Raw genomic sequence first — 115343 nt, 5'->3', positions numbered from 1 at the left:
GCGGTCTCAGGTTTCGTGCAGTCGAAGGTCGGCGCGGCGAACGCGGTGTCGGACTTGTCGGATGCCACGTCCTTGCCGGCGGGAAAGTAGCTGCCGGTGACCTGCCACATCGACGAACAGTCGTTGAGCCCGTCCCAGTCCTCGTCATCGATGGTCCCGACGATCCGCAAGGTCTCGCCCTGGCGGCGGAGCTTTAACGACGGCGGCTTTGCGGGAGTGGCGGCTGCGTCGGCCTTGGTCTTGTCGGCCGGCGGGTCCCTCTCGATCACCACCGGCCCGGAGAGCCAGCCGCCTGCGGGCTTCAGGTCGGCGGTCAGCTTGCAGGTTCGCCTGCGCTCGCCGCCATAGTCGCCGCGCAGATCGGCGGTGAGGCGATAGGCGCCGCCGTCGGCCGGCGTCAGCGTGATGCTGCCGAAGGCGTTGACCCAGCTGCCGGCGATGCCGGGCCGGCCGGATGCGATTGCCTCGAGCGCGGCCGCGCGGCGCCGCAACGTCTCGGCAAATTTCTGCTTCAGCTCGTCGGCGTCGGCATCGGCCAGCACCTCGGCGGCGTCGATGATCATCTCATTGAACCAGGCCTGGTCGCGCTTCAGCAGCGGCTTGACGTTCGCCGGCATCTTCGCGAGCGCCGTGTCGAACGCCTTGTCGATCTGCGCCACCAGCCTGTCGGTACCGGCCTTCCTGCAGTCGGCGGTCTTGATCCGGTCATCACTGGTATCGCCGCAGAGTGTGATCGCGGTCGGCGCGCTGCTCGATGCGCGCAGGTAGTCGTCCATCGCAAATGCCGTGGCCGGGGGCAGGGCGGAAGCGGCGACGGCGAATGCAATGAGGCGAGGGAGGGCGGACATGATTTGCGGCGCCTGGCAATGGGAACGAGCACACCTGCGCTGCATTAGTTGCTGGCTGCGAGACTTTGGTTCAGGGCAATGCGCAACTCGCCCTGTGGGCCAGGCGGAGGCGTGCTTCGTCACTCAGACCCGGCGCGGTTTCCGCGCCGACAAGACCGAACCGGCGTTCGCTGCAAACCTACGCCGCGGCGCGCGAGGGGAGATAGACCCTGGCGACCGACTTCTGAAGCGTCGTTACCGTCGCGGCATCGATCGCCTTGGCGAACTTGGCGGCGATTTTCCTTGCTGCGGCGTCATTGCCGTGGAGTTCATCATACCACTCGGCTTTTCCGATCGTTCCACGCAGGTCGAGGTAAATGAACAGATCCTTGTATTTCGATGCGAGTGCTTTCAGCCTGACATTGTACGCGTCGATCATCAAACGAACGATGGCTTGGCACAGGCCGGCGTTGAAGGTGGGATCGAGACCCTGCGATTGCATCGGCGATCCGAGCCACTCTCCTTGGGGGCGCGGAATCGCGTAGTCGTATCCGTGCATGATGATCTTCTTGTTGGCGTGGCGCGCGGCCATTGGGCGGATCAAGCCGAGTTCGAGATTGGAGACGACCGCCTCCAGATTGTCGAAGAACCCTTGCTTGACATAGTACGGTGCGTCGCTTGGCTTGGTGTGGTCGACATCAAACATGTTGAGAAACGTGGCCAGTCCGCCGTTACCGATGATGTCGTTGCCGCCGGCCGAGAAGAGCAGCAGATCGTCGCCGCCGTCGATATACGGCCAGAACTGGCCGGCCAGCAGCATTTGGTCGAGCGTGTCGCCCCAGTGGGCGAGGTTCGTGATCGCGTAGCCCAATTGCTGCAGGTAATCGATGCAGGTGTTCGGGAACGGAAATATCTGGGGGAGCCGGAACCAGGAATCGCCTTCCGCCACGATCGGGCGAGGTGTCACGCGTCGCCGGACTGCTTTCTTCTTCCTGGCTGCCGGCGCAGCGGGAATGTGCCGGACAAGCTGGTCGGCATCACGCGCCAGGGCTTCGAGATTCCGGACGTCGACATTGTCCGTATTGATGTAGGTGTTGAAGTCAAACGGCCGATGAGCATTGGGTTCGACCAGGAAGTAGTCGCGCGCTTCCTGGGGCGTGAGCTTGCCGGACTGGATCTTCTCGACGAGTTGATGCAGTGCAATCCGTTTTGCCATCTTGGACACTCCCCGACAAAGGCTGTGAGCAAAGGCTGGTTTGATCCGGGCGCCTTATTTGGCAAGCCGAAGGTCGTTCGAGCCCGGGGTCGTCGATGAGGCGGTCGCGGCCTTCGTGAACAAGCGCTGACGCTTTACGGTCTGCGGGAAAGATCCCGTTGTCTGCAAACTGCGACGCGCATTCTCGCCGCCGCTGTACGATCCAGAAGCAAGCAATTTGAACTAATACACCAGTAGGCGCATTATTTTATTCATGCACGCAAGGATAGTCCAGCGTCAAAACGTCGGCGGCGTGCAGGCCGAAATCACCTCGCACGGCTTGGCGCCGATGCAGCGGAAGCGGTGGGGGCGGCGGCTCTCGAAGTAATAGGCGTCGCCGGCGTTGAGCACCCGCCGCTCGTCGTCGACCGTGACCTCGAGCCGGCCCGAGACCACGATGCCGCCTTCCTCGCCCTCATGCACCAGCGGCACCCGTCCGGTGTCGCTGCCGGGCTCGTAGCGCTCTTTCAGGATCTGCAACGCCCGTCCGAACAGGCTGTCGCCGATCTGCAGGTAGGAGATCGGCTTCTTGCCGATCTCGGTGAGCTCGTCGGCGCGGTAGAACGCCTTGCGCGGCCGCTCCGGCTCGATCGCGAAGAATTCCGCAAGCCCCATCGGAATGCCGTCGAGGATGCGCTTGAGCGCGCCGACCGACGGGTTCATCTGGTTGGATTCGATCAGCGAGATCGTCGAATTGGTCACGCCGGAGCGCTTGGCGAGCTCGCGCTGCGACAGCTTGTGCCGCGCGCGGATGAATCGAAGCCGACCGCCGATGTCGACGCTCATGACAGGATCCCTGTTGCAGGTGTTGCGGATCGAACAAATCTTCGCAGACCGCCTCAACAAGATCAATGGCTTGCGGTGCGACAGAAAAGGACTTGTTGAGTGCCGTGAAGAGTGGTCCGACTACGCTAACCAACAATGGAGCGCCGCCGTGACCGTTCATCAGATTCCGAACACCATCAAGACCGATTCGTTCTGGATGCCCTTCACGGCCAACCGGCAGTTCAAGAAAGCGCCGCGGCTGTTCTCCTCCGCCAAGGGCATGTACTACACCTCGGTCGACGGCCGCCAGGTGATCGACGGCTCCGCCGGCCTCTGGTGCGTCAACGCCGGCCACGGCCGCCCGCAGATCGCGGCCGCGGTCGAGCGCCAGCTGTCCACGCTGGACTTCGCGCCGTCCTTCAACATGGGTCACCCGCTGGCGTTCGATTTCGCCGAGCGTCTCGCCGAGATCGCCCCGAAGGGGCTGGACCGGATCTTCTTCACCAATTCGGGCTCCGAGTCGGTCGATACCGCGCTGAAGATCGCGCTGGCCTATCACCGCGCCGCCGGCCAGCCGACCCGTACCCGTCTGATCGGCCGCGAGCGCGGCTACCACGGCGTCGGCTTCGGCGGCATGTCGGTCGGCGGCATGGTCGCCAACCGCCGTCAGTTCGCGACCCATCTGCCGGGCGTCGACCACATCCGCCATACCCATGATCTCGCCCGCAACGCCTTCGCCAAGGACCAGCCGGATCATGGCGCCGAGCTCGCCGACGACGTCGAGCGGATGGTCGCGCTGCATGGCGCCGACACCATCGCCGCGGTGATCGTCGAGCCGGTGCCCGGCTCGACCGCGGTGCTGCCGGCGCCGAAGGGCTATCTGCAGCGGCTGCGCGAGCTCTGCACCAAGCACGGCATCCTCTTGATCTTCGACGAGGTCATCACCGGTTTCGGCCGCCTCGGCACCCCGTTCGCCGCCAATTTCTACGGCGTGACGCCCGACATGATGACGACCGCCAAGGGCATCACCAACGGCACCGTGCCGTGCGGCGCGGTGTTCGCCAGCCGCCAGGTCCATGACGGGCTGATGGTCGGCCCCGACAACGCCATGGAGCTGTTCCACGGCTACACCTATTCGGCGCATCCGGTGGCCTGCGCGGCGGGTCTCGCCACGCTCGACATCTACAAGGACGAGGCCCTGCTGACCCGTGGTGCCTCGATTGCCGACTACTGGCGCGATGCCCTGCACTCGCTGAAGGGCTTGCCGAACGTCGTCGACATCCGCAACCAGGGTCTGATGGGCGCGGTCGAGCTCTCGCCGCGTGACGGCGTCGTCGGCGCGCGCGGTTACGACGTGATGGTCGATTGCTTCAACACCGGCCTCTACTTCCGCATGAGCGGCGACTCGCTCGCGCTGTCGCCGCCCTTGATCGTCGAGAAGTCGCATATCGACGACATCGTCTCGATCCTGGGCGACTCGATCAAGCGCGTGGCCTGATAATTGCTAGCGAGATAATCGCTAGCTCTACAAATTGCTGTCGCCGTTGCGAAGCAGACTGGTTTCGCAGCGGCGATTGCGTTTTCGCTGCAGGATGTGAGGAAAAGTGAAGGTCCTTGTTCTCGGCAGTGGCGTGATCGGCGTCACGTCGGCCTACTATCTCGCGCGCGCCGGCCATGAGGTGACGGTGATCGACCGTCAGCCGAAGCCTGCGCTGGAAACCTCCTTTGCCAATGCCGGCGAGGTCTCGCCGGGCTATTCGTCGCCCTGGGCCGGCCCCGGCGTGCCGGTGAAGGCGGTGAAGTGGCTGCTGATGAAGCACGGCCCGCTGGTGATCCGCCCGAAGCTCGATCCCGTGATGTGGTTGTGGCTGCTCAAGATGCTGCGCAACTGCACCACGGCGCGCTACGCGGTGAACAAGGCGCGCATGATCCCGATCGCGGAATACAGCCGCGACTGCCTGCAGGCGCTGCGCAACGAGATCGGCATCCGCTACGATGAGCGCGCGAAAGGCACGCTACAACTGTTCCGTTACCAGCAGCAGCTCGATGGCACCGGTGATGACATCGCGGTGCTCAAGCAGTACGGCGTGCCGTTCGAGGTGCTCGACCGCGAGGGCTGCATCGCCGCCGAGCCTGCGCTGGCCGGTGTGAAGCAGAAATTCGCCGGCGGGCTGCGGCTGCCGCATGACGAGACCGGCGACTGCCACATGTTCACGCAGGCCCTGGCGCTGGAAGCCGAGAAGATCGGCGTGCGCTTCAATTTCAATGTCGGTATCGACGGGCTGAACGCGGATGCCAGCCGCATCACCGGCGTTGCGACCAGCGCGGGCGTGATGACCGCGGACGCCTATGTCCTCGCGCTCGGCAGCCATTCGCCGCATCTCGTGCGGCCGCTCGGCATCTCGCTGCCGGTCTACCCGGTGAAGGGCTACTCGATCACGGTGCCGATCAAGGACGCCAGCGGCGCGCCTGAATCGACCGTGATGGATGAGAGCTACAAGGTCGCGATCACACGGCTCGGCGATCGCATCCGGGTCGGCGGCACCGCCGAGATCTCGGGCTATTCGACCAAGCTCTACGACGCGCGTCGCGCGACGCTGGATCACTCGCTGACTGATCTGTTTCCGCGCGGCGGCGATCTTGCCAAGGCCACCTTCTGGTGCGGCCTGCGCCCGATGACGCCGGACGGCCCGCCCGTGATCGGCGCGACGCGCTTTGACAATCTGCACCTCAACACCGGCCACGGCACGCTCGGCTGGACCATGGCCTGCGGCTCGGGCCGGGTGCTGGCCGACATGCTCTCCGGGAAGACGCCCGAGATCGACACCAAGGAGCTGTCGATCACGCGCTACGATCACAGGTTCGGGTGAGGTGTCGCGGTCGCCGGCGAACCGCTATTCGGCGGCGTTCTTCACCTGCGGTTCGGCATCGTCGTCCTGCTTGGTTGCCGTCAAGCTCGACAGCGCGTTCGAGAGCCGGTCGAGGTAGAGATACACGACCGGCGTCGTGAACAGCGTGAGCGCCTGGCTCACGATCAGGCCGCCGACCATCGCATAGCCGAGAGGCTGACGGATTTCCGATCCCGTTCCGGTGCCCAGCATCAGCGGAACGCCGCCGAGCAGCGCTGCCATCGTCGTCATCATGATCGGGCGGAAGCGCAGCAGCGCCGCCTTCCGGATCGATTCCTGCGGCGACAGATGCTCCTCGCGTTCGGCGGCGATCGCGAAGTCGACCATCATGATGCCGTTCTTCTTCACGATCCCGATCAGGAGGATGATGCCGATCAGCGCGATCAGGCTGAAATCGAACCCGAACGCCATCAGGATCGCCAGCGCGCCGACCCCGGCCGACGGCAGCGTCGACAGGATCGTGAGCGGATGGATGTAGCTTTCATAGAGCATGCCGAGGATCAGATAGACCACGACCAGCGCGGCCAGGATCAGGAGCGGCACTGAGCTCAGTGATTGCTGGAAGGCCTGCGCGGTGCCCTGGAAGCTCGAGCTGAGCGTGCCCGGGGCGCCCAGGTCGGCGACGGCGTTCTGGATCGCATCGGTGGCTTGGCCCAGTGCCATGCCTTGCGCGAGGTTGAAGCTGATCGTGGTCGCCGGAAACTGCCCCTGGTGGGCGATCGCGAGCGGGCGCACCGGAACCGTCGTCCATTTGGCGAACACGGAGAGCGGCACTTCGTCGCCGGTCGTCGGCGACTTGATGTAGAGCTTGTTGAGCGTATCGAGCTTGCCCTGCAGTTCGGGGAGGATCTCGAGGATGACGTGATAGCTGTTGAGCTGGGTGAAGTATTGCGTCACCTGGCGCTGACCGAACGCGTCGTAAAGCGTGTCGTCGATCAGTTGCGGCTGGATGCCGAAGCGCGAGGCGGTGTCGCGATCGATGGTCATCGTCAGCGTCGTGCCCTCGGTCTGCTGGTCGGTGGCGACGTCGCGCAGTTCGGGCAGGGTCTTGAGCCTAGCCAGGATCTTCGGCGCCCATTCGTTCAGCTCGGCGAGGTTGGCGTCCTGCAGCGTGTACTCGAACTGCGTCCGCGTGGCGCGGCCGCCGAGCCGGACGTCCTGCGAGGCCTGCATGTAGAGCCGCGCGCCTTCGACCGCCTCGAGCTTCGGCCGCAGCCGTGCGATGATCTGCTCGGCGCTCGCGTTACGCTCCTCGCGCGGCTTCAGCGTGATGTACATGCGGCCCGAATTCAGCGCGGTGCCGCCGCCGCCGATGAACTCGGCCATGCTGTCGACCGCGGGATCGGCCCGCACGATCCTGCTGAGCTCCTCCTGATGCCGCTTCATGTCGGCAAACGAGATATCCTGCGCCATCTGCGATACGGCGATCAGGAAGCCGTTGTCCTGTTGCGGGAAGAATCCCTTGGGGATGATCACGAACAGATAGACCGACAGGGCCACCGTTGCGAAGAAGATGCACAGCGTGGTGCGGCTCCAGCGCAGAGCCAGATCGAGGCCGCGCTCATAGCCGTGCAGCATCCGATCGAACGCCGCTTCGCTCCATTGGTAGAGCCGGCCGTGCCTGGTTTCGGCATGCGCGCGCAGGAAGCGCGATGCCATCATCGGGGTCAGCGACAGCGACACCACCAGCGAGACGAAGATCGCCATTGCCAGGGTCACCGCGAACTCGCGGAACAGCCTGCCGATCACGCCGCCCATCAGGAGCAGCGGGATCAGCACCGCGACCAGCGAGATGCTGATCGACAGGATGGTGAACCCGATCTCGCCCGCGCCTCGTAGGGCCGCGGCGAGCGGCCGCTCGCCCTGCTCGACATAGCGCGTGATGTTTTCCAGCATGACGATGGCGTCGTCGACCACGAAGCCGACCGCGATCGTCAAGGCCATCAGCGACAAATTGTCGAGCGTATAGCCGAACACCCACATCAGCGCACAGGCGCCGAGCAGCGCGAGCGGCACGGTGACCGCCGGAATCACCGTGGCCCAGAAGCTGCGCAAGAACAGGAAGATCACCATGACGACGAGAACGATGGTGATCAGCAGCGTGATCTGCACGTCCTCGACCGCCGCGCGGATCGTCAACGTCCGGTCGCTGATGATCTTGATCTTGATGGCGGGCGGAATGGCGGCGATCAGTCTCGGGAGTTGTTCCTTGATCTTGTCGACCGTTCCGATGACATTGGCACCGGGTTGCTTGAAGATGACGAGGAACACGCCGCGCTGGCCATCGGCCCAGGCGGCCTGTTTCATGTCTTCCGGCGCGGCGACGGCCCGGCCGATGTCGCGGATCCGCAACGGGCCGCCGTTGCGGTAGGCGACGATGACGTCATTCCAGTCCTTGGCATCCGGCAGCTGATCGTTGGCGTAGATCGTGTAGGCGCGGCTCGCGCCGTCGATGTTGCCTTTCGGACTGTCGGTCGTTGTGATGGCGATCTGGCCGCGGATGTCTTCCAGTGAGAGCCCCTTGGCGACCAGCTTGGCGGGATCGACCTGCACGCGAATGGCGGGCTTCTGCTGCCCGCCGATGAACACCTGGGCGACACCCGAAATCTGACTGATCTGCTGCCCGAGCTGGGCGTCGACCGCATCGCTCACGTTGATCAGCGGCAGGGTGTCGGAGGTCGCCGACAGTATCAGGACAGGCGAGTCCGCCGGGTTGACCTTGCGATAGGTCGGCGGCGACGGCAGGTTCTTGGGCAACTGGCCGCCTGCGGCATTGATCGCCGCCTGGACATCGTTGGCGGCGCCGTCGATGTTGCGGTTCAGATCGAACTGGATGGTGACCGCGGTCGACCCCAGCGAGCTCGTCGAGGTCATCTGGGCAATGCCGGGAATCTGCGCGAATTGCCGCTCCAGCGGCTGCGCGACGGAGGAGGCCATGGTTTCGGGGCTGGCGCCGGGCAGGCTGGCGGAGATCTGGATGGTCGGAAAGTCGACCTGCGGCAGCGGCGCCACCGGCAGCAGCGGATAGGCGACCATGCCGACGAACAGAACGCCGGCCATCAGCAGCGAGGTGCCAATGGGGTAGCGGATAAACGGAGATGAGATGCTCTCGTTCATTTCTGCAATCCAAATGAACGGCAGGCGCATCTTTTCCCGAATGCCGGGAGTCGTCCTCGAAAGCTCGAGCGCGAACGCGCGTTTTCCTCGCCATGGCCGGTCGGCAGATCGCGGAGTTGGCCTTCGCGTCTACCTGTTTTTTGCCAGCATACTCATTCCCGGGGACGACGTGCGAATGGAAACGTCGGATGACCCATTCGACCTTCGTTCAATTGGCGGATGTTGGACAGCCGTCAAACGTGTGCTTGGCGCGTGATATATCTTATTACGATATATCTGTGCGGTTCGGCCGACTGCGATGGATCAACGAAAAGCCCGGCGCGCTGGCCGGGCTGGATCGCAAATATGAACTAGAGCAAATATGAGCTTGGACGCGTCAATGCTACGATCTAGCCGGACGCCAGGCAGATCGTCTGTGCACTTTTTCACATTTGCCGATTTCTTTTTTGACCGCGTCCGGCCAGCTATGCCTTGCGCGACGGTCTCCGGCCGGCCTTCGCCGCCGCCTTGGCCGCTGGCCGCACCCGCAAGCCGTCCACGAACACGTCCAACAGTCTGAGCGCGGTGGTCTGCCAGCCGGGCTGGTCGTGCATGTAGCACATGCCGATCAGCGCGCGCAGCACGTCCTCGGCGCTGATGTCGTCGCGGATCGCGCCGGCCGCAACCGCGCGCGATAGCAGGGTGCCGATCGCCTTGGTCAGGCGATCGAACGAATAGGCCTGCAGCTCGCTCGAGGCGGCCGCGACCAGCGCCAGCGCGGCGACCATGCCCTTCTTGGTCGCGACGAACTGGACATTGGCACGCAGCCAGCGCCGCAACGCCTCGACCGGTTCGGGCGCGTTCTGTAGTTGCTCGGCCAGATCGCCGAGCTGCTCGACTTCGCGGCGATAGACCGCCTCGTACAGCGCCTCGCGGGTCGGGAAGTGGCGATACAGCGTGCCGATGCCGACGCCGGCATGGCGCGCGACGGCCTCCAGGCTAGCCTCGCTGCCGCCGGCCGAGAACACGGCCTTGGCTGCTTCCAGCACGCGCTCGCGGTTGCGCACCGCATCGGCGCGCGGCTTGCGGACAATTTCTGGTGATGAACCGGCCATTCCTTTTTCTTTTCACCCTCCCTTGTAAACGGAGGATGCCTCCGTATATGGCGACCAGCACCGGGCCTGACAAGGCGCGCCGACCCCTGGATCGGCGGCCACGGGTTCGCGTTGCCTCGATTCAACCCGACCATACACGGATCGGAGCCCTGCATGAATCTCCCTCTCAGTCTCACCATCAACGGCGTCCGCCGGGAAATTGTCCTCGACGATCCCCGCGTCACTCTGCTCGACCTGTTGCGCGAGCGGCTCGACCTCACCGGCACCAAGAAGGGATGCGACCGCGGCCAATGCGGAGCATGCACCATCCTGGTCGACGGCCGCCGCATCAATTCCTGCCTCGCGCTCGCCGTCAGCCATGACGGCGCCGAGATCGTCACCATCGAAGGCGTCGGGCGCGGCGGCGAGCTGCATCCGGTGCAGGCCGCCTTCATCGCTCATGACGGCTTCCAGTGCGGCTTCTGCACGCCGGGCCAGATCATGAGCGGCATCGGCCTGATCCAGGAGGGGCAGGCCGGCGACGATCCGGAGCGGGTGCGCGAATGCATGAGCGGCAATCTCTGCCGCTGCGGCGCCTATCAGGGGATTACCGAGGCCGTGCTCGAGGCACAGGCCGACATCAACGCTCCCAAGCAGAGGCGCTCCGCATGATGAACTTCGATTATGTCAGGCCGGCCAGTGTCGCGGATGCGATCGCGGCGGCCTCCGAGAAGGGCGCGACCTATCTCGCCTCCGGCACCAATCTGCTCGATCTGATGAAAGGCGGCGTCAGCCGGCCGAGCGTCCTCGTCGATGTGACGCGACTGCCTGGGCTCGATCGCATCGAGCGCCTCGCCGACGGTTCGCTTCGCATCGGCGCGCTGGTGCGCAATGCCGATCTCGCGCATGACGCCGAGTTCGCGCGCAACTATCCGGCGGTCGCCGAGGCGCTGCTGTCGGGCGCATCCGCCCAGTTGCGCAATGCCGCGACCGTCGGCGGCAATCTGATGCAGCGGACACGTTGCGCCTATTTCTACGACGCTGGCAGCGCCTGCAACCGGCGCTGGCCGGGCGCCGGCTGCGACGCGCTCAAAGGCGAGAATCGCCTGCACGCGGTGCTCGGCTGGAGCGAGGGCTGCATCGCAACCCATCCGTCGGACTTCTCCGTGCCACTGGTCGCGCTCGACGCCGTCGTCGAGATCGAAGGCAAGGCCGGCCGGCGCGAGCTGCCACTCGGGGAGCTGCATCGCCTGCCCGGCGAGACGCCGGAGCGCGAGACCGCGCTCGAGCGCGGCGATCTGATCGTCGCGCTGCGGCTGCCGGCCACGGCGCAAGGCTTCGCCAGGCATGCCCGCTACATCAAGGTCCGCGAGCGCACCTCCTATGCCTTCGCCGTGGTCTCGGCCGCAGCTGGCCTGCGCATCGAGGACGGCAAGATCCGCGAAGCCCGGCTCGCGCTCGGCGGCGTCGCGGCCAAGCCGTGGCGGGCGCGCGAGGCCGAGCAGGTGCTCGCGGGTGCCGCACCGGATGCGGCTGTTTATCGCGAGGCGGCGCGTGCCGCGCTGTCAGGCGCAAAGCCGTCCGGCGACAACGCTTTCAAGATCGAGCTCGCGCAGCGCATCGTCGTGCGCGCGCTCACCCTTGCTGCCAGAGGCACGCCGGACCGCATTGCCGCGCTGCCCGGCTCTCCCTTCTCGTCCGTTGCAGGAGCGTGACGCATGACGCTTGAGATCAGTCTGACCCGCGACCCCGCCCATATCCGACATGGCTCGAACATTGGCCAACCGCTAACCCGCACCGACGGCGTGCTGAAGGTCACCGGCAAGGCGCGCTATGCCGCCGACAATCATCCGCCCGGCATGGTCTATGCCGTGATCGCGACCAGCTGCATCGCGCGCGGCCGGGTCAAATCGCTCGATGTCGCCGCCGCCAAGCGCCATCCCGGCGTGATCGACGTGATGACGCCGACGCACAAGCCCGAGCTCGCGGAAGATCCCGACGCCAAGGGCAATCCGTTCGCCTTCCGCATGGAACTGTTGCAGAGCGACGAGGTGCGCTACGCCAACCAGGCGATCGCGGTCGTGATCGCCGAGACGCTGGAGGCCGCGACCGAAGGTGCCGCGCTGCTGTCGCCGCGTTACCAGGTCGAGATCTCACGCGTCGGTTTCGACGCCGGCGAGGCCTATGCACCGCCGGTGGTCGGAATCGGCAATCCTGCCGAGGTCCGTCACGGCGACATCAATGCCGGCATGGCTGTGGCATCGAAGCTGACCGACTCCACCTACGAGACCCCGGCGCAATATCACAACGCGATGGAGCCGCATGCGATCGTCGCGGTGTGGGATGGCGACCGGCTGTTCATCGATACGCCGAGCCAGGGTATGGGCTTCGCGCAGATGCGCATCGCCGGGCTGTTCGGCATTCCGCCGGCGAACATCCATATCAACAGCCCGTTCCTCGGCGGCGGCTTCGGCTCCAAGGGGCTGATCTCCGGGCCGCAGGTGCTCGGTATCATGGCCGCCAAGCTGATCGGGCGTCCGGTCAAGCTCGTGCTGCGGCGCAGCCAGATGTATGGTCCGGTCGGCCACCGTCCGCCGACCCGCCAGCGCATCCGGATCGGCACCGACGATGCCGGTGCGCTGACTGTGATCAATCATGAGGCGCGCGTCACAACCTCGAGCTTCGACGATTTCTACGAGCCAGCGGCCGACGCCTCGCACACGCTTTATGCCAGCCCGGCGATCCGCACCGCGCATGAAGCCGTGCGCGTCGACACCGGCACGCCGCTGTTCATGCGCGCGCCGGGCGAGGCCACCGGATCGATCGTGCTGGAAAGCGCGATCGACGAGGCGGCGTTCGCCTGCGGCATCGATCCGCTGGAGTTCCGGCTGAAGAACTATGCCGAGGTCGAGCCGACCACCGGCAAGCCGTTCTCCTCCAAGGCGCTGCGCCAGTGTTACGCCAAGGCGGCGGAACGTTTCGGCTGGGCGGGACGTCCGCTGCAGCCGAGGCAGATGCGTGACGAGAACGGTTTTCTGGTCGGCTGGGGCATGGGGACCGCGACGTTCCCGGCGATCATGTTCCAGGGCAATGCGCGCGCGGTGATCCGCGCCGACGGCAAGGGCGTGATGGAGACCGGCGCGCACGACATGGGGCAGGGCGCCTGGACTGCGCTTGCGCAGATCTCGGCCGATTCGCTCGGGCTTGATTTCGATCAGCTGACGTTCCGCTCCGGCAGCTCCGATCTGCCCGACGCCGGCATCGCCGGCGGTTCGGGCCATACCGCAACCGTCGGCGCCGCGATCCATAACGCAGGTGCTGCCGTGATCGCAAAACTCGCCGAGCTTGCGACCTCGGATGAGCGCTCGCCGCTGTTCGGCGCCGGCAACGCCGGCGTGGTGGCGCGGGGTGGACGGCTCTATCGCCGGGACGACGATGCGCGCAGCGAAAGCTTTGCCGAGATCCTGGCGCGCGCCGGCGTCGCCGAGGTCGAGGGCAGCGGCACTGGTGCGGCCGACGCGGCGGCGCAATCGCAATATGCGATGCACGCGCATGGCGCCGTGTTCGCCGAGGTCAAGGTCGATCCGGAGCTCGGCCAGATCCGCGCCACGCGGATGGTCGGTGCGTTCGCCGCCGGCCGCATCATCAATCCGCTGATGGTGCAGAGCCAGCTGCGCGGCGGCATGATCTGGGGCCTCTCGTTCGCGCTGCACGAGGAGGCGGTGATGGACCATCGTTCGGGGCGCATCCTGAACGCGAACCTCGCCGAGTATCATGTGCCGGTGAATGCCGACGTGCCGCCGATGGACGTGATCACGGTCGACGAGCACGATCCGCACGTCAATCCGCTCGGCATCAAGGGCGTCGGCGAGATCGGCATCACCGGCAGCGCCGGCGCAGTCGCCAACGCCGTCTTCCATGCCACCGGCATCCGGGTGCGGAATTTCCCGATCAAGATCGAGGAAGTGGTGATGGGCCTGGGCTGACGCGGCTTGAGGTGCGGGCTCCGTAACAACAGGTGTCGTCCCGGCGAAAGCCGGGACCCATAACCACAGGGTCGTGTTGTTTTTGAAGGCTGCGGCCCCAGCGTCGCGCATTCACTCCCATTCGTGGTAATGGGTCCCGGCCTCCGCCGGGACGACAGTGGAGAGAACGGGGACTGCCTACCCCGCCGCCGTCACGCAGTTCACCCACAGCACCACAGCCTTCGCATCGCGCGCCGGATTGGAGAAGCGATGTGGCCTGCGGCTGGCGAAGCGGAAGCTGTCGCCCTGCTTCAGCGTCCAGGTCTCGGTATCGACAGTCAGCGTCATCTCGCCCTGGAGCACGAGGCCGGCCTCTTCGCCGTCATGGGTGTAGAACTCGTCGCCGGTGTTGCCGCCGGGGTCGAGATGCACCAGGAACAGGTTGAGGCGGCTCTCGCTGCCGGCCGGGCTCAGCAATTGCTTTGAAATGCCGGTGCGCCACAGTTTCAGCTCGGCGCGCTGCACTTCGCGGGTCACGACACCGCCGGCGCCGTCATCTTTCGGCGTCGCGCCGAACAGCGCGGCGATGCCGACGCCGAGTACGTCGGCCAAGGTCGCCAGCACGCGCAGCGACGGCGACGACAGGCCGCGCTCGATCTGGCTGATGAAGCCGATCGACAAATCGGTGCGCGCGGCAACGACCTCCAGCGACATCTGCTTGGTGCGGCGCAGGTCGCGGATGCGGCGTCCGACCGCCAGATCCATCGCCGGCTCGGCCGGCTTGCTCGGCAGTTTCTTGGCGGCGCGGCGTGCCGTCGCGGGCCTCGCTGCCGCGCCTTTGCGCATTCTCTTGCCGCCGCTCACGTCACACAGCTTCCTTCATGTGCATGAAAACCGCTTGCATTGGCCACGGTTTCGTGACCACAATTTCATATTGGTGAAAATAGGCCGGAACGGCGTCGCCCGCAACCAAAACCGCCGATACAGCGGGCGATGCGGCGCCGGGGCCGATCTCGGGAGGTGGTGCGATGTCGTTTCAACGTCTCGTTCAGGCCGCGGTCGCGGCGCTTGCCCTTGCCTTGAGCGCGCCGTCGCAAGCGCAGCAGGTGCTCAAGGTCGGCTCGACGCCGACCGGCATCCCCTTCACCTTCCTCGACACCAAGACCAATTCGATCCAGGGCATCATGGTCGATCTCGCCACCGAGATCGGCAAGGACGCCGGCTTTACCGTGCAGATCGAGCCGATGCAGTTCTCGGCGCTGATCCCCTCGCTGACCGCAAACAAGATCGACATCATCGCCGCGGCGATGTTCGCCACCGCCGCCCGCAAGGAGGTGATCGACTTCTCCGAGCCGGTCTACACCTACGGTGAAGGCTTGGTGGTGCCGAAGACCGACACCAAGGCCTACGCCTCGCAGGAGGATCTGAAAGGCACGGTGGTCGGCGCCCAGGTCGGCACTGCGTTCGTCGATGCGCTGAAGAAGACCGGGCTGTTCAGCGAGGTCAAGGTCTACGACACCATTCCCGACATCCTGCGCGACGTGAATGCCGGCCGCCTCAAGGCCGGCTTCGCCGACTATCCGATCCTCGCCTACAATCTGCAGCAGGGCAATTTCGCCGACGTCCGCCTGGTCGACGGCTACAAGCCCGTCACCGTCGGCACGGTTGCGATCGGCGTGCGCAAGAGCGACACCGAACTGCTCGCCAAGATCAACGCCTCGCTGGCGAAGCTGAAGGCCAACGGCACGATTGCAAAGATCCTGGAGAAATGGGGCCAGAAGGCCAACGCGTCGTGAGACCGTGATCCGTCACCCTGAGGTGCTCGCGGAGCGAGCCTCGAAGGGTCGACGGCCACCAGCCGGGGCGTGCATCCTTCGAGGCTCGCCCAGCGGCGCAAGCGCGCCGCAAGGCTCGCACCTCAGCATGACGGTCGAGCGTAACGGGACTGGATATCTCTGAGCCGATGCAAAAATTCTTCCACGACGCCGTCGAGTTCGTGCCGATCCTGTTGCAGGGTGTCTGGCTGACCATCGTCGTCACGGTCGGCTCGCTCGCGCTGTCGACCGTGCTCGGGCTGGTGTGGGCCTTGATGCGAGTGTCCGGCATCCGCATCCTCGTTTGGCTCAGCGCCGCGCTGATCAATGTGATCCGCGGCATCCCGATCATCGTGCTGCTGTTCTACATCTATTTCGTGATGCCGGATTTCGGCATCGCGCTCTCGGCGCTGCAGGCCGCGATCATCGGGCTCGGCATTGCGTACTCGGCCTATCAGGCGGAAAACTTCCGCGCCGGGATCGAGGCGATCGACAAGGGGCAGATCGAGGCGGCGCAGACCATCGGCATGGGCTGGTGGCTCACCATGCGCCGCGTGGTGCTGCCGCAGGCGGTCCGGATCATCCTGCCGCCCTACGGCAACATCATGATCATGATGCTGAAGGATTCCTCGCAGGCGTCCACCATCACGGTCGCCGAGCTCGCGCTGCAGGGCAAGCTGATCGCCTCCTCGACCTTCAAGAATACCAGCGTGTTCACGCTGGTGGCGCTGATGTACCTCACCATGAGCATTCCGCTCATCCTGCTGGTTCGGCACTTCGAGAACAAGGCGAACCGCAAATGATCGAGCTCAACGACGTCCACAAGAGCTTCGGCAAGGTCGAGGTGCTGAAGGGCATCACCGCCTCGGTCGCCAAGAGCGAGGTGGTCTGCATCATCGGTCCCTCGGGCTCCGGCAAGTCGACCATCCTGCGCTGCATCAACGGGCTCGAGAGCTACGATCGCGGCGAGATCAGCGTCGAGGGCGCGCGCGTCGACAGCAATGACCGCTCGATCGTCGCGATCCGCACCCAGGTCTCGATGGTGTTCCAGCGCTTCAACCTGTTTCCGCATCGCACCGCGCTCGAGAACGTCATCGAGGGCCCGCTTTATGTGAAGAAGGAGCCGCACGAGCAGGCGATTGCCCGCGGTCGTGCGCTGCTCGCGCAGGTCGGTCTCGCCGACAAGGCCGAGGTGCACCCGCCAAAGCTCTCCGGCGGCCAGCAGCAGCGCGTCGCGATCGCCCGCGCGCTGGCGATGCAGCCGAAGGCGATCCTGTTCGACGAGCCGACGTCCGCGCTCGATCCCGAGCTGGTCGGAGACGTGCTGTCGGTGATGCGCAAGCTCGCCGACGACGGCATGACCATGGTGGTGGTCACGCACGAGATGGACTTTGCCCGCGACGTCGCCGATCGCGTGCTGTTCATCGACGGCGGCGTGATCGTCGAGCAGGGCGCCGCCAAATCCGTCCTCAACCAACCGCAGCACCCACGCACGCAGGATTTCCTGCGCCGCGTGCTGCATCCGCTATGATCCGGTACTCTCTATGAATGCACCTGAACGTCTCCCGCTGCCCCCGAGTCTCTATGCCGACACCGCGGTGGAGGCGACGCCGACGCCACCGCTCACGACGGACAAGAGCGTGCCGGTCGCGATCATCGGCGGCGGCTTCACCGGCCTGTCGACCGCGCTGCACCTCGCCGAGCAGGGCGTGCACGCGACCGTGCTTGAGGCGCAGGAGCCCGGCTGGGGCGCCTCCGGCAACAATGGCGGGCAGACCAATCCCGGGCTGAAGCACGACCCCGACCAGATCGAGCGGGATTTCGGCGCCGATCTCGGCCGCCGCATGATCGAATTCTCCTACGGCACCACCAACTTCACCCATGACCTGATCCGCCGCTACCAGATCCCCTGCGAGGCGCGGCAGAACGGCACGCTGCGCGCCGCCTACAATGAGGCGAGTGCTGCCGCAATCGAAACCACCGCGAAACAGTGCATCCGGCGCGGCATGCCGGTGAAGCTGCTCGACGCCGCCGAGCTGCGCACGATGACCGGCAGCGACCGCTATCTCTGCGCGATGCTCGATGCCCGTGGCGGCGATTTGCATCCGCTGAGCTATGCCCGCGGCCTGGCGCGCGCCGCAATCGGAGCCGGCGTTGCCGTCCATGGCGAGACGCCGGCGCTGTCGCTGCACCGTGACGGCGGCCGTTGGCGGATCAAAACCCCGCGCGCTATCGTGCACGCCGACAAGGTGCTGCTCGCGACCAATGGCTTCACCGACGATCTCTGGCCCGCGCTTCGCCGCACCATCGTGCCGGTGTTCTCGTCGATCGCGGCCACCGCGCCGCTATCCGACGAGGTCGCGCGTTCGATCATGCCGACGCGCCCGGTGCTCTACGAGAGCGGCCATATCACCGTCTACTACCGCATCGACCAGCACAACCGCCTCTTGATGGGCGGCCGCGGCCCGATGCGCTGGATCAGCAAGCCGACCGACGTCGCCTATCTGATCCGCTACGCCGAGCGGCTGTGGCCGCAGCTCAAGGGCGTCAGCTGGACCCATGGCTGGAACAGCCGCCTCGCCATCACTGCCGATCATTATCCGCATGTCCATGAGCCGGCGGAGAACTTGCTGATCTCGCTCGGCTGCAACGGCCGCGGCGTTGCGCTATCGACTGCGATGGGCGCGCAACTCGCCCGCCGCCTGATCGGCGGCCCGAAGGCCGAGATCGACATGCCTGTGACCGGCATCAAGCCGATGCCGATGCACGCGTTCTGGCGGGTCGGCGTCACCGCCGCGGTGTTGACCGGGCGGGTGCGGGACAAGCTCGGGGTGTAAGAGAGATCGTCTGCGGCGCTTTCAAAGCGCCGGCTCCGTGAGCTTGACGGGCGACGGTGCGGTCTCCTTGGGCCCCGCCGAGTTCACGAAGTGGCGTAGCCGGTCCTTCAGGTCGAAAAGCTCATCCAGGGGCATATTGAGGAAGCAGTAGAACTCGCCCAGCATCTGCTCGGTTCGCTGGCGAAGCGACACGCCCTTGGCAGTTAGATCGACAAGCACGCGCCGCTCATCGTTGGGCTGTCGCCGCCGTGTCACCAATCCCTTGGCTTCAAGACGTTTGAGCATCGGCGAGAGCGAGCCGAGGTCCATTTGCAGCGCCGAGGCCAGGTCTCCGACGCCCCGTGCTCCGCGCTCCCAAAGCACGACCAGAACCAGATACTGCGGATAGGTGACGCCAAGCTTCTTCAGGAACGGGACGAACAGCCGCGTCATGTGGTTGCTTGCACTGTAGAGCGCAAAGCAAAGGTGACTGTCGAGGCCCGGCATCTCGACCGGTGCGATGGAGCCCTGTGAAGGGCGATTCCTTGGTTCGCGTCGCGCGTTCGTCGTTCGGGTCTTCATTCCTGTCAGTCCGCTGGCACAACAAATCGTTGAGCCAAATCCTATCGTTAGCCGTCGCGTCAGCCAAGCCGAACGGGCACAATTTTCTGTGGTTACAGCATATCATACCACAAAGCATTGACTCTCATTATTTTGCGTGCAAATTATTTGTACCTCATGGACATGAGGCATCCGGCCCGCGCGCATTCAACGGCCGGATTGCAAATGAAAACAAACAGAGAGGGGAGGAATTGCATGTCGGAAATGGATCGCCGTGCCTTTGTGGGAGCTGCCGCCATCGGTTCCGTGGCGGCCGCGGTTCTGGTTGCCTCATCGGCCGAGGCTGCCGGACAGAGCGGCTACTTCGTGATTGCGGAGATCGTCTCCAAGAAGGACAAAGCGGATGAGCTGCGCGCGCTGCTCGTTCCCTTTGCCGAAACGTCGGCCAAGGAACCGGGGTGCATCGTCTACACGTTGATGGAAGTGATCGGCGAGCCGGGCCGCTTCCTGACGTTCGAGCGCTGGAAGGACAAGGCTGCGCTCGACGCCCACATGGTCACGCCCGATATCAAGGCCATTGTGCCGAAGCTCGAGCCCGTCCTGGCCAAGCCGTTCACGCAACTCTTCCTGGATGCGCGCACCGGAGGCTGATCCGGCGTTCAATCCGCACCATCGGCGGGCCGCTGCTGCCAGCGGCCCGGAGCCGCGCTCGACTCATGACTTCAAACAAGTGATCAACGAGGGAGGAAGATATGCGTGGTCTAGTTTGTGCTGCGACGTTGCTGGCTGCACTTGCCGCCACCGTTCCAGCATGCGCCGGCGGAATCTATGTCATCGAGAACGGTCAGGGAAACAACCCGGTCGCCGTGAAGAAGGAGGCATCCGCGCTTGCAGCCGTGCCGGTGATGCCCAACGGCAAGCAGAACCAGGGCTTCAACTATGGAATGCTCTATGACCTACCCGGGGCGGCCACCCACGTCATGCGCGGACACGTCGACGCCAAAGGCTCGATTGCCGTTCACGACGGCGCGCTGCCCTACATCCTCTATGTCATCAGCGGAAGCGGCAAGCTGTCCCTGAACGACAAGGGCGGCGGGCAGATTGGTGAAGTCGCCTACAAGCCGGACGACGTGATCGTCTTTCAGCCGAATACCCTGCATGGCTGGACCAACGGCGAGACTGCGTTCGAGTTTCTCGGTGTCGAACTGCCCGCGCCGCAGAAGTAGTTCGGCTCAAGGTAAATCCCAGGGAGAGAAACCCATGTCCGAAGTCATTCTGCATCACTACCAGCTCTCGCCTTATTCGGAGAAGACGCGCCTGGCTCTGGGCCTCAAGGGCCAGAGCTGGCGCTCGGTCGAGATCCCGGTCTGGACGCCGCGTCCCAAGCTCACGCCGATGACGGGAGGCTATCGGCGCACGCCGATCCTCCAAATCGGAGCAGAGTTCTATTGCGATACGCTGCTCATACTTCAGGTCATCGAAAAGCTGGGCGGCCCGACCGCGCTTTATCCCAATGGGCAGGAGGGCCTCGCCAAGGTCTTCGGCTGGTGGATCGAGAAGGGCTCCTTCCTGAATGCGGTGTGCCTCACCATCGGCAACATGGGCGGAAAAATCCCGCAGGAGCTGGTCGACGAACGGCGTCCGCTGTTCCGTGTCAATCTGGACCCGGACGTGCTGCTTCCGAAACGGGCGATCTATTTTCAGCGGCTCAATGCCCATCTTGCGTGGCTTGCCGAGGTTCTCGCTGATGGCCGCAAGTTTGTCCTCGGAAACGATCCTTCAGCGGCCGACTTATCGGTCTATCATCCGATCTGGTTTGCGCGTCAAAATGGCGGCCCGGAGATCGCGAAGCTGATTGCTTTCGCTGATATTGTTGACCCCTGGTATGCACGCGTTGCGGCTCTTGGGCACGGCAGGCACACGGACATGACGCCAGACGAGGCGATCGAGGTTGCCCGTGGCCATCAACCGAGCGAACCCGACAGCTGGTCATCGGAAGCGCAGAATGTCGGAATTCGGCGAGGCGACTGGGTCAGCGTCACTCCCGATGACTACGGCAATCCCGTGCATGGAAACATTCTCGCATGGACACAAGATGAGATTGTGATCCGGCACGAAGACCCCTCGGTCGGCAAAGTGAATCTTCACTTTCCGAGGGTCGGCTTCGATGCGGCTCTGGTGCAGAAACCCGCCTAGGCGAATGCGATGCGTGGAGGCTTCGATATCGGTAAGACTCGATCCTCCTCCATCGGCATGCATTCCGGCGAGCCGCCGCCACCGCCGGCTCGGGGGCCAACCGCGTTCGTCAGCGCACCCCGGCGTCGCCGAGGTGCATCCTGAAGAACGCGATGGCCGCGGCGTGGAAGCGCTGATGAAAGGCGACGCGGTCGAAGCCCGGCGCGTCGGTACAAATGCCGGCCATCTTCGCTGTCTCCTCCGGCGTGCAAGTCGCGAGGAAAGAGAAGTGCTTCGCGTCCTTCACCAGGTGAAAGTCCGGTTTGGCCGGAAGCCGGTCGTTGATGGGGGCGGCACAGCATCCGGAGAGGCCGTCGGCTTTCTGCGCGGGGTCCGAGCTCCATAGTTGGATCGGAATCGTCACGGCTTTCAGATTCTCGGCCGCAAAGAACAGCACAGGATAGGGATCGACGATGACGGCGGCCTTGATCCGCGGATCATGGACGACCGGTCCACTCGGCTTTTCTCCGCTTTCGAGTTCCTTGCAGGCGCGCAAGCTCGAGGTATGGCAGTTCGGCAGGTCCTTGCGGAGATCGGGCACGCCGCCAATCGCCGCGAGGGCGGTGTAGCCGCCCCAGGAGAAACCGTAGAGGCCGATTCGTCCGGCGTCGATGTGAGCAGCATCGGGCCATCCCTGAAGCGCGTAGTCGATCGCGCGCTTGATGTCGGCGGGCCGTTCGACCGTAGCGGCAAGACTGTCGGTGCCGCTGGTGTCGCGTTCAGTGTCGGTCGGATGATTGAACGTCAGCACCATGAAGCCGGCATCCGCCAGCGCAGCGGCGGTGTCGTGATGCCCGCCGAGCCATCCGCGTCGTCCATGCGAGATCACGATGAGGGGAAGTTTTGTCCCGACAATCGGGCAGTCGTTCACGCCGAAGAATGTTCGGCCGCCGCGGGCATCGATCTCGCGCGGCGTCTCAGCGCAGGGACTCCATACCACCCCTCTGATCGCGGGCCCGTCACTGCTCGCGGGAACGTTGAAAGCCCGCAGTCCGGCCGCCTGTGCGGCGGAGAGGCTGAGCAACGCCAGAGCGGACAACAAAAAGGCAGACCAACGCATATGGCTATCGCTTGTCGAGAATTCGCAACTCGGCGGTGGCGGTGGCGACCGTTACGTTCTCCGCATCGATCAGGTCGGCTTCAACGATCATGTCGCGCCCGGTCTGCGAGAGGACCTTCGCCTTGGCCGTGATCGGACCTGTGCGCGCCGGCTTGAGAAATCGCGTAGCGAGGGTCTTGGTGATCACCGTCTGTGTTGCGGGAAGGGCTGCAAGCGCGCCGAGGCCCGTGGCCGAATCCAGCATTGCGGCGAGGAAGCCGCCCTGGATCGTGCCATGCCGGTTGGTGAACGAAGGTTTCGCTTCGAAGCGGATCGAGGTGACCTCGCCGTCGAAGCCCAGCCACTCGCGTCCGAGAAGTTGCGCGCCGGGCGGTACGTCTGCACGTGCTTCACTCAATCCGGTCACCGCGCTTGCTGCTCGGCCGCTTTCGGAAACAACGGCCGGAAGAACGACCGGTCATAGCGCGTGAAGCAGCCGGTCTCCTTTGCGAAAGCGATCGCTTTCTGCACATCCGGATCGGCGGCGGAATCCTTTCGATACTGCTCGTAGACCGCGAGGCTCGGAAAGCTGAACATCGCCAGCGCGACGTCGCTCGCGCCCTCGGACGGCAGGAAGTAGCCGTGATGGACGCCGCCGAACCGCGGCAGCAGCTCAAGCCACATCGCAGCATAGGCTTCGAAGTCGGCGAGCTTGCCCAGCCTGATCTCATAGCGCAGGTAGCAGGTAATCATCCGGCGGTGCTCCAATTCATCGTTGAATGAGGCTTCTCACCATAGCGCAGCGGAGGAGACGCGTCACGCGCCGCAGCGTCCGTTGGAAAGCTCGGGCAGATATTGGCGCGAGAACGCGGATGTATGACCCATCGGCCGCGCAATACATTCGGTGTCGTCCCGGCGAAGGCCGGGACCCATAACCACAAATGATGATTGTTATGCGATGTTGCAACGACGAGTCCCGCCGACAACATCTGCCGCGGAGTATGGGTCCCGGGCTTTCACCGGGACGACGGTGCAGATCACGCTTCACTCCGCCGCCGGCCACCACGGATACTGGCTCGGCATGTCCTGCGAGACCTTGCCGGGAAAGGCCGGCTTGCGCTTCTCGATGAAGGATTGCACGCCCTCGCGCACGTCGGCGTGGCTGCCGCGCTCGACCGACATCGGCTTGTCGATCGCGAGCAGTTCGAGCGGGTCGGGTGCGCCGGCGAAGCGCCAGAGCATCTGGCGGGTCAGCGCGACCGACACCGCCGAGGTTTCCGCCGTCATCTCATGGGCGATCTGCCGCGCCCGTTCGAGCAGGGCGTCGGGCTCGACCACCTCGCTGACGAGGCCGCCGGCCTGCGCCTCGTCAGCCTCGAAGGTGCGGCCGGACAGGCACCAGCGCAGCGACTGCGGCAGCCCGACGAGCTTCGGCAGGAACCAGGCACTGCCGGCCTCCGGCACCAGCCCGCGGCGCGCGAAGATGAAGCCGATCTTGGCGCCGCGCGAGGCGATGCGGACATCCATCGGCAGCGTCATGGTGATGCCGACGCCGACCGCAGCACCGTTGATCGCGGCGATCGAGGGTTTTCGGCAGTTGAAGATCGCCTCGACGAAGCGGCCGCTGCGCTGGCCGGCGCTTGCGAACACGCCAGCGCCGTGGCTGCCGGAGGTGTCGAAGCTGTTGGCGCCGCCGGAGACGTCTGCACCGGCGCAGAACGCGCGGCCTGCGCCGGTGACGATGATGGCGCGGACGTCGTCGTCCTGGTCAGCACGCTGAAAAGCGTCGGCGATCTCCGCGCCCATCGTGCCGGTGTAGGCGTTAAGCTTGTCCGGTCGGTTGAGCGTGACGATCATCAGGGGGCCGTCGATGTCGCATGTGATCTGCTCGTAGTTCAAGACGGCCTCCCGAGATTGTTGTTGTTGTGCGCGCCGCGGCCTTCTCACCCTTCCGCGATGGCATCGCTCCACGGATGGAACGGCTCGGTGGCGCCGCTGTTTGTCGTGCCGTCGCGCAGCACGATGCTGGGGCAGGCGAACTTTTTCGGCTGGGTCTGGATGCGTGCCTCCTCATAGTCGAAGCGGCCGCGCAGCGCCTCGCGCACGGTCTGCGGCAGGCGGACGTCGCCGATCACAATGGCGCCTTCGCTGGCATCGATGCGTGGCTGATGGATCGCGGTGTCGAGATCCATGCCGAAATCCATCACGAAGGAGATGAGCTGCGACACCGCGGGCAGGATGCGGCGGCCGCCGGATGCGCCGGCGGCGAGACGGCGGCCATCGGCCGCTTCCGCGACCACGGGCGTGTAGTTGGTCAGGCAGCGCTTGCCGGGCGCTAGCGAGTTCGGATTGCCCTGCACCGGATCGAACCACATGATGCCGTTGTTCATGGTGAGGCCGGTGTTCGGCGTTACGAATTTGGAGCCGAAGGTCGACAGCAGCGTCTGCGTCACGGCGGCCATGTTGCCGTCGCGGTCGACTGCCGAGAAATGCGTGGTGCAGCTTGGCGCGATCGCCTCGGCGCCGAGCGCGCGGCGGCCGTCGACGTCGCCCATGTCCTTCAAGCGTTCGCGGTAGGCCGCTTGCAGTGCCTCGGCATAGGCCGCGTAAGCCGCCGCATCCGGGCCGCCTTGCGCCGGCGCCAACGCCTTCTGCAGCAGACCGAGCGTGCGTGCCATGGTGGGGCCCGCGGTCAGTTCCGGCGTCGCATAGACCGTGCCGCCGCGATAGGGAATCCTGAGCGGCTCGCGCAGATGGGCCCGGAAGGCGGCGAGATCGCGCACCGACAGCGCGCCGCCGGCGGCCTGAATATCGTCGGCGATGCTGCGCGCCAGATCGCCCTCGTAGAAATCGCGCGGACCCGCCGCGGCAAGCTGCGCCATCGTCGCCTTCAACGCGTCCTGCGGCATGCGGACCACCGAGCGGATGCCCCATTGCGCGTTCGGCGGCAGGCCATCCTGCAGATAGGCTGCGGCGCTGGCCGGATAGCGCCGCAGATCGGCGGCGGAGCTTGCGATCATGTCGGTGGTCCACCAATCGACCTGCAAGCCTTCGCCGGCGAGCTTGACGCTCGGCGCCAGCAGATCCTTCCACGGCATTTTGGCGTGGCGGCGATGCGCCTCTTCCATGCCGGCGACCACGCCCGGCACGGCGATCGAGCCGGGGCCGTGCAGGTTGCGGTCGTCCTTGACCCGCGCCCAGGGGAACAGGTCGGAGGCCGCGCCGCCGGTCAGCGGATAGTCATCGAGGCGCAGGCCATCGGGCGCGCGCATGCCGTAGTCGATCACCTCGACGCGGTTCTCCTTGGCGCGGTAAAGCACCATCGCGCCGCCGCCGCCGGCGCCGCTCATCCACGGCTCCAGCACACCAAGAGCAAAGGTGGTTGCAATCACGGCGTCGACGCAATCGCCGCCCGCTGCCAGGACCTCGGCGCCGACTTCGGCCGCCTTGCGCGATTGCGCAGCGACGATGCCGCCCTTGGCGCTGACGGCCGGCTTGCGGATCACTTGCGAGTTGGAGAACTGATCGGACATGGCGTTGCTTTCGCTGTTCTTGTTGCGGGCGGGTCACGTTGGCGTAGCATGTCAGGCATGGCACTGTCAGTGCAACAACAAGAACCAATTTCAGGGAGCGGAAAATGAGCAGTGTGAAGCGCGAGCGGGACGGCAAGGTCGGCATCTTGACGCTGAACGATCCCGACAGCCTGAACGCGATGACGCCGGAACTGCTCGGCGATCTCGCCCGTGCGATCGGCGAGATGGGGGGCGAACCCGGTATTCGCGCCCTGATCCTGACCGGGGAGGGGCGCGGTTTCTGCTCCGGGCAGAACCTGAAGGCGTTCAACTCGCTCGGCGACAATATCTATCTCGGCGTGATGAAGCACTATTGGCCGGCGATGCAGGCCTTGCGCGAGTGCCAGATGCCGGTGGTGGTCGCGGTCAACGGCGTCGCAGCCGGCGGCGGCTTCAGCCTTGCGATGTCCGGCGACATCATCCTGGCCGCGCGCTCGGCAAGCTTCATCCAGGTGTTCAGCCGGATCGGCCTGGTGCCCGACCTCGGCTCGACCTGGCTGTTGCCGCGCCTGATCGGGCGCCAGCGCGCGCTCGACCTGATGCTGCTGAACGAGCCGCTGTCGGCCGAGCGGGCCAAGGAGTGGGGCCTGGTGCGCGACGTCGTCGATGACGCAAGGCTGCTCGACGAGGCAAGAGTGCTCGCCGGCCGCCTCGCCGACGGCCCGACGCGCGCACTGGTCGCGACGCGGCAGCTGCTCGAGGAGAGCGAGCACGCCAGCTACGCCGAACAGTTCCGTCGCGAGATCGAGCTGCAGCAGGTGATCCGCGAAACCGTCGACGCGCAGGAAGGCCGCAAGGCCTTCGTCGAGAAGCGCAAGGCCCAGTTCACGGGGCGCTAGGGCTTGGCCGCGCCGATACTAGCCGATCGCAATCGCGATCTTGCCGAAATGCGCACCGCTCGCCATGTGGGCGAACGCATCCTTGACCTGGTCGAACGCGAACACCTTGTCGACGACAGGCTTGACGCCATGCATGCTGATGCCGTCGCACAGCGCCTGCAGATCCTCGATCGAACCGACGGTGACGCCCTGCAGGCGTTGCTGCTGCATCACCATCAGCGGCAGCCTGCTGTCGGAGGAGGCAGGACCTGCGAGCACGCCGATGAAGGCGATCGTGCCGCCGATTCTGGTTGCGCGGATCGACTCGTTCAGCGTGCCGACGCCGCCGACCTCGACGACCAGATCGACGCCGCGCCCGGTCAGCTCGCGCGCCTTCTTGCCCCAGTCGGGCGTGGTCTTGTAGTTGAGCGTGACGTCGGCGCCGAGTTGTTTCAGCCGCGCGATCTTGGCATCGCTGGAAGAGGTGGCGATGACGCGGGCGCCGCACATCTTGGCGAATTGCAGCGCGAACAGCGAGACGCCGCCGGTGCCCTGGGTCAGCACCGTCTGTCCCGGCTTGATGTCGCCGAGCTTGACCACCGCGCTCCACGCCGTGAGGCCGGCGCATGGCAGCGCCGCAGCCTCGATGTCGCTGAGATGGTCCGGCGTACGCACCAGCGCGTGCGCCAGGAAGACGCGGTATTCGGTCAGCACGCCGTCGACGCTGCCGCCGAGCGCTGCGCGCATCCGCGCCTCGCTCGGCTCGCCGCCGAGCCAGCTTTCGAAGAAACTGCCGGTCACGCGGTCGCCGGGCGCGAAGCTCTTGACTCCGGGGCCGACCGACTCGACGACGCCGGCGCCGTCGGATACCGGTACCAGCGGAAATTTCTGGCGCGAGCCGTAGCCGCCCTTGACCGTGAGCAGGTCGCGATAGTTCAGCGTCGCCGCCTTCAGCCGCACCAGCACTTCGCCCGGACCGGCCTGCGGAACCGGCTTGTCGACCAGCGCAAGCGCATCGACGCCGCCGGGGCCTTGCAACTCATAGCATTTCACGGGACGTCTCCTGGATGTTGTTGTCCTGGGCAGCGCTTCCGGCGCTGCCGCACATGCACCGAGCATATGTCATGGCTGCCGCGCGTGGCCATAGCGCGGTGCGGCCGATGGAATGGCCCATGCCCGAACAACTTGGCGCTGCCGAAAAATAACGCCAATCTGAGCTGGCGATGAAGCAACCGGGCGGAGGTGACGATGGCTGCCTTGCTTGAGACGAAGCGCGATCCGATCGCCACCTTCGCACGCTGCGTGGTTCGTATGCTGCTCGCCGCTGCATTGATTTGTTGCGGCATCACGATGGCGGCCGCCGACGACAGCCTCTATCGCGCGCAGACCGTCGTCACCGGCCAGGGCGAACCGAACCGCATCATCGGCTTCGGTGCATGCCTGGAGGACGTCCTGATCAAGGTCTCCGGCCAGCCGATGTTGGCAAGCGACCGCCGGCTCGCAGGCTATAAATCCAGGGCCAAGGAGTTCGTCAGCAGTTTCGACTATCACGACCAGTATGCCGGCAAGCCGCATCATGACGAGCAGGGCACCCGCGACCGGCCGTACGACCTGACGGTGGCGTTCGACGAGACCAAGATCGACGGCATTCTCGCCAGGCTCAGCCTCAAGCCGTGGCGATCGCAGCGGCCGGTGCTCGGCGTCTTCGTCGAGATGCTGCACGGCCCGAAGGATTATATCGTCACATCAGACGGCACGCAGTCCGATTTGCAGCGCGACGCGCTCGCGGCCGCGGCCGGCAAGCGCGGCATGCGCTTCGTGTTGCCGGATGCGGCAGCGCTGACCAGCGCCGGCGTCACCGCGGCCGAGCTCTTGAAGACGCAGCCGGCGAAGCTTGCCCCGATCGTCGCGCCGCAGGGTGGCGAGGCCACCCTGGTCGGGCGACTGGTCTGGGACGACAAGGATCTCGGCTGGGCCACGCAATGGCGGATGGCCTGGCACGGCCGGGACTACAAATGGCAGTTCCGCGGCGTCACCTTCGATGAAGCCTTCCGCCGCGGCGTCGGCGGCGCCGCGCAGGTGCTGTCCGGCAATGGCGATCCGGGGCGATCGAAATGAGCGCGCGCAGGCGCTGAGGCCGGTTCGTTCTAGCCGGCGTAGCCAAGCGTCTGCGACGGGTATTCTCCGAACATCGCGCGGTAGTACTGCGAGAAGCGCCCGAGCTCGATGAAGCCCTGTTCGATCGCAACCTTGGAAACGGTGGTCTGCTCCGGCCTGCTTTCGCGCAGGATCGAACGGATCATGCAGAGCCGCTTGTAGCGCAGGAACGTCACCGGGCCGACGCCGAACACCTCGTGGAAGGCGCGGTGCAGGCTTCGCCGCGACAGCCGGAGCTCGGTGCAGATTTCCGAGACATGGACCGGGCGGGCGCCCGCGGCGTGCAGATAGTCCTCGACGTCGCGCACCAGCTTCATCGCCGATGGCAGATAGCTCGTTCCGTCTGGCGGCAGCGACGTGACGACCGTCGCGGTCACGCAGTCGATGATCGCGCGCTTCCAGAATTCGGCCGACGCCTCCGACAGCGCGTCCGGATACCGGGCAAGATGCGCGATGATCTGCGGCAGCCGGTCGGCGGCGCTCATGCCGATGGCGGGGTCGGCGCGAAAGTGGTTCTTCGCCTGCCATGTCGCGGCATCGGCGAGCCGCGGCTCGCCGCCGAACAGGTCGGGAAGATCGGCCATGTCGAAGCGAATCGCCGCATAGGACGAGGCCCGGTGAAACACCCCGTCATGCTCGACCGACGGAGGGATCACCAGCACGTCGGCCGGCTGCATGTCGAACGCCCAATGGGTGACGCGGTCGGTCGCATGAAGCAGCATGCCGATGATCAGCTTGTCGTCGGCGGACGTGCGCTGGGTGCGGACCCCGACATTGAACGCGCCGATGCTGAGCGAAAAATCGCCGATCCCGACGTGGGACAAAGTGCCGCGCAGCTTGCCGCGCTCGAGCTGCATGACTTCGACATGCGAACCTTTGACGGCGTCGTGGAGTCCTTCGAAGCCGTCAAGCTCGCCGGTGCTAACCGAGAGGTGCTTGCCCATATCCACGTTCACAACTATAGCGCGATCGGTCCACTGAGGCCAAGTGCTTGAAGTCAGTACGAACTTGTGCCGCGCGACAACATTGCCAATGTTGGTTTGATTCGCATGGCGAGATCGAGATGTGAATTCGCAATGCCGCGGATTTTCGCTTGTTTTTTCGAGAAAGCAATTCCGGCGTCAGCATCGGATTGACGGAGTTGGGACAGTTTTCGTTAAGGCTGCACGCCGCGTACCTGAGATTGGCACAGACTGCACATCACACGTAAGGCGCGTTGCGCTATCGTTTGATCTCGAAGCGAAATCAGCTCGTGACAACGTCCGGTGGAACCGTTCACGCGCCGTGAGAACGGCTGTGCACGTAAAGGTGCACATAGACGACGACAGAAGAGAAAGGGAAGAAGGCCTGACGGATCAATGCTGCCGAAGCGAGCAGCACAGAAAATTGGAAGGGCGCGACAATGCGATCAAGCATGAAGTTCGGTCACCAAGAGCAACAACAACGAGAAGCTGCGATCTTCAGCAAGATTTTCCGCGCGGCGGTGTTTGGAATCACCGCGCTTGCGGCACAGGCAGGTCCGGCATCGGCGCTCAACATCGGTTCCTCCGCTTCGCTGCCGATCCTCAAACAACAGGCGAGCGGCGACGTTGTGCAGGTGCGCGCGGTCGTACACCGCGGCGGCGTCGCGGTCGGTCCGCGTGGCGGGGCGGTGGCCTATCGCAGCCGGACGGTGGTGCGCCCGGGCGTTCGGCCCGGCTGGCACGGCGGCGGCACGCGTTGGGTCGGACCACGGCCGATCCCGGGACCGCGGCCGGGAGGCTGGGTGCGGCCCGGCTGGTACGGCTGGCCGGTCGGCGGCGCGATCGCGGCCGGTGCTGCGGTCGGCTTCGTGACGGCGGCGAGCGCAGCTGCCTGGGCCGGCGCGCCGCCGGCAGCGGGCATGTGCTGGTACTACACCGATCCATCGAAAACACAGGGCTTCTGGGACTATTGCCCGCGGTAGTACGCGAACGGGTGCAGCGTCATGTTCCGCGCAGATATCTTCTCCGCCGAGCCAGAGCCGGATGACGGCGTCCAGACCGAGGGCGACATGGTGTGGATTCCCGGCGGCACATTCCGCATGGGCTCGGACCATCATTATCCCGAGGAAGCGCCGTCGCATCGGGCGTCGGTCGATGGCTTCTGGATCGACCGCACGCCGGTGACCAACGCGCAATTCCGCGAATTCGTGCGCGAGACCGGTCACGTCACGATCGCCGAGCAGCCGCCCGACCCCGCGCAATATCCCGGCGCGCTGCCGGAGATGCTGTACGCCGGCTCGCTGGTGTTTCAGCCGCCGCGCCGGGTCAGCACGCTGCGCGACTGGAGCCAATGGTGGACCTTCATGAAGGGCGCGAGTTGGCGTCGTCCCTACGGTCCGCGCAGCAACATCAACGTGCTCGGCAGCCATCCGGTCGTCCACGTCGCCTATGCCGACGCGCTCGCCTACGCCAAATGGGCCGGCAAGGAGCTTCCGACCGAAGCCGAGTGGGAGTTCGCGGCGCGCGGCGGGCTCGAAGGCGAGGAGTACGCCTGGGGCAACGCCCTGACGCCTGGCGGCAAGCACATGGCCAACACCTGGCAGGGCAATTTCCCGCTACAGAATCTCTGCGAGGACGGCTTCGACCGGACCTCGCCGGTGACCGCGTTCCCGCCGAACGGCTATGGCGTCTACGACATGATCGGCAATGTCTGGGAGTGGACCGCCGACTGGTGGTCCGCCCGCCACGAGGCCGACGCCAACAAGCCCTGCTGTATCCCGCAGAACCCGCGCGGCGGCCGCGAGGAGGCGAGCTACGATTCCTCCCAGCCCGCAATCAGGATTCCGCGCAAGGTGCTGAAGGGCGGCTCGCATCTCTGCGCGCCGAATTACTGTCGCCGCTATCGCCCCGCCGCCCGTCACGCCGAGCCGGTCGACACCTCGACCAGCCATGTCGGCTTCCGCTGCGTGGTGCGGTCATCCCCCGCCGTTTCTCACCCACCGACGTGAAGGCCTCTCAATGTAGGAGTTCGAGATGAGTGACGAAGCCAAAGACAACAAGCAGAACGGCAAGACCCAGCCTATCGACCGCCGCAATCTGTTGCTGGGCACGTCCACGCTCGTAGCCGCCGCAGCGCTGACATCAGACGCCTTGGCGCAGGCGCAGAAGGCCGCGCCGGCCGCAAGTCCCGCGCCTTCAGCGCCATCCGGCCGCAAGCCGAATATCCTCTTCATCATGGGCGACGATATCGGATGGTTCAACGTCTCGGCCTACAACATGGGCATCATGGGCTATCGCACGCCCAATATCGACCGCATCGGAAGGGAGGGCGCGATCTTCACCGATTGGTACGGCCAGCAGAGCTGCACCGCAGGTCGCGCAGCGTTCATCACCGGGCAATCGCCGATCCGCACCGGGCTGACCAAGGTTGGCTTGCCCGGCGCCACGCTCGGGCTCGGACCGCTCGACCCTAGCGTCGCCGATGTTCTGAAGACATTCGGTTATGCGACGGGGCAGTTCGGCAAGAACCATCTCGGCGATCGCAACGAGCATCTGCCGACCGTGCACGGCTTTGATGAGTTTTTCGGCAATCTCTATCACCTCAACGCCGAGGAGGAGCCGGAGAACCCGGACTACCCGAAGGATCCGCGCTTTCGTGCCAAGTTCGGGCCGCGCGGGGTGTTGAAGTGCAAGGCGAGCGATCGAGACGACCCTACTGAAGACCCCGCCTACGGTCGTGTCGGTAAGCAGGTGATCGAGAACACCGGTCCGCTCGACACCAAGCGCATGGAAATCATCGATACGGAATTCCTCGGCGCCGCAAAGGATTTCATCGGACGTCAGCAGCGCGCGGGCACGCCATGGTTCTGCTACTTCAATACGACCCGGATGCACATCTTCACGCATTTGAAGAAGGAATCGCAGGGCAAGACCGGCCTTGGCCTCTATCCGGACGGCATGGTCGAAACCGACAGTCATGTCGGCGAGCTCATCAAGTTGTTGGATGACCTTGGCGCGGCTGACAATACGATCGTGGTCTACACCACCGACAACGGCGCCGAAGTTTTTACCTGGCCGGACGGCGGCACAACGCCGTTCAAGGGCGAGAAGGCGACCAATTGGGAAGGCGCTTTCCGCGTTCCCTGCCTGATCCGATGGCCGGGGGTCGTCAAGCCGGGAACGATCGTCAACGACGTCTGCGCGCATGAGGACTTCATTCCGACCTTCGCCGCGGCAGCCGGCGATCCGGAACTGGTCGACAAGGTCACCAAGGGTACAACGCTCAACGGCAAAAGCTTCAAGGTCCACCTCGATGGATTCAATCTGCTTCCGTTCCTCAAGGGCGACGAGAAGGAATCGCCGCGGCGGGAATTCCTCTACTGGAGCGACGATGGTGACCTGATGGCACTCCGCGTCAAGGAGTGGAAGATCACCTTCATGGAGCAGCACACCGACACGAACCCCAAGGCGCCGCTCGGACCCTGGATGGGACAGTTCACCAAGCTGCGCGCGCCGATGCTGTACAATCTTCGGGCCGATCCGTTCGAGCGCGGTCCTACCAGCATCCTTTACGCGGACTGGCACGCGCACCGAGCTTTCCTCCTGGTGCCGGCCCAGGCCATTGTCGCCAAGTACATCGAAAGCTTCAAAGAGTTTCCGCCTCGTGCCAAGGCCGCGAGCTTCACTGTCGGCGACGTAATGGACAAGCTGACGACCGGAGGAACGAACAACAACTGAAAACGAAGCGGCCCAGCGAGTGGCTGGGCCGCATCAAAGCGCAGGTAGGGAGTTTGATATGAGCAACGAAGCCGACGACAACAAGCCGAACGGCAAGACTCAGGCTATCGACCGCCGCAATCTGTTGCTGGGCACGTCCACGCTCGTAGCCGCGGCAGCGCTGACATCAGACGCCTTGGCGCAGGCACAAAAGGCTGCGCCGGCGGCAAGCCCCGCACCGGCAGCTTCATCCGGCCGCAAGCCGAATATCCTCGTGATCTGGGGCGACGACATCGGCATCGCCAACATCAGCGCCTATTCGAACGGCCTGATGGGATATGAGACGCCGAGCATCGACCGCCTCGCGCGCGAGGGCATCAAGTTCCAGCACTACTATGGTGAGCAATCCTGCACGGCGGGCCGTTCGGCGTTTCTCACCGGTCAGCACATTATCCGCTCCGGACTGAGCAAGGTCGGCTATCCCGGCGCGCCGATGGGGATGAGCCAGCTCGATCCGTCGGTCGGCGGTCTGCTCAAGAATCTCGGCTATGCCACCGGCCAGTTCGGCAAGAACCATGTCGGCGACCGCAACGAGTCGCTGCCGACCGTGAACGGCTTCGACGAGTTCTTCGGCAATCTCTATCACCTCAACGCCGAGGAGGAGCCGGAGCTGCCGGACTATCCCAAGGATCCCGGCTACCGCGCCAAGTTCGGGCCGCGCGGCGTCCTGCGCTGCAAGGCGACGGATCGCGACGATCCGACCGAGGATCCCCGGTTCGGCAAGATCGGCAAGCAGACGATCGAGGACACCGGCGCACTGACCAAGAAGCGAATGGAGACGATCGACGATGAAACGTCGGCGGCGGCGATCGACTTCATGAAGCGGCAGCAGGGTGCGGGCAAGCCGTTCTTCTGCTGGTTCAACGCAACCCGCATGCATCTGCGCACCCATGTTCGCCAGGATCATCGCGGGCGCTATACCCACGGCGACAGCGAATATATCGATGGCATGCAGGAGCATGACGACACGGTCGGATCGCTCCTGAAGGCGCTCGACGACATGGGGATCGCGAACGACACCATCGTGATGTATTCGACCGACAACGGGCCGCACATGAATACCTGGCCCGATGGTGCCATGACCTGGTTCCGGTCCGAGAAAAACACCAACTGGGAAGGCGCGTTCCGCGTGCCCTGCCTGGTGCGCTGGCCCGGCGTGATCAAGCCCGGCACCGTCACCAACGAGCTGATGAGCCACAACGACTGGATCCCGACCTTCTGCGCGATCGCCGGCGAGCCCGACATCGTCAGCAAGCTGAAGGCCGGCTACACCGCGAATGGCATCAACTACAAGGTCCATCTCGACGGTTACGACCAGTCGCAATTCCTGCGTAATGTGAGCGGAACGGCGGCCAACAACAACGGGACCAAGAGCGCGCGCAGCACGTTCTTCTACTCGGACGATGACGGGATGCTGGTGGGTATCCGCGCCGGCGACTACAAATACGTCCTCGCCGAGCAGCGCCTGCAGGGTACCATGGGTGTCTGGGCCGAGCCCTTCACCAACCTGCGCATGCAGAAGATATTCAATCTGTACCAGGACCCGTTCGAGCGCGCCGACATCACGTCGAATACATACTGGGACTGGTTCATCAATCACGTCGGCGGCGTCTACGGCATGATCGATGAGGTGGCGGTGTTCGCCGTCAGCCTCAAGGAATTTCCGCCACGATCGTTCCCGCCGAGCTTCAATCCGTCCACCATCATTGGCGAAGTCACCGACGGCATCAAGGAGGAGCGCGCCAAGCAGGCGACGCGTCAGCAGAGCATTGACCGCATTCGCGCCAACCTGCGGACGATGATCGATCAGCAGATTCAGCAGAGGTCAAGATAGCGATCCCTTGCATCGGCCGGCACGTCCGCCGGCCGATGCAAACTCCAAACCCGGAGGTCAACTTGCGATCCGCGGTCCGATATGTCCTGGCTCCGGCGCTGGCGATCGTTCTTGCGATCGGAGGCCTCGCGGGCGCGTTGGCTCAGACGGACCCGTTACCGTCCTGGAACGACGGCGCCCCCAAGCGGGCCATCACCGATTTCGTCGCGCGCGTGACGAAGCAGGGCGGCCCGGACTTCGTGCCGGCGGCCGAGCGCATCGCCACCTTCGACAATGACGGCACGCTGTGGACCGAGCGGCCGTTCTATTTCCAGCTTGCCTTCGCGATCGATCGGGTCAGGGCAATGGCGCCGGAGCATCCGGATTGGCAGACGCGGCAGCCGTTCAAGGCGCTTCTGGAGAAGGACACCAAGGCGCTTGCGGCCACGGGAGAGAAGGGACTGCTGCAGATCATGGCGGCCACCCATGCCGGCATGACGACGGATGCGTTCGCAAGCTCGGTGCGCGACTGGCTCGCGAGCGCGAGGCATCCACGCTTCAACCGCCATTATGACAGCCTCGTCTACCAGCCGATGCTGGAGCTGCTGGCCTATCTCAGGGCCAACGGCTTCAAGACCTTTGTCGTCTCCGGGGGCGGCGTCGAGTTCATGCGGCCGTGGATGGAGCGGGTCTACGGCATCCCGCCGGAGCAGGTGGTCGGATCGTCCGGCGTGGTCAAATTCGACGTCCGCGCTGACGGCAAGCCGGAGCTGATCAAGGAAGCCGGGGTCGAGTTCATCGATGACGGCCCAGGCAAGCCGGTCGGCATCAACCGATTCATCGGCCGCCGTCCGATCTTCGCGTTCGGCAATTCGGATGGCGACCTGCAGATGCTGCAATGGACCGTCGCAGGTTCGGGCGCGCGCTTCGCCGGCATCGTGCATCATACCGACGCTGTCCGTGAATATGCCTACGATCGGGATTCGAAGATCGGCAGGCTCGACAAGGCGCTCGATGCGGCATCCGCGGGCGACTGGACCGTTGTCGACATGAAGCAGGACTGGAACGAGGTCTTTCCACCCTTGGTCGCAGCCGGGGAGGTCAAGCGATGAGCGGCTACGACGTCTTCGCCTGGATCGTGCTTGTCGTCCTGATCGCCAGCTCGATCGGCGTGTTCTGCATCGCCGGCTGGCTGCCCGGGCATATCGCGAAGACGCGCAACCACCCCTATGCGCAGGCGGTGATGGTCGCCGGCTGGATCACCCTGATCTGCGGCTTCGCGCTGTGGCCGGTCGCCTTCGTCTGGGCCTATGTCGATGTGCCGGCGCCGCGCCGGGTGGGAGATGCGTGATGGGTGTCGCGATCTTCAACACCTATCTGGTGCTGCTGTTCCTGCTGGTGCACTTCAGGATCGTGCGCTTCAACCTGTTCTGGAAGGCGTCGCCCTTCATCGTGCTGGTGCTGCTGCTGTTCGGCCTCTTGGTGCCGATGGGCTGGGGCGCGCCGCAGGGCCCCGCGCTGGTGGTGCGCAACGCGGTCTCGATCGTGCCTGACGTCGCGGGCGAGGTTAGCGAGGTGCCCGTCGCCGCCAACGCGCCGCTCAAGGCCGGCGACGTCCTCTTCAAGATCGATCCGACGCCGTTTGATGCGCAGGTCAAGGCGATCACGGCGCAGCTGAATCTGTCGAAGACGCGGCTTGCGCAGATGACGACGCTCTATGAACGCGACGCCGGGCGCGGCTTCGACGTCGAGCAGCGCCAGTCCGAGGTCGACCAGCTCAGCGGCCAGCTCGAGGCCGCGCAATGGAATAGCGACAAGACAATAGTCCGCGCGCCGGGCGACGGCTACGTCACCAACGTTGCGCTGCGCAAGGGCGCGCGGGTGGCGAACCTGCCGCTGTCGCCGGTGATGGCGTTCATCGATACCTCGAACACCATCATCGGCGTCGAGATCAACCAGATCGATGCGCGCTATGTCGCGCCCGGGCAGGAGGTCGAGGTGACCTTCAAGTTCGCGCCCGGACAGATCTACACCGGAAAGGTCGAGAGCGTGTTGCAGGCGGTGGCGACCGGCCAGGTTACGACCTCGGGAACGGCCGTTGCGCCGAAGGCGATCGAGGCGGTGCCGTTCGTCGTGCGCGTCAGGCTCGATGATGCCGCCTTCGCCAGCCGCTTGCCTGCCGGCTCGAGCGGCACGGCGGCGATCTACACCGACCACCTGAGACCGACCCACGTCGTGCGCCGCGTGATCCTGCGGCAGGTTGCGATCGTAAACTATGTCAATCCGTTCTGAGAGGGAGCCAGCATGAGAAGGAAGATCCTCGGAGCCCTCGTCATGATGCTGGCGGCTACTGCGGCGCGCGCACAGACGCCATCGGCGGAAGAGCTTGCCGCGCGCAACATTCAGCGCCGCGCGGTCGAAGCCGTGATCTGGGCGATGCCCGCCGTCAACACCGACCTGATGCTGCAGGCGATGCTCACGAGCACCAAGGCCAAGGTAAACGAGATCGTCTACTGGTCGAAGCCGGTGAACTGGAAGAACCAGACGCTGACGCCCAATCCGGACTCGATCTACTTCATGTCATTCTGGAACGTGAAGGACGGTCCTATCGTGATCGAGATTCCGCCCGCTCAGGGCGGATCGATCGCCGGAAACATCGTCACCGCATGGCAGATGCCGCTGGAAGACGCCGGTCCCGAAGGCGCCGACAAGGGGCAGGGCGGCAAATACGTGATCCTGCCGCCCGGGTACAAGGGCGAACTGCCGGCCGGCGCGTTGGCGCTGCAATCAGACACGCTCAGTGGCTTTGCGCTGTTGCGCTCCAGCCTTGCCAGTCACAAGGACGCCGACATCGCCAAGTCGGTCGCCTATGGCAAGCAAATCAGGATCTATCCGCTAGCGCAGGCCGCCAGTCCGCCGCCGACCAATTTCACCGATGCCTACGACGTCCTGTTCGACGCGACGATCCCGTATGATGCCCGCTTCTACCGCAATCTCGATCGCGTGGTGCAGAATGAGCCGTGGCTCGACCGTGACCGGGTGATGATCGATCAGCTCAAGACGATCGGCATCGAGAAGGGCAAGCCGTACAATCCGGACCGCAAGACCGAGGATATCCTTGCGCAGGCTGCGCGCGAAGCCCACGCGCTCCTGTCGCAGCGCTACGACGCCGGCTTCCCGGTCATCAATCCGGGCATCCGCTGGTTTCCGGCGGCGATGCCGGAGATGGTGAAAGCGGCGCAGGGCGGCTACGCCGATCCCGATGTCTATCCGGTAGACGTGCGCGGGGTGACCTACACGCTCGGCTTCACCGGCATCAAGCGGATCGGAACCGCGCAGTTCTATCTGATGGTCAGCAAGGACAAAGACGGCCAGCCGCTCGACGGTGGCATCACCTATCGCCTCACCGTACCGGCCGACGCGCCCGTCAAGCAATACTGGTCGGCGACCGTCTACGACCGCGAGACCCACGCATTGGTCCGCAACATGCCGCGTGCGAGCCGCGCCTCGATCAGCGACGGCATCCAGAAGAATGCCGACGGCTCGGTCGACGTCTTTTTCGGCCCCAAGGCGCCTGAGGGCAGGGAAGCCAATTGGGTGCCGACCGATCCGAGTCGCAAGTTCGAATTGCTGTTCCGCCTCTACGGTCCGGAGAAGCCGTTGTTCGATCACGGCTGGAAGCTGCCCGATGTAGAACGGATCGCCACCACCGTCGGCGGTTCAACGAAGTGAAGGGCGAGAATCAGTTGTTGATGCAACAAGGGGATGTTCGGTGAAGATCCGATTTCTGCTCACCATGCTGCTTCTCGGGACGGCGTCTCAGGTGACGCTCGCTATGGCTGACCAACTGAATCCCCAACCGCTGCCGCTCTCGCCGAGCTGGGCGCGTGCCATGCCCATGGGCCCAGACACGCGAGTGAAGATCACGGAGGATTATGCAAGGCATGTCGGCAAAGATGCCTACTTCTGGGGCTGGCCGATGGCGAACATTTTCAATCGCCGCGTCTCGTTCAAGGACGTCAAGGAGCCGATGATGTCGGGTCCTGTCCCGATCGCTCCGCTTAACACCGTTGCGATGTTGACGAATTGCATCACGCCCGACGAACGGCTCGTCGCGTGCCCCAATCAGGATGTGGTCTATGGGGCGCGGCTCGCTGGCACTCGACATCGAGCCGGTGGTTGTTCAGGTCCCCGATTTCGGCGATCGCTTCTGGGTCTATCAGATGGTTGATCTGAGAACCGACAGCTTTGTTCAACTCGGCAAGATGTATGCGACGACACCGGGGTTCTATCTCCTGGTGGGCCCGAACTGGAAGGGTGAGGTCCCGCGCGGCATCACCAAGGTATTCCGTTCACCGACCGATACCGGCTTCGTCGCTCCAAGAATTTTTCAGGACGACACGGCCGAGGACAGGAAAGCCATCCAGCCCGTCCTGAAGCTGGTGATGATGTACCCGCTGTCGCAATACGACGGCGTGATGAAGAGCGCCGACTGGAGCAAGATGAAGGTGCTTCCGTCCGGGGAAGAGGGCGCGGCCGAGACGCGCTTCGTCTTCCCGGAAAAGTTCTTCGATGAATTGCCCGCCATTCTCGCCGATGCGCCTCCCTTGCCGGGAGAAGAATCCCGCTACGGCCAGATGCTGGCCGTCGTCAATGCAGCGAAGGACAATCCCAGGATCAAGGCCGCCCTTGTCGAAGGCGCGAAAGAAGCCGAGGAGAAGCTCGTCACGCCGCTGCTGCAGTTCCGGAACTATGGCGAGCAGCTTCCGCACAACTGGAGCACGATTTCCAACGAAGCCGCGTTCGGTACCGACTACTTTACCCGCACCGCGGTCGCGAGGTCCAACATCCTCGTCAACTTCCCCAACGAGACCAAGTACTTCTATCAGGACCTCGACGCTGCCGGCGACAGGCTGAACGGAAAGAACAGTTATGCGGTCACCTTCGCCAAGGATCAGACACCTCCGGTCGACGGCTTCTGGTCGTTGACGCTCTACAATGAGCATCATTTCTTCGCCCCGAACGAGCTCGACCGTTACTCGCTCGGCACCAAGAACAAATCGCTCAAGTACAATAGCGACGGCTCCCTGACCCTTTATGTGCAGGCGTCGTCCCCGGATAAGGACAAGCAAGCCAACTGGCTGCCGGCGCCGAAGGATGGCGACTTCTCCCTCTACGTTCGCGCTTACTGGCCGAAGGCGGCCATCACCGGCGGCACATGGACGCCGCCCGCAGTGCAGAAGGTGAATTGATCGAGATGACGACGATGAAAGGAACTTCAGCAGCGCTTTTCACCGCGAGCCTGCTCGCGATTGGCGCAGCACGGGCGCAATCACCAGTGCCTGTCACGGTCGACAACTTCGCCCGCGCCGAGTCCGATCTTTATCTGGGCAACCTCGCCAAGGGCGTGGGCCTCGGAAAGCTCGAGCATCGCCGCGAGCCGGCCAGCATCGACAATCAGACCGTGATCCGGCTCAACCGCGACACGCTCTATACGTCAGGGGTGTTCGATCTCGATGCCGGGCCGGTGACCATCACGATGCCGGATCCGGGCAAGCGCTTCATGTCGCTGCAGGTGATCAGCGAGGATCATTATGTGCCGGCCGTGTACTATGGCGCCGGCAAACGCACCCTGACGCGCGACAACGTCGGCACGCGCTATGCAGTCGTCGGGATTCGAACGCTGGTCGATCCGAACGACACCAAGGACCTCGCGCAAGTGCACGCGCTGCAGGATGCCATCAAGGTCAGCCAGAAGGCGACCGGCAAGCTCGAGCTTCCGAACTGGGACCCAGCCAGCCAGAAGGCCATTCGCGATGCGCTGCTGGCGCTGAACGATCATACCGGCGGCTTCGCCCACGCCTTCGGACCCAAGGGGCAGGTCGATCCCGTCAGGCACTTGATCGGCACTGCAGCCGGTTGGGGCGGCAATCCCGACAAGGACGCCACCTATCTGAGCGTCACGCCGACCAGGAACGATGGCACGACGGTCTACAAGCTTACCGTCCGCGATGTTCCGGTCGAAGCGTTCTGGTCGATCAGCGTCTACAACGCCAAGGGATATTTCGAGAAGAATTCCGCCGACGCCTATACGCTGAACAACATCACCGGCACGAGGGGCCCTGACGGCTCCATCGCGATCCAGTTCGGAGGCTGTGACGGCAAGGTCCCAAACTGCCTGCCGATCACCAAAGGCTGGAACTACACCGTCCGGCTCTACCGGCCGCGTGCGGAAATCCTGAACGGCAAATGGAAATTTCCGGAGGCGCAGGCGGTGAACTGAGGTTCCTGATGCCGGATATCGTCGAGGCGGAGTTTGAATTGGAAGCTGCGGGAAGGAAGTCGTCGATGATCAGATCAATACTTGCATCGATAGTCCTTGGAGTGGGGCTGACGCCGGGCGTGCCCGCTTCCGCGCAGGGCATCTCCGACCAGCAGGCGTACGAGATCGCGCGCGACGCTTATGTCTTCGCCTATCCGATCGTCACCATGGACGTGTCCATGCGTCAGTCGACCAACGTGCCCAACGCGGCCACGATCCCGCTGCGTGCTCCGGTCAACCAGTTTGCGCATGCAAGGACCTATCCGCGCGCCGTGGATCGGGACGTCGTGCGCTACAATTTCGATACGCTCTACTCGTTCGCTTGGCTCGACCTGTCGCAGGAGCCGAGAATCCTGTCGGTGCCGGACACGGGCGGGCGCTATTACCTGCTGCCGATGCTGGACATGTGGACCGACGTGTTCAGCGTCGTCGGCTCGCGCACGACCGGAACCAAGGCAGGAGATTTCGCACTCGTCGCGCCGGGTTGGAGCGGAACGCTGCCCGAAGGGGTGATCAAGATCGTCGCGCCGACGCCGACAATCTGGATTCTCGGCCGTACGCAGACGAACGGTCCCGCCGACTACGACAGCGTGCACAAGGTACAGGACGGCTACAGACTGACGCCGCTCAGTCAGTGGGGCAAGACCAGTCCGCCCCCTGCCGACATGCCAACCGATCCGGCGATCGACGACAAGACGCCGCCGCTTGTGCAGGTCAACAAGATGGACGGCGTTGCTGTGCTCGGGCGATTGGCCGATCTGATGGCGAAACATCCGCCGCACGGCAACGACTATCCGATCCTGTTCCGGATGCGGCAGATCGGCCTGGAGCCCGGCAAGCCGTTCGACGCCGCGAAGCTCGACCCGGCGCTGGTCAAGACCATCAACACTGCCGCCAAGGATGCGCTTGCCGATCTGGAGCAGTCGGGCAAGAGCGGCGCCGGCATCGGCCTTCACGTCAATGGCTGGTTCTATCAAACCAGCACCGTCGGCACCTATGGCACCGCCTACAAGCTCCGCGGGATGGCCGCGCTGATCGGGCTGGGCGTCAATCTGCCCGAGGATGCGGTCTATCCGGCGTCGTTCGTGGATGGCGACGGCAAGCCCTACAGCGGCGCCAATCGCTACCTGCTGCACTTCGACAAGGGCAAGCTGCCGCCGGCTAATGCCTTCTGGTCGGTCACGCTCTACGACAAGGACGGCTTCCAGGCACCGAACGCGCTGAACCGCTTTGCGCTCGGCGACCGCGACAAGCTCAAATTCAACGCGGATGGCTCGCTCGACATCTATCTCCAGAACGAAAGCCCCGGCGCAGAGCGGGAAGCCAACTGGCTGCCGGCTCCGGCGGGTGAATTCAACCTCGCGATGCGGCTCTATTCGCCGCAGCGCGCGGCCCTGGATGGCAGCTGGACGCCGCCGCCGGTCAGGAAGGCCAACTAAGGCGCATACGAATCCGCTACGATGTCCTGAACGAAAGTGGGGAGACCGAAATGGGCATGATCAAACGTCGCGAGTTTGCGTTATTCGGCATCATCGGCACACTCGTGCTATCGGCAATGCCGCGAACAGCGTTGGCCGATTCCGGCGGGGTCAGCTTCTGGCTGCCCGGCTCGTTCGCCAGCCTGACGGCGGCGCCGGCGATGCCCGGCTGGGCGTATGAGACGATCTACATTCACCTCGACCAGAGCGCCAGCGCGGGAAAGAATTTCGTCATCGGCAATCGCGTGCCCGGATCCGTCGTCGCCGGTCTCAACGCGCATGCGGACGTCCTCGTGGAGGGGTTCACCTATACCTGGGCCCAGTCGGTTCTTGGAGGACAGGCGGCCATAACGTTCCTCGCCGCGCCCGGAAATGTCGGTGTCGGCGTCGACGCGACGCTGACGGGCCCGCGCGGCAACAGCATCTCGGGCGTGGCGACCGACAACCGCAATACGGTTTCGGACGTGTTCTATCAGGGCACCCTGAAATGGAATCAGGGCGTCAACAACGAGATGTTCTACGTTTTCGGCAACATTCCGAGCGGGACCTACGACAGCACCCGCCTCGCCAATCTCAGCTTCGGGTTCACTGCGATCGACGTCGGCGGCGCCTATACCTATCTCAATCCGGAGTCCGGACAGGAGTTCTCGGTGCTGGCGGGCGTCACCTACAATGGAATGAACAAGGATCTCCAGTATCAGAACGGTATCGACTTCCACGTCGACTGGGGGCTTTCGAAGTTCGTCGCCAAGAATGTGCATGTCGGTGTCGCCGGATACTACTTCCAGCAGCTCACCGGAGACAGCGGCGCCGGCGCCAAGCTCGGCGATTTCAAGGGGCGCGTCGCCGGCATCGGCCCGCAGGTCGGCTTCATCTTTCCGGTCGCCGAAGGCTACCAGGGTTATCTCAATCTGAGAGGCTACAAGGATTTTGCCGCCGAGAACCGGCCGGAGGGATGGACGGCGTGGGTAACGTTCCAGCTCTCGCCGGCCGCGCCGGCGGCTGCACCGACCGCAAAGCCGATCGTGCGGAAATACTAGGAGGCGAACGACTGACCGGATGAGTGACGCGCGTGCGACCAGCCGGCGGCCGGTCCGGATCGGCTTCCGCACCTCGATCATCACGGTGTTCATCGCCGCGGTGCTGGTGGTCGGGCTGACGCTGGTCTATCTCAGCTTCAGGCGGGTCTCGTCGATCACGCAGATGGCGGCGAGCACCTTCATCGACAAGGTCGGGCAGCTCGGCGCCGACCGCATCGACGCGCAGTTCAAGAACGTGCGCGACAGCCTCGAGATCCTGGCGGGGCTTCCGGCCATCCAGGAAGCCGACATCGCCGACAACACCAGGCTCTACGGCCTGTTGGCCTCGATGCTGCGCAACAATCCGCAGATCTTCAATCTCTATGTCGGATATGAAGACGGTTCGTTCCTGGAGATGGATGTCATCGATCGCGCCAAGCCGCAATTCCGCAGCGGCCTGAATGTCGACGCCGATGCGGTCTATCGCGTCGTCGTGATTGCCCGCACCGGGGCGGCCGCGGCAGCGCCAGTCACGCTGTTCCTGTCGGAAAACCTGATCCAGGTCGCGGAGGTCGCCGGTCCGGAGCGCTACGACCCGCGGCAGCGTCCCTGGTATGTCGAGGCCTTCAAGGATCGCAAGACGCTGCTCACCGGACCCTATGTCTTCTATGCGACGGGCGAGCCGGGCTACACGCTGCGCACGCCGTTGAGGGAGGGCCGCCGTGGGGTGGTGGCCGCCGATCTTCTGCTCAATCGTCTCGAGGAGATGCTGAGCAGGCAGAAGCTCGGCAAGTCGGGGCTGGCCTTCCTGTTCAACGACGCCGACCGCATCGTCGGCCACCCCGAGATGCGCGATCTGATGGCGGAGCGCAGCGACGCGCTGCCCGGGATCGACGCCATCAAGCTCCCCGGCCTTTCCGCGGCGATCCAGTCCTGGCGCAGCGAAGGGGGCGCCCAGCAGTTCTTCACCGACGGCGACGGCCGGACGCTGGTTGCAGCCTTCCATCGCATCGAGACGGCCGGGCCGGCCAATATCCGCCTTGCGGTGATCGCCCCGCTTGATGAGTTCTTTGCCAAGATCATCTCGGAGCGGCGCGCGCTGTTCGCCATCGCGCTTGCCTTTGTGGTCGCGATGCTGCCCTTTGCATTCTGGCTCGGATCGCTGCTCGCCCGATCGCTGCGCGAGCTCGCGCGGCAGACCGATGAGATCCAGCGCTTCGAGCTCGCCGACCGGCCGCGCATGCAATCGGCGATCGACGAGATCGACGAGTTGGGCCGCTCGGTGTTCACGATGCGCACCGTGGTGCGCAATTTCTCCAGCTTCATCCCGCAGCCGATCGTACGTCAGCTGATGGAGTCCGGCGCCTCGCTGCAGCTCGGCGGCGTCAGGCGCGAAGTCACGGTTCTCTTCACCGACGTCGCCGACTTCACCGCGAAGACGGAGAAGGCCGATCCGTCGCAGGTGATGATCTTCACGTCGCGCTACTTTGCCGCGATGTCGCAGGCGATCATGCAGCACCATGGCACGATCGACAAATTCATCGGTGATGCCGTGATGGCGCTGTGGAACGCGCCGGACGACGATGCCGATCACGTCATCCATGCCTGCGAGGCCGTGCTGGACTGCCTGCACCGCAACGCCGAGCTGAACCGCGCCTTCCGGAGCGAGGGCTGGCCGGCCTATGCCACCAGGTTCGGCCTGCATCTCGGCGACGCCGTGGTCGGCAACGTCGGCTCCGCCGATCGCATGAACTACACCGCACTCGGCGCCACCATCAACCTGGCCTCGCGTCTCGAAGGCCTCAACAAGAACTACGGCACGCAGGTGCTGGTCAGCGCGGCCGTGCGGGCGCGCGCCGAACACAGGTTCGCGTTCCGCAGCGTCGACCAGATCCGGCCGAAGGGCTTTGCCGACGCGATCACGGTCTATGAACTCTGCGGTGAGCGCGGCGAGGCGGAGCTGACGTTCTGCGCGCGCTGGGAAGCCGTCTACAATTCGATCAGGTGCGGCGAGCCGGCAACGGCGCTGCTGCGCATTGCCGACTTCCTCGCCGAATATCCCTGGGATGGTGTCGCGCGGTATCACGCGGAACGGCTGCGCAATGCCGCTCAGCGGCCGCTGCTCGATCTTTCGGTGCACTGAGATGCGGATCGAGGGCGGTCCGTTGGCCCGCAAGACCAGTCGACGGCGCTTTCTGATCGGCGCCGCGCTGGGGACTGCGGCGCTCGGTTCACCCGCAATCGCCCGGGAACGCGCCCGGCTACGGCTCGGCTATCTCCATGTCGTTGCCGTCGACGGCCAGATTCTCACCGGGCTGGACCGCGGCTCGTTCGATCGCGAGGGGATCGACTTCGATCTGGTCGAGTTCAACACCGGTTTCGAGGTGGTGCAGGCGATGGCCGCAGGCCGGCTCGATGTGCTCTCGGCCGGTGCCGTCATTTCAAGCTTGCTGCCGCGCGGCGGCTATACCGCGTTCCTTGTCAACGATGTTGAGATCGCGACCGCCCAGCTCTGGGTGCGGCCCGACAGGGGTGTGCGGACGTTCGCGGAGCTGCGCGGCAAGCGCATCGCAACCACCAAAATGAGCACCGCCCACATCTTCCTGGATCGCGCGTTGCGCGCCAACGGTCTCGCTCCGGCCGATGTCGAGATCGTGAACAGCAACATGTCCGCCGCGGTAGATGCGTTCATCGCGGGCGAGGTGCCTGCCGTGGCACTTTGGGTCCCGTTCAATGTCGTGGTGCGCGACAAGCTGCCCGGCGCCGTCAAGCTGGTGGACGCATCGGCTTACTATCCGCAGTCTGCGGTCGTCGGCGGCTGGGTCGCCCGGCAGGACTATTATGGCGCGAACCGTGACGTCTTCGCGCGGATCATCCGCGGCTGGGCCGACGCCAACGACCACATGCTCCGCAACGGCAGGGCGGTGGCCGAGACCTTGCAGAAGAAGCATTATCCGCAGGCATCGGTCGCCGACATCGAGGAGGCGCTGGCGGCGCAGAAGATGTTCTCTTCGCGGGAGTGGAAACGGCTCTACGCCGATGGCACCGTGGCCAAATGGCTGCAGCAGGTCAGCGACTTCTTCGCGACCGAGGCTCCGATCGCGGCGGCGACGCCGGCCATGCAGTATTTTGACCCGTCGCTTTATCTCTCAACGATCTAGCATCGCCGGGGACACCGGACTGGATCGTGCGGCGGCTTCAGGCGCCCGCAACGCAGGCGCGCTGCCGACGGCTAGGCCGCCATCAGGTGCTCGAGTGCAACAGCCTGCTCGCGGGTCTGGAACGCGATGGCGGTGTGCGTAAAGCCCGTCGAGGCCTGGGTCTGCGCGATGTGATTGAGGACGTCATTGCCCTTGACCACGTGCAGGTCCATTCCGGGGCCGGCCGGGAAAATGCCGAGAACGACGTCGTAGGCGTCGACGATGGCCTTCAAGGCGCCGCCCTTGTCTTCCGACGCGTCGATGAAGATACGAACATCCGCGGCGATACTACGAAGTTCGTCAAAGTCGATCACTGGAAGTCTCCCATACGCAACTCACTGATCCATCCTTGCTACAACTTGCTTACTGAAACATAAATTACGCCGGGTTCCGTGGCAGGTCGCTGCGGCGGCAAGCAGTGTTCAGGTCTTGCGCGCCGGCGCCGTCAGGATGATTCCCTCGGCGATCAGGGCGCGGCAGATCGTCTTCAGCGCGGCGATCGCTTCGCGCGTGGCGCGGCTGACCGGCCGTCCGCGCGGCAGCGCCAGGACGCGGTCGGCGTGCATCCATGGCAACAGCGCTGCCGACAGTGCTCCGGTGGTCACCTCCTGGTGAATGCCGGAAAACGGCAGCAACGCGTAGCCGAGGCCCGAGGCCACCATGCGCTTCATCGGGGTGCTGTTGTCGACCCGTACCGCGCAGAGCATGGTCGGCGGGAACGGGTTGCGGCTGAGCGGCGCCACGGCGGACGGCAGCGCGTCGAACTCCTTGCGGGTCAGCCGGCCGCGCTTCAGCAGCGGATCGCGCGGCGGTCCGATCAGGAACACCTGCTCGACGACAAGCATCTCATAGTCGAGGTGATCGTTGGGCGACGGCGTCGTCACGATCGCCAGATCGAGCTCACCGCGCAACAGGCGTTCGGATAGATTCTCGGTCAGCCCCTCATTCAACTCGAGCCGCACGCGCGGAAACTGTTTCACGAATGCCTGGGCCAGCGGCGCGTAGAGGACGTCGCCGAGACTCGGCGGCGCGCCGATCCGCACCGTGCCGCTGGGCTCGCGATTTTCCGTGCGCACCTCGGCCTTGATGTCGTCGATCGCGCCGAGCAGCCAGCGCCCCCGCGCGAGCAGCACCTTGCCGGACTCCGTGACGGAGACGCCGCGCGCACCGCGTTCGAGCAGGGCGCCGCCCAGTTCGTCTTCGAGTTCCTTGACGTGGCGGCTGAGCGCCGACTGGGCGATGTTGAGCGTGCTGGCTGCGGCGGCAAAGCCGCCACGCTCGGCGACGGCAACGAAATAGCGGATCTGCCGCAGGTCCATGATGCCAGCTCCATCTCGGATCGAGATGGATACCATATCAAACATATTCTTGTGAGATAGCAAAAAAGGAGCAGTCTTCGCCCAACGATCAAATCGAGGAGACACCAGCATGGGCATCGCCGCGGACGGGACACGCCGCACGTCAGTATTCATCGCCGGCGGCGGGCCGGTAGGCCTTGCGATGTCGCTGCTGCTCGATCGCTTCGGCATCGACTGCGTGGCGGTCGAGAAGAGCTCGACGACAACGGATCATCCGAAGTCGCGCGGCTGCTGGGTCCGCACCATGGAGATCTTCCGGCAGTGGGGCATCGAGCAGGCGATCCGCGACCGCGGCCTGCAGGACAACTCCGACATGTTCGTGTTCCTCGACAGCATCGCGGGGCACGAGTTCGGCCGCACCCGCCCCGAGCCGAATGTCGGTCACACGCCCGCCTGGAAAAGCCTGGTCGCCCAGGATGCCGTCGAGGAAGAGATCCTGCGTGTGGTCGAGAAGTCAAAACACGCCACGGTGCTGTTCAGCACGGAATGTGAATCATTCGAGGAGACCAACAGCGGCGTCAACGTCACGACGCGCTGTCAGAAGACCGGCGAGGTAACTCATTGGACGGCAACTTACTTGATCGCCGCCGATGGCGCCGGCAGCCAGACGCGGCGCAGCGCGGGGATCGACATGGTCGGGCCCTCGACGCTGGCGGTGATGTCCAATGAATATTGGCGCGCCGATCTGTCGCGGCTGCCGATCGCGCGCGAGGCCGCCGGCTTCATCATCGTCCCGGACACGCCCGCTCTGCCGCGCGCCGGCATCCTGAACACCAACGGCCGGGATCGCTGGCTGACCGTGACGCAGATCGGCCTGACCAAGGACGATCGCGAGCGGCCGTGGACCGACCAGGAGTTCATCGAGATCGCGCGCGGCCATGTCGGCATTCCCGACCTCGACGTCACGCTTCTGAACCGGTCGATCTGGCGCGTCAGCATGCAGGTCGCCGAGACCTTTCGAAAGGGCCGGGTGTTTCTGGTCGGCGACTGCGCCCACCGGTTTCCGCCGACCGGCGGCTTCGGTCTGAACTCCGGCGTTCAGGACGCGCACAATCTCGCCTGGAAGCTCGCCTTCGTGCTGAAGGGTCTCGCGGACGAAAAGCTGCTCGACAGCTATTCCAGCGAGCGCCGCCCGATCGCGCAGTCCAACGCCAATTTCAGCTATGGCAACCGGCTCCGCTTTGGGCTGACCGACGACGCCGTGCGATCGCGCAATCCGGACCGGATCAAATTCTGGATCAACGACATGGACAATCATCTGCACAGCATCGGCCAGAACCTTGGACATAATTACGAGGAGGGCGCGGTGATCCCCGACGGCACCGTCGCGAAGGCGCTGAACTCCCGCTACTACACGCCGACCGACCGGCCCGGCGCGCGCTTTCCGCATATGTGGCTCGAGCCGTCGCGCAAGACATCGACGCTCGACTGGTTCGACAAGGAATTCACCGTCGTCACCGGCCCGCTCGGCAGCGAGTGGCTGGAGGCGGGAAGGCAGGTGTCGGAAAAGACCCGCCTGCCGCTCTCGCTGAAACAGTTGCCGTCAGCCGACCCGGCGGACGGATTCCAGCTCGGCATGCGCGGCGCCGTGCTGGTGCGCCCCGACGGGCATGTGGCGTGGCGCATGCCATGGCTGCCGTCGGACCCGGCGAAGGAACTGGCCGGCGCGCTCTCGACACTGCTGCATTAGGGAGATCTCCGATGCAATCGCTCGAAGCGAACGGCGTCGTCACGGCGTTTGAGAGAAGTGGACGTGGCGAGCCGATCGTACTGCTGCATGGCGGCGAGGCCGATCATTCGATGTTCGATGGCCTTGCGCCTCAACTGGCGGCGCAATTCACCGTGATCGCCTATGACCAGCGCGATTCCGGCGCAACCAGAAATCCGCCGTCATCCTACTCGCTGGCCGATCTGGCCGACGATGCCGCCGCCTTGATCACGGGGCTCGGCCATGATCGCGCCCATGTCTTCGGAACCTCGCTCGGCGGCCAGATCGCGCAAGTGCTGGCGGCGCGCCATCCCGGCAGGATCGACCGCCTGATCCTGAGCAGCACCTGGAAGGTCAACAAAAGCCCGCTGGACGTCAACGCGGATGCGTTCCGTACGCTCGCGTCGTACCGCAGCGACACCGCAGGCAACGCGCCGAAGATTGCGGAGTTCTTCTTCCCGCCGGAGTACCTGCGCGCCCGGCCCGAGCTGATCGATATCTTCCGTGGCTCGACCCGCGACGACGGCCAGAAGGCGCGACGCGGCGCGCTGCTCGCGCAACCTGTTGCCGCCGACCTGGCAGGCTTCGATCGCCCGACGCTGCTGCTGGTGGGCGGCGACGACCGGCTGATCCCGAATGCAGAGACATTCGCACTCGCGCGCGATCTTGCGCACGTCGAGACCAGGACCATCCCGAACGCGGGCCACGTCGCGTCGATCCAGGCGCCCGGGCGGGTGGCGGAAGCGGTGACTGCATTTCTGAGTTCAAAAAAGAAGGCCGCTTGACAACGACAGGGGGAGACCATGGAGCAGACGAACGCCGTGCCGTTCGACGAAGCGCCGGTGACGACGCGCTATTGGCTATCGATCATCATCTTCGCCATCTCCGGCGTGGTCGATTTCTTTGATTTCTTCGTGGTCGGGTTTCTGGTCTCGGTGCTGGCGCCGAAATGGCACCTGACGTTCGGGCAGACCTCGATCATGCTGATGAGCGCCGGGATCGGGGCGATGCTCGGGGCGTTCGCCGCCGGAATCCTCGCCGATCGTTTCGGGCGCAAGCCGCTGGCGGTGGCGGGCGTTATGGTGTGCGGCCTGACCTCGGGCGCGATCGCGTTCATTCCGGAAGACGGCTGGGTTGCGTTTGCGATCCTGCGCTTCTTCGTCGGCTTCGGCCTTGCCGCGGGTGCGGCGGCGGCGGTTCCTGCCATCGTCGAATTCGCTCCGACCCGTCATCGCACGCTGGTCACGAGTCTCGTGGTCGTGCCGGTCGCCTTCGGCGTGCTGTCGGCGTCGGTCACGGCGAGCTTCCTGCTGCCGCTGGTCGGCTGGCGCGGATTGGCGGCGGTCGGCTTCCTGCCGATCATCCTCGGAATCCTGACCATGATCATCATGCCGGAATCGCCGCGCTGGCTGATCAGCAAGGGCCGCGTGCGCGAGGCGCAGGCGAGCATCCGGAAACTCTACCGGGTCGGCGGCGACGCGTTCGCCTTGCCCACGTTGCCGCCGGCGAGCTCCGCAACATTTGCCGATCTCTTTGCCGAGCAGCGGCGGTTCTGGTTGACGGTGCTGGTCTGGTTCGGCGCCAGCACGGCGAACTACGGCGTGTTCCTGTGGGGGCCGACGATCGTGGCGCTGCTGCTCGGCGTCGCGCCCCAGGAGGCGGCCAAGATGTTCATCTATGTCAGCCTCGCCGGCGTCCTCGGCCGGACCGGCTTTGCCTTTCTGGCACATCGGATCGGCCGCAAGCCGTGCGGTCAGTTGATGGGCTACGGCACCGCGGTCACGCTGGCGCTCGCCGCCTATTTCCACAGCGACTTTGCCGGCTCGGTGCCGCTGTTCCTGGTCTTCTTGATAATCGGCGCGTTGTTCTTCGATGGTGGATTTTCCAACATCGGGCCCTATCCCGCGGAAATCTTCCCGGTTCAGCTGTCGGGGCGCGCAGTCGGGCTTGCCCAGCTCTCCAATGGCGTTGGCAAGATCGTCGGCCCACTGTGCCTCGCGTTGATCGCGGGTGCGGACAATCTGGTGCATCCGAGCGCAACCGCCGCGGCGGTGATGCCGGCGTTCTGCTTTCTTGCCGGTGCCGGCCTGCTGATCGGGCTTGCCTTCACGTTCCTCGGCGTCGAACCGCACGGCCGCCCGGTGGCCTTGTTCGGCGAGAACGCAGGCGCCGCACCGAAATCGTTGGCCGCGAAGACGGCAAGTTGACAAGACGAAGGGTCATATCATGGACAATGCGCACGACAACATCGCAACCACGGCGCCGTTCGACACCGCGAAGCTCGACCGGCTGATGGACGAGGCGGGGCTCGACATCCTGATCGCAACCTCGCGCCACAATGTGCAGTATTTGCTTGGCGGCTATCGCTTCTTTTTCTTCGATGTCATGGAGGCGATCGGCACTAGCCGCTATCTGCCGGTGTTCGTCTATCAGAAGGGGCATCCGGAGAATGCGATCTACATCGGCAACCGCATGGAGAAGTTCGAGCACGATCTCGGACGGATATGGACGCCGCTGGTCAAGATGGGCAGCTGGGGGACGATCGATGCGATGGGCCTCGCGATCGATCATGTGCGGAAGCTCGGGGCTACGGCAAAGCGTGTCGGCATCGAGGCAAGCTTCCTGCCGGCCGATGCCAGGGATCATCTGCGTGCCGGACTCGACGATGCCGAACTGCGCGAAGCCCATTTCACCCTGGAACGGCTTCGCGCCGTAAAATCTCCCGCCGAACTCGATCTCATCAGGGAAGCCTCTGAACGGGTGGTCGATGCGATGCTGGCGACGTTCAGCAGCTGCGTGCCAGGCATGACCAAGAACGACATCGTCGCTCGTCTGCGGCATGAGGAACACGCGCGCGATCTGGTGTTTGAATACTGCCTGATTGCCGGCGGCAAGAGCCATAACCGCGCGCCGTCGAACCAGCTTCTTGCGGCGGGTGACGTGATTTCGATCGATTCCGGCGGAAACTACCGGGGCTATATCGGCGATCTCAGCCGCATGGGCATCCTGGGTGAGCCCGACAGCGAACTTCGCGACTTGCTGAGCGAAGTCGAGAACATCCAGCAGGCCGCCCGGCGGGTGATCCGGCCGGGCGCGATGGGTGGTGACATCATCGTGGCGGGTGAGGCAGCCGTCGCATCTTCACCGCACCGTACCGTGCTTGACTATACCGCTCACGGAATTGGATTGGTCAGCCACGAAGCCCCCCGTCTGACCGCAACCGGTCCGGTGCCCTATGCGCCGTATGACGCCGACCGGCCGCTTGAGCGGGGAATGGTGATCTCGGTCGAAACCGCGCTGCTGCATCCGGTGCGCGGCTACATCAAGCTCGAGGACACGCTGATTGTCTCCGAAACGGGCTGGGAAGCCCCCGGAGATCATGGTCGGGGGTGGAATTCATCGCGTCTCGTGGCGTGAACCGGGCAACGCCAGGGCCGCATTTTTGGACGGGTCGCCGATTGAGCCTGCGGTGCCGGAGGCGCTTGTTGAGTGATTTCGGAATATTAGAAATATATCCCTGAATTGCCCGACGTTTCAAGTTGCCCGGCCGCCGCCTGCTTTGCATGGGGTTGTTTTCGATATTTTTGGCGGCGCCCCCTGCGACGGCCCGGACGTGCGCTCGGCCAGGCGAGTGATCCGGCGGTCTTTGCTTCACTCGCGCCTCCGGTCATGCGATGCTTCGAGCAGGATGTAGCGACGGTCCCGTGCCGTCTGCTCGCCAGGTCGGCGCCGACGATGGGCAGGTGCAACCGATAAGGATTGCCCGCCCATCGCCAGAAGCATACCAGATGACCGCTACCGCCAACGCGCTCCGCGACTACGCCCAAAGCATCCTGACCGCCCGGGTCTATGACGTGGCGGTCGAGACGCCGCTCGATCCCATGCCGCGGCTTTCGGAGCGATTGTCACGATCCGTGTTGCTGAAGCGGGAGGATTTCCAGCCGATCTTCTCGTTCAAGCTTCGCGGTGCCTACAACAAGATCGTCAGGCTGCCGGACGCGCAGCGCAAGTTGGGCGTGATCTGCGCGTCGGCGGGCAATCACGCCCAGGGCGTGGCGCTGTCGGCCCGCAAGCTCGGTATTCCCGCGACGATCGTGATGCCGAGGACGACGCCCGCCATCAAGGTCGAAGCCGTGCGGCGTCTGGGCGGTGACGTCGTCCTGCATGGCGACACCTTTGACGATGCGCAAACCAAGGCCAGGGAGATCGAGGTCGCGCGCGGCCTGACCTTCGTGCATCCGTTCGACGATCCGGACGTGATTGCCGGCCAGGGCACCGTCGGGATGGAGATCCTGCGGCAGCATCCGGATCCGATCGAGGCCATCTTCGTGCCGATCGGCGGGGGCGGGCTGGCGGCCGGCGTCGCCGCCTTCGTGAAATTCCTCAATCCCTCGATCAAGGTCGTCGGCGTGGAGCCGGCGGACGCCGCGTCGATGGCGGCCGCGCTCGCCAAGGACAGCGTTGTCGCGCTGGATCAGGTCGGGCTGTTCGCCGACGGTGTCGCCGTCCGCAAGGTCGGCGCGGAGACGTTCCGGCTCTGCCGCGACCTGCTCGATGAGGTCGTCACGGTGGATACCGACGCGATGTGCGCGGCGATCAAGGATATCTTCGACGACGTGCGATCGGTTGCCGAGCCCTCCGGGGCGTTGGCGCTTGCCGGGCTGAAGGCCTATGCCGAGCGTGGCGCGCTGAGCGACGGCAGCCTGGTCGCCGTCAACAGCGGCGCCAATCTGAACTTCGACCGGCTGCGCACCATCGCCGATCGCGCCGAGGTCGGCGAGCATCGCGAAGCATTGCTTGCGGTCACCGTGCCGGAGAAGCCTGGCAGCTACCGGCACTTCATCCGCATCCTCGGCTCGCGCGCCATCACCGAGTTCAACTACCGCTTTGCCGAGACCACCGCGCCGGCGCAGCTCTTCGTCGGCATCGCGCTGAGCCGCGGCGAGGCCGAGAAGCGGGAGGTGATGGAGCTGCTTCGCCGCGAAGGCTATCCGATCCTGGATCTGAGCGATAACGAGATGGCCAAGGACCATGTGCGCTACATGGTCGGCGGTCGCGCGCCGCTGCTCAGGGACGAAGTGATCTACCGCTTCGAGTTTCCGGAGCGGCCCGGCGCGCTGCTGAAATTCCTCGAGAGCTTGGCGCCGGACTGGAACATCTCGCTGTTCCACTACCGCAATCACGGCGCCGACTACGGACGCATCCTGGCGGGGATCGAGGTCAAGCCGCAGGAGCGCGCCCGGTTCGTTCAAGCGCTGGATGCACTCGGCTATCCCTACTGGAACGAGAGCGAGAATCCGGCCTATCGGCTGTTCCTCTCGGCCGAGCAGGGATGACGCGGCGCGCGTCTCTGGATGGCGGGTCGCGAGACGCTCCAACCGTGCTCACATCTTGCCAGCGACCAGTTTGAGCGAGCCGGCAATTCCCGTCGCGACCACAAGGATCGCAGCCATCCCGATCATGCCGGCATTGAATGAGCCCGTCGCATCCTTCAGGAAGCCGACCATGTAGGGGCCTACGAAGCCGCCGAACGCACCAACCGAGTTAATGAACGCGATGCCTCCGGCGGCCGCGGCACCGGTCAGGAAGCTCTGCGGTATCGTGTAGAACACCGTTCGTGCCGAAATCGTGCCGACCAGCGCCAGCGTCAGGCAGGCGAGCGCCGGAACAAGCGAGCTGAAGGCCACGGAGAGCGCAAGCCCAAGGGCGCCTAGGATCAGCGCGGCCATCAGGTTGTAGATCTTCTGGCCCTTGCGATCGACGAGACGCGCCCAAAACAGCATGCCGATGGTTGCGAACAGGTAGGGAATGGCCGAGAGCCAACCGACCTGCATGTTGCTCAGACCGTGGCTCTTCAGGATCAATGGCAGCCAGATGCCGATGCCGTAGGAGCCGATCGTGAAGGCGAAGGTGATCGCGGTGAGCATCAGCACGCGGATATCCTGCATGGCGGCCCACAAATCCTTCTTGGGCTTGTCGTGCTTGTCGCTGGCGAGGGCGCCGAGCAGCGCATGCCGCTCCTCGGGTGTGAGCCAGCGGGCCTGCTCGGGCGTGTCGGCGAGCAGCAAGAGACAGAGAACCCCGAGCAGGCAGGCCGGAAGCCCTTCGAGCAGGAACATCCATTGCCAGCCTGCGAGCCCCCAGAATCCGTCCATGCCGAGCAGGGCCGCCGAGATTGGACTGCCGAGCAGCGAGGAGAGCGGCGTCGCGGCCATGAACAGGGCGAGCACGCCGGTGCGGTGCTTCTGCGGAAACCAGATCGAGAGGTACCAGATCACACCCGGGAAGAAGCCGGCCTCGAACACGCCGAGCAGAAAGCGGATCGCGTAGAAGCTGTAGGGTCCCACCGCGAACGCGGTCGCCGCCGCTGCAAGGCCCCAGGTGATCATGATGCGGGCCAGCCAGCGCCGGGCGCCGAACCGGTACATCATCATGTTGCTGGGGACTTCCAGCAGGCAGTAGCTGAAGAACAGGATGCCGGCGCCCCAGCCGAATTGGGTGGCGCTGAGACCGATATCCTTGTTCATTTGCAGCGCAGCAAAGCCGACGCTGGTGCGGTCGAGATAGTTGAAGAGATAGGCGAGGCCCAGCAGCGGAACGAGGCGCCAGGTGTTCTTGGAAAGGGCGCTCGCGAGCAACCCTGCATCCGGATGGTCTTCCGTCGACGATCCGTTGGCCGTGATCTCGGTCATCCGCCGATCCTCCCCTGCATGTCCGGCCGGTTACCCTGAGGGGTACCGGCTGTGTTAGGGTCAGAGATGCCAGAAAGAGCGGACAGCGGTCCAATCGCTAATGTTCAAGAACCGATAACCGGGAGGAAGAAGTGGACCTTCGCGACCTCACCTATTTCGAGGTGATTGCCGATCTCGGCCACATGGGCCGGGCCGCCGACAAGCTTGGCCGCACCCAGCCTGCGCTGACCAAATGCATCCAGCGTCTCGAAGAGGCGGTGGGCGCCGATCTGTTCGAGCGGACCGGGCGCGGGATCACGCTGACGCGGGTCGGCGAAGTGCTGCTGGCGCGGGCCCGGCGGATGCGCGAGGCGATGGAGGAGTCGTTGCGCGAGGTCACCGATTTCGCTGCCGGTGCGGCCGGCCGCGTCAGCATCGGCTGCGGCGCGACCATGGGCGAGTACCTGCTGCCCCAGATCTGCCGCGCCATCATCGCCGACGCACCGGGCGTCGCGATCGAGGTGCAGATCGGAATGAGCGGCGTGGTCCGGGCGGCGCTGCGCGAGCGGACCCTCGATCTTGCGATCGGCCCGATCCTGCCCTCCGACGAGCAGGAGTTCAGTCACGAGGCGTTCGGCATGGACGACGTCGTCGTGGTCGCGGCAAAGGAGCATCCGCTTTGCGGCAAGCCGCTCGCCATCGAGGATCTGGTCGCCGCGAAATGGGTGCTGCCGGCCCGCACCGTCGCGATGCGCCAGTGGCTGGACAACGTGTTCGAGGCGCACGGTCTTGCCCCGCCGACGGTGCAGATCGAGACCAATTCGATCACGACGCTGCCCAAGCTGATCGCCGACACGGCGCTGCTCAGCTTCACATCAACGCGGAACCTGCATCCGCTTCGGCTGGGCAGCCAGCTCGACCGCCTGATGATCGACACCACCACGATGCGAAGGCCGCTGGGTTTCGTCACCCGCCGGGATGGCTATTTGTCTCCAGCCGCGCAGCGCGTCGTCAGCCTGCTCAAATCCAGGGGGCGTGACTTTCTCGAACAGGTCACGTTACCAGGCATGACGGATGCCGCGGCCACCGCGCCGGCCATCGTCGTCAACCGGGCAGAGCGAGTCCATAAACGCGCGCGGCAGTCCCACTGAACAGGCTCGCACGATCGCTCTCGCTGGCATGGCGCGTCAGGCGCTTGAACGCATTCCACACCGATCCATAGCCATACGAGCCCTTGTCGACCGGAAAGTTGCTCTCGAACATGCATCGTTGCGCGCCGAATGCCTCGATGCAGACCTCGATATAGGGCCGCCAGGCCTCTGCGAGGACTTCCGACGCCGGCGGCGCGTCCCGCGTCTCGAAACCAAATCCGTTGATGCGCATGCCAAGGCCGCCGAGCTTGACGCAGACATTCGTGCAGCTCGCAAGCTCGCGGATCGCGCGCGACCATTCGGCGAAGATGTCGGCGCGGCGATCCTTGTAGGCGCCGATCCCGACGACCCCGCCGAGATGGTCGAGCACAACAGTGGTGTATGGATAAGCCCACGCGAGCGCGGTCAGTTCAGGAATTTGCGGGTGGAACAGCCATGCGTCGAACACCAGCCCCAATGGCGCCAACCGCGCGAACCCGGCGCGAAACGCGGCATCGCCGAGCAGCCCGGGCGGACCGGCGCTCAGCGGATTCATCAGGCTTCGATCCGCATCCCACACGGTGATATGCCGGACGCCGCGAAACCGGTCCGGCGCGGCGGCGATGTGGGCCTCGAGCACCGGCGTCACGTCGTCTCCAAGACGCAGATCGGCGTGACCGACGATTCCGGCACAAAGCCGCCGCGGTCCGTAATTGCCGCTCGCGCTCATGGCCGCGACGCCGTTGACGAAATCGGTCTCGCCGACGACCCGCATCGCGGCCGGTCCATCGGCCCGGTACATCGCCTGGCACTGCATGAAGACGCTCGCCGCGACGTTGTGGCCGCTGCCGGCGATATCAGCGAGATATTCATCGAACAGATACCTCCAGCCTTGCCGCTCCCAGAGATGATGGTGGGCATCGATGATCGGCAGCTCGGGTTCGAGCGCAGCCTCGCGGCCTCGCGCCAGCCATTCCGGCCGAACGGCAAGATAGTTGCCGCCTCCCACCGGCGATGCGATCACTTCACGAAATCCCGCGGAACCGGTCCGGTGTAGCGATAGGGGATGCCGGGCGGCATCGGTCCCTTGATCCGGCCCCCCTGCTGCGATTGCTCCCAGGCATGCGCAAGGATGCCGACGGAACGCGAAAGGATGAACAGGCCGCGTCCGAGCGCTGGCGAAAAGCCCAGCTCCGAATAGATGACGGCGGTCGCGCCGTCGATGTTCATGGGAATCTTGCGGCCTTTGCGCCGCTGCATCTCGTCCTCGACGCCACGGCCGATCTCGGCGAAGCGTCCGGACACCACGCCGTTGTCGCGCGCCGCGTCGACGAGCTCGAGCAGCCGCGGCGAGCGCGGATCGACGGGGTGAAAGCGGTGTCCGAAGCCGGGAACGATCTTGCCATTTGCCGCGGCAAAATCGTCGAGGCCCTGCTGGATGGCTGTCTTCAGCTCGACGCCTGCGTCCTGGCGACGCGCGATATCGGCGTACAGCTCCATGCATTGCTCGCCGGCGCCGCCGTGAATATCGTCCAGCACGTTGATGGCCGAGGCCATCGCGCCATTCAAGGGAAGTCCGCAGGTCACGGCCATTCGTCCGATCGCGATCGATGGCGCCTGGGGACCGTGATCCACGGCGGAGACCAGCGCGGCCTCGAGCAGCGCGCCTTGCTCTGACGATGGGAGATCGCCCTTCAGCATCAGCCAGATCATTTGCGGGAACGAGACCCGGCCGATCAGTTGCTCGATCGGGAAGCCGCGGAACCGGATCACACCCGGCTTCATGTCGATGATGTCGGTCGACCACCATTGGGTGGCCTTTTGCAGCAGGTCTGCGGCGCCTTGGTCGGTCATGGCATCTGTCCTCAATTGCATCTCAGGTGCTTGAAGTCTCGGCGCGGGCTTTCAGGTCCGGCATCCTGATGGTCTCCTTCACCGTCGGCCGGTTGTCGAAGGCGACGACGCCGCGCTGGCCGAGCGCCTGTATCTCGTCAGGCGTGAAGCCGAGCTGTCCGAGCCATTTCTCGGTGTGCTGGCCGAGGCTGGGTGGAGGAGACGGCTCCGGATAGTCCGTCTCGAGCCGGAAGCCCGGGCGCGTGACGCGCATCGCCTGGCCGCCCGAGACCTCAGCCTTCAGGCTCTCGACGAACTTGCGGCCGACGATCTGGGCTTCGTTCAGCACCTGCGGCACGCTCAGGACGCATCCCGCCGGCACGCCCTTGGCGTTGAACAACGTCTCCCATTCGGCCGCGGATTTAGCGGCGAGCGCGGCCTCGAGCTCGCGCTTCAAGGCGACGCGGTAGTCCTTGCGCGACTGCCGCTCGCGAAACAGCGGATCGGTCTTCAGCTCCGGCTTTCCCACGATGTCGCAGAGCGCTTCGAACTGCTTCTGTTCGTTGGCCGCGATGTTGAGCGGTCCGCAGCCCGTCGCGAACGTGCCGGAGGGAGATGCCGTGAAATTCTCGTTGCCGATCGGCTGCGGATCGACATTGCCGTTGAGGTGGTTGGAGACGACCCAACCCATCGCGGCCAAAGTCGATTCCAGCAGCGAGACGTCGATCTTCCGTCCGCGCCCGGTCTGCCGCTGCTCGACGAGGGCGGCCGTGATCGCAAAGGATGCGGTGAGGCCCGCGATCGTGTCGGCGATCGGAAAGCCGGTGCGGAGCGGCGCGGTTTGGGCATCGCCGGTGACACTCATGACACCGGAAAGTCCTTGAACGATCTGATCGTAGGCGGGCCGGCCGGCCCACGGGCCGTCCTGGCCGAAGCCCGAGATCGCGCAGTAGATGATCCGCGGGTTGCGCTTGGCGAGCACCTCGTAGCCGAGTCCCAGCCGTTCCATGACCTTCGGCCGGAAGTTCTCCAGCACGACGTCGGCGGTTTCGACGAGGCGCAGGAAGATCTCCTTGCCTTCTTCGGCCTTGAAATCGATCGCGACGGACTGCTTGTCCGCGTTCACGGCGACGAACGACAGGCCCATCAGGTTCTTCGCCATCGCCGGATCGGCGCCGAGCCGCCGTGCGAGATCGCCGCCCTTTGGATTTTCGACCTTGATGACCTCGGCGCCGAGGCGGGCGAGCTGATAGCCGCAGAACGGCCCGGCAAGCACGTTCGACAGGTCGAGGATACGAATGCCGGCGAGAGGCAGTGTCATAGGTGTTCTCCGGATGATGATCAGACGAGCCCGAGCCAGTGCCACCAGGTCGCGGCGCACAGGGCATAGAGCAGGCAGGCGGCGATGCAGACGATCACGCCGACCCGCGGGAAGTCCTCGACACGCAATCGGCCGGTGCCGTAGACGAGGATGTTCGGCAGCGTGTTGTAGAACATCAGCAGCGGGTAGCCGCCGATGATCATGCCGGCCGGCAGCGCCAGCGCGACGGGATTGACGCCCGCGGTCGTTGCCATCGCCAGGATGATCGGCAATAGCGCGGTCGCCATGGCGGTCGTGCCGACAAACATGATGTGCATGAATTGCACGATGAACATCACGACCACGATGACGACCAGCGCCGATGCACCGGCGAGGCCAAGCGCATGGAAGATTGAATTTGCCAGCCAGTTGGCGGCACCGGTCTTGAGCAGGATATCGCCGAGCGATACGCCGCCGCCGGCGATCAGCAGCACCTGCCAGGACACGCCCTTGTTGGCGTCGCTCCAGTCGATCACGCCGAAGCGCGGCAGGAACAGCAGGCAGGCGCCCATCAGGCACACCACCGTGGTGTCGAGCCCGGTCAGACCCTGCGTCGCCCACAGGCAGGTCACCAGCACGAACACCGCGAGAGCGCGCCATTCGGCTGACGACATCTGGCCCATGGCGGCGAGATTCTGTGAGATCCGTGCGTCGGCCTGGTCGTGGCCGGCCGCGAATTCCGGCGGAAACACCCGCTGGATGACCCACCAGGTGAACATGGTCATCACCAGGGCCGGCGGGAATCCGTACAGCAGCCATTCGGCATAGGTGATGGTGTGGCCGCTCATCTTGGCGACGAACTCGACCGTCACGGGGTTTGGTACCGTCGCCGTCAATACGCCGGCGCCGATCGTCGCGTTGGTCATCGTCAGCGTGAGCAGAAGGTTGATCGCGAATGGCGAACGGGCTGCCGCGCCGAAGATCGTCAGGATGCTGAGGCATTCCGGCAGCAGGATTGCGGTGCGCGCGGTCGACGATGGAACGAGAAAGGCGAGCGCGATATTGACCAGCGTCACGCCGAGCGTTATCCGCGTCGGCGCGCTGCCGAACTTCGCAAGAATGATATAGGTGATGCGCTCGGCAAGCCGGGTCTTCACCATCGCGGTCGCGAGGATGAAGGCGCCGACGATCAGATACACGGGTGACGCGGCAAAGCCGTCGAGCGCGGTTCGAAGCGGCGCTGTTCCGGTCAGCACCGCGAGCGGCACGACCATCAGGCTGGCGACGGCCAGCGGGATCGCTTCGGTCAGATAGAGCACGAAAATGCCGCCGAACAGCGCCAGTGCCTTGTGTCCCTGCAAGGACAGCGTCTCCGGGGTCGGGCTGAACCAGACGGCGGCGGCGACGACAAGGGCGAGGGGAACGCCGATTGCCTTCAGCGTCGCCTCCAGCGAACGCGGCGCGCCTTCACTGGTCTCCGCGTGAGCGTGAGATGACACGTGTTTTCTCCCTGTCGAAGCATGCGGCGATGGATCGGTGCCATCACGGATTTGGAGCCGTGCTTCGCGATGGGATTAGCCCGCGGGTCGAACCAGCGTCCAATTGCAAGTTTTCAGGAGACGATAACCCGCGGGAATGTGCTCGGCCGGCACGACGCCGCCCTTGCAATCACGCGCCTGGTTGCAGCGACGTCAGCTGGACCGAAGACGCCGGTCGGCGGATCAGCGATCGGCGGTCAGTTGCCGGCGATATCGCTCGGCGTCCCAGTTGAGCAGCGCGTGCTCATTCTCTGATGTCAGATAGTTGACCCGTGCAGTCAGGGGCAGCCGGCTGGTAACCAGCGCGAGACAGCTCAACATGGCTTCGGCACCATCGCTCGCGTCCTCGCGGATGAGGCTGCCGACATCCGGGACGAGAAGCGCAACCGGCGGCGGCAGGCCGTTCGCGATGGTCTGCGCGGTCATGACGTTCGGGCTCTCGTGATGCTCCAGGATCGGCAGTCCCGGGCCAAGGAAGACGACGTGATCGGGATACAGCGAACCGCTGGTCGCGATCGCGCGGCTGTAGCGGTCGGTGGCAATGTCGTGGGCGCGCGGATCGCGCGGCAGCCGATAGCTTGTGCCGGCGCCGACCGTTCGGAGCGCGTCATGATCCGCAACGGGCGCGCGACGCTGCTCCAGTTCGAGGCGGCTTTCGACATCGGCGACCAGGGCTTCCGCCGCGTCGCAGCCGGCAGCGCCGACCACCAGGCCATGATTGCCGAGGATCAGGACGTCGACCGCATCCTGTGCGATCGCCTCGCCGACCGCGCGGGCCAGCGGCAGCCCCGGGTGGTGATAGTCGAGGTAACGCCAGGCCAGGCCGTCCAGGCGCCGGGCAAATTCGTCGCGGGCATCGGTGCGCACCCCCCACGCTATGGTGTTGACGGAATGGACGTGCAGCACGATCCGGTGCGGCATCAGCGCATGCAGCGAGGTCTCGATCGAGGCGCGCAGCGTGGTTCCGGCGTCCTTCGCGAGCGGCACGCGTTCGTCGCCTTGCGTCAGCGCCGCGCGCGCGGCCGACAAGGCGACCGGCACGAAGATCTCCTTGTCCTCGGCATCGGCGAGCCAGGTGCCGGACGCCTTGACCCACAGCACGTCGCCGTCCTTGACCGACGAATTGCCGCCGGCGCCTTGCACCAGCAGGATATTCCGGCCGACGCGTGCCGACATGCGACGCAGTTCGTTCAGGCTCTGAGGCGGTCGCATCGAACTATTCTCACCAGGTCAAATGGTCCATCGTCCAATGTGGAACCCGCGCCGCTGCGCCGGCTGCGGCCCTGATCGCCTGCGGCAGATCGCGCGCCTGCGCAAGCGCGGCGCGGTGGGCGCCGGAGCCGATCAGCAGGGTCAGCATGCCTGCCGTGCGGCCTCCGGCGATATCGTGATCGAGGGAGTCGCCGATGACGAGGATTCGTTCCGGCGCAGGACGTCCCAATTGATCGCGCGCGGCGGTAAACATCGGTGGATGCGGCTTGCCGACGAACAGCACGGTGCCGCCGAGCGATTGATAGAAGGCGGCAAGGGCGCCCGGTGCAGGGATCAGTCCTGCGACGCCGAACATCACGAGGTCGGGATTGGCGCACAGCATCGGCAATTGCCGTGCGGCGGCTACCGTCAGCAGCCTGCGCCAGCGTTCAGGCTCGGCCGTGTCATCGTCAAGGCCGCCGAGCAGGATGAAATCGGCCTCGTACACGGTCGAAGCGAGCGTGAGGCCGGTGTCGTCGACGATCGAGCGGTCACCGTCGCGCGAGATCAGAAAGCAGGTGCGTCCGAGTTCGGCGAAGGGCGCCTGGTCGCGCGCATGCAGGCCGTGCCAGGTGACCTCACCCGACGACAGCACGCCATCATAAGCCTCCGGCGGCAGGCCGAGCGCGGCAAGGCGCCGCTGGTTGCTGCCGGCGCGCTTGCCGGAATTGGAGAGGATCAGGACGTGCTTGCCGGCCGCGCGCAGCCGCGCCACGCAATCCAGCGCCGCGGGGAACACCGCCATGCCCTCGTGCAGGGTGCCCCACTGGTCGAGCAGCACATGATCGAAGCGGTCGGCGATGACATGAAGGCCGGCGATCGCGGTCGCATCGGCCTTCACGGCGGACCTCCGTTCAGCGCGAGCAGCGCGGCCCCGTAGCTTGCTTCGGTCTGTTCGGCGACCGAGACCGGCACACCGAGCACGCGGTGCCGGATCCTGGTCCATGCGTCGTTCTTCGCGCCGCCGCCGATGCCGATGACGCGGCGCAGATGCGGTGCGCCGAGCCGTGCCAATTGGCGGTAGGCGAGGGCTTCGACCGAGGCGATGCCTTCGAGCAGGCCCTGGAAGAAGCGGCAATCTTCCGCCGGACGCGGCGTAATCCGCGCGGCCAGCGCGGGATCGGCGATCGGGAAGCGTTCGCCGGGTTTCGGCAGCGGATAGTAGTCGAGCCCGGTCGGTGCATCCGGCATCATCTGCGGCGTCAGCCGCTCCATCTCGTCGGCGGTGAAATGCAGCAGCAGCGCGGCGCCGCCGGAGTTCGAGGCGCCGCCGGCGAGCCAGCGCTCGCCGAGCCGGTGCGAATAGACGCCCTGGTCGGCCGCGAAGATCGGTTGGGTCGCAAGCTGCTTCACCACCAGCGTGGTGCCTAGCGAGGTTACGGCATCGCCCGGCTGGTCGGCCCGCGTCGCGATGAAGGCCGCAACGCCATCGGTGGTGCCGGCCGCGACGTGGGTTGTGGCGGGCAGCCCGAGCGAACGCGCGATCTGCGGATCCAGTTCGGAGAATGGCGTTCCCGGCACCAGCACTTCGGGAAGCAGATCGTCGCGCACGCCGAGCGCTTCAAGCCAGGACGGCCAGGCGCGCACGACCGGATCGTAGCCGAGTTTCAGCGCGTTGTTCTCGTCGCTGATGCCGTGATGGTTCGCGAGCCGGCCGGCGATCCAGTCCGCCTGGTGCACCGCGTGGCGCGCATCGCCGACATAGCCGTCATTCTGGAGATACAGCAGCTTGGCGAGCGCGCTGCTCGCGCCATGCGCGCCGCTCTCGCGCGGCGCGATCGCCGCCACCCGCGCCGCCTCACGGGTGGCGCGCGCATCATTGTACATCAGCCCGGGCGAGCAGGGCCGGCCGGCCGCATCGACCAGCAGCAGCGTGCCCGACGTGCCGTCGACGACGATGCGCGTGACGTCGCCTAGAGCGACGGTCTCGCCGAGCTTGCGGATCGCAGCCGTCGCGGCCTGCCACCAGAGCTCCGGGTTCTGGTCGATGGCGTTGCCGTCGACGCGTGGCGGAGGCAGCGCGATCGAAGCGAAGCCGCGGATGCCGGCCTGCGGATCGATCGCACAGGCGCGGACGCCGCCGGTTCCGACATCGATGCCGAGATACAAGCCTCCCATCCGACCTCACCGCTCTCTCGTGCCCGCGCTTCGAGGTTGGTTGCGCTGCAGCACGTTTGGGGGATTGACGCCCCGTTCGGCCTTTGCAATTTTTTGCAGGGCGTGAAGAAATTTGCAAGCGGACTTTTCCGGACATGGCCACACCGCCCGACAGGCTGCCGACGATCGACGGCGAGGCGTCGCTTGCGACCCGCGCGGCGTGGTTGTATTTCGCGGCCGGGCTGACCCAGTCGGAGGTCGCCGACCGCCTCAACATCCAGAGCACCAAGGCGCACCGCCTGATCGCGCGCGCCAGCCGCGAGGGCATGATCCGCGTCTTCGTCGAGGGGCCGGTCGCCGAATGCGTGGCGCTGGAGAACGATCTGACGCAGCGCTTCGGCCTTTCGTTCTGCCGCGTCGCGCCCGATCTCGGCGAGACTGACCTGCCGCTTAAGGCGCTGGCGCTGGAAGGCGCGAGCTTCCTGCGCCAGATCCTGGAGCGCGGCGACGACAAGGTGATCGGCGTCGGCCATGGCCGCACGCTCGCCGCCGTGGTCGAGCAGATGCCGCAGACGCCGGCGCGCGACGCGCAATTCGTCTCGTTGCTCGGCGGGCTGACGCGGAAATTTGCCGCCAATCCGTTCGACGTGATTCATCGTCTCGCCGAGCGCACCGGCGCGGAAGCCTATCTGTTGCCGGTGCCGGTGTTCGCCAATTCGGTCGCCGATCGCGCCGTGCTGATGCAGCAATTCGGCATCGCCGACGTGTTCGCGCTGGCGCGCAAGGCTTCGCTGCTGTTCGTCGGCATCGGCCAAGTCAGCCATGACGGCTTTCTGGTGTCGAGCGGCATGATCAAGCCCGACGAAGTCGCCGAGCTGAAGCGCGTCGGCGCCTGCGCCGATCTGCTCGGCCATTTCTTCAGCGCCGACGGAGCGGTGCTGGACACCGATCTCTCGGCGCGCGCCACCTCCATGAGCATGGCCGATCTCAGGGAGCACCGCATCGTCGCCATCGCCGGCGGACCGGCCAAGGTGACCGCGCTGCGCGGGGTGCTGCGCAGCGGCGTCCTGCACGGCCTCATCATCGACGAAGCGACTGCAAAAGCGCTCGCAACAGACAAGCCGGAGACCACATCCGGCAAGACAAGAAGCAAGACCCGGAAGGACACATAAAACAAAGCGTCAACAAGGAGAGGAAATACATGTTCGATCGCGAGAAGAATCTGTTCGACTCCTACGCTGCCAAACGCATCAGCCGCCGCGATCTCCTCGACGGCGCCGCCAAGCTCGGCATCGCGGGCCTTGCCGCCAACGCCGCCTTCGCCTCCTCGATGTCGAAGGCGATGGCCGCGGACTTCAACTGGAAGGCCCAGAGCGGCAAGAGCGTCAAGCTGCTGCTCAACAAGCACCCCTATGTCGACGCGATGATCGGCGACATCGAGGCGTTCAAGACGCTGACCGGCATGAACGTCACCTACGACATCTTCCCGGAGGACGTCTATTTCGACAAGGTGACGGCGGCGCTGTCGTCGAAGTCGGACCAGTACGACGCCTTCATGACCGGCGCCTACATGACCTGGACTTATGGTCCGGCGGGCTGGATCGAGGACCTCAACACCTACATCAAGGATCCCGCCAAGACCAATCCGGCGTTCGCCTGGGACGACGTGCTGCCGGGCTTGCGCGCCTCCACTGCGTGGGACGGCGTCGCCGGATCCGAGCTCGGCTCCGGCAAGGCCAAGCAGTGGTGCATCCCGTGGGGCTATGAGCTCAACAACATCACCTACAACCGCAACGTCTTCGACAAGGTCGGGGTCAAGCCGCCGAAGAACCTCGACGAGATGCTGGAGGTTGCGGCCAAGATCACCAAGGACGCCGGCGGGCCCTACGGCGTCGGCGTGCGCGGCTCGCGCTCCTGGGCGACCATCCATCCGGGCTTCCTGTCGGCCTATTCGAACTTCGGCCAGAAGGACTTCGTGATGGAGGGCGGCAAGCTGAAGGCCGCGATGAACACCAAGGCCTCCAAGGAATTCCACGACAAATGGGTCAAGATGATCCAGACCTCGGGGCCGAAGAACTGGTCGACCTACACCTGGTACCAGGTCGGCACCGATCTCGGCGCCGGCGCCTCCGGCATGATCTTCGACGCCGACATCCTCGGCTACTTCATGAACGGCGGCGACAACAAGGAAAAGGGGCATCTCGGCTACGCGCCGTTCGCCGCCAATCCGGCCGCCAAGGCGCCGACCCCGAACGTCTGGATCTGGTCGCTCGCGATGTCGACCTTCTCCAAGCAGAAGGACGCCGCATGGCTGTTCATGCAATGGGCGGCATCCGTCGAGCATGACCTGTTCGGCGCGCGCAAGATGGATTTCGTCAATCCGGTGCGTACCTCGGTGTGGAAGGACAGCGAGTTCCGCGACCGCATCGCGAAGTCCTATCCCGGCTATCTCGAGCAGCACGACATGTCGTCGCCCGGCGCCAAGATCTACTTCACGGCGCAGCCGCTGTTCTTCGATCTGACGACGGAATGGGCCGCTTCGCTGCAGAAGATGGTGGCGAAGGAGGTCAGCGTCGACGAAGGGCTCGACAAGCTCGCCGACAGCATCAACCGCCAGCTCAAGCAGGCCGGTCTCGGCTGACGGGTCAACTGTGCGGTGCTCGATCCCCCGCACCGCACCCATCCGCCGGCTCGGAGCCTTGTCCCATCCGAGCCGGCGGCGTTTGCCAGCCGAACGCGATCTCTTATCATCATGAGCATGGTCCAACTTCTCCAGACGAACGCGCAGGCAGCGCCGCCCAAACCAAGGCCGCGCGTGCGCCTCTTGCCCTATCTGCTGAGCCTGCCGGCGCTGCTCGTCTGCGTGGCGATCCTGGTTCCGTTCGTGACTGCGGCGGTCTATTCGCTGCAGCGCTACCGGCTGAACCTGCCTTATCTGCGCGGCTTCATCGGCGCCGGAAACTACATCGACTTCCTGTCCGATCCGGCGTTCTGGAATACGTTCCGCATCTCGATCACCTACACGGCAGTGACGGTCGTGCTCGAGCTCCTGCTCGGCCTCGGCATCGCGCTGCTGCTGCGGCGGCCGACCCGGTTCCACAATGCGGTGTCGATCATGCTGCTGCTGCCGCTGATGACGGCGCCGGCGATTGCTGCGCTGATGTGGAAGCTGATGACCAATCCGAGCTTCGGCATCCTGTCCTACCTGGTCGGCCTGTTCGGCGTCACCGACTTCAAATGGGCCTCCGATCCGTCGAGCGCGCTGTTCACGGTGGTGCTGGTCGACGTCTGGGTCTACACGCCCTTCATCATGATCCTGCTGCTGGCGGGCCTGCGCTCGCTGCCGCGGCAGCCGTTCGAAGCCGCGGCGCTCGACGGCGTGCCGGCGAGCTTCGTGTTCTTCCGCATCACGCTGCCGATGCTCGCGCCCTACATCATCACGGCGTCGCTGTTCCGGCTGCTCGATTCGATCCAGCAGTTCGACATCATCTATGCGATGACGCAGGGCGGGCCGGGCGACCGGCTGATGGTGTTCCAGGTGCAGGCCTATCTGGAATTCTTCCAGTACACCAATGTCGGCAGGTCGGCGGCGCTGTTGATGATCCTCTGGCTGATCACCAACATCCTGTCGAACATCTTCATCAAGAACTGGCTGCGGTTGCGCGAGCGTGCGCACGGCCACGCGTGACGGGGAGCGGCGCGATGGAACATTCCAGCCTTGCCGGTCGCATCTTCCGCGGCGTGGCGCTCACGCTGATCCTGATCTTCTTCATGTTCCCGATCGTCTGGATCTTCCTGATGTCGTTCCAGACCAACGAGCAGATCTTGCGGATTCCGCCGCGGATCCTGTTCGAGCCGACGCTTGCGAATTACGAGGCGCTGATCTCCGGCCAGCTGCGCACCGCGGCCGGCAATCTGCAGATCTCCTTCATGCGTAATCTGTTCAACAGCGTCGTGCTGTCGAGCGCGGCGGTGGTGCTGGCGCTGCTGCTCGGTGTGCCGGCGGCCTACGCCTTTGCGCGCTTCAAGTTCCGCCTCGGTGAGAGCATCGCCTTCACGCTGCTGTCGTTCCGCTTCGCGCCGCCGCTGCTCGTGCTGCTGCCGCTGTCGCTGTACTACCAGGAGCTCGGCCTCAACGACACTTACTTCGGCATCGTCTGGGTCTATCAGCTGATCGCGCTGCCGCTGATCCTGTGGATCGTGCGCGGCTATTTCGAGGATATCAGCCCCGATATCGAGCATGCCTACCGGCTGGCCGGGCATTCTTGGCGCGAGGCCTTCACCCGGATCGCGGTGCCGCTGGCAGGGCCGGGCATTGCCGCGGCGGGGCTGCTGTCCTTCATCTTCTGCTGGAACAATTTCGTCTTCGCGCTGATCCTGGCCTCCGCCGACAAGCAGCCGGTGACGGTCGGTGCGCTGGCCTTCGTCACTGCGTCCGGAATCCAGTATGGCCAGATCGCGGCAGCGATCGTGCTGTCGGTGACGCCGACCCTGTTGCTCGCGCTCTATGCGCAGCGCTATCTGGTCGAAGGTCTCTCGCTCGGCGCGGTGAAAGGCTGATCCGATGGCGCGTCTCGAAATCAATGCGGTGAGCAAGGCATTCGGTGCGGCGCGGCCCGCCGACGGATTGTCGCTCGCGGTCGAGCCCGGCGAGATCGTTGCGGTGTTCGGTCCGTCCGGCAGCGGCAAGACCGTATTGTTGCGCATGATCGCGGGCATGTTCGAGCCCGACGACGGTGACATCACGATCGGCGGCCGCTCGGTGGTCGGCGCGCCGCCGGAGCGGCGCGGCATCGGCATGGCGTTCCAGAATTTCGCCCTGTTCCCGCACATGACCGCCCGCGACAATATCGCAAGTGGCCTGCGTGCCGGCGGCAACGAAGTTGCCGGCCGTGTTGCCGCGATCAGCAAGCTGCTCAAGATCGAGCATGTGCTCGGCCACGCGCCGCGCGAATTATCGAACGGGCAGAAGCAGCGGACGGCGCTGGCGCGGGCGCTGATCGGCAATCCGGATGTGCTGTTGCTGGACGATCCCCTGCGCAACGTCGACGCCAAGCTGCGCTACGAGATGCGGCTCGAGCTGCCGAACCTGCTGCGGCGCGGCACAGCCGCCGTGCTCTACGTGACCCAGGACTATCGCGAGGCGATGGCGATCGCCGACCGCATCGCGGTCCTGATCGACGGCCGGCTCGCGCAGGTCGCAACGCCTGCCGATATCTATGCCCAACCCGCGTCGGTGGCGATCGCGCGGCTGTTCGGCGACCCGACCATCAACCTCGCCGAGGTTTCGCCGGTCGCGGAGCATGGCATGCTGTCGGCGGATGTCGCCGGCGCCAGGATGCGGCTCGGGGCCGCCGATGGCGCAGCGCCTGCTGGCCCATGCTGGCTCGGCGTCCGGCCGGAGGATATCGCGATCTCGTCGGCGTCTGCGGACGACGCCATCCCGGCGCGCATCCTTGCGATCACGCCGATGCACGAGAAGGCGGTGCTGCTGCTCCGTCTTGCCGACGGAACAGAGTGGCTGGCGGCGCTGCCGCCGGATGCGCCGCACGGCGCGGCTGATGATAACGTGTTCGTTCGTTTCGTACCCGATGCAGCGATGCTGTTCGATCGCGCATCCGGGCTCCGGATCGGGGCGTCGCATCGGCTCAAGGCGGCATAGGAGCGGATGGTCATGGACATGCTCGAGCTTCGAGGCATCGACAAGGTCTACCGCAGCCGCGGCAAGCCGCCGGTGCACGCGGTGCGCGCGCTCGACATGGCGGTCGAGAAGGGCGAGATCGTCGCGCTGTTGGGATCGTCGGGCTGCGGCAAGACCTCGACCTTGCGGATGATCGCGGGGTTCGAGGACGTCTCGGCCGGATCGATCGCGCTGGGCGGGCGGCGGATCCACGAGCTGCCGCCGGCGCGCCGCAAGGTCGCGATGGCCTTCGAGGGCTACTCGCTCTATCCGCCGCTCACGGTCCGCGAAAATATCGCCTTCGCGCTGAAATCCGCCCAGCTGTCGCGCAGTGAGGTTACGCGCCGGGTCGATGAGATCGCTCGCCTGGTCGAGATCGAGGACATCCTCGACAAATATCCGCGCGCGATCTCCGGCGGGCAGCAGCAGCGCGTGTCGCTGGCCCGGGCGCTGGTGCGCGATGCCGATCTCTATCTGCTCGATGAACCGATGGGACAGCTCGAACCGCAGCTGCGCGCGGTGCTGCGCGGCCGGATCAAGAGCCTGCTCGCCGAGCGCGGTATGACCGCGATCTTCGTTACCCACGACCAGACCGAAGCCAGTGCGCTCGCCGATCGCATCGCGGTGATGGAAGGCGGCGTGCTGCAGCAATTCGCCAGCGAGAAGGAGCTGAAGGGCCGGCCGGCCAATCTGTTCGTCGCGAGTTTCATCGGCGAGCCGCCGATGAACCTGCTCGACGCTGCCGTCACACCGTCGGATGGCGGCTTCCGCCTGTCGGTCGGAACCGACATGGCTTTCGACATCAGCGGCGCCGGGCTTGACGGTGCGGCGGCGAAAACGCTGGCCGGCACGCAGCAGGTGCGGATCGGGATTCGTCCGCAGAAGATCGCGGTCGGTGCCGCTGGCTTCAAGATGAAAGTCATCTCCAACCAGTGGCTTGGCGATCAATCGCATGTCGCCGGTGATTGCGGCGGCCGCATGCTGATCGCGGTCACGCCTGGCCGCGTCGCCGCGCGGCCGGGCGATATCGTGCCGTTTGCGCTGGAGCCGCGTCACCTGCACATCTTTGACGGCGATGGGACCTGCATCCGCCATGCGGAGATGTCCTGACCATGGCCGCTTCCGCACGCCGCGACGTCATCATCGGCATTGATGCCGGTACCTCGCTGATCAAGGCGGTGGCGTTCACGCTGGCCGGCGAGCAGCTTGCCGACGTCGCGCGGCCGAATGCGTATAGCAGCCTGGCCTGCGGCCATGTCGAGCAGGACATGGCGCGGACCTGGAGCGATACGGTCGCGGTCATTCGCGCGCTTGCGAACACGGTGCCCGATTTGCCCGCACGGATTGCTGCGATCGCGGTGACCGGGCAGGGCGACGGCACCTGGCTGATCGATGACGACGGTCGGCCGGTTGCGCCGGCGCTGCTGTGGCTGGACTCGCGCGCCGGGCGGCTGGTCGAGGAGATCCGCGCAAGCGAGCGCAACGCGCCGCTCTACCGCCGCACCGGCTCCGGGCTCAATGCGTGCCAGCAGGGGCCGCAGCTGGCGTGGCTGCAGGCGCATAGGCCCGACACAATCGCCAACGCGACGACGGCCTTCCATTGCAAGGACTGGCTCTATTTCCTGCTCACCGGCGAGCGCGCAACCGATCCGTCGGAAGCCACGTTCTCCTGCGGCGAATTCCGCAAGCGCGGCTTCGATGCGGAGACCGCGCGGCTGATCGGTATCGCCGAGCTGACGCACCTGTTCCCGCCGGTTGTTGACGGTGCGGTCATGACGCATCCGCTCACCTCGGCGGCGGCCATGGAGATCGGCCTGCCGGAAGGCGTGCCGGTCTGCCTCGGCTATGTCGACGTGATCTGCAACGCGCTCGGGGCCGGGCTGTACGACCCATCGCCCGATGTCGGCTGCACCATCATCGGCTCGACCGGCATGCATATGCGGCTGGTGTCGAGCGCAGACGCGGTGACGCTGAACCGGGAGGCAACCGGCTACACCATGCCGTTCCCGGTACCGGGTCACTATGCCCAGATGCAGTCCAACATGGCGGCGACGCTGAACATCGACTGGATGCTCGACCTTGCCTGCGACTTGCTGGCGGCGGAAGGCGTGACGCGCACGCGTGCCGAGCTGATCCGGCGGCTCGACGATCAGGTGCTGCGGGCCAGGCCCGGCGAGGTGCTGTTCCATCCGTTCATTTCAGATGCCGGCGAGCGCGGGCCGTTCGTCGCGCATGAGGCCAGCGCACAATTCTTCGGCCTGCGCTCGCGCCACCGCTATGGCGATCTGATGCGCGGCGTGATGGAGGGCCTCGCCTTCGCCGCGCGGGATTGCTACGCCGCGATGGGATCGCTGCCGCGCGATGTCAGGATCACCGGCGGTGCCGCGAAGAGCCGTGCGCTGGGCGCCATTCTCGGGGCCGCGCTGGATTGCGAGGTCCGCATCTGCAGCCGTGCCGAGGCCGGCGCCGCAGGCGCGGCGATGATCGCCGCGGTCGCGATCGATGCCCATCCCGACATGCGCGCCTGCGCCGAGCAGTGGGTCACGCCACATCTGAGCGCGCCGCAATCGCCTGACGCGGCGCTGGCGAAGCGCTACGCCAGCATCTTCCCGACCTATCTCGATGCAAGGCTGGCGTCGCGGCCGGTCTGGAAGCAACTCGCCGCGCTGCGCGCCGGAGGCGACCATGTCTAACTCCATCGCCATCGTCGGCGATCGTTTCATGCTGCCGTCGGTGTTCGCCGAGCACATCCGTATTGCTTGCGGCAACGGCGTCGAAATCCGCACCCTCGAGCAGCCCTGGCCGGACGAGCCGATGGAGCACGGCTACGCCGGCTCGAAGCTCGATGGCCTGAAGGAATTCATGGGGCAGCCGGACGAGATCATCGAGTTTATCGGCGGTGCCGAGCTTCTGGTCACTCACCTCGCGCCGATCTCGCGATCGATGCTGGAGCGGCTGCCGACGCTGAAGTTCATCGCGGTGTCGCGGGGCGGCCCTGTCAACATCGACATGCAGGCGGCGCGCGACCACAACGTGCTGGTGGTCAACACGCCGGGCCGCAATGCGAGCGCGGTGGCGGAATTCACCATCGGCGCCATTCTGGCGGAGACACGCCTGATCCGCAGCGGCCATGAGGCGCTGCGCGGCGGCGGCGAATGGCGCGGCGATCTCTATCGCGCCGACCGCACCGGGCGGGAGCTCGGCGAGATGACGGTCGGCATCGTCGGCTATGGCGCGATCGGCAGCCGCGTGGTTAAGCTGCTGAAGGCGTTCGGCTGCAGGATCCTGGTCACCGATCCCTATGTCCAGCTCAGCGCCGAGGACCGCAATGACGGCGTCGAGCATGTCGCGCTTGGTGAACTGCTCGGCCGCGCCGACGTCATTACCCTGCACCCGCGGGTGACGCCGGAGACAACCGGCTTCATCGGGCGCGAGGCGCTGGCGCGAATCAAGCCGGGTGCGTACCTGATCAACACCGCGCGCGGTCCGCTGGTCGACTACGACGCGCTGCATGATGCACTGGCATCGGGACATCTCGGCGGCGCCATGCTCGACACTTTCGCGGTCGAGCCGGTCCCGGCGGACTGGCCGCTCTTGCGACTTCCCAATGTCACGCTGACGCCGCACATCGCCGGCGCCTCCGTGCGTACCGTCACCGTGGCTGCCGAGCAGGCGGCCGAAGAGGTTCGCCGCTTCCTAGCCGGCGAGCCGCCACGCAATCCGTGCTGAAGAAGCTATCCGTGCTGAATAAGAAAGGCAGTCCGAATGACCCGTGAGGAACGACAATTGCGCGAGGCTGTTATCGCCAAGTGCCGATGGATGAACGCGTCGGGACTCAACCAGGGGACATCAGGCAACATCTCCGCGCGCTACAAGGACAGGATGCTGATCACGCCGTCGGCGACCCCTTATGATTCGATGAAGCCGGAGATGATCGCGTCGATGCCGCTCGAGGGCGACTATGGCGCGTGGGAGGGGCCGCTGCAGCCGTCCACCGAATGGCGCTTCCATCTCGACATCACGCGCGCCCGCCCCGATGTCGGCGCCATCGTTCACACCCACTCGACCTATGCGACCGTGCTCGCGATCGCGCGCAAGCCGATCCCGGCCTGCCACTACATGATGGCGGCATTCGGTGGCACCGACATCCGCTGCGCCGGCTACGCGCGCTACGGCACCAAGGAATTGTCCGACCATGCGATCGCGGCGCTGGAGGGCCGCAACGGCTGCCTGCTCGCCAACCACGGCATGATCGCGCTCGGCGCCAATCTCGACAAGGCGATGTGGCTCGCGGTCGAGCTCGAGACCATCGCGCGGCAGTATTACCTCTCGCTCGCGCTCGATTCGCGCATCATCCTGACCGACGAGGAGATTGCCGATACCGCGAAGGGGTTCTCGACCTATGGCTTGCAAGCGCCAAAGCCGAGCAAGGCGCGCGCTGCGGCAAAGGCGGCACCGCGCCGCGCCGAGAAACGGCGTAGCAGCAAGCGATGACGGGCACTGCGCCGGTCGCAGGCACAGATCACGGGTTGGTCGATATCGCGGTGATCGGCGGCGGCATCAACGGCGCCGGCATCGCCCGCGACGCCGCTGGCCGCGGGTTGAAGGTGCTGCTGTGCGAGAAGGATGATTTCGCCGAGGGCACCTCGTCGCGCTCGGGCAAGCTGATCCATGGCGGCCTGCGCTATCTCGAATATTACGAATTCCGCTTGGTGCGCGAGGCGCTGATCGAGCGCGAGGTGCTGCTTGCCTCCGCCCCCCACATCATCTGGCCGATGCGCTTCGTGCTGCCGCATTCGCCGGAGCAGCGGCCGGCCTGGCTGGTCCGCACCGGGCTGTTGCTCTACGACCATCTCGGCGGCCGCAAGCAGCTGCCGGCGAGCCGCAGCCTGGATTTGTCGCGGGCCCCGGAGGGCGCGCCGCTGCATCAAGAGTTCCGGCGAGGTTTCGAATATTCGGACTGCTGGGTCGATGACAGCCGGCTGGTGATCCTCAATCTGATCGATGCAGCGCAGAACGGTGCCCGCATCCTGCCGCGCACGCGGGCGGTGCGCGCGCACCGGGACGGCGAGCACTGGCTGCTCGAGATGCGGAGTGATGACGGGACGGCGCAGGTCGTGCGGGCGGGCACGCTGGTCAACGCCGCCGGGCCGTGGGTGCAGGATGTCATCCAGGGCGTGGCGGGACTGAATTCCGCCCAAAGCGTGCGGCTGGTCAAGGGCAGCCACATCGTGGTGCCGAAGTTCTGGAATGGGCCGCAGGCCTATCTGCTGCAGAACACCGACCGCCGGGTGATCTTCGTCAACCCCTATGAGAATGATCTCGCGCTGATCGGGACCACCGACATTCCCTATCAGGGCCGGGCCGAGGAGGTCGCGATCGGCGAGGACGAGACGACCTATCTGTTGCAGGTGCTGCGCCGCTATTTCCGCACGCCGCCGCGGGCGAGCGAGATCGTGCACGCCTTCTCCGGCGTGCGGCCGCTCTATGACGACAATGCCGACGATCCGTCGGCGGTGACGCGCGACTATGTGTTCGAGGTTCACGGCGCCGAGGGTGCGCCGCCGCTGCTCTCGATCTTCGGCGGCAAGATCACCACCTATCGCCGGCTGGCCGAGCAGGCGATGCAGCGCCTCGCGCCGTGGTTTCCAAAACTGCCGCCGGCCTGGACCGCGACCCGGCCGCTGCCGGGCGGCGACATCGGCGGCAGCTTCGATGATTTCTCCCGCGCGCTGGCGAGCGACTATCCCGATCTGCCGCAAAGGCTGATTCATCACTATGCGCGCCTCTACGGGACGCGCGCGCGTGAGTTGCTGGGCTCGGCCCGCATCGTGGCCGATCTGGGCCGGCATTTCGGCGGCGACTTCTATGAATGCGAGGCGGCATATCTGCGCGCGAAGGAGTGGGCCAGGTTGCCCGCCGACTTCCTGGATCGGCGCACCAAGCATGGCCTGCATTTGACGCCGACGGAGCGGCTGGCGTTCGAGAGCTACATCTAGGACGGCATCCGCATCGAGGTGAAGACCTGTTGTGATCTGGCCGGTCGATCCATGCCCCTACTTGTGCCAGTGCAGCGGAAGCTCTTCGCGATCCTCACCGGTCTCGATGCAAAGGGAGGCGATCGGCCGATCGAATCGGTCCGGATCGATTGGATCAAGCTGATCCGAATATCCGGTTGGCTGCAGTTCTAATTCTGCCGGGCGGGCGACAGCCCCGTGTCGCCGCCCATCGCTAAGGATAGTCCACGGAGTGATGTTCGTCACGGAAAAGTCGGGGATAGGAACGAGAATCTATGGCGAGGAGCTTGTACTTGCCGGTCAAGCTTGCGCGCCTGCTGTATATTTGGTGATGCATGGGGTGGCGCCGTCCTTGCCCTGGTGATGCATGCGATGATTCCGGTGCCGCTTGAAGGAGGCTGGATGGTCGCGGTATTCCCGTCACCGACCTCCGCTCGCCGAGTCTTTCGTTCGACTTGACGGGCGCAATGGTTTCATCCGGAATAGCCGCTGCCGGTATTGGCTTACACAACCCTTTGGCGAAACAAATGATGCTCAGCGCAGACGTGTCCAGCATACTGGACCGCATTCTCGATGCGGCAACCGACAACCTCAGGTTCGCGAAGATTCTGATTCAGATCGGTCTCGATCCCAATGACGTGACCTGGAACGCCATCTTCAGCCGCCTGCTGGAAATCTTTCTGCACAACATCACCCTGGCAAACATGTTCGCCCTGGTCGGCGCGACCTTCTTTGTCGCCACCCTTCTGACGCAGACCATGGTCCCGCTCCGGGTCGCCAACATGATCGGTTGCGTATTCTTTGCCATCTTCGGCGCGCTCACTGGAGCCATCACGACGTTTCTTCTTTATCTCCTGATGGTTCCGATCAACGCCTACCGCCTTCACCAAATGCTCGCTCTGGTGAAGAAGGCGCGCACGGCGACACAGGGCGACATGTCGATGGAATGGCTCAAGCCATTCATGAGCCAGCGCAAGTACCGCAAGGGCGATACCTTGATGAAGAAGGGTGACGCAGCCAACGAAATGCTGCTGACGGTTACCGGAAAATTCCGGGTTGTCGAAATCAACGTCGATGTTCCGCCGGGACGCCTGATGGGCGAACTCGGCTTCCTCACACCCGACAACCGCCGGACCGCGACCATCGAATGCATCGAGGATGGGCACGTTCTGGCCATCACCTATGAGAAGCTGCTCGAGATCTACTTCCAGAACCCGCAGTTCGGCTATTATTTCCTTGTCTTGACCAGCCAGCGCCTGCTGGAAAATCTCGCGCGGGCCGAAGCCATCATCGCGCAGAACAAGATCGCGGTGCAGTCCGCGAGCTGACGGCGAAAAGCACGAATATCCCGATGATCGAGGGAGGCGTGCCTTTCGGTCCCGAAGCCGAAGGTCCACTCGTCCGCTGGCACATCAGCGCAGTTGGTGAGAGTGGACGCCGCTTACCCACGGAGAAGGGAGCGGCGAGCGGCAGGCGTTCCGCGCGGTCCGGTCAAGAGCCGTCCATGGCGGCCAAATCGGGCAGCGGATTCCAAAGTCCGAAGCGTTTCCAGTTTTTCCCGACGCTCGGCACAAAAAAGCCCGGGCGGCGAAGCCCGGGCCTAAGTTGTTTCCTATGATGTCGGGTATGCCCGATAGTCTAATCGTAAACCGCCCGGTTCCATATGACCAGAGCAATTGCCAGTTTTTCCCGAAATTCGGATGCCGTTGTGAGTGCTCTAGCCCGAACAGTACCGAATTTCGGCCTGGCAGGCATAGCGGCCAAAAGAAGAGGGCCCCAGCTATGGGCACAAGCTGAGGCCAAGTTGGTGGTTTTAGTCGTCAGGCGTTCGTGATCCGCCTCAGCGGCAACCTATGCGAATGGACCGCCCATGCATGGTACAGCGCGTCACGCCAGCGACAAGCTGGGCTACACGCATAGGCCTATGTGAGATCGGGATAAATCGGCAATTGGCCGAACAGGCAACCAGCTCGAGCCGATGTGAGAATTGCGCCCCGGGGGCTGCCCCCGGTAGCGCCAAGCCGAGCTTCCGAGTGGGAACGGCTCCGGCAACGTCCGGGGCTAGCAGGGCCAACGCGCCGGAGCCGTTCTCAGCGCCCATCCAAGAGCGCTATGCATGGTATCGGGAAAAAGTGGTAACGGAAAACTGCCCACGCGGACTACCCCAGAAGTGGGCTCGGGCTAGCAACCGCCGTCCGCGCCATATCTAGGCGGACGGCGTGTTTGCTTCCGATTGCCGCTCGCGAGCGATCCAAAAGACAGCGGCTCGGCGAGGGTACAAACGGAGAGCCGGGACATTGAGGCGCGATGAGATTGCGGCGAACGCCCTCGGTACTGGCCTCATATGCCCCCAGAAGTGCTGGGGCCTTCTTGTCCAGCATCCGGCGAACAGATCGTTCGGTGTAGATAGGATGTTTTTCCTTGGCGCCAGGAGCCGGGTACGGGCGCCGGCTATTGTTGCGAAGGGAATTCCAGCGCGTACAGGCATTGCCTGAGCTCCGCCTCGAGCTCACGGATGTGTTTGGCGGTCGGGTCGTCGGTAAATTGCTTCGCTAGCTGGCGGCAATGCGCAAGCTTCCGCTCGATTTCCAATTTTTCCCGGTCTCGCTCCATGCCCATTCACGACTTCATGCAAATTTAGCACGCCTCTAGAGCGTCGATCATGCAAGCGCTTCAGTCAAGTGTCGGCGCAACTGCAGCGTAGGAAACTATGCCCGCGCAGTCCGGGGCCAAATGATCTCGCCGAGATGCAGAATTGCGTAATCGCCAGGCGGCACGCTCTCCACCTTGGAAAGCGCTTCAGCGAACGAGGCGAACGGCTCGAGCAGGTTTCGATACATTCCGTTGATCCGTTGCAATACAAGGAATGGAAATTCGTCGTTGACTGGTGTGTCGAATGACTTTTCTGAAGGCGCGCACGGGCGGCCCCACCGCATAAAGGCGATCTTGCCATCTGGGGCAAGTTTCAACGTGGCCATCATCAGCTCGTTGCGAGCGACATAAGAGATTGAAGCCCCATCATGCTCGGGCATGATGTCGTGCACCTCGATCGAAGCGCCACAGTCGCTAAACCGTTCTGGCCAAAACGCCCTCAACGGCTCTTTCCCGACTATCGTCTCGGAAACACACCAAGTGCATTCGAGAATAGCTTCGTCTCCGAACAATGACATGAGAGTATCGAGGTCACGCGCGCGGTAGGCATCAAGCCAGTCAATCGCGGTGGCCATTGGGTCAACGGACATGTTTAATCACCAAAATGCCGAGTAACTTTTTTATACCATTTCCGCGACGCCGCCTATCCTGAAAAGCCCCGGTCTGATGGCAAGCGGCTCGGTCGGCCCCGATCGTCAAGTAAGGTCTATTTCGACGGCGATCCGCACCAGGTCCGAATGGTTCTTTGCGCCGAGTTTCTGCTTAAGCAGGGACGTGGTGTTGGCGACGGTCTTGTAGGAGATATTGAGCATCTTTGCGACGTCGATGATCTTGCTGCCGCGGCTGAGCAGCCGCAGGATTTCCAGTTCGCGTGCTGACATCTGCGAAGCGGGATTGGCTTTGATCGCGCCCCTGGCAAATGCAACCGCCTGCGCAAGGTGCGGCGAAATGAACCGTTCACCGGCGGCGACCATGCGCACCGCCTTGACGAACATGCGCGGATCGTCGCTCTTGGAGAGATAGCCCTGTGCGCCCATCTCTGCGGCCCGCACCACAAATGCCGGATCGTCGTTCATGCTGAATACAATGATCCGGGCGTCCGGATCGCCTTTGCGGATCCTGCGCAGCAGCTCGAACCCGGATACATCGGGAAGCTTGATATCGATGACAGTCACATCCGGCCGGTTCTGCAGGAAGGCCCGATGGCCGGTCTTGGCGTCGACGGCTTCGTCGACCGTCACAGTCTTGTCGGAGGCGAACAGGGATCGACACCCCGACACCACCACCGGGTGGTCATCGACGATCAATACTCTCATGTTTGCTCCGCCTTATCGCAAATAGCAAATGTCGATAGAAAATCGAATGTGTACTGAAAACGCCATCAATATGAGGTCTAGCCTAGCAAGATTGGAGTAACTCGCAAACTACCGCGCGAGAGAGCCGTCGGCTTAAGGTTACTCGCTGCGGAAGGGCTGGAGCTTCATTCGCGGCTGACAAGCAAAGACCTGTTCGGCCGCATGACGGCGAGTATGCGACCAAGAGAGTCCTGCTCGTGGTCATTTGCCGCACAGTACGCTATGGGAAAAAGCGGCAGAGTCTCGTGGGAGAAAGTGGCAAATATTTCGGGGAAGAAGTGGCAGCCACCTTCAAAAAGATCTTCGAAATGGTCTGCTAAGGTGTGTCGCGCTCGCAACGTCTCGATATTTGCCTTGAGCATCGGACGCACTTGGACTTCACGGCGTAACGAATTCGCTGTCTAATACTGGCGGACCCGCAGCGGCGATTTTTATTTCCAAGATGTTCATTTGAAATCGGGTTCAGGAGGCCGCTGTCCGGTTTGGCGGCCTCCTCATTGCTCCTTTGATTTGCAAAGGCGCCATCGATGCATGCTGCGTCGATCGGGCTGCATCACGTTGTTGTTTGCGAGGGCAAAATGATTGAAGAACGCAAAGCATATGTTGCATTCGGAGTCGATCCAGCGGGCATTGCATGCGCAACCTACGAACTTCGCTGCGCTAATGACGAAGAGGCGAAACGGCGGGCGGAGGATTATCTGGATGCGCACGAGATCATCGAGTTGTGGATAGATGTCAGGCGCGTCGCTCGTTTGAAGCGCAGTTGAGTGTTGACGTTTTTCGGCAGGCACAAGCGAAGCCTGTCAGGCGTGAGCTTCGGGCGTGCCTATTGTAGGACGCGGTTTTGCATCGCGAACGGCGAGCTTCGGAAAATTGTCGAAAGGGCCGGGGATTTCGCGGTAGCTGTCCGCAAGGAGCTCGAAACCAAGCCGTGACGAGGGGCCAGGAAGCGGCCTGGAGTGCGCACGGGAAGCTCGTTGGGCGGCCGGCCGGCGTGGTGACAGGTCCGTGATATCCCAGTTAACGCACGATGAGATGATCAAGCGGAAGCCCGCAGCGGACCATGGTCAGGCCCCCCTCGCGGAGCAGTCTCAATTTTCCGTCGAGCGCACGTACGCGTTCATGCATCCCGGTCAGGCCTCTGCCGAACGTCAGATCCGGCGGCAGACCAATTCCGTCGTCGGATATCTCGATCTGAATCTGATCGCCGTTGATGGTCGCCGCGACGCTCATCGTGCTCGCCTGCGCGTGTCGAAGTACATTTGTCACGCCCTCCTGGATCACGCGATAGCTGGTTTGCGAGAGTAAGCCGTCGAGCTCATTCAAGCGATGGTCGATACGAGAGATCACGTAGAGGTCGGGAGCCTGGGATTGAGCATCGCGCAGCAGCGCCTGCACGCTGGCGGTTAATCCCAGTTCCGCAACGTAGATCGGGCTCAGGCCCTCCAGCACGCGCCGATTCGCCTGTTGCAGGGCCTCCGCTGCGCTGAGTATGCCGTATACCGGGGAACCAGGTTCGGGGGGATCCTCTGCCTCGGGGTCGGACAGCGCCGTGGCGTTGGCGCGGATCGCGAACAGAAGCGGGCCCATCTCGTCATGCAGCTCCCGCGCCAGGTCTCGGCGCTCGTCGTCCTGCACCGCGACGAGTTTGCGCAGCAGGTCCCGATTGTCGCGGCTGAGGCGCTTTAGCGTCGCTGCAAGCTCATTGGCCTCCGCACAGCTCTTGCTAATCTCGGGCGGCCCGGCCAACGGAATCGCCGAATCGTAGACGCCGCTTCGCATTCGGGTCAATCCGGCTCCGAGTTGCTCCAGCGGGCGAAGCGCCGTGCCTGCCGTAAGATAGGCGCTGAGTCCGGCAACTAGCATCAGCGCTATGCTCGAAGCGGCGAGGGCCAGGAAACCCACCCATTTTTCGAGGATCTCGGCTGAGAGGTCAGGTCTGAACACGATGTCACCGACATGCGTCGTTCGAATTGTGATCGGGTGGGTCGAGCCGAGCTCGGGAATCTGCAGCAGTGCGGTGAACCAGGCGGGAACGTTGCCATGATAAATGTACGAGCTGGTACGTTGCCCCTCGGTGCCCGGCGGCACAAACGCGATGGGGGCAGGCAACCGGAGCGCGCCTGCGAACGCGTCGAGCGTTTCGCGCGGATTGTTAGCGGCTGCAAGAGCAGCGTTCAGCGCATCAGCCACAAGCTGGGCGGAGCGCGCACCCTGGGTGTTCTCGTCCTTGAACTGCTCGGGTGAGAAAGTCTGCAAGGCGAGGCCCCCGAGCAGCAACGCGCCGACAGCCATTGCCGCCATGGGCAACAACAGTCGTGCGCGAAGGGAGAGGCGATTCCACAATCTGGACACTTCAGGCTCCGTTCGGCGATTCTTCTCTTTCAATTCCCGCGCGAAGTTCTATGTAGGCAGAGGAGGCAGCAATGCAGGATACGGCCAAATTAGCCACAAGGGTATTGATCGTCGACGACCATCCGGTGGTAGTGTCGGGCTGTCGCTCGCTGTTCGCTTCCGACAAGACGGTGAAGATCGACGACGCTGCCGATGCCAAGACCGGTCACCGAGCCTTCATGCAGAAGCGGCCGGACGTGACCGTCATCGATATCAAGCTTCCCGATGTGTCCGGGTTTGAGCTGCTGCGCAAAATCCGCAAGGTTGATCCGGACGCCCGCATCATCATGTTCAGCATGAATGACGATCCCGCATTCGTGGTGCGGGCCGTGGAGATGGGCGCTCAGGGCTACCTCTCCAAGAGCGACGATCCACGCATGTTCGTCAAGGCGGTGCGCAAGGTTGCAGCCGGCGAAAGGTTCATTTCGCCGCACCTCGCGGAGGCGATCGCCTTCGCCGGCGCCGCAATCAAGGCCAACCCGGCCTCGCAGATGTCGGCGCGGGAGCTGGAAATCTTGCGCTTGCTCGGCCGCGGCGACAAGATTGTCGAGGTCGCATCGGTGCTTGGCATTTCGTATAAGACCGTCGCCAACACCACCTCGCTGCTCAAGCAGAAGCTTGGCGCGAAGAGCCACTCCGACCTGGTGCGGATCGCCGTCGAAATGGAGCTCGGCTGACTTGCGCCCGACAACGGGAAAAACGGCAAGCGTACGTTCTTGACGGCTCTCTCACCAAAGAAAGAGGCCGCCTGCCCGGGGCGCAAACTACCAGGTGGTCCACGTGTCGCCGCGCCAATAGCCGCGACGCTCCTGTTCGCGGAAGGCGAACCGCTCGTGCGGCCCTCAGTGCCTGGCGGGAAAAATGTGCAATTCGCGCGGGAACTACTGGTCGCCGCGGCGATTAATGATCCGTGTTAAGGCACACAATCAACTTCCCCAAAGGGCTCCGGCGCAGTTCCCCGGCTGCGCCGGAGCTAACTTTTTCGGCTCGTGGCGGTGCGCGCGCGGGTCTTAGCCGCGCGCCAATTGCCGTACCGGCCAAATTTGATGAACGACTAAGTCGGCGGCATTGCCTCAGGCACCGCCCGGATCGAAGAAGCTAAGGCTTTGGTGCCGGCTAGCGCTGGGTCCGGAGCTGCTGTGTGGCCGGTATCGCGACGTTCTTTGCCGCCCTCGATTCCGCGAACAGGCTGGATGTCACGATCAGCGCAAGTGAGAACACCGCCACCACAGACATGCATGCGAACTGATCGCCAACGCCCATCTCAGCCACTCCGTTTGCTCCGGTCGGTGAACGTGGCGAGAACCAGTTCGTTCCTAAATATCGGGAATAATCGGCAATACTCGCGCTCGCTGCGCTACGAGCAATGAGGGGCCGGCAAGATATCATTGGTGGGCCCGGCAGGACTCGAACCTGCAACCAGACCGTTATGAGCGGCCGGCTCTAACCATTGAGCTACAGGCCCCGCCGCCTTGCGGGCCGCGGGGGCGGCCGGCAACGGTGCGGGCTCCGTTTACAGGGTGCATAGGGTTTCGGCAATGCCGTCCCCGATCCGCCCATGGTGGCCGTCGACGCCTCAGTCCACCGAGACGCCGGCGAACTCCACGACCTTGCGCCATTTCTCGGTCTCGTCGGCTACCAGTTTGCCGAATTCCGCCGGGGTCATCGGTTTCGGGATGCCGCCGACCTCGGTGAGCCGCGCCACGAGCTTGGGGTCCTTCAGGGCCTCGCCGACCGCCTTGTTGAGCGTGTCGACAATCTCCGGCGGCGTGCCCTTCGGCGCCGAGATGCCGTAGAAGCCGACCGCCTCGAACCCCGGCACGGTTTCGGCGATCGCGGGCACATCGGGCACGCCGGGCCAGCGCTGCGGCGAGGTCACGCCGAGGGCGCGGACGCTGCCGCCGCGCGACTGCTCGAGCGCCGACGGCAGATTGTCGAAGATCAGCTGCACCTTGTTGGAGATGATGTCAGGGAAGGCGATCGCCGATCCCCGGTAGGGCACGTGCTGCATGTCGCACTTGGTCATCGCCTTGAACAACTCGGCCGACATGTGCACCGAGGTGCCGTTGCCGGACGAGGCGTAGGCGATCTTGCCCGGGTTGGCCTTGCAGTAGTCGATGAACTCCTGAACGGTCTTCACCGGCATCGCGTTCGAGACCACCAGCATGTTGGTGAGCTGCATGATGCTGGCGACCGGGGTGGTGTCGCGCAGGAAGTCGTAGGGCAGCTTCTTGTAGAGCGAGGTCGAGATCGCGTTATTGGGCGCGACGAACAATAGCGTGTAGCCGTCCGCCTGCGAGTTGATCGCCGCGGCGGCTGCGATGTTGCCGCCGGAGCCGGCGCGGTTCTCGACCACGAATTGCTGGCCGAAATGATCCGACAGCCACTGGCTCATGATGCGGGCGACGATGTCGACCGGGCCGCCGGCGGCAAAGCCGATCAGCCAGCGCACCGGCCGGTTCGGATAGTCGGACGCGGACGAAGGGGCGACCGAGGCAATGCAACAAATCAAACCAAGCAACGCAGCACGCGCGAACAGGAACATCGTCTCTCCCGTCATTTTCTTGTGACTGTTGCCGTCATGGTTTCACAAAACGCTCGCTTTGCCTACGACCTCGCCCGTGCGACGATAGTCGGGCTCACGTGCAATGCTTGAGGCTCGGGATGAAATTCGCTGTTATGATTTGCGCCGGCGCGCTGCTGCTCGCGGGTGGCGCGGCGGCGCAAGAGGGGGGCAAGACCATTTCCAAAACCACGATCAGTTTCGCCACGGCGACGCCCGGCGGCGGCTTTCCGCTCTATGGTAATGCGCTTGCCGAGGTCATGAACGCAGCCGACCCGACGCTGTCGATCGAGCCGCGCAACACCAAGGGCTCCAACGAGAACATTCCGCTGCTCGAAGCCGGCAGCGTCGACATCGCGACCGTTGCGGGCGAGCCGTCGTATGAGGCCTTCATGGGCATCGGCCGGCCGAAGGCCACGAAGCTGAAGATTCTCACCGCGATGTATTCGAGCCCGGGCATGTTCGTGGTGCGCGCCGACAGTCCCTACAAGACGATCCAGGACCTGGTCGGCCAGTCCGTCGCATTCGGCGCCAAGGGCTCCGGCCTGCCGATCCTGTCGCGCTATATCCTCGACGGCATCGGGCTGAAGCAGGACGAGGATTTCAAGTCGATCTATCTCGATCGCGCCGGCGACGGACCCGCGATGGTCGAGGATGGCCGCGCCGCGGCGCTGTGGGGCGCCGGCATCGGCTGGCCCGGCTTCACCAAGATGGCCGAGAGCGCGACCGGCGCGCGCTTCATCGCGCCGACCGCGGACGAGATCGCGCGCATCCGGGCCAAGCACACTTTCCTGAAGCCGCTGACGATTCCCGCCGGCAGCTATCCGAAGCAGACGACGGCGATTTCCTCGGTCGGCTCCTGGAGCTACATCCTGGTGCGCGAGAGCCTGCCCGAGGATGTCGCCTACCGGCTGGCGAAGACGCTGCATGGCGTCGAGGCCGATTTCTGCAAGAAGCTCGCCCAGGCTTGCGAGACCACGGCTGCGAACACCGTCGCCGCCGCGCCCGATATCAATCTGATCCACCCCGGCGTGCTCAGATATTTCCGCGAGATCGGGGTGGCGAAGTGACCTTTGCGTAGACGCGCCATCGCGCCTATGTCCAAAGGTCATTCCGGGGCGATGCATTAGCGCCCGCGCCCGGAACGACTGCTGCGCAGTTACTTCTTCACCATCGAACATGCCGGGTCCGGAGGTCCGAACGCATCCTCGCCCGAGATCTTGGCCAGGATCTTGTAGTAGTCCCACGGATACTTCGACTCGGCCGGCGTCTTGACCTGGACCAGCCAGAGATCGTGCACCATCAGATTGTCCTCGCGCAGCTTACCGTTGCGGGAGAAGAAGTCCTCGACCGGCTTCTCGCGCATCTTGGCCGCGACCTTGAGCGGATCGTCGGTGCCGCTGTCCTTGATCGCGTTCAGATAGGCGGTCACCGAGGAGTAGACACCGGCCTGCCACATCGTCGGCATCCGGTTCATCTTGGCGAAATAGCGCTTCGACCACTCCCGGGTCTTGTCGTCCATGTCCCAGTAGAACGAGGTGGTCAGCAACAGGCCCTGCGCGGCCGACAGCCCGATCGAGTGCACGTCGGTGATCAAGGCCAGCAGCGCGGCCATCTGCTGCCCGCCGGCGAAGACACCGAACTCTGCGGCGGTCTTGATCTCGTTGGTGTTGTTGGGCGGGCCGCCGGCGATGCCGATGATCTTCGCCTTCGAGGCCTGCGCCTGCAGGATGAAGGACGACAGATCGGGTGTCGCAAACGGCGGCCGCACCGCGCCGAGCACCTTGCCGCCGTTCTTGGTCACGATCGCCGAGGCGTCCTTCTCCAGCGAATGGCCGAACGCATAGTCGTCGGTGATGAAGAACCAGCTGTCGCCGCCGCGCTTCACCACCTCCTGCGCGGTGCCGACCGCGAGTGCGCGGGTGTCGAACACCCACTGCATCGCGTAGGGCGAGCAGAACTTGCCATGGAAATCGGTCGCGCCGGTCGAGTGGGTGATGAACAGCTTCTTCTTCTCGTTGGCGATGTTCTGCACCGCGAGACCGACCGCCGAGACCGGCACGTCGACGATGAGGTCGACCTGATCGACGTCATACCAGCGCCGCGCGATGGTCGCGCCGATGTCGGGCTTGAGCTGGTGATCGCCGACGATCACCGTAACAGGCTTGCCGAGCACCTTGCCGCCGAAATCGTCGACCGCCATCTGCGCGGCGGTGACCGAGCCCTGTCCGGTCGGCGTCGAAGCCGGGCCGTTCATGTCGGTCAGCACGCCGATCTTGACGATGTCGTCGGATACCTGCGCCGAGACGGTCGAGGAGGCCAGCAGCGCGGCTGCGAGCGTCCCGAACATGGCTAGTCCTTTGGCGTTCATTCTGTCTCCCTCCTGATCTGGCGCATTGGCCATTATGGTTGTGCCGGGTCTCTGGAACCCGGTGATATTGGTTTCTTTTGCAACTATTTCGGGGGCCGCGTCAACGCGCCATCGGTCTAATGGCGGTGCCCCGGCACGGCCCAAGCCGGTTTCTTTCGGGGCCGATTCAGTCCATAGCGGGCCATGGTCACCGCCCAGCGCCTTCCGGCTTCGCTCACCCCGCTCGATGCGACGCTGGCCGCCATTCTGCGCGACCTCGCCCCCGTCGAGCCGATCGAGCTGCCGCCGGGCGAGGCCCTGCGCTGCATTGCGGCCGAGATGCCGGCCTTGCGCACCTATCCGCCGCACGATGTCGCTGTCTGCGACGGCTGGGCGATGCTCGCCAATGATTTGGTCGGCGCCTCCTCCTATGCGCCGCTGGCGCTGGCCGCGCTCCCGGTCTGGGTCGAGCCCGGCGCGGCGATGCCTGACGGCACCGACTGCGTGGTCGATGCCGACGCCGTCGACACCTCCGGTCCGCTTCCGCAGGTGCTGGCCGAAGCCATCCCGGGGCAGGGTGTCCGGCGTGCGGGCAGCGACATTGCTACCGGGCGCAGTGTGATCGCAGCAGGCGAGCCGCTGCTGCCGCGCGGTCTGTTGCTCGCACGCGCGGCCGGGCTGGAACTGTTGCGCGTGCGACGGCCCCGGCTTCGCATCGTCAACATCGCCAACGGTGAGCTCACCGCGCAGCTGATCGCTGACACTGCGAGGCTTGCCGGCGCTGCGGTCGACTGCACCGACGCAGCGCCGGATGCCGTGGCGATTGCAGAGGCACTCGACACAGTCGACGGCGACCTAATCGTCACAATCGGCGGCACCGGCGTGGGTCGCACCGATGCCGCGGTGGAAGCACTGGCGGCGCAGGGCACGCTGATCGCGCACGGCATTGCGCTGCAACCCGGGCGCACCACGGCGGTCGGCCGGATCGACGCGACGCCGGTCGTCGCCTTACCGGGCGCGCCGGATCAGGCTTTCGCAGCCTGGTGGGGCATCGCACTGCCGGTGCTCGATCGCCTGTCTGGCCGGCGCCCGCGCGCGACGCTGGCACTGCCGCTGGAACGCAAGATCGCCTCAGGCGTCGGCATTGCCGAGGTCGTGCTGCTGACGCGTCAGCATAGTTCCTGGTCCGTGCTTGCGATCGCCGAGCTGTCGCTCGACGCCATCGCGCTGGCCGAAGGCCTGCTGATCGCGCCCGGCGGCACGGAGGGCTTCGCTGCGGGCACGGTGGTCGATGCCTATATGTTGCGGGAGTGAGTTCCCGAGATGACCCGTATTTTCACGCCGAAACCCATCCCGTCCGTCGAGCAGGACCAGTTCCTGACCATCCTGTCGCGCGAGGAGGCGATCGCGCGCTTCGAGGCGGCGCTGTTTCCGCGTCAATTGCCGTCCGAGACGCGGCTGCTCGCCGATGCGCTCGGCCGTGCGCTGGCTGAGGACGTGGTGGCGCCGATCGACGTGCCGCCGTTCGATCGCTCCAATGTCGACGGCTTTGCCGTGCGCTCGGCCGATCTTGCGCGGGCAAGCGAGGGGACGCCGGTGCAACTCACGCTGACCGACGAGACCATCGCCTGCGGCATCGCGCCGACCCGGCCGGTGCTCCCGGGCACCGCGACCGCGATCGCGACCGGCGGCCCGGTGCCGCGCGGTGCGGATGCGATCGTGATGGTCGAGCACACCCAACCCGTCGGCCAGGCCGGCGGCAACGGCGCGATCGAGGTCCGGCGCGCGGCGTCGCCCGGGCAGTTCGTGTCCTATGCCGGCTCCGACATCGCGCGCGGCGAGGCGCTGCTGCGTGCGGGAACGATCATCGGCTCGCGCGAGATTGGCATGCTCGCGGCCTGCGGCATCGCCGAGGTCCTGGTGACTCGCCGCCCGCGCGTTGCGATCCTGTCGACCGGCGACGAACTGGTGCAGCCGGGCGAGGCGCTGCGGCCGGCCGCGATCTACGACACCAATGGCGCGATCGTCACGGCGGCGATTGCCGAGAACGGTGGTGACGCGGCGTTCCTCGGCGCAATCGCCGACAATGAGGCGATGCTGGACGCCGCGATGCGCAAGGCGCTGGCGGACAGCGACATGCTGGTGCTGTCGGGCGGCACCTCCAAGGGCGCAGGCGACGTCTCGCACCGGATCATCGGAAGGCTCGGCAAGCCCGGGATCATCGCGCATGGCGTGGCGCTGAAGCCGGGCAAGCCGCTGTGCCTTGCGGTCTGCGACGGCAAGCCGGTGGTGATCCTGCCGGGGTTTCCGACCTCGGCGATGTTCACCTTCCACGACATGATCGTGCCGGTGCTGCGGCGAATGGCCGGCTTGCCGCCGCGCTCCGATGCCAAGGTCGCGGCGAAGGTGCCGGTGCGCATCGCCTCCGAGCTCGGGCGTACCGAGTTCGTGATGGTGTCGCTGGTCGAAGGCGCCGACGGCCTGATCGCCTATCCGAGCGGCAAGGGCTCGGGCGCGATCACCTCGTTCGCGCAGGCCGACGGTTTCCTGAAGATCGAGGCGCTGGCCGATCAGCTGCCGGCCGGCGGCGAGGCAGAGGTGACGCTGTTCACGCCGCATGTGCGGGTGCCGGATCTCGTCATTGTCGGTAGCCACTGCACCGGGCTCGATCTCGTCACCGCGCCGCTGGCACATGCCGGGCTCGTGGTGCGTTCGATCGCGGTCGGCAGTCTGGGCGGGCTCGCGGCCGCCAAGCGCGGCGAATGCGATGTCGCCCCGATCCATCTGTTCGACGACAAGACCGAGACCTACAACACGCCGTATCTCACTGCGGGCCTCGAGCTCGTGCCGGGCTGGCGGCGCATGCAGGGCATCGTGTTCCGCAAGGACGATACGCGTTTTGTCGGCTTGAGCGCCGAGCAGGCGGTGCGCGCAGCGCTCGCCGATCCCGCCTGCATCATGGTCAACCGCAATCTGGGCGCCGGCACCCGCATCCTGATCGACCGCCTGCTCGCTGGCCATCGGCCCGACGGCTACTGGAATCAGCCGCGCTCGCATAATGCGGTCGCGGCCGCGGTGGCGCAGCATCGCGCCGACTGGGGCATGACGATCGCGCCGGTCGCGAACGCCTCCGGCCTCGGCTTCATCCCGCTTGCCGAGGAGCATTATGACTTCGCACTGGTGACGGCGCGCAAGCAACGGCCTGCGGTGCAGGCTTTTCTCGACGCGCTGGCGTCGGAGGAGGGCCGCGCTGCGCTGACGGCGGCGGGGTTCAGGCCGGCGTAGACGGTCGTCGTTGGTGCCAGCATGTGTATGGCTCGCGATTGCCACAATCACCCCTGTCGTCCCTGCGAAAGCAGGGACCCATACGCCGCGGCGGATGCTGTTGTCGGGACTCGTCGTTCCAACCTCGTTCAGCAACGACCATTTGTGGTTATGGGTCCCTGCTTTCGCAGGGACGACGATGAGGATGGTTCTCGATTCAAGATGTCAAACAACGTGCTGTCATCACCCGCGAAAGCGGGTGATCCAGCATTCCGGAGGCAGCAGTACGTGAGCCGAGAGGTTGCGGCGTACTGGACCGCCCGGTCGAGCCGGGCGATGACCGATGTGGGTGGGGACGCAGCTTCGCGATCCAGCTCAGTGCCGCAAGGCGGTCTCCACGAACTCCATCACGGAGCGTGGGACCTCATCGTATTCGACGATACGCCGCCGAAGCTCGTCGGCAATATCGGTCGTCACGTCGCGGGACCATCCCTCGTTGGTGTTGAAGGCCACGATGCGGACCGGATGGCTGTACTGGTCATCCAGCAGACGCCGGATCAGCGTCTTCCGGTCGGCGCCTTCTTGGTCGGTTTCGCACCAGGCACGGCCAAGCCGGCCGAAATCGTTCAGCACCAGATAGGTGTCGTGGTCGACTTGATGCGGCACGATCGAAGGCGAGCGAGGCATAGGTGATCTCCGATGATGCAATTTATCGCGTTCCGGCCGCCCCGCGCAGTGGAAACTTCGAGGTATATCCGTTGGACCGATCGGCCCTGCGTGACCCGGCCAAATCCCGCCGGCAAGGCTGGCATGACATTGCTTCAGCGCTGATATAAGCAGCATTGGACGCTAGATGGCTTCGGAGACGCGGATGAAAGTGATTGGCCTCGCGGGGTGGAGCGGTGCCGGAAAGACCACCCTGCTGTCGCGGGTGATCCCCTTTCTGCTGGGCCGGGCCCTGCGCGTCTCCGTGATCAAGCACGCCCATCACGAATTCGATGTCGACGTGCCCGGCAAGGACTCCTGGGTGCACCGGCAGGCCGGCGCGACCGAGGTGCTGGTGTCCTCGACCCGGCGCTGGGCGCTGATGCATGAGCTGCGCGGCGCCAATGAGCCGCGGCTGCCGGAATTGCTCGCCAAGATGGCCCCCGTCGACCTGGTGGTGGTCGAGGGATTCAAGCGCGAACCGGTCAGCAAGATCGAGGTGTATCGCGCCGCCAACGGCAAGCCGCTGCTGTTCCCGGACGATTCGCGCGTGGTCGGGATCGCCAGCGACGTCGCGGTCGAAACCACGCTGCCGGTCGCGCACCTCGACGACATCGAGGACGTGGCCGAATTGATGCTGCGTTCGGCAATTCCGGTCGACGAAGTACTTGCGTCGGCCGCGGCCGAAAGCTGAACAGGGTGGGGAGGGCGCCGCCGTTGACGATGCGCAGCCGCTTCGCCATGGTCGCGCCATGACGACGACCAAACTCGATCTTACCGGGCTGAAGTGCCCGCTGCCCGCGCTGAAGACGCGCAAGGCCCTCAGGAGCGTGACGGCGGGAGATTTCCTCGAAGTGCACTGCACCGATCCGCTTTCGGTGATCGATATCCCGGCCCTGATCCAGGAGACCGGCGACAAGGTCGAGATCACCGAACGAAGCGATGTCCGGATCGTTTTCCTGATCGAGAAGGCGAATGGGACGATAGATATTTCAAATGCTGCAGCGCCGCGTACGCGCTAGATGCTGCTTGATATCTACCATTTGCCTATCGACACCTATTTTCCATTCTGCGCGAATTGATAATCTCCGGCGGGTTGCGGAGGTGAAGTCGTGCCTGGATGTGGGGTACATCGGCGGACAGCGGCCGGCCTGCGTTCAGTTCAGGCTGCACGACTTGGCATATCCGATCGTATTGGGGGTTAACATTTCCGGAATGCGCGTGGTTGGTCCCGGCGCATCGAGGGAATGTGCGGCGCAGCTGCCTGACGGCGGCCGCAAGGGCTGAGACGGGATCGAAGACGCAGATGCGCCGGACGTCATGGCGGCTGCAGGGGAGGTATCAATGACCGCAGTGAGCAGCGCCGGACGCGTATCCGCGGCAGGCGCAGGTTTCCTCGACAAGGAACACACGATCGCGACCGCCGGCTTCAACCGCTGGCTGGTGCCGCCGGCCGCGCTTTGCATCCATCTGTGCATCGGCATGGCCTATGGCTTCTCGGTGTTCTGGCTGCCGCTGTCGCGCGCGATCGGGCTGACCGCGCCGAAGGCGTGCCCCGATATCTCGCTGCTGCAGGAATTGTTCACGACGACCTGCGACTGGAAGGTCGCGAGCCTCGGCTGGATGTTCACGCTGTTCTTCGTCGTGCTCGGCGTTTCCGCGGCGGTGTGGGGCGGCTGGCTCGAGAAGGTCGGACCGCGCAAGGCCGGCTTCGTCGCTGCGTTGTGCTGGTGCGGCGGCCTGGTGCTCGGCGCGATCGGCATCATCACCCACCAATTGTGGCTGATGTGGCTCGGCTCCGGCGTGATCGGCGGCATCGGGCTCGGCCTCGGCTACATCTCGCCGGTGTCGACGCTGGTGAAATGGTTCCCGGACCGTCGCGGCATGGCGACCGGCATGGCGATCATGGGCTTCGGCGGCGGCGCGATGATCGGCGCGCCGCTGGCCGACAAGCTGATGACTTACTTCAAGACGCCCACCTCGGTCGGTGTCTGGGAGACTTTCCTGACGATGGCCGTGATCTATTTCGTGTTCATGATGATCGGCGCCTTCCGCTATCGCCTGCCGCCATCCGGCTGGCAGCCGGATGGCTGGACGCCGCCGTCCAAGACCAATGCGATGATCTCCACCAAGAACGTCCATCTCGACAACGCGCACAAGACGCCGCAGTTCTGGCTGATCTGGTGGGTGCTGTGCTTGAACGTGTCGGCGGGCATCGGCGTGATCGGCATGGCTTCGCCGATGCTGCAGGAGATTTTCGCCGGCAAGCTGATCGGGCTGCCCAACGTACCCTTCAACGGGCTTGACGCCGCGCAGAAGGCGCAGATCGCCGCGATCGCCGCCGGCTTCGCCGGCCTGCTGTCGCTGTTCAACATTGGCGGCCGCTTCTTCTGGGCCTCGCTGTCGGACAAGATCGGCCGCAAGAACACGTATTATACGTTCTTCGTGCTCGGCATCGTGCTCTACGCGCTGGCGCCGACCTTCGCAGTGATGGGATCGAAGCTGCTGTTCGTGCTCGGCTTCGGCATCATCCTGTCGATGTATGGCGGCGGCTTCGCCACCGTGCCGGCCTATCTCGCCGACATGTTCGGCACCCAGTTCGTCGGCGCCATCCACGGCCGTCTGCTGACGGCGTGGTCGACCGCGGGCATCATCGGCCCCGTGGTGGTGAACTACATCCGCGAATTCCAGCTCGCCGCCGGCGTGCCGCGCGACCAGCTCTACAACACGACGATGTACATCCTGTGCGCCATGCTGATCGCGGGCTTCATCTGCAACTACATGATCAAGCCGGTCGATCCGAAGTGGCACATGAGCGACGCCGAGGTCGCCAAGCTGCAGGCGGCGACCGCGAGCGCCGGCGCCGGACCGAGCGGCTCGTTCGGCATCGGCAAGGGCGGCCTTGACGGCCGGGCAGCGCTGTTCTGGCTGTTCGTCGGCATTCCGCTGGCATGGGGCATCTACATGACGCTGCTCAGCGCGGTCAAAATCCTCTGATCGCGACGATCATCGCCGCGGGCCGCCGGTTCCCGGCGCCTGCGGCGTTCGCTTTATTCAACAGAAATGGAATTGGGGGATTTCAATGTTTCGTACCCGGATTTGCCTTGCCGCCGCGCTGCTCGCAGTCGGTCTCCATGCCGCGTCGGCCCAGACCGCGGCGCCGGCTGCGCCGGCACCGGCCGCCACCACCACGGCCAAGCCGTCGAAGATCAAGCTGACGATGGAGAAATTGAAGGCCATGAAGGCGCAGTGGCGCGCCAACAAGCCGAAGCTCAAGGCCTGCCGCAAGGAAGTGAAGCAGAAGGGGCTGACCGGCGACGACCGCTGGTTCTACATCGAAGAATGCATGGGGAAGAGCTGAGCGACACCGCTCTGAATGCGTCGAGGATTGAGCTGAGAGAGCACGCCGTGCGGCACCCCTCTCCCTGACCCTCCCCCGCAAGGGGGGAGGGAACCCCTCCGCCTCGGACTCCCTTACACACGCACAACGCAACGCTTCGCACGGACGGCAGTGAGGTGAGCACGCTTCCCGGCTCCCTCCCCCTTGCGGGGGAGGGTTTTGGGGAGAGGGGTAAGCCCCGGGCGATATGATCGACGCGGAGTGTTTCCCTCGGTCGGCCGTCACTCCGCCGCGGCGGGCGTCGCCTTGGCGGGCTCGAGCGCTGCGGCGATTGCGTCGTCGACACGTTCGAGCCAGATGAACTCCAGCTTGGCGCGGGCGCCGGCGGGGATGTCGTCGAAGTCGCGCTTGTTGCGCGCCGGCAGCATCACCCGGGTCAGGCCCGCGGCCGCGGCGGCGACCACCTTCTCCTTGATGCCGCCGACCGGAAGCACGAGGCCGCGGAGCGAAATCTCGCCGGTCATCGCGGTGTCGCTGCGCACGGTGCGGTCGGTCAGCAGCGAGGTGAGGGCGGTGAACATCGCGACACCTGCGCTCGGACCGTCCTTTGGCGTCGCGCCGGCGGGAACGTGGACGTGGATGTCGTTCTTCTCGAACACCGCAGGGTCGATACCGAGCGGGACGGCGCGGCTCTTCACCAGCGTCAGCGCGGCCTGCACGCTCTCGCGCATCACGTCGCCGAGCTGCCCGGTGATCATCAGCGCGCCGCGGCCCGGCATGCGCGAGGCCTCGATGAACAGGATGTCGCCGCCGACCGGGGTCCAGGCAAGACCGGTCGCGACGCCCGGGATGCTGGTGCGTTGCGCGATCTCGTTCTCGAACCTGGGCTGGCCGAGCAGCGACACGATGTCCTTCGGCGCGATCGTGACGTGGCTGGTGCTGCCTTCGGCGATCTGCACCGCGACGTTGCGCAGCACCTTGCCGATCTCGCGCTCGAGGTTGCGGACCCCGGCCTCGCGGGTGTAGCTGCGGATGATCAGCCGCAGCGCGTCCGGGTCGATCTCGACCTGCTCGGCCTTGATGCCATTGGCTTCGAGCTGGCGACGCACCAGATAGCGCTTGGCGATCTCGAGCTTCTCGTCCTCGGTATAGCCGGCGAGGCTGATCAGCTCCATGCGGTCGAGCAGCGGCCCGGGGACGCCGTCGAGCATGTTGGCGGTGGCGATGAAGACGACGCGCGACAGGTCGAACGGCACGCCGAGATAATTGTCGCGGAAGGTGCCGTTCTGCTCGGGGTCGAGCACCTCCAGCATCGCGGCCGACGGATCACCCTGGATGCCGCGGCCCATCTTGTCGATCTCGTCCAGCATCATCACGCAATTGCGCGCGCCGGCCTTCTTGATCGCCTGGATGATGTTGCCGGGCAGCGCGCCGATATAGGTGCGGCGATGGCCGCGGATTTCGGCCTCGTCATGCACGCCACCAAGGCTGACACGAACGAACGGCCGCGACATCGCGCGCGCGATCGATTGCCCGAGCGAGGTCTTGCCGACGCCGGGCGGTCCGAGGAAGCAGAGGATCGGCGCCTTGCCGCCGGGCGCGAGCTTGCGCACCGCGAGGTACTCGATGATGCGGCTCTTGATCTTCTCGAGGCCGTAATGATCCTGGTCGAGGATCTTGCGCGCTTCCGCGATGTCGATCGGCTTCTCCTCCGGAAGGCTCCAGGGCAGGTCGATCAGCCAGTCCAGATAGCTGCGCACCATGCCGGATTCGGCCGCGGCCTCCGGCATCCGCTCGTAGCGGCGCAATTCCTTCTGCGCCTGGCTCTCGGCCTCCGGCGGCATCTTGGCCTCGGCGATCGCCTTGGTCAGCTCGGCGACCTCGGCGGCCTTGCCGTCGCCTTCGCCGAGCTGGCGCTGGATCGTCGCCATCTGCTCGCGCAGGATGGCCTCGCGCTGCCGCTCGTCGAACACCGCCTTGGTCTTCTGCCCGATCTCCTGGCTCAGCCTCAGCACCTCGATCCGCTCGGCAAGGTGGCGCGAGACCTTGTCCATCCGCGCCACGAGGTCGATGGTCTCGAGGATGTCCTGCTTCTCCGCCGGCTTGATGTCCATGTAGGAGGTCGCGAGATCGGCGAGGGCTGCCGGCGAGGTCGTGCCCTGCAGCGCGGCGATCAATTCGGGCGGCGTTTGCGGCAGCAATTGCGCGGCCTCCAGCGCCTGGCGCTGCAAATTGAGGAAGCGCGCCTCGATCTCGGGCGAGGTCGTGGTGGGCTCGGGGATCTGCAGCACGCGCGCCGCGAGGAACGGCGTGCCGGGCAGATAGTCGAGCACGCGCATGCGCTGCACGCCCTGGCAGACCAGATGATGGCTTTCGTCGGCGCCGGTGATGTAGCGAACGATGTTGGCGACGGTGCCGACGCGGTAGAGCCCGTCCGGGCCGGGATCGTTGGTCTCGGGATCGCGCTGCAGCAGGATTCCGATCGGCCGCTGCTCGCGCACGGCCTGTTGGGCGGCGGCAATCGAGGTCGCGCGGGCGATCGTGATCGGGACGATGACGTCCGGAAACAGCACGGTGTTGCGGACGGGCACGATGATCATCGCGTCGCTCGGGATCGGCGCCGAAGTCGATGCCGGGCTTGAAACGTCTGATGCAGCCATGTCGAAATCCTCAGCTCGATTTTCCGAGTCGCAGGCCGACGCAACCATGCGCGGCAAAGCGGCTGATGGTGTAGCGGCCGGTCGGCAGCGCGATGCGGCGCTCGAAGCGGCCCTGCGGCAATTCGAGGCGCAGGATGCGGGCGTTGCGGAGCTCGGAGGGCAGGGTGCGGCGGCCGGAGATGACCAGCGTGCCGCCGTCAAGCGCGGCCTCGACCTCGTCGGGATCGACCCCGGGCAGCGCGACCAGGATCAGGATCTCCTCCTCGGTCTCGATCACGTCCATCGGCGGTTCCCAGCTCGGCTCGCTGGTGCCCGCGCGCGGGTGCAAATTGAGGAAGCTCTGGTGCAACCGTTCGGCGCGGGCGAGCGCCTCGATCGCATCCGTCAGCATCCAGTTGATCTGATCCTTGGGCCGCATCGGCACTCTCCACGTCGTGTTGGGAGGCAACGTTACCGGTCTTGCAGCCGACCGTAAACCGGCCCCTCGCGCGGCTCACCGAGGGTAAAATTGTCCGAAATCCCGCGATTTGCAGCACGACCGCGATGCGCTGCTGCATTCCGCCCCCGGGCCACGGTGCTTGATCTGATCGCAGCCTACAGCCAGCCGGAGCGCCTGAACCGCCAGAACAGCGCACCGCATGCGGCCACCATCAGGCCCATCACGACGAAATAGCCGTATTCCCATTGCAGCTCCGGTATGTACTTGAAATTCATGCCGTAGATGCCGGCCACCGCGGTCGGCACGGCAACGATCGCAAGCCAGGAGGCGAGCTTCTTGGAGATCGCCGTTTCCTGCGCCTGGCCGACCAGCAGGCTTGCCTCAAACGCGAATGCGAGCACCTCGCGCAGCGAGTCGATCCGTTCCTGGATGGTGCGGACGTGGTCGGTGACGTCGCGGAACAGCGGGCGCATGGTCTCGCGCACCATCGGCAAGTGGTCGCGCTCCAGCCTGCGGCAGACCTCCACAAGCGGGCCGACCGCGTTGCGCAGCCGCAGCAGGTCGCGTCGCAGCAGATAGAGCCGTTCGATCTGCGCCCGCGTCATCGCGCTCGCCAGCACCTCGGCCTCCATCCTCTCGACCTCGTCCTGGATCGTCTCGAGCACCGGCGAGTAGTTGTCGACGATGAAATCGAGGATGGCATAGAGGATGTAGTCCTCGCCGCGGGCGAGCGCGCGCGGACAGCTCTCGCAGCGTTCGCGGACCGGCGCGTAGGACGTCGAGGCGCCATGGCGCACCGAGACGATGTATCCCTCGCCGACGAACAGGTGCGTCTCGCCGAAGGCGATGCTCTCGCCCTCGAGCTGCGCGGTGCGCGCCACGATGAACAGCGCGTCGCCATACTGCTCGATCTTCGGCCGCTGATGCGCGTGATCGGCGTCTTCGATCGCGAGGTCGTGCAGCTGGAATTGCCGCTGCAGGCGGCTCAGCAGCGCCATGTCGGGCTCGTGCAGGCCGATCCACACCACGTGATCCGGCTTGTTGCGCCAGCTCGCGGCCTCGTCGATCGCGATATTGGCGACGCGTCGGCCCTCGACATAGACGCCTGCTGCGATCACGCCATCGGACTGGACGGGCGCGGCGGATGCGAGATTGGGCGATCCGAGGTTCATGGTCCTCACCCTCGACGCGGTCATCGACCCGCGTGACGACAATTCGCAATCAAAAGGCTAGCACCGAATGGAAGCTGGTCAACACGCGCCGGTGCGTCGTGTTCCGCGGGTCGGCGCCTCACGGCGGCCGGCCGGTCTTTATGCGGCTCCTATGCCGCATCGCGGTGCGCCCTCTCGAATTCCTACGGCCGTCCCAGCATCTTTCGCCATGACGCGGTGCGCTCGCGCGCGTCGCCAACAGGAAGGTGGGACATGACCTTGCTCCATTTGCACGACGTCCGGCCGCGCAGTTCGGCCGGCGCTGTGAGCCCGGTCCTGAAGCGGACGATCCGGCGGATCGGCGCGGCCTTCAGGACTGTTCACCGCGCGATCGCCGCCGCCAAGATCCACCGGCTGCGCAACGAGCTGTTGCTGCATCGTGGCCATGAGGAGTGGGCGCGGACCCACCTCGGCATGCCCGGCGGGGACGCCGAGAGATATCCGCGGACGCCGGCCGTGCTCGGCGAGAAGTGGGACTATTGAGATGCGCGCGGCGTCATTCATCGCTGCCCTGCTGCGCAGCGCTGCGGAAGGGCTGCTCAAATTCCTGGCCTGGATCGGCGAGGAGCCGATCGGCGGCTACCGGCCCGAGGCGCACTACATGCGTGGCCCGGGTCCGGCCTGGCGGGCCAAGCATCAGCGAGGTCAGGTGGCCTCGCTGCGCCGCGTCAGGTGATCGAGCAGGTTCATCGGCAGCGGAAACACCACGGTCGAGGAGCGCTCGCCGGCGATGTCATGCAGCGCCGCGAAATAGCGGAGCTGCATCGCCTGCGGCTCCTGGGCGAGGATCCGGCCGGCTTCGACCAGCTTCTCGGCGGCCTGCTGCTCGCCCATCGCATTGATCACCTTGGCGCGCCGCAGCCGTTCCGCCTCGGCCTGCTTGGCGATCGCCCGCACCATGGTCTCGTTGATGTCGATGTCCTTGATCTCGACCGCGGTGACCTTGATGCCCCAGACGTCGGTCTGCTTGTCGAGGGTCTCCTGGATATCGGCGTTCAACTTGTCGCGTTCGGCGAGCATCTCGTCGAGCTCGTGCTTGCCGAGCACCGAGCGCAGCGTGGTCTGCGCCAGCTGGCTGGTCGCGGACATGTAGTCGCTGACCTTGATGATGGCGCGCTCGGGATCGACGATGCGAAAGTAGAGCACGGCATTGACCTTGACCGAGACGTTGTCGCGGGAAATCACGTCCTGCGGCGGCACCACCTGCACCATCACCCTGAGATCGACCTTTACGAGCTGCTGCACCACCGGGATCAGGATGATCAGCCCCGGGCCCTTCACCCCGGTGAAGCGGCCGAGCGTGAAGATGACGCCGCGCTCGTATTCGCGCAGCACGCGCACCGCCTGGGTCAGGAAGATGATCACGAGCAGCGCGACCGCGCCATACGTGAAATAATCAAGCATCATGCTGTACCTCCTTCGCCGGCGGATGCCGGCGCACGCCGCACCACCAGCGTCAAATCGATGATGCTGGCGACCTCGACCATCTCTCCCGCCCGGAACGTCTCGGTGCCGCGCGCTTGCCAGCGTTCGCCATTGGTGAAGACGTGACCTGATGTCTCGGACCAGTCGATAACTTCGGCCGATAGCCCGCGCATGGCCTGCGCGCCGGTCCGGACCGGGCCGCGGCGCGCCCGGCGCAGCGCGCCGAGCACGACGAGGATCAGCCCGGTGAACATCGCGGCGACGATGCCGATCAGCGGCCATGACAGGGCGTATCCGGGCGCCTCGATCCTGAACAGCATCGCGGCTCCCAGCACGAAGGCGACGATGCCGCCGAGGCCGATCACGACGGTCGGGTTGAAGGCCTCGATCGCGAGCAGCGCGATGCCGACCAGCATCAGGCCGAAGCCGGCGTAGTTGATCGGCAGCATGTTGAGCGCGTAGAGGCCGAGCAGCAGACAGATCGTTCCGACCACGCCGGGCGCGACGGCACCCGGCGACATGAACTCGAAGATCAGGCCGTAGATGCCGACCATCAGCAGAACGAAGGCGATGTTGGGGTCGGTTATGACTGCAAGAGCGCGCGCGATCCAGCCGGGATCGACGGCCTCGATCACGGCATCCCTGGTCGCCAAGGTATGCGTCTTGCCGCCGGCGAGCTCCACGGTCCGGCCATCGACCTGCCTGAGCAGGTCGGCCGGATCGTGCGCGGTGAATTCGATGACACTGGCCTGCAACGCAGCGTTGGTGGAGAGGGTGGCGGCATCGCGGACCGCCTTCTCGGCCCAGTCGGCGTTGCGACCGCGCAGTTCGGCGAGGCTGCGGATGAAGGCGACGGCGTCATTGGTCACCTTTGCCGTCATGGCGTCCTTGGTCGCGGACGGATTGCCGCCGTCCTTCTGGTCCTTGCCGTCCTTGTCCGGGGTGCTGCCCGGCAGTCCCGGCAACGGGCCGCCGATCTGCACCGGCGTCGCGGCGCCGATATTGGTGCCGGGCGCCATGGCCGCGAGATGGGTTGCATAGAGGATGTAGGTCCCGGCGCTCGCGGCATGGGCGCCGGAGGGCGCGACATAGCCGATGACCGGAATTGGCGAGGCCAGCACGTCGGTGATGATCTCGCGCATGCTGGTGCTGAGACCGCCCGGCGTGTTCAGGCGCAGGATGACGACCTCGGCATGACGCTCGGCCGCCTTCGCCAAGCCGTCCTTGACGTAGCTGGCCGATGCCGGCCCGATCGCGCCATCGATGGAAATGGTCAGGGCAAGGCGGTTGCTGTCCGCGGCCGCACCGGGACCGATCGAAACAACCAGAGCGACCAGTGCGGTCGCCACAACGAGAGCCGCCTTGAAGGTCTGCACGGCAAGCACTCCCTTGCGGTTGATATGGGGCGCGGTTCCGGAACCTCAATATGACGCGGTGTCACGTTGAAGCAGGCCCTCGCCATTGTGCATTGCGATGGCTCGACGGGCTCACTGCGCCGCCGCGAGATATTCGTCGGCAAGCATCGCCATCGCCTGGGCGACCTCGGCCTTGTCAGCTGCACCCAGTTGCACGATCGGCAGCCGCGTCGCCGGCTGCATGAACCCCAATAGCGCCAGCGCGAATTTCAGCGCAGCCGGATGCTCTCGCTCGAGCAGGGCTGCGAGCGGCGCCAGCCGCTGGTGCAGCTCGCGCGCCTGAAAGAGCCGGCCGGCGCGGAAATGCCGGTAGACGGCGACATACAGATCGGGCGCGACATTGGCCACGGTCGAGATGCAGCCGTCGCCACCGGCCGCGAGCCAGGCGAGCGATGAACTGTCGTCGCCGGTCAGCATCCGGAATCGCGCGGGCAGGCGTGAGCGCAGCCGTGCGAGGCGGGCAACGTCGGCGCTGCCGTCGCGCAATCCCGCAAACCGCGGCGATGCGGCGAGCTCGAGCAGCGTCTCGTCCGCGAGGCCCTTCACCGTCCGCGACGGGATGTCGTGCAGGATCACCGGCAGCGTCGTGGCCGCAGCAACAGTGCGGAAATGCGCCGCGATGCCCTGCGGCATCGGCTTGTTGTAATACGGCACGACCGACATGATGGCGTCGGCGCCGGCGGCCTCCGCGGCCCTTGTGAACGCGACGGCGCGATCCGTCGCGTTCGATCCGGCGCCGGCGACGATCCGCACCCGCTTGCGCGCGACACGGGCGGCAAGGCCGACCAGCTGCACGCGTTCCGCGGGCGCCAGCGTCGCGTTTTCGCCGGCGGTCTCGCCGACCACCAGCGCCGTGGCGCCGGCTGCGATCTGGCGCTCGCACAGCCGGCCGAACGCGTCGGTATCGATTTCGTCCCGGTGGTTGAAGGGGGTTGGAAGATCGGGGATGAAGCCCGACAGCCATTCGGCCGAATCAGCCGTCGGTAGCCATCTCGATGTTGTCTTCGAGATCATCGGGTGGCTCAGGCCACGCGGCTTGCGGGGAGGGGTGCGGTCTCGCCGCTGATATCGAGCTCGATCTCACGCGACAGCTCGACGATCATTTCGGGGTGCTGGCCGTTCTCGAACAGCGCGTATTTGACGGCTTGGGCGCGGTTGACGAACAGGCCGCCATAGAGGCCGTTCTGTTGCTGGGCGACCCACTGGCCGCGTTGGTTGCGGCCGATGAAGACGATGGTGGACGTTGCGCTACACGAGGGAGGTTCGACGAGTTTCACGGATGGAGTCCTTCAAGTGGAAGTCACGCGATCAATGTCTGTTGTGCCGGATATGAAATCGAGCGCGGAGGACGGCCGACTTCATAGGAGCGGCATAGGATTTGAGGGAGGCTGTCAGATGTGCTGGACGAGGCCGGTGCCGAGCGCGCACAGCGCGACATAGGCGGTCATCTCGTCCCAGTGATTGAGGTTTGCGGCAAACGGCATTTCGCGCTTGAACAGCCCTGCGAGCGCACAGATCACGGCCGACATCCAGAGCAGCGTGACGAGGCCCCTGCCGAAGCCTGTGCCGGCGAACACGGCAAAGCCGATCATGATGGCGAGCCGGAAGCCGAACCGGACCATGACCTGGACCGATTGCAGCTGTCGCGGCAATTGCTTCGTGTTCACGATTGCGCCGCCGTCAGCCGATATTGTCGACCAGCAGCGGCTCGTAGAGCGAACGCGTGTCACGACGGACGGTGGGCACGCTGGTGCGATTTTCGGGCGTCGAGATCCGCTGCGCCTCGACGAAGCCGGAGAGAATCGCGAGCGCGAGATCCGTGTGGTGGGTTTCGATCGACTGGTCGAGCCAGTCGGGAAGCTCGCGTTCGCGCGACAAGGCGCAGTGCCACTCGCCCTCGTCATAGACCAGGCGGCGGATCTGCCATTGCGGCAGCTCGAGGTCGAGCAGTGCGATCGCGGCGTCGGTCCAGGCGCCGGACTGGATCAGGCGTTCGACGCGGGAGGTCTTGCCGCCCTGTCCGACCGAGGGAAAGCGCCGGCAGGTCTGGCTGATGATGTCGGCCATGAACTCGGCCGACACCGCATAGGCGTCGCGCAGCCGCTCGCCGAGGTCGGTGGTGTTTTGCGATAGCACGGACATGGCGTCATCTCGTCATACGCGCGGCCCCGGAAGGAGTGGTTCAAGGCATTGGCCGCAGGCCCAAAATGGTCCCGATGCCCGTTGGAAAACGAGATGAAGGAGGGGGCGGAGATATAGGGATTCCATAAAGATGGAACCTCTCCTGTCGTCCTGGCGAAAGCCAGGACCCATAACCATCGCCGTTGGTTGCCGGCTCAATGTCTTGCCGCGTGCCCCTTCCTGAGGCCGCGGCGTTTCGGTCCTGGCTTGCGCCAGGACGACAGCGGAGAGCGGCGTGGCACTTATACGATTCCTATAACGTCCTTATGCGCGACCTCTCGAAAACCTATGCCCCGGGTGGCACCTCACGGTCATCCGGTGCGGGTCGGCTATACGGCCGCCCGCGCCCCTCGGACGCATAGGAGTCTCTCATGATGGACATTCTCATGGCGGCGCTGGCGATCGGCTTCTTCGCGGCCGGCATCGGCTACGCCTACGCCTGCGAACGGCTGTAACGGAGGCGGCGATGATCTTCGATTACTCGCTCGCCGGCCTCGTCTCGCTCGGCCTGTTGTTCTACCTCACTTACGCGTTGCTGCGGCCCGAACGCTTCTAGGCGATCCGCGATGTCAGCGCTTTGCACAATTCTGTTGGCCGACGCGGTGCTGACCGGGCTGTTGCTCGGCCTGTTCGCGTCGCTGCTGCGCTTCGTTCCCATTCGAAAGGTTTGACGCGATGACCGTCATCGGCTGGATTCAAATACTTCTGTTTTGCGCGATCGTGATCGCGCTGGTCAAACCGCTCGGCTGGTACATGACCCGCGTGTTCAATGGCGAGCGCACCTTCCTGTCCCCCGTGCTGCGCCCGCTCGAGCGCGGCATCTACTGGGTCGGCGGCGTCGACGAGCGCCGCGAGCAGCACTGGCTGACCTACACGGTCGCCATGCTGCTGTTCCATGTCGGCGGCTTTGCGCTCATCTACGGCCTGATGCGGCTGCAGGCGGTGCTGCCGTTCAACCCGGCCGGACAGACGGCGGTTGCCGAGGATCTCTCCTTCAACACCGCGATCTCCTTCATCACCAACACCAACTGGCAGAACTACGGCGGCGAGAGCACGCTGTCCTATCTGGTCCAGATGCTGGGCCTCACCCATCAGAACTTCCTGTCGGCGGCGACCGGCATCGCACTCGCGATGGCGCTGATCCGCGGCTTCACCCGCTCGTCGATGCGCACGGTCGGCAATTTCTGGGTCGACGTGACGCGCTGCACGCTCTATGTGCTGCTGCCGATCTGCATCGTCTACGCGCTGTTCCTAGTCTGGCAGGGCATGCCGCAGACGCTCGGCGCCTATGTCGACGCCACCACGCTGGAAGGCGGCAAGCAGACCATCGCGCTCGGACCGGTCGCCTCGCAGGTGGCGATCAAGATGCTCGGCACCAATGGCGGCGGCTTCTTCAACGCCAACGCCGCGCATCCGTTCGAGAACCCGACCGCGCTGTCGAATCTCGTGCAGATGGTCTCGATCTTCGCGCTCGGCGCGGCGCTGACCAACGTGTTCGGCCGCATGGTCGGCAACGAACGCCAGGGCTGGGCGATCTTCGCCGTGATGGGCCTGCTGTTCATCGCCGGCGTCACCGTCACCTATTGGGCGGAAGCCAACGGCACCTCGGCGTTGCAGGCGCTCGGCCTCACCGGCGGCAACATGGAGGGCAAGGAGGTGCGCTTCGGCATCGTCGCGTCCTCGCTGTTCGCCGTGATCACCACAGCCGCGTCATGCGGCGCGGTCAACGCCATGCATGACAGCTTCACCGCGCTCGGCGGCATGATCCCGCTGATCAACATGCAGCTCGGCGAAGTCATCGTCGGCGGCGTCGGCGCCGGGTTCTACGGCATGCTGCTGTTCGTCGTGCTGGCGATCTTCGTCGCCGGCCTGATGGTCGGCCGCACTCCGGAATATGTCGGCAAGAAGATCGAGGCGCGCGAGGTCAAGATGGCGATGCTCGCGATCCTGGTCCTGCCGCTGATGTATCTCGGCTGGACCGCGGTCGGCGTCGTGCTGCCGTCGGCGGTGGCCTCGATGGCCAATGCCGGCCCGCACGGCTTCACCGAGGTGCTCTATGCCTATACCTCAGCGACCGGCAACAACGGCTCGGCGTTCGCGGGACTGACCGGCAACACGCTGTTCTACAACCTGACGCTGGCGTCGGCGATGTTCGTCGGCCGCTTCTTCATGATCGTGCCGGCGATGGCCATTGCAGGTTCGCTGGTCGAGAAGAAGTCGATCCCGGCCTCGGCGGGCACCTTCCCGACCACCGGCGGGCTGTTCGTCGGCCTCGTCATCGGCGTGATCCTGATCATCGGCGGTCTGACCTTCTTCCCGGCGCTGGCGCTCGGGCCGATCGTCGAGCACCTCGCGATGAACGCCAACACCCTGTTTTGATCTGATATGTCCGGAGTGACATCCATGGAAACCACAAGACTGCAGAAGCAGGTGACGGCGTCGACCATGCTCGACCCGAAGATCCTGGTGCCGGCGATCAAGTCGGCGTTCGTCAAGCTCGATCCGCGGTTGATGGCGAAGAACCCGGTGATGTTCGTGGTCGAGGTCGTGGCGGCGCTGACCACCCTGATCTTCGTGCGCGACCTCGTCACCGGCAACGCCAATCTCGGCTTCACTTTCCAGATCATCCTCTGGCTCTGGTTCACGGTGCTGTTCGCCAACTTCGCCGAGGCGGTCGCCGAAGGCCGCGGCAAGGCGCAGGCGGAGTCGCTGAAGAAGACCCGCACCGAGAGCCAGGCCAAGCTCTTGACCGGCACCGACCGGACCTTCCGCATGGTGCCGGGCACCTCGCTGAAGGTCGGCGACATCGTGCTGGTCGAGGCCGGCGACAACATCCCGTCCGACGGCGAGGTGATCGAAGGCGTCGCCTCGGTCAACGAAGCCGCGATTACAGGTGAGTCTGCGCCCGTGATCCGCGAATCCGGCGGCGACCGTTCGGCGGTCACCGGCGGCACTCAGGTGCTGTCGGACTGGATCCGCGTCCGCATCACCGCGGCGCAGGGCTCGACCTTCATCGACCGCATGATCAAGCTGGTTGAGGGCGCCGAGCGGCAGAAGACGCCGAACGAGATCGCGCTCAACATCCTGCTGGCGGGCCTCACCATCATCTTCGTGTTCGCGACCGTGACGATCCCGAGCTATGCGGCCTATGCCGGCGGCTCGATCTCCGTCGTGGTGCTGGTGGCGCTGTTCGTCACCCTGATCCCGACCACGATCGGTGCGCTGCTGTCGGCGATCGGTATCGCCGGCATGGACCGCCTGGTGCGCTTCAACGTGCTGGCGATGTCCGGCCGCGCGGTGGAAGCCGCCGGCGACGTCGACACGCTGCTGCTCGACAAGACCGGCACCATCACGCTCGGCAACCGCCAGGCAACCGCGTTCCGCCCGATCCGCGGCGTCTCCGAGCAGGACCTCGCCGACGCGGCGCAGCTCGCCTCGCTGGCCGACGAGACGCCGGAGGGCCGCTCGATCGTGGTGCTCGCCAAGGAGAAGTACGGTATCCGCGGCCGCGACATGCATGAGCTGGCCGCGACCTTCGTGCCGTTCACCGCGCAGACCCGGATGAGCGGCATCGATGCCGGCGCGTCCTCGGTCCGCAAGGGTGCGGTGGACGCCATCCTCGCCTATATCGACGGCGGCGAGCCCCGCACCGTCGCTTCGGGCAACACCATCCGCTCGGTCGCTGCGACGATGAGCGCGGAGGCGCGCGAGATCCAGACCATTGCCGACGAGATCGCCAAGGCCGGCGGCACGCCGCTGGCGGTGGCCAAGGACGGCAAGCTGCTCGGCGTCGTGCATCTCAAGGACATCGTCAAGGGCGGCATCCGCGAGCGCTTCGCCGAACTGCGCCGCATGGGCATCCGCACCGTGATGATCACCGGCGACAACCCGATGACCGCGGCCGCGATCGCGGCCGAGGCCGGTGTCGACGACTTCCTGGCGCAGGCAACGCCGGAGGACAAGCTCAAGCTGATCCGCGACGAGCAGTCCAAGGGCAAGCTGGTCGCGATGTGCGGTGACGGCACCAACGATGCGCCGGCGCTCGCGCAGGCCGACGTCGGCGTCGCCATGAACACCGGCACGCAGGCTGCCCGCGAGGCCGGCAACATGGTCGACCTCGACTCCAACCCGACCAAGCTGATCGAGGTGGTCGAGATCGGCAAGCAGCTCTTGATGACCCGCGGCGCGCTGACCACGTTCTCGATCGCCAACGACGTCGCAAAATACTTTGCGATCATCCCGGCGATGTTCCTCGCGTTCTATCCGCAGCTCCAGGTGCTGAACGTCATGCATCTGGCCAGCCCGCAGAGCGCGATCCTGTCGGCGATCATCTTCAACGCGCTGATCATCATCGCGCTGATTCCGCTGGCGCTGAAGGGCGTCAAGTATCGCGCGGTCGGCGCCGGCGCGCTGCTCCGTCGCAACCTGATGATCTATGGCCTCGGCGGCATCATCATCCCGTTCATCGGCATCAAGGCGATCGACCTCATCGTCGCCGCCCTGGGCCTGGCTTAAGGAGCCGCAATCATGTTGAGAGAAATTCGTCCCGCCATCCTCGTGCTGGTGCTGCTGACCGCGATCACGGGGCTTGCCTATCCGCTCGCCATGACGGCGATCGCCGGCGCGATCTTCCCGAAGCAGGCGCAAGGCAGCCTGATCGAGAAGGACGGCAAGGTCATCGGCTCCGCCCTGATCGGGCAGGAGTTCAAGGAGGAGAAGTATTTCCACGGCCGGCCGTCAGCGACGGTCGCGCCCGATCCGAACGATTCCTCCAAGACCGTGCCGGCGCCCTACAACGCGGCCAATTCCGGCGGCTCCAATCTCGGTCCGACCAGCAAGGCGCTGAACGACCGGGTCAAGGAGGATGTCGAGAAGCTGAAGGCGGAGAATCCGTCCGCCAGCGTGCCGGTCGATCTCGTCACCACCTCGGCCAGCGGGCTCGATCCCGACATCTCGCCGGACGCCGCGCTGTTCCAGGTGCCGCGGGTTGCCAAGGCGCGCAGCATGTCCGAGGACGCGGTGCGTCAGCTGGTGACGCAGAACACCCAGGGCCGGTTCGCCGGCGTGCTCGGTGAGCCCCGCGTTAACGTTCTTGCGCTCAACCTCGCACTCGACGCGGCCAAGCCGAAATAGGGGAGTAGGCCCGCTCTCGCAGGATGACTATATTGCGGTATGGCCAATCAGCGTGACCCCCATAAACGACCCTCGCCGGATGCGTTGCTTGAGGCAGCGCGTCGCGAGACCGATCGATCGGGGCGGCTGAAGATCTTCATCGGCGCCGCACCCGGCGTCGGCAAGACCTACGAGATGCTCTCGAGCGCCCACGCCCGCCTCAAGGCGGGCGTCGACGTCGTGGTCGGTGTGGTCGAAACCCACGGGCGGGCGGAGACCGAGGCGCTGCTGAAGGGCCTCGAAGTGATACCGCGGAAGCGGCTGAGCTACCAGACGCTTGAGGAGATGGACCTCGACGCCCTGATCGCGCGGCGGCCGCAGCTGGCGCTGGTCGACGAGCTGGCCCACACTAACGCGCCGGGCAGCCGGCATCCCAAGCGCTATCTCGACGTCGAGGAGTTGCTGTCGCACGGCATCGACGTCTACACCGCGATCAACATCCAGCACATCGAGAGCCTGAACGACGTCGTCGCGCAGATCACCCATGTGCGGGTGCGCGAGACTGTCCCCGATTCGGTGGTTGACCGCGCAGACGCCATCGAGCTGATCGACCTCACGCCCGACGATCTGATCCAGCGGCTGAAGGAGGGCAAGGTCTATGTGCCCAAGCAGGCCGAGCGGGCGCTGGAGCACTATTTCTCTCCCGGCAATTTGACTGCGCTGCGCGAGCTGGCGCTGCGCCGCACCGCCGAGCGGGTCGACGAGCAGCTGCTCAACCACATGCAGGCCAATGCGATCCAGGGCCCCTGGGCCGCCGGCGAGCGCATCCTTGTCTGCCTCAGCGAGGACCCGCGTGCCGCGGGCCTGGTGCGCTACACCAAGCGCCTGGCCGACCGGCTGCACGCGCAGTGGACCGCGGTCAGCATCGAGACGCGGCGCAGCCTGCAACTGACCGACGAGCAGCGCGACCGGCTCGCCGACACCATGCGGCTTGCTGAATCGCTTGGCGGCGAGGCGCTGACGCTGCCCGGCGTCGGTCGCCGTATCGCCGACGACGTCATCAATTTCGCCCAGGCCAACAACGTCACCCAGATCATCATCGGCAAGTCGACGCGCTCGCGCTGGTTCGAGCTGACGCACGGCTCGGTGGTGCACGATCTGGTGCGCCGGGCCGGCAATATCAGCGTCAACGTGATCGCCGGCGACGAGCTGCCGGTCGGCAAGGCGGCAGTGCAGACTGCGCAGCGGCAGGAGCCGTTCAAGCCGCAGCCCTACCTGATGGCGCTGCTGCTGACGGCGATCGGGCTCGGCGCCGCCAAGCTGATCCAGCCGTTCTTCGGCATCGAGAATGTCGACCTCGTCTTCATCACCGCGGTGGTCGGCGCCGCGGCGCGCTACGGCCTGTGGCCGTCGCTGCTGGCGAGCGTCGCGGCGTCGCTGTGCTACAATTTCTTCTTCCTGCCGCCGGTCTACACCTTCACCATCACCGACCCGACCAACGTTGCGGCGTTCTTCTTCTTCATGCTGATCGCGCTGATCGTCTCCAATGTCGCGGCGCGGGTGCGCACCCAGGCCGACACCGCGATCGGCCGGGTCCGCACCACCGAATCGCTCTACGCCTTCAGCCGCAAGCTCGCGGGCACCGCGACGCTCGACGACGTGCTGTGGGCGACCGCCTACCAGATCGCGCTGATGCTCAAGGTCCGCGTGGTGCTGTTGCTGCCGGAGGGCGGCATGCTGACGGTCAAGAGCGGCTATCCGCCGGAAGATCAGCTCGATCAGGCCGACCTCGCCGCCGCCAACTGGGCCTGGGGCAACGACCGCCCGGCCGGTCGCGGATCGGACACGCTGCCGGGTGGCAAGCGGCTGTTCCTGCCGATGCGCACCGGCCGCGGCCCGATCGGGGTGATCGGCATCGACGACGACCGCACCGGGCCCTTGCTGACGCCGGACCAGCGCCGGCTGCTCGATGCGCTCGTCGACCAGGGGGCGCTCGCGATCGAGCGCGTGCTGCTGGTCGAGGACATGGACCGGGTCAAGCGCACGGTCGAGTCCGACCGACTGCGCGGCGCGCTGTTGACCTCGATCTCGCACGACCTCAAGACGCCGCTCGCCTCGGTGCTCGGCTCAGCCTCGGCGCTGCGCGATCTCGAAGCCAATTTGAGCGATGCCCAGAAGCATGATCTGCTCGCCACCGTGATCGACGAATCCGAGCGGCTCAATCGTTTCATCGCCAACCTGCTCGACATGACCAAGCTGGAGTCCGGTGCGATCGTGCCCAACACCGCGCGGCACGATATTGGCGAAATCGTCGGCAGCGCGCTGCGCAGGGCGGCCAAGATCCTGGTCCATCACCGGGTGTCGCTGGAACTCGCGGCCGATTTGCCGATGCTGGAGCTCGACGCCGTGCTGTTCGAGCAGGTGCTGTTCAACCTGCTCGACAACGCCGCCAAATACGCCCCTTCCGACACCACGATCTCGATCCGCGGCAGCCGTGAGCGCGGCGCCGTGGCGCTCCAGATCCTGGACGAGGGCAATGGCATTCCGGCCGCCGAGCTGGAAAGCGTGTTCGACAAGTTCTATCGCGCCGAGAAGGGCGACCATGTACGCCCGGGCACCGGCCTTGGGCTGGCGATCTCGCGCGGTTTCGTCGAGGCGATGCACGGAACGATCGCGGCGGCCAACCGCTCCGACCGCAGCGGCGCCGTCATCACCATCCGCCTGCCGATCCCGGCGGACACCAACGCGCTGGACACTGCCGCATGAACGCAACGCCGATCAAGGTCCTGGTCATCGACGACGAGCCGCCGATCCGCAAGCTGCTGCGGATGGGGCTGAGCACGCAGGGCTATGACATCCTCGAGGCCTCCAACGGCAAGATGGCATTGGAAATGCTGGCCGAAGGACCGGCATTGATCATCCTCGATCTCGGCCTGCCCGACATCCAGGGCCATGATCTCCTGCGCATGATCCGCGGTCGCAATGAGAGCGTGCCGATCGTGGTGTTGTCGAGCCGCGGCGACGAGGCCGGCAAGGTACAGGCGCTCGATCTCGGCGCCGACGACTACCTGACCAAGCCGTTCGGCATGGACGAATTGCTGGCGCGGCTGCGCGCGGCGCTGCGGCATCAGCTGCAGGTGCAGGGCGAGCGCCCGGTGTTCCGCTCCGGCGATCTCTCGGTCGACCTGGTGCGCCGGATCGTCAAGGTCGGCGACAAGGAGATCAAGCTGTCGCCGAAGGAGTATGACCTGTTGCGGGTGCTGGTGCAGCACGCCGGCAAGGTGCTGACGCATCGCTTCCTGCTGAAGGAATTGTGGGACGAGCTGACCGACGCGCAATATCTGCGGGTCTATGTGCGCCAGCTCCGCCAGAAGATCGAGGCCGACCCCGAGCGTCCGCAATTCGTGCTGACCGAAACCGGCATCGGCTATCGGCTGCGCGCGGGCGATTAGCTTCGGAACCTTCGCTCCGATCGAGGCTTGTTCTCCCTTATCGGGAGAGAAGCCATGGCAAGAAAGTACTCGCGGAAGGCATCTGATGATGTCGAGCGTGTGATGAAGAAGCGCAAGGCCGGGACGCTACGCAGCGGCCGTTCCAAGAAGAAGGTGACGAGCCGCAAGCAGGCGATCGCGATCGGCCTCTCGGAAGCGCGCGCCGAGGGCAAGAGGGTGCCGAAGAAGGCGTCCAAGAAGAAGACCGCGAAGACGCGGAAGACTGCCAAGAAGCGCAAGAGCTCGAACAAGAAGTAGGACGCCAAACGTATCCTGTCGTCATTGCGAGCCACCCGGTCGGCGCGAAGCGCCGCCGGATGACAGGCTCCGCGAAGCAATCCATCTCTCCACGCTCGGAACGATGGATTGCTTCGTCGCTTCGCTCCTCGCAATGACGGGGGATAGGTCTCACCCCGCCTTCCGCCGGCGCGCGCTCGAGCGATGCGCCTTCTTCGCCGCGCGGCGATGCGAGGCCGGGCGGCGCGCCGTGGATCGCCTTGCGCCGCCCTTGCGGTCCTTCAAGCTCTGCTTCAAGGCGTCCATCAGGCTCACCACATTGCTCGGCGTCTCCTCGCGCTCGGCGGCCTTGATCGGCTTGCCGGCGGCCTTGCGGCGAACGAGGGCCTTCAGTGCGGTCTCATACTCGTCCTTGAACTTCGACGGGTCGAAATGCGCGGCTTTGCTGTCGAGGATGTGGCCGGCGAGCTCG

107 protein-coding genes and 1 tRNA gene (2 of these 108 cut by a window edge) are annotated in these 115343 nt (G+C 65.1%); 64 read left to right on the top strand and 44 right to left on the bottom strand.

What is annotated here, in order from left to right:
• From CK489_RS38950 to CK489_RS38940, 3 genes are all read right to left on the bottom strand, one after another.
• On the bottom strand, positions 1-848 hold the 5' portion of the coding sequence (locus CK489_RS38950; protein WP_158226564.1) for a lysozyme inhibitor LprI family protein. The gene continues 676 nt to the left of window position 1, outside the view; the window shows 848 of its 1524 coding nt (coding positions 1-848); the start codon lies at positions 846-848; its stop codon lies off the left edge, out of view.
• Between the two features lie 178 nt (positions 849-1026).
• Entirely contained in the window at positions 1027-2043 is a 1017-nt protein-coding gene (locus tag CK489_RS38945; RefSeq protein WP_143278318.1) for an SGNH/GDSL hydrolase family protein, read from the bottom strand.
• Between the two features lie 276 nt (positions 2044-2319).
• Positions 2320-2868 (bottom strand): cupin domain-containing protein, encoded by a 549-nt coding sequence (locus CK489_RS38940; RefSeq protein WP_018273259.1) that lies wholly within the window; start codon positions 2866-2868, stop codon positions 2320-2322.
• Between the two features lie 148 nt (positions 2869-3016).
• On the opposite strand from CK489_RS38940, the gene aptA reads away from it, so the two are divergent.
• Positions 3017-4345: an omega-aminotransferase AptA gene (aptA, locus tag CK489_RS38935; protein ID WP_095736036.1), complete on the top strand. Its 1329-nt coding sequence runs from the start codon at positions 3017-3019 to the stop codon at positions 4343-4345.
• Positions 4346-4451: 106 nt separating this feature from the next.
• Positions 4452-5717 carry a D-amino acid dehydrogenase gene (locus CK489_RS38930; protein WP_050626642.1) on the top strand — a complete coding sequence of 422 codons (1266 nt, stop codon included), beginning with the start codon at positions 4452-4454 and terminating at the stop codon, positions 5715-5717.
• Positions 5718-5741: 24 nt separating this feature from the next.
• Here CK489_RS38930 and CK489_RS38925 read toward each other — a convergent pair whose 3' ends face one another.
• On the bottom strand, positions 5742-8873 hold the full coding sequence (locus CK489_RS38925) for a multidrug efflux RND transporter permease subunit (protein WP_095736035.1): 3132 nt from the start codon (positions 8871-8873) through the stop codon (positions 5742-5744).
• A gap of 188 nt (positions 8874-9061) precedes the next feature.
• On the opposite strand from CK489_RS38925, the gene CK489_RS41620 reads away from it, so the two are divergent.
• Positions 9062-9238: a hypothetical protein gene (locus CK489_RS41620; RefSeq protein WP_157860875.1), complete on the top strand. Its 177-nt coding sequence runs from the start codon at positions 9062-9064 to the stop codon at positions 9236-9238.
• 99 nt (positions 9239-9337) lie between these two features.
• On the opposite strand, the gene CK489_RS38920 is transcribed toward CK489_RS41620, so the two are convergent.
• Complete coding sequence (locus tag CK489_RS38920; protein WP_095736034.1) at positions 9338-9967, bottom strand: TetR/AcrR family transcriptional regulator; 630 nt, start codon at positions 9965-9967, stop codon at positions 9338-9340.
• Between the two features lie 153 nt (positions 9968-10120).
• Between CK489_RS38920 and CK489_RS38915 the strand changes: the two genes are divergently transcribed.
• Genes CK489_RS38915 through CK489_RS38905 form a run of 3 tightly spaced genes read left to right on the top strand, consistent with a single transcriptional unit; the run spans position 10121 to position 13932 of the window.
• Positions 10121-10618: a (2Fe-2S)-binding protein gene (locus tag CK489_RS38915; RefSeq protein WP_095736033.1), complete on the top strand. Its 498-nt coding sequence runs from the start codon at positions 10121-10123 to the stop codon at positions 10616-10618.
• Positions 10615-11661 carry an FAD binding domain-containing protein gene (locus CK489_RS38910; RefSeq protein WP_050626645.1) on the top strand — a complete coding sequence of 349 codons (1047 nt, stop codon included), beginning with the start codon at positions 10615-10617 and terminating at the stop codon, positions 11659-11661. The genes CK489_RS38915 and CK489_RS38910 overlap by 4 nt, the downstream gene beginning before the upstream one ends.
• 3 nt (positions 11662-11664) lie before the next feature.
• Positions 11665-13932 carry a xanthine dehydrogenase family protein molybdopterin-binding subunit gene (locus CK489_RS38905; protein ID WP_095736032.1) on the top strand — a complete coding sequence of 756 codons (2268 nt, stop codon included), beginning with the start codon at positions 11665-11667 and terminating at the stop codon, positions 13930-13932.
• Positions 13933-14109: 177 nt separating this feature from the next.
• On the opposite strand, the gene CK489_RS38900 is transcribed toward CK489_RS38905, so the two are convergent.
• Positions 14110-14757 (bottom strand): cupin domain-containing protein, encoded by a 648-nt coding sequence (locus CK489_RS38900; RefSeq protein ID WP_198961132.1) that lies wholly within the window; start codon positions 14755-14757, stop codon positions 14110-14112.
• 182 nt (positions 14758-14939) lie between these two features.
• Between CK489_RS38900 and CK489_RS38895 the strand changes: the two genes are divergently transcribed.
• The 4 genes from CK489_RS38895 (at position 14940) to CK489_RS38880 (ending at position 18562) form a co-directional block, all read left to right on the top strand.
• Positions 14940-15707, top strand: a complete 768-nt coding sequence (locus CK489_RS38895; RefSeq protein ID WP_095736030.1) for an ABC transporter substrate-binding protein — start codon at positions 14940-14942, stop codon at positions 15705-15707.
• Positions 15708-15874: 167 nt separating this feature from the next.
• Entirely contained in the window at positions 15875-16528 is a 654-nt protein-coding gene (locus CK489_RS38890) for an amino acid ABC transporter permease (RefSeq protein WP_050626647.1), read from the top strand.
• Positions 16525-17256, top strand: coding sequence for an amino acid ABC transporter ATP-binding protein (locus CK489_RS38885; protein ID WP_095736029.1), 732 nt, complete (start codon positions 16525-16527; stop codon positions 17254-17256). The genes CK489_RS38890 and CK489_RS38885 overlap by 4 nt, the downstream gene beginning before the upstream one ends.
• Before the next feature lie 13 nt (positions 17257-17269).
• Positions 17270-18562, top strand: a complete 1293-nt coding sequence (locus CK489_RS38880; RefSeq protein ID WP_095736028.1) for an NAD(P)/FAD-dependent oxidoreductase — start codon at positions 17270-17272, stop codon at positions 18560-18562.
• Between the two features lie 21 nt (positions 18563-18583).
• On the opposite strand, the gene CK489_RS38875 is transcribed toward CK489_RS38880, so the two are convergent.
• Positions 18584-19123 carry a MarR family winged helix-turn-helix transcriptional regulator gene (locus tag CK489_RS38875; protein WP_094193740.1) on the bottom strand — a complete coding sequence of 180 codons (540 nt, stop codon included), beginning with the start codon at positions 19121-19123 and terminating at the stop codon, positions 18584-18586.
• Positions 19124-19357: 234 nt separating this feature from the next.
• On the opposite strand from CK489_RS38875, the gene CK489_RS38870 reads away from it, so the two are divergent.
• The 3 genes from CK489_RS38870 to CK489_RS38860 all read left to right on the top strand — a co-directional run bounded on the left by CK489_RS38870 (position 19358) and on the right by CK489_RS38860 (position 21298).
• A complete protein-coding gene (locus CK489_RS38870; protein ID WP_158226563.1) occupies positions 19358-19753 on the top strand; it encodes a putative quinol monooxygenase in 396 nt (131 codons plus the stop codon).
• Positions 19754-19854: 101 nt separating this feature from the next.
• A complete protein-coding gene (locus CK489_RS38865) occupies positions 19855-20328 on the top strand; it encodes a cupin domain-containing protein (protein WP_128089466.1) in 474 nt (157 codons plus the stop codon).
• Between the two features lie 34 nt (positions 20329-20362).
• Positions 20363-21298 (top strand): glutathione S-transferase family protein, encoded by a 936-nt coding sequence (locus CK489_RS38860; protein WP_158226562.1) that lies wholly within the window; start codon positions 20363-20365, stop codon positions 21296-21298.
• A gap of 109 nt (positions 21299-21407) precedes the next feature.
• Here the strand turns inward: CK489_RS38860 and CK489_RS38855 are convergent, their stop codons facing one another.
• The 5 genes from CK489_RS38855 to CK489_RS38835 form a co-directional block, all read right to left on the bottom strand.
• Positions 21408-22277: an alpha/beta hydrolase family protein gene (locus CK489_RS38855; RefSeq protein ID WP_245350726.1), complete on the bottom strand. Its 870-nt coding sequence runs from the start codon at positions 22275-22277 to the stop codon at positions 21408-21410.
• A gap of 124 nt (positions 22278-22401) precedes the next feature.
• Positions 22402-22803 (bottom strand): PaaI family thioesterase, encoded by a 402-nt coding sequence (locus CK489_RS38850; protein WP_095736024.1) that lies wholly within the window; start codon positions 22801-22803, stop codon positions 22402-22404.
• Positions 22800-23129 carry an NIPSNAP family protein gene (locus tag CK489_RS38845; protein ID WP_095736023.1) on the bottom strand — a complete coding sequence of 110 codons (330 nt, stop codon included), beginning with the start codon at positions 23127-23129 and terminating at the stop codon, positions 22800-22802. The genes CK489_RS38850 and CK489_RS38845 overlap by 4 nt, the downstream gene beginning before the upstream one ends.
• A gap of 291 nt (positions 23130-23420) precedes the next feature.
• Positions 23421-24275: an enoyl-CoA hydratase-related protein gene (locus tag CK489_RS38840; RefSeq protein WP_095736022.1), complete on the bottom strand. Its 855-nt coding sequence runs from the start codon at positions 24273-24275 to the stop codon at positions 23421-23423.
• 44 nt (positions 24276-24319) lie between these two features.
• Positions 24320-25909, bottom strand: coding sequence for a gamma-glutamyltransferase (locus CK489_RS38835; RefSeq protein WP_095736021.1), 1590 nt, complete (start codon positions 25907-25909; stop codon positions 24320-24322).
• 104 nt (positions 25910-26013) lie between these two features.
• On the opposite strand from CK489_RS38835, the gene CK489_RS38830 reads away from it, so the two are divergent.
• Positions 26014-26787, top strand: coding sequence for an enoyl-CoA hydratase-related protein (locus CK489_RS38830; protein ID WP_095736020.1), 774 nt, complete (start codon positions 26014-26016; stop codon positions 26785-26787).
• A gap of 18 nt (positions 26788-26805) precedes the next feature.
• Here CK489_RS38830 and CK489_RS38825 read toward each other — a convergent pair whose 3' ends face one another.
• Positions 26806-27819, bottom strand: a complete 1014-nt coding sequence (locus CK489_RS38825) for a zinc-dependent alcohol dehydrogenase family protein (protein WP_095736019.1) — start codon at positions 27817-27819, stop codon at positions 26806-26808.
• 195 nt (positions 27820-28014) lie between these two features.
• On the opposite strand from CK489_RS38825, the gene CK489_RS38820 reads away from it, so the two are divergent.
• A complete protein-coding gene (locus CK489_RS38820) occupies positions 28015-28884 on the top strand; it encodes a DUF2066 domain-containing protein (RefSeq protein WP_095736018.1) in 870 nt (289 codons plus the stop codon).
• 29 nt (positions 28885-28913) lie between these two features.
• On the opposite strand, the gene CK489_RS38815 is transcribed toward CK489_RS38820, so the two are convergent.
• Together CK489_RS38815 and CK489_RS41615 are read right to left on the bottom strand one after the other, a co-directional pair.
• Complete coding sequence (locus tag CK489_RS38815; protein WP_050626660.1) at positions 28914-29867, bottom strand: helix-turn-helix domain-containing protein; 954 nt, start codon at positions 29865-29867, stop codon at positions 28914-28916.
• A 331-nt stretch (positions 29868-30198) separates the two neighbouring features.
• A complete protein-coding gene (locus tag CK489_RS41615; RefSeq protein ID WP_158226561.1) occupies positions 30199-30339 on the bottom strand; it encodes a hypothetical protein in 141 nt (46 codons plus the stop codon).
• Here CK489_RS41615 and CK489_RS42475 point away from each other — a divergent pair.
• The 14 genes from CK489_RS42475 to CK489_RS38745 all read left to right on the top strand — a co-directional run bounded on the left by CK489_RS42475 (position 30338) and on the right by CK489_RS38745 (position 47455).
• Positions 30338-30868, top strand: a complete 531-nt coding sequence (locus CK489_RS42475) for a hypothetical protein (protein WP_245350724.1) — start codon at positions 30338-30340, stop codon at positions 30866-30868. The genes CK489_RS41615 and CK489_RS42475 overlap by 2 nt on opposite strands.
• Before the next feature lie 21 nt (positions 30869-30889).
• A complete protein-coding gene (locus CK489_RS38805) occupies positions 30890-31894 on the top strand; it encodes a formylglycine-generating enzyme family protein (protein WP_050626662.1) in 1005 nt (334 codons plus the stop codon).
• A 25-nt stretch (positions 31895-31919) separates the two neighbouring features.
• Positions 31920-33623 (top strand): arylsulfatase, encoded by a 1704-nt coding sequence (locus CK489_RS38800; RefSeq protein ID WP_095736017.1) that lies wholly within the window; start codon positions 31920-31922, stop codon positions 33621-33623.
• Positions 33624-33681: 58 nt separating this feature from the next.
• The gene (locus CK489_RS38795; protein WP_095736016.1) at positions 33682-35496 is read left to right on the top strand and encodes a sulfatase-like hydrolase/transferase; all 1815 of its coding nucleotides are present in this window, start codon (positions 33682-33684) and stop codon (positions 35494-35496) included.
• Positions 35497-35531: 35 nt separating this feature from the next.
• Positions 35532-36587: an HAD family hydrolase gene (locus CK489_RS38790; protein WP_095736015.1), complete on the top strand. Its 1056-nt coding sequence runs from the start codon at positions 35532-35534 to the stop codon at positions 36585-36587.
• Entirely contained in the window at positions 36584-36826 is a 243-nt protein-coding gene (locus CK489_RS38785; protein ID WP_095736014.1) for a DUF3302 domain-containing protein, read from the top strand. Before CK489_RS38790 ends, CK489_RS38785 begins: the two co-directional genes overlap by 4 nt.
• Complete coding sequence (locus CK489_RS38780) at positions 36826-37767, top strand: HlyD family secretion protein (protein ID WP_095736013.1); 942 nt, start codon at positions 36826-36828, stop codon at positions 37765-37767. The genes CK489_RS38785 and CK489_RS38780 overlap by 1 nt, the downstream gene beginning before the upstream one ends.
• A 12-nt stretch (positions 37768-37779) precedes the next feature.
• Positions 37780-39207 (top strand): DUF1254 domain-containing protein, encoded by a 1428-nt coding sequence (locus tag CK489_RS38775; RefSeq protein ID WP_050626667.1) that lies wholly within the window; start codon positions 37780-37782, stop codon positions 39205-39207.
• Positions 39208-39614: 407 nt separating this feature from the next.
• On the top strand, positions 39615-40727 hold the full coding sequence (locus CK489_RS38770; RefSeq protein WP_245350720.1) for a DUF1254 domain-containing protein: 1113 nt from the start codon (positions 39615-39617) through the stop codon (positions 40725-40727).
• 14 nt (positions 40728-40741) lie between these two features.
• A complete protein-coding gene (locus CK489_RS38765) occupies positions 40742-41758 on the top strand; it encodes a DUF1254 domain-containing protein (RefSeq protein WP_095736083.1) in 1017 nt (338 codons plus the stop codon).
• Positions 41759-41823: 65 nt separating this feature from the next.
• Positions 41824-43236, top strand: coding sequence for a DUF1254 domain-containing protein (locus tag CK489_RS38760; protein ID WP_095736082.1), 1413 nt, complete (start codon positions 41824-41826; stop codon positions 43234-43236).
• A gap of 50 nt (positions 43237-43286) precedes the next feature.
• Positions 43287-44315, top strand: coding sequence for a SphA family protein (locus tag CK489_RS38755; protein WP_349626980.1), 1029 nt, complete (start codon positions 43287-43289; stop codon positions 44313-44315).
• 19 nt (positions 44316-44334) lie between these two features.
• The gene (locus CK489_RS38750) at positions 44335-46437 is read left to right on the top strand and encodes an adenylate/guanylate cyclase domain-containing protein (RefSeq protein ID WP_095736012.1); all 2103 of its coding nucleotides are present in this window, start codon (positions 44335-44337) and stop codon (positions 46435-46437) included.
• Position 46438: 1 nt separating this feature from the next.
• Positions 46439-47455 (top strand): ABC transporter substrate-binding protein, encoded by a 1017-nt coding sequence (locus tag CK489_RS38745; protein ID WP_050626762.1) that lies wholly within the window; start codon positions 46439-46441, stop codon positions 47453-47455.
• 71 nt (positions 47456-47526) lie between these two features.
• Here CK489_RS38745 and CK489_RS38740 read toward each other — a convergent pair whose 3' ends face one another.
• Positions 47527-47808, bottom strand: coding sequence for a hypothetical protein (locus CK489_RS38740; protein ID WP_095736011.1), 282 nt, complete (start codon positions 47806-47808; stop codon positions 47527-47529).
• Positions 47809-47916: 108 nt separating this feature from the next.
• Positions 47917-48813, bottom strand: coding sequence for a LysR family transcriptional regulator (locus tag CK489_RS41135; RefSeq protein WP_050626669.1), 897 nt, complete (start codon positions 48811-48813; stop codon positions 47917-47919).
• Positions 48814-48922: 109 nt separating this feature from the next.
• Between CK489_RS41135 and CK489_RS38720 the strand changes: the two genes are divergently transcribed.
• From CK489_RS38720 to ilvA, 5 genes are all read left to right on the top strand, one after another.
• Positions 48923-50542, top strand: coding sequence for an FAD-dependent monooxygenase (locus CK489_RS38720; RefSeq protein WP_095736010.1), 1620 nt, complete (start codon positions 48923-48925; stop codon positions 50540-50542).
• A gap of 11 nt (positions 50543-50553) precedes the next feature.
• The gene (locus tag CK489_RS38715) at positions 50554-51345 is read left to right on the top strand and encodes an alpha/beta fold hydrolase (RefSeq protein ID WP_158226560.1); all 792 of its coding nucleotides are present in this window, start codon (positions 50554-50556) and stop codon (positions 51343-51345) included.
• 18 nt (positions 51346-51363) lie between these two features.
• Positions 51364-52767: an MFS transporter gene (locus CK489_RS38710; protein ID WP_095736008.1), complete on the top strand. Its 1404-nt coding sequence runs from the start codon at positions 51364-51366 to the stop codon at positions 52765-52767.
• Between the two features lie 19 nt (positions 52768-52786).
• Positions 52787-53977 (top strand): M24 family metallopeptidase, encoded by a 1191-nt coding sequence (locus CK489_RS38705; RefSeq protein WP_095736007.1) that lies wholly within the window; start codon positions 52787-52789, stop codon positions 53975-53977.
• Positions 53978-54348: 371 nt separating this feature from the next.
• Positions 54349-55896, top strand: a complete 1548-nt coding sequence (ilvA, locus tag CK489_RS38700; RefSeq protein ID WP_095736006.1) for a threonine ammonia-lyase, biosynthetic — start codon at positions 54349-54351, stop codon at positions 55894-55896.
• A gap of 48 nt (positions 55897-55944) precedes the next feature.
• On the opposite strand, the gene CK489_RS38695 is transcribed toward ilvA, so the two are convergent.
• Entirely contained in the window at positions 55945-57252 is a 1308-nt protein-coding gene (locus CK489_RS38695) for an MFS transporter (protein ID WP_095736005.1), read from the bottom strand.
• Between the two features lie 131 nt (positions 57253-57383).
• Here CK489_RS38695 and CK489_RS38690 point away from each other — a divergent pair, with 131 nt between their 5' ends.
• Entirely contained in the window at positions 57384-58382 is a 999-nt protein-coding gene (locus CK489_RS38690; RefSeq protein ID WP_094193747.1) for a LysR family transcriptional regulator, read from the top strand.
• Here the strand turns inward: CK489_RS38690 and CK489_RS38685 are convergent.
• From CK489_RS38685 to CK489_RS38655, 7 genes are all read right to left on the bottom strand, one after another.
• On the bottom strand, positions 58336-59385 hold the full coding sequence (locus CK489_RS38685; protein WP_198961131.1) for an amidohydrolase family protein: 1050 nt from the start codon (positions 59383-59385) through the stop codon (positions 58336-58338). The two genes, CK489_RS38690 and CK489_RS38685, sit on opposite strands and share 47 nt — an antisense overlap.
• On the bottom strand, positions 59382-60215 hold the full coding sequence (locus tag CK489_RS38680; RefSeq protein ID WP_095736004.1) for a citryl-CoA lyase: 834 nt from the start codon (positions 60213-60215) through the stop codon (positions 59382-59384). Before CK489_RS38680 ends, CK489_RS38685 begins: the two co-directional genes overlap by 4 nt.
• Positions 60216-60237: 22 nt before the next feature.
• Positions 60238-61515, bottom strand: a complete 1278-nt coding sequence (locus tag CK489_RS38675; RefSeq protein WP_095736003.1) for a CaiB/BaiF CoA transferase family protein — start codon at positions 61513-61515, stop codon at positions 60238-60240.
• A 20-nt stretch (positions 61516-61535) separates the two neighbouring features.
• A complete protein-coding gene (locus tag CK489_RS38670) occupies positions 61536-62993 on the bottom strand; it encodes an SLC13 family permease (RefSeq protein WP_095736002.1) in 1458 nt (485 codons plus the stop codon).
• Positions 62994-63215: 222 nt separating this feature from the next.
• Positions 63216-64244, bottom strand: coding sequence for a class II aldolase/adducin family protein (locus tag CK489_RS38665; protein ID WP_095736001.1), 1029 nt, complete (start codon positions 64242-64244; stop codon positions 63216-63218).
• Between the two features lie 10 nt (positions 64245-64254).
• The gene (locus CK489_RS38660; protein ID WP_050626678.1) at positions 64255-65124 is read right to left on the bottom strand and encodes a TIGR01459 family HAD-type hydrolase; all 870 of its coding nucleotides are present in this window, start codon (positions 65122-65124) and stop codon (positions 64255-64257) included.
• Positions 65121-66401 (bottom strand): FGGY-family carbohydrate kinase, encoded by a 1281-nt coding sequence (locus CK489_RS38655; RefSeq protein ID WP_095736000.1) that lies wholly within the window; start codon positions 66399-66401, stop codon positions 65121-65123. The genes CK489_RS38660 and CK489_RS38655 overlap by 4 nt, the downstream gene beginning before the upstream one ends.
• A gap of 134 nt (positions 66402-66535) precedes the next feature.
• Here CK489_RS38655 and CK489_RS38650 point away from each other — a divergent pair, with 134 nt between their 5' ends.
• The 11 genes from CK489_RS38650 (at position 66536) to CK489_RS38595 (ending at position 79405) form a co-directional block, all read left to right on the top strand.
• Positions 66536-67552, top strand: coding sequence for a sugar-binding transcriptional regulator (locus CK489_RS38650; protein WP_050626679.1), 1017 nt, complete (start codon positions 66536-66538; stop codon positions 67550-67552).
• Positions 67553-67581: 29 nt separating this feature from the next.
• Positions 67582-69021, top strand: coding sequence for an extracellular solute-binding protein (locus CK489_RS38645; protein ID WP_095735999.1), 1440 nt, complete (start codon positions 67582-67584; stop codon positions 69019-69021).
• A 117-nt stretch (positions 69022-69138) separates the two neighbouring features.
• Entirely contained in the window at positions 69139-70068 is a 930-nt protein-coding gene (locus CK489_RS38640; RefSeq protein ID WP_198961129.1) for a carbohydrate ABC transporter permease, read from the top strand.
• A gap of 14 nt (positions 70069-70082) precedes the next feature.
• Positions 70083-70940: a carbohydrate ABC transporter permease gene (locus CK489_RS38635; RefSeq protein ID WP_050626764.1), complete on the top strand. Its 858-nt coding sequence runs from the start codon at positions 70083-70085 to the stop codon at positions 70938-70940.
• Positions 70941-70944: 4 nt separating this feature from the next.
• Positions 70945-72042 carry an ABC transporter ATP-binding protein gene (locus tag CK489_RS38630; protein ID WP_095735997.1) on the top strand — a complete coding sequence of 366 codons (1098 nt, stop codon included), beginning with the start codon at positions 70945-70947 and terminating at the stop codon, positions 72040-72042.
• A gap of 12 nt (positions 72043-72054) precedes the next feature.
• Positions 72055-73170 (top strand): ABC transporter ATP-binding protein, encoded by a 1116-nt coding sequence (locus CK489_RS38625; RefSeq protein WP_502694172.1) that lies wholly within the window; start codon positions 72055-72057, stop codon positions 73168-73170.
• 2 nt (positions 73171-73172) lie between these two features.
• A complete protein-coding gene (locus tag CK489_RS38620) occupies positions 73173-74753 on the top strand; it encodes an FGGY-family carbohydrate kinase (protein WP_095735996.1) in 1581 nt (526 codons plus the stop codon).
• A complete protein-coding gene (locus CK489_RS38615; protein WP_095736079.1) occupies positions 74746-75789 on the top strand; it encodes a 2-hydroxyacid dehydrogenase in 1044 nt (347 codons plus the stop codon). The genes CK489_RS38620 and CK489_RS38615 overlap by 8 nt, the downstream gene beginning before the upstream one ends.
• 36 nt (positions 75790-75825) lie before the next feature.
• Entirely contained in the window at positions 75826-76554 is a 729-nt protein-coding gene (locus CK489_RS38610; RefSeq protein ID WP_198961128.1) for a class II aldolase/adducin family protein, read from the top strand.
• Positions 76551-78059, top strand: coding sequence for a glycerol-3-phosphate dehydrogenase (locus CK489_RS38605; protein WP_050626683.1), 1509 nt, complete (start codon positions 76551-76553; stop codon positions 78057-78059). The genes CK489_RS38610 and CK489_RS38605 overlap by 4 nt, the downstream gene beginning before the upstream one ends.
• Positions 78060-78604: 545 nt before the next feature.
• Positions 78605-79405 carry a Crp/Fnr family transcriptional regulator gene (locus CK489_RS38595; protein WP_095735994.1) on the top strand — a complete coding sequence of 267 codons (801 nt, stop codon included), beginning with the start codon at positions 78605-78607 and terminating at the stop codon, positions 79403-79405.
• A 1123-nt stretch (positions 79406-80528) separates the two neighbouring features.
• Here the strand turns inward: CK489_RS38595 and CK489_RS41610 are convergent.
• The 3 genes from CK489_RS41610 to CK489_RS38585 all read right to left on the bottom strand — a co-directional run bounded on the left by CK489_RS41610 (position 80529) and on the right by CK489_RS38585 (position 82045).
• A complete protein-coding gene (locus CK489_RS41610; RefSeq protein WP_157860877.1) occupies positions 80529-80696 on the bottom strand; it encodes a hypothetical protein in 168 nt (55 codons plus the stop codon).
• Between the two features lie 89 nt (positions 80697-80785).
• Positions 80786-81319, bottom strand: a complete 534-nt coding sequence (locus tag CK489_RS38590; protein WP_143278316.1) for a nuclear transport factor 2 family protein — start codon at positions 81317-81319, stop codon at positions 80786-80788.
• Between the two features lie 105 nt (positions 81320-81424).
• The gene (locus CK489_RS38585) at positions 81425-82045 is read right to left on the bottom strand and encodes a response regulator (RefSeq protein WP_050626686.1); all 621 of its coding nucleotides are present in this window, start codon (positions 82043-82045) and stop codon (positions 81425-81427) included.
• Between the two features lie 617 nt (positions 82046-82662).
• Here CK489_RS38585 and CK489_RS38575 point away from each other — a divergent pair.
• Entirely contained in the window at positions 82663-82851 is a 189-nt protein-coding gene (locus tag CK489_RS38575; RefSeq protein ID WP_050626767.1) for a hypothetical protein, read from the top strand.
• A gap of 253 nt (positions 82852-83104) precedes the next feature.
• On the opposite strand, the gene CK489_RS38570 is transcribed toward CK489_RS38575, so the two are convergent.
• Positions 83105-84439, bottom strand: a complete 1335-nt coding sequence (locus CK489_RS38570) for a histidine kinase (protein WP_349626979.1) — start codon at positions 84437-84439, stop codon at positions 83105-83107.
• Positions 84440-84510: 71 nt separating this feature from the next.
• Here CK489_RS38570 and CK489_RS38565 point away from each other — a divergent pair, with 71 nt between their 5' ends.
• Positions 84511-85155 (top strand): response regulator transcription factor, encoded by a 645-nt coding sequence (locus tag CK489_RS38565; RefSeq protein WP_050626689.1) that lies wholly within the window; start codon positions 84511-84513, stop codon positions 85153-85155.
• 439 nt (positions 85156-85594) lie between these two features.
• Here CK489_RS38565 and CK489_RS41605 read toward each other — a convergent pair whose 3' ends face one another.
• The 3 genes from CK489_RS41605 to CK489_RS38555 all read right to left on the bottom strand — a co-directional run bounded on the left by CK489_RS41605 (position 85595) and on the right by CK489_RS38555 (position 87023).
• A complete protein-coding gene (locus CK489_RS41605; protein ID WP_157860878.1) occupies positions 85595-85750 on the bottom strand; it encodes a hypothetical protein in 156 nt (51 codons plus the stop codon).
• Between the two features lie 117 nt (positions 85751-85867).
• Positions 85868-85943 (bottom strand) — tRNA-Ile (locus CK489_RS38560).
• 111 nt (positions 85944-86054) lie between these two features.
• The gene (locus CK489_RS38555) at positions 86055-87023 is read right to left on the bottom strand and encodes a Bug family tripartite tricarboxylate transporter substrate binding protein (RefSeq protein WP_245350716.1); all 969 of its coding nucleotides are present in this window, start codon (positions 87021-87023) and stop codon (positions 86055-86057) included.
• A gap of 119 nt (positions 87024-87142) precedes the next feature.
• Between CK489_RS38555 and CK489_RS38550 the strand changes: the two genes are divergently transcribed.
• Complete coding sequence (locus CK489_RS38550) at positions 87143-88111, top strand: TAXI family TRAP transporter solute-binding subunit (protein WP_095735990.1); 969 nt, start codon at positions 87143-87145, stop codon at positions 88109-88111.
• A gap of 89 nt (positions 88112-88200) precedes the next feature.
• On the opposite strand, the gene CK489_RS38545 is transcribed toward CK489_RS38550, so the two are convergent.
• On the bottom strand, positions 88201-89412 hold the full coding sequence (locus tag CK489_RS38545; RefSeq protein WP_050626712.1) for an ABC transporter substrate-binding protein: 1212 nt from the start codon (positions 89410-89412) through the stop codon (positions 88201-88203).
• A 183-nt stretch (positions 89413-89595) separates the two neighbouring features.
• Between CK489_RS38545 and CK489_RS38540 the strand changes: the two genes are divergently transcribed.
• Together CK489_RS38540 and CK489_RS38535 are read left to right on the top strand one after the other, a co-directional pair.
• Positions 89596-90705, top strand: a complete 1110-nt coding sequence (locus CK489_RS38540; RefSeq protein WP_095735989.1) for a molybdopterin-binding protein — start codon at positions 89596-89598, stop codon at positions 90703-90705.
• 9 nt (positions 90706-90714) lie between these two features.
• The gene (locus CK489_RS38535) at positions 90715-92676 is read left to right on the top strand and encodes a molybdopterin biosynthesis protein (protein WP_095735988.1); all 1962 of its coding nucleotides are present in this window, start codon (positions 90715-90717) and stop codon (positions 92674-92676) included.
• 354 nt (positions 92677-93030) lie between these two features.
• On the opposite strand, the gene CK489_RS38530 is transcribed toward CK489_RS38535, so the two are convergent.
• Positions 93031-93342: a hypothetical protein gene (locus CK489_RS38530; protein ID WP_050626715.1), complete on the bottom strand. Its 312-nt coding sequence runs from the start codon at positions 93340-93342 to the stop codon at positions 93031-93033.
• Between the two features lie 184 nt (positions 93343-93526).
• Between CK489_RS38530 and mobB the strand changes: the two genes are divergently transcribed.
• From mobB to CK489_RS38510, 4 genes are all read left to right on the top strand, one after another.
• The gene (mobB, locus tag CK489_RS38525) at positions 93527-94054 is read left to right on the top strand and encodes a molybdopterin-guanine dinucleotide biosynthesis protein B (protein WP_095736078.1); all 528 of its coding nucleotides are present in this window, start codon (positions 93527-93529) and stop codon (positions 94052-94054) included.
• A gap of 58 nt (positions 94055-94112) precedes the next feature.
• Positions 94113-94382, top strand: coding sequence for a sulfurtransferase TusA family protein (locus CK489_RS38520; RefSeq protein WP_095735987.1), 270 nt, complete (start codon positions 94113-94115; stop codon positions 94380-94382).
• Positions 94383-94704: 322 nt separating this feature from the next.
• The gene (locus CK489_RS38515) at positions 94705-96357 is read left to right on the top strand and encodes an OFA family MFS transporter (protein ID WP_095735986.1); all 1653 of its coding nucleotides are present in this window, start codon (positions 94705-94707) and stop codon (positions 96355-96357) included.
• An 85-nt stretch (positions 96358-96442) separates the two neighbouring features.
• Positions 96443-96721, top strand: a complete 279-nt coding sequence (locus CK489_RS38510; protein WP_050626717.1) for a hypothetical protein — start codon at positions 96443-96445, stop codon at positions 96719-96721.
• A gap of 260 nt (positions 96722-96981) precedes the next feature.
• Here CK489_RS38510 and lon read toward each other — a convergent pair whose 3' ends face one another.
• From lon to corA, 3 genes are all read right to left on the bottom strand, one after another.
• Positions 96982-99360, bottom strand: a complete 2379-nt coding sequence (gene lon / locus CK489_RS38505; protein ID WP_095735985.1) for an endopeptidase La — start codon at positions 99358-99360, stop codon at positions 96982-96984.
• A 10-nt stretch (positions 99361-99370) separates the two neighbouring features.
• Positions 99371-99778, bottom strand: a complete 408-nt coding sequence (locus CK489_RS38500; protein ID WP_050626719.1) for an Hsp20/alpha crystallin family protein — start codon at positions 99776-99778, stop codon at positions 99371-99373.
• Positions 99779-99954: 176 nt separating this feature from the next.
• Positions 99955-100971, bottom strand: a complete 1017-nt coding sequence (corA, locus tag CK489_RS38495; RefSeq protein WP_095736077.1) for a magnesium/cobalt transporter CorA — start codon at positions 100969-100971, stop codon at positions 99955-99957.
• 252 nt (positions 100972-101223) lie between these two features.
• On the opposite strand from corA, the gene CK489_RS38490 reads away from it, so the two are divergent.
• A complete protein-coding gene (locus tag CK489_RS38490) occupies positions 101224-101493 on the top strand; it encodes a hypothetical protein (RefSeq protein WP_095735984.1) in 270 nt (89 codons plus the stop codon).
• Position 101494: 1 nt separating this feature from the next.
• Entirely contained in the window at positions 101495-101686 is a 192-nt protein-coding gene (locus CK489_RS38485) for a hypothetical protein (protein WP_095735983.1), read from the top strand.
• Here CK489_RS38485 and CK489_RS38480 read toward each other — a convergent pair.
• The 6 genes from CK489_RS38480 to CK489_RS38455 form a co-directional block, all read right to left on the bottom strand.
• The gene (locus CK489_RS38480; protein WP_050626722.1) at positions 101656-102417 is read right to left on the bottom strand and encodes a slipin family protein; all 762 of its coding nucleotides are present in this window, start codon (positions 102415-102417) and stop codon (positions 101656-101658) included. The genes CK489_RS38485 and CK489_RS38480 overlap by 31 nt on opposite strands.
• Positions 102414-103811 (bottom strand): NfeD family protein, encoded by a 1398-nt coding sequence (locus CK489_RS38475; RefSeq protein WP_095736076.1) that lies wholly within the window; start codon positions 103809-103811, stop codon positions 102414-102416. Before CK489_RS38475 ends, CK489_RS38480 begins: the two co-directional genes overlap by 4 nt.
• Positions 103812-103922: 111 nt before the next feature.
• On the bottom strand, positions 103923-104864 hold the full coding sequence (gene dapA / locus CK489_RS38470; RefSeq protein WP_095735982.1) for a 4-hydroxy-tetrahydrodipicolinate synthase: 942 nt from the start codon (positions 104862-104864) through the stop codon (positions 103923-103925).
• A gap of 8 nt (positions 104865-104872) precedes the next feature.
• Positions 104873-105127 (bottom strand): hypothetical protein, encoded by a 255-nt coding sequence (locus tag CK489_RS38465; RefSeq protein WP_095735981.1) that lies wholly within the window; start codon positions 105125-105127, stop codon positions 104873-104875.
• A gap of 114 nt (positions 105128-105241) precedes the next feature.
• Positions 105242-105517: a hypothetical protein gene (locus tag CK489_RS38460; protein ID WP_095735980.1), complete on the bottom strand. Its 276-nt coding sequence runs from the start codon at positions 105515-105517 to the stop codon at positions 105242-105244.
• 13 nt (positions 105518-105530) lie between these two features.
• Positions 105531-105992 (bottom strand): hypothetical protein, encoded by a 462-nt coding sequence (locus CK489_RS38455; RefSeq protein ID WP_050626724.1) that lies wholly within the window; start codon positions 105990-105992, stop codon positions 105531-105533.
• Between the two features lie 505 nt (positions 105993-106497).
• Here CK489_RS38455 and CK489_RS38450 point away from each other — a divergent pair.
• From CK489_RS38450 to CK489_RS38420, 7 genes are all read left to right on the top strand, one after another.
• Positions 106498-106587, top strand: a complete 90-nt coding sequence (locus CK489_RS38450) for a K(+)-transporting ATPase subunit F (protein WP_016846764.1) — start codon at positions 106498-106500, stop codon at positions 106585-106587.
• A gap of 119 nt (positions 106588-106706) precedes the next feature.
• Positions 106707-108410, top strand: a complete 1704-nt coding sequence (gene kdpA / locus CK489_RS38445) for a potassium-transporting ATPase subunit KdpA (protein WP_095735979.1) — start codon at positions 106707-106709, stop codon at positions 108408-108410.
• A gap of 24 nt (positions 108411-108434) precedes the next feature.
• Complete coding sequence (kdpB, locus tag CK489_RS38440) at positions 108435-110546, top strand: potassium-transporting ATPase subunit KdpB (protein WP_050626726.1); 2112 nt, start codon at positions 108435-108437, stop codon at positions 110544-110546.
• A gap of 12 nt (positions 110547-110558) precedes the next feature.
• Complete coding sequence (locus CK489_RS38435; protein ID WP_050626727.1) at positions 110559-111164, top strand: K(+)-transporting ATPase subunit C; 606 nt, start codon at positions 110559-110561, stop codon at positions 111162-111164.
• A gap of 39 nt (positions 111165-111203) precedes the next feature.
• Positions 111204-113909 (top strand): DUF4118 domain-containing protein, encoded by a 2706-nt coding sequence (locus CK489_RS38430; protein WP_095735978.1) that lies wholly within the window; start codon positions 111204-111206, stop codon positions 113907-113909.
• A complete protein-coding gene (locus CK489_RS38425) occupies positions 113906-114595 on the top strand; it encodes a response regulator (protein ID WP_095735977.1) in 690 nt (229 codons plus the stop codon). The genes CK489_RS38430 and CK489_RS38425 overlap by 4 nt, the downstream gene beginning before the upstream one ends.
• A gap of 54 nt (positions 114596-114649) precedes the next feature.
• Positions 114650-114892: a DUF6496 domain-containing protein gene (locus CK489_RS38420; RefSeq protein WP_095735976.1), complete on the top strand. Its 243-nt coding sequence runs from the start codon at positions 114650-114652 to the stop codon at positions 114890-114892.
• A gap of 150 nt (positions 114893-115042) precedes the next feature.
• Here the strand turns inward: CK489_RS38420 and ku are convergent, their stop codons facing one another.
• Positions 115043-115343 carry the 3' portion of a non-homologous end joining protein Ku gene (gene ku, locus CK489_RS38415; protein ID WP_095736075.1) on the bottom strand. The gene runs 581 nt beyond the window's last position, so only the last 301 of its 882 coding nucleotides appear in the window; the start codon falls outside the window, past its right edge; its stop codon occupies positions 115043-115045.

The sequence above is a fragment of the Bradyrhizobium sp. UFLA03-84 genome, from assembly GCF_002289535.1.
Taxonomy (GTDB): Bacteria; Pseudomonadota; Alphaproteobacteria; order Rhizobiales; family Xanthobacteraceae; genus Bradyrhizobium; species Bradyrhizobium viridifuturi.
This window is presented reverse-complemented; position numbering and strand designations above follow the sequence as displayed.

Bases quoted from the DNA above. Each gene is read 5' to 3' on its own strand.
- CK489_RS38575 (WP_050626767.1), top strand. From the start codon at position 82,663: ATGATTGAAGAACGCAAAGCATATGTTGCATTCGGAGTCGATCCAGCG.
- CK489_RS38815 (WP_050626660.1), bottom strand. From the start codon at position 29,867: ATGGGCAAGCACCTCTCGGTTAGCACCGGCGAGCTTGACGGCTTCGAA.
- CK489_RS38940 (WP_018273259.1), bottom strand. From the start codon at position 2,868: ATGAGCGTCGACATCGGCGGTCGGCTTCGATTCATCCGCGCGCGGCAC.
- CK489_RS38895 (WP_095736030.1), top strand. From the start codon at position 14,940: ATGTCGTTTCAACGTCTCGTTCAGGCCGCGGTCGCGGCGCTTGCCCTT.
- CK489_RS38795 (WP_095736016.1), top strand. From the start codon at position 33,682: ATGAGCAACGAAGCCGACGACAACAAGCCGAACGGCAAGACTCAGGCT.
- CK489_RS38750 (WP_095736012.1), top strand. From the start codon at position 44,335: ATGAGTGACGCGCGTGCGACCAGCCGGCGGCCGGTCCGGATCGGCTTC.
- CK489_RS38480 (WP_050626722.1), bottom strand. From the start codon at position 102,417: ATGATGCTTGATTATTTCACGTATGGCGCGGTCGCGCTGCTCGTGATC.
- CK489_RS38675 (WP_095736003.1), bottom strand. From the start codon at position 61,515: ATGACACTGCCTCTCGCCGGCATTCGTATCCTCGACCTGTCGAACGTG.
- CK489_RS38540 (WP_095735989.1), top strand. From the start codon at position 89,596: ATGGTCACCGCCCAGCGCCTTCCGGCTTCGCTCACCCCGCTCGATGCG.
- CK489_RS38765 (WP_095736083.1), top strand. From the start codon at position 40,742: ATGAAAGGAACTTCAGCAGCGCTTTTCACCGCGAGCCTGCTCGCGATT.
- CK489_RS38875 (WP_094193740.1), bottom strand. From the start codon at position 19,123: ATGAAGACCCGAACGACGAACGCGCGACGCGAACCAAGGAATCGCCCT.
- corA (WP_095736077.1), bottom strand. From the start codon at position 100,971: ATGAACCTCGGATCGCCCAATCTCGCATCCGCCGCGCCCGTCCAGTCC.
- CK489_RS38915 (WP_095736033.1), top strand. From the start codon at position 10,121: ATGAATCTCCCTCTCAGTCTCACCATCAACGGCGTCCGCCGGGAAATT.
- CK489_RS38925 (WP_095736035.1), bottom strand. From the start codon at position 8,873: ATGAACGAGAGCATCTCATCTCCGTTTATCCGCTACCCCATTGGCACC.
- CK489_RS38590 (WP_143278316.1), bottom strand. From the start codon at position 81,319: ATGTCCGTTGACCCAATGGCCACCGCGATTGACTGGCTTGATGCCTAC.
- CK489_RS38770 (WP_245350720.1), top strand. From the start codon at position 39,615: ATGGGGCGCGGCTCGCTGGCACTCGACATCGAGCCGGTGGTTGTTCAG.
- CK489_RS38490 (WP_095735984.1), top strand. From the start codon at position 101,224: ATGACCTTGCTCCATTTGCACGACGTCCGGCCGCGCAGTTCGGCCGGC.
- CK489_RS38905 (WP_095736032.1), top strand. From the start codon at position 11,665: ATGACGCTTGAGATCAGTCTGACCCGCGACCCCGCCCATATCCGACAT.
- CK489_RS38835 (WP_095736021.1), bottom strand. From the start codon at position 25,909: ATGTCCGATCAGTTCTCCAACTCGCAAGTGATCCGCAAGCCGGCCGTC.
- CK489_RS38665 (WP_095736001.1), bottom strand. From the start codon at position 64,244: ATGCGACCGCCTCAGAGCCTGAACGAACTGCGTCGCATGTCGGCACGC.
- CK489_RS38625 (WP_502694172.1), top strand. From the start codon at position 72,055: ATGGACATGCTCGAGCTTCGAGGCATCGACAAGGTCTACCGCAGCCGC.
- CK489_RS38890 (WP_050626647.1), top strand. From the start codon at position 15,875: ATGCAAAAATTCTTCCACGACGCCGTCGAGTTCGTGCCGATCCTGTTG.
- CK489_RS38450 (WP_016846764.1), top strand. From the start codon at position 106,498: ATGATCTTCGATTACTCGCTCGCCGGCCTCGTCTCGCTCGGCCTGTTG.
- mobB (WP_095736078.1), top strand. From the start codon at position 93,527: ATGAAAGTGATTGGCCTCGCGGGGTGGAGCGGTGCCGGAAAGACCACC.
- CK489_RS38555 (WP_245350716.1), bottom strand. From the start codon at position 87,023: ATGTTCCTGTTCGCGCGTGCTGCGTTGCTTGGTTTGATTTGTTGCATT.
- CK489_RS38920 (WP_095736034.1), bottom strand. From the start codon at position 9,967: ATGGCCGGTTCATCACCAGAAATTGTCCGCAAGCCGCGCGCCGATGCG.
- CK489_RS38865 (WP_128089466.1), top strand. From the start codon at position 19,855: ATGCGTGGTCTAGTTTGTGCTGCGACGTTGCTGGCTGCACTTGCCGCC.
- CK489_RS38885 (WP_095736029.1), top strand. From the start codon at position 16,525: ATGATCGAGCTCAACGACGTCCACAAGAGCTTCGGCAAGGTCGAGGTG.
- CK489_RS38900 (WP_198961132.1), bottom strand. From the start codon at position 14,757: ATGCGCAAAGGCGCGGCAGCGAGGCCCGCGACGGCACGCCGCGCCGCC.
- CK489_RS38595 (WP_095735994.1), top strand. From the start codon at position 78,605: ATGATGCTCAGCGCAGACGTGTCCAGCATACTGGACCGCATTCTCGAT.
- CK489_RS38945 (WP_143278318.1), bottom strand. From the start codon at position 2,043: ATGGCAAAACGGATTGCACTGCATCAACTCGTCGAGAAGATCCAGTCC.
- CK489_RS38515 (WP_095735986.1), top strand. From the start codon at position 94,705: ATGACCGCAGTGAGCAGCGCCGGACGCGTATCCGCGGCAGGCGCAGGT.
- CK489_RS38635 (WP_050626764.1), top strand. From the start codon at position 70,083: ATGGAACATTCCAGCCTTGCCGGTCGCATCTTCCGCGGCGTGGCGCTC.
- CK489_RS38605 (WP_050626683.1), top strand. From the start codon at position 76,551: ATGACGGGCACTGCGCCGGTCGCAGGCACAGATCACGGGTTGGTCGAT.
- CK489_RS38745 (WP_050626762.1), top strand. From the start codon at position 46,439: ATGCGGATCGAGGGCGGTCCGTTGGCCCGCAAGACCAGTCGACGGCGC.
- CK489_RS38485 (WP_095735983.1), top strand. From the start codon at position 101,495: ATGCGCGCGGCGTCATTCATCGCTGCCCTGCTGCGCAGCGCTGCGGAA.
- CK489_RS38860 (WP_158226562.1), top strand. From the start codon at position 20,363: ATGTCCGAAGTCATTCTGCATCACTACCAGCTCTCGCCTTATTCGGAG.
- CK489_RS38545 (WP_050626712.1), bottom strand. From the start codon at position 89,412: ATGAACGCCAAAGGACTAGCCATGTTCGGGACGCTCGCAGCCGCGCTG.
- CK489_RS38780 (WP_095736013.1), top strand. From the start codon at position 36,826: ATGGGTGTCGCGATCTTCAACACCTATCTGGTGCTGCTGTTCCTGCTG.
- CK489_RS41615 (WP_158226561.1), bottom strand. From the start codon at position 30,339: ATGCTTGATCGCATTGTCGCGCCCTTCCAATTTTCTGTGCTGCTCGCT.
- CK489_RS38680 (WP_095736004.1), bottom strand. From the start codon at position 60,215: ATGACCGACCAAGGCGCCGCAGACCTGCTGCAAAAGGCCACCCAATGG.
- CK489_RS38615 (WP_095736079.1), top strand. From the start codon at position 74,746: ATGTCTAACTCCATCGCCATCGTCGGCGATCGTTTCATGCTGCCGTCG.
- CK489_RS38510 (WP_050626717.1), top strand. From the start codon at position 96,443: ATGTTTCGTACCCGGATTTGCCTTGCCGCCGCGCTGCTCGCAGTCGGT.
- CK489_RS38520 (WP_095735987.1), top strand. From the start codon at position 94,113: ATGACGACGACCAAACTCGATCTTACCGGGCTGAAGTGCCCGCTGCCC.
- CK489_RS38535 (WP_095735988.1), top strand. From the start codon at position 90,715: ATGACCCGTATTTTCACGCCGAAACCCATCCCGTCCGTCGAGCAGGAC.
- CK489_RS38800 (WP_095736017.1), top strand. From the start codon at position 31,920: ATGAGTGACGAAGCCAAAGACAACAAGCAGAACGGCAAGACCCAGCCT.
- CK489_RS38565 (WP_050626689.1), top strand. From the start codon at position 84,511: ATGCAGGATACGGCCAAATTAGCCACAAGGGTATTGATCGTCGACGAC.
- CK489_RS38455 (WP_050626724.1), bottom strand. From the start codon at position 105,992: ATGTCCGTGCTATCGCAAAACACCACCGACCTCGGCGAGCGGCTGCGC.
- CK489_RS38425 (WP_095735977.1), top strand. From the start codon at position 113,906: ATGAACGCAACGCCGATCAAGGTCCTGGTCATCGACGACGAGCCGCCG.
- CK489_RS38630 (WP_095735997.1), top strand. From the start codon at position 70,945: ATGGCGCGTCTCGAAATCAATGCGGTGAGCAAGGCATTCGGTGCGGCG.
- CK489_RS38640 (WP_198961129.1), top strand. From the start codon at position 69,139: ATGGTCCAACTTCTCCAGACGAACGCGCAGGCAGCGCCGCCCAAACCA.
- CK489_RS38845 (WP_095736023.1), bottom strand. From the start codon at position 23,129: ATGATTACCTGCTACCTGCGCTATGAGATCAGGCTGGGCAAGCTCGCC.
- CK489_RS38645 (WP_095735999.1), top strand. From the start codon at position 67,582: ATGTTCGATCGCGAGAAGAATCTGTTCGACTCCTACGCTGCCAAACGC.
- ilvA (WP_095736006.1), top strand. From the start codon at position 54,349: ATGACCGCTACCGCCAACGCGCTCCGCGACTACGCCCAAAGCATCCTG.
- CK489_RS38910 (WP_050626645.1), top strand. From the start codon at position 10,615: ATGATGAACTTCGATTATGTCAGGCCGGCCAGTGTCGCGGATGCGATC.
- CK489_RS38775 (WP_050626667.1), top strand. From the start codon at position 37,780: ATGAGAAGGAAGATCCTCGGAGCCCTCGTCATGATGCTGGCGGCTACT.
- kdpB (WP_050626726.1), top strand. From the start codon at position 108,435: ATGGAAACCACAAGACTGCAGAAGCAGGTGACGGCGTCGACCATGCTC.
- CK489_RS38530 (WP_050626715.1), bottom strand. From the start codon at position 93,342: ATGCCTCGCTCGCCTTCGATCGTGCCGCATCAAGTCGACCACGACACC.
- CK489_RS42475 (WP_245350724.1), top strand. From the start codon at position 30,338: ATGAAGTTCGGTCACCAAGAGCAACAACAACGAGAAGCTGCGATCTTC.
- CK489_RS38500 (WP_050626719.1), bottom strand. From the start codon at position 99,778: ATGCGGCCCAAGGATCAGATCAACTGGATGCTGACGGATGCGATCGAG.
- CK489_RS38880 (WP_095736028.1), top strand. From the start codon at position 17,270: ATGAATGCACCTGAACGTCTCCCGCTGCCCCCGAGTCTCTATGCCGAC.
- CK489_RS41620 (WP_157860875.1), top strand. From the start codon at position 9,062: ATGACCCATTCGACCTTCGTTCAATTGGCGGATGTTGGACAGCCGTCA.
- CK489_RS38620 (WP_095735996.1), top strand. From the start codon at position 73,173: ATGGCCGCTTCCGCACGCCGCGACGTCATCATCGGCATTGATGCCGGT.
- CK489_RS38435 (WP_050626727.1), top strand. From the start codon at position 110,559: ATGTTGAGAGAAATTCGTCCCGCCATCCTCGTGCTGGTGCTGCTGACC.
- CK489_RS41610 (WP_157860877.1), bottom strand. From the start codon at position 80,696: ATGGGCATGGAGCGAGACCGGGAAAAATTGGAAATCGAGCGGAAGCTT.
- CK489_RS38705 (WP_095736007.1), top strand. From the start codon at position 52,787: ATGGACAATGCGCACGACAACATCGCAACCACGGCGCCGTTCGACACC.
- CK489_RS38585 (WP_050626686.1), bottom strand. From the start codon at position 82,045: ATGAGAGTATTGATCGTCGATGACCACCCGGTGGTGGTGTCGGGGTGT.
- CK489_RS38695 (WP_095736005.1), bottom strand. From the start codon at position 57,252: ATGACCGAGATCACGGCCAACGGATCGTCGACGGAAGACCATCCGGAT.
- CK489_RS38790 (WP_095736015.1), top strand. From the start codon at position 35,532: ATGCAAACTCCAAACCCGGAGGTCAACTTGCGATCCGCGGTCCGATAT.
- lon (WP_095735985.1), bottom strand. From the start codon at position 99,360: ATGGCTGCATCAGACGTTTCAAGCCCGGCATCGACTTCGGCGCCGATC.
- CK489_RS38805 (WP_050626662.1), top strand. From the start codon at position 30,890: ATGTTCCGCGCAGATATCTTCTCCGCCGAGCCAGAGCCGGATGACGGC.
- dapA (WP_095735982.1), bottom strand. From the start codon at position 104,864: ATGATCTCGAAGACAACATCGAGATGGCTACCGACGGCTGATTCGGCC.
- CK489_RS38650 (WP_050626679.1), top strand. From the start codon at position 66,536: ATGGCCACACCGCCCGACAGGCTGCCGACGATCGACGGCGAGGCGTCG.
- CK489_RS41135 (WP_050626669.1), bottom strand. From the start codon at position 48,813: ATGGACCTGCGGCAGATCCGCTATTTCGTTGCCGTCGCCGAGCGTGGC.
- CK489_RS38870 (WP_158226563.1), top strand. From the start codon at position 19,358: ATGTCGGAAATGGATCGCCGTGCCTTTGTGGGAGCTGCCGCCATCGGT.
- CK489_RS38820 (WP_095736018.1), top strand. From the start codon at position 28,015: ATGGCTGCCTTGCTTGAGACGAAGCGCGATCCGATCGCCACCTTCGCA.
- CK489_RS38760 (WP_095736082.1), top strand. From the start codon at position 41,824: ATGATCAGATCAATACTTGCATCGATAGTCCTTGGAGTGGGGCTGACG.
- CK489_RS38755 (WP_349626980.1), top strand. From the start codon at position 43,287: ATGGGCATGATCAAACGTCGCGAGTTTGCGTTATTCGGCATCATCGGC.
- CK489_RS38550 (WP_095735990.1), top strand. From the start codon at position 87,143: ATGAAATTCGCTGTTATGATTTGCGCCGGCGCGCTGCTGCTCGCGGGT.
- CK489_RS38720 (WP_095736010.1), top strand. From the start codon at position 48,923: ATGGGCATCGCCGCGGACGGGACACGCCGCACGTCAGTATTCATCGCC.
- CK489_RS38785 (WP_095736014.1), top strand. From the start codon at position 36,584: ATGAGCGGCTACGACGTCTTCGCCTGGATCGTGCTTGTCGTCCTGATC.
- kdpA (WP_095735979.1), top strand. From the start codon at position 106,707: ATGACCGTCATCGGCTGGATTCAAATACTTCTGTTTTGCGCGATCGTG.
- CK489_RS38420 (WP_095735976.1), top strand. From the start codon at position 114,650: ATGGCAAGAAAGTACTCGCGGAAGGCATCTGATGATGTCGAGCGTGTG.
- CK489_RS38715 (WP_158226560.1), top strand. From the start codon at position 50,554: ATGCAATCGCTCGAAGCGAACGGCGTCGTCACGGCGTTTGAGAGAAGT.
- CK489_RS38830 (WP_095736020.1), top strand. From the start codon at position 26,014: ATGAGCAGTGTGAAGCGCGAGCGGGACGGCAAGGTCGGCATCTTGACG.
- CK489_RS38710 (WP_095736008.1), top strand. From the start codon at position 51,364: ATGGAGCAGACGAACGCCGTGCCGTTCGACGAAGCGCCGGTGACGACG.
- CK489_RS38610 (WP_198961128.1), top strand. From the start codon at position 75,826: ATGACCCGTGAGGAACGACAATTGCGCGAGGCTGTTATCGCCAAGTGC.
- CK489_RS38655 (WP_095736000.1), bottom strand. From the start codon at position 66,401: ATGGGAGGCTTGTATCTCGGCATCGATGTCGGAACCGGCGGCGTCCGC.
- CK489_RS38430 (WP_095735978.1), top strand. From the start codon at position 111,204: ATGGCCAATCAGCGTGACCCCCATAAACGACCCTCGCCGGATGCGTTG.